This is a genomic window from Staphylococcus pseudoxylosus (assembly GCF_003697915.1).
Classification (GTDB): Bacteria; Bacillota; Bacilli; order Staphylococcales; family Staphylococcaceae; genus Staphylococcus; species Staphylococcus pseudoxylosus.
Map to the genome: position 1 here is coordinate 230,687 of NZ_RCVN01000001.1, position 115,343 is coordinate 346,029.

General features: G+C 32.2%; 139 protein-coding genes, 3 pseudogenes and 2 riboswitches (2 of these 144 running past the window's edge). Of the genes and pseudogenes, 27 read left to right on the top strand and 115 right to left on the bottom strand.

Going from position 1 to position 115,343, the window contains the following annotated elements:
* On the bottom strand, nt 1-89 hold the 5' end (the start) of the coding sequence (locus tag D9V42_RS01095) for a formate--tetrahydrofolate ligase (protein WP_122062810.1). The gene continues 1,579 nt to the left of window position 1, outside the view; the window shows 89 of its 1,668 coding nt (coding positions 1-89); the start codon lies at nt 87-89; its stop codon lies off the left edge, out of view.
* 315 nt (nt 90-404) lie between these two features.
* The gene (acsA, locus tag D9V42_RS01100) at nt 405-2,114 is read right to left on the bottom strand and encodes an acetate--CoA ligase (protein WP_107555151.1); all 1,710 of its coding nucleotides are present in this window, start codon (nt 2,112-2,114) and stop codon (nt 405-407) included.
* 180 nt (nt 2,115-2,294) lie between these two features.
* Between acsA and D9V42_RS01105 the strand changes: the two genes are divergently transcribed.
* Nucleotides 2,295-2,927 carry a GNAT family N-acetyltransferase gene (locus tag D9V42_RS01105; protein ID WP_107555152.1) on the top strand — a complete coding sequence of 211 codons (633 nt, stop codon included), beginning with the start codon at nt 2,295-2,297 and terminating at the stop codon, nt 2,925-2,927.
* Nucleotides 2,928-2,940: 13 nt separating this feature from the next.
* The gene (locus D9V42_RS01110; RefSeq protein WP_122062542.1) at nt 2,941-4,098 is read left to right on the top strand and encodes an acetoin utilization protein AcuC; all 1,158 of its coding nucleotides are present in this window, start codon (nt 2,941-2,943) and stop codon (nt 4,096-4,098) included.
* A gap of 259 nt (nt 4,099-4,357) precedes the next feature.
* On the opposite strand, the gene ccpA is transcribed toward D9V42_RS01110, so the two are convergent.
* The 10 genes from ccpA to D9V42_RS01160 form a co-directional block, all read right to left on the bottom strand.
* Nucleotides 4,358-5,347: a catabolite control protein A gene (ccpA, locus tag D9V42_RS01115; RefSeq protein WP_122062544.1), complete on the bottom strand. Its 990-nt coding sequence runs from the start codon at nt 5,345-5,347 to the stop codon at nt 4,358-4,360.
* 487 nt (nt 5,348-5,834) lie between these two features.
* Complete coding sequence (locus tag D9V42_RS01120; protein WP_029377026.1) at nt 5,835-6,926, bottom strand: bifunctional 3-deoxy-7-phosphoheptulonate synthase/chorismate mutase; 1,092 nt, start codon at nt 6,924-6,926, stop codon at nt 5,835-5,837.
* A 422-nt stretch (nt 6,927-7,348) separates the two neighbouring features.
* Complete coding sequence (locus D9V42_RS01125; RefSeq protein WP_122062545.1) at nt 7,349-8,746, bottom strand: hypothetical protein; 1,398 nt, start codon at nt 8,744-8,746, stop codon at nt 7,349-7,351.
* An 80-nt stretch (nt 8,747-8,826) separates the two neighbouring features.
* The gene (locus D9V42_RS01130; RefSeq protein ID WP_107555157.1) at nt 8,827-9,321 is read right to left on the bottom strand and encodes a DUF948 domain-containing protein; all 495 of its coding nucleotides are present in this window, start codon (nt 9,319-9,321) and stop codon (nt 8,827-8,829) included.
* Between the two features lie 70 nt (nt 9,322-9,391).
* A complete protein-coding gene (gene murC / locus D9V42_RS01135; RefSeq protein WP_122062547.1) occupies nt 9,392-10,705 on the bottom strand; it encodes a UDP-N-acetylmuramate--L-alanine ligase in 1,314 nt (437 codons plus the stop codon).
* Nucleotides 10,706-10,728: 23 nt separating this feature from the next.
* Nucleotides 10,729-14,583, bottom strand: coding sequence for a DNA translocase FtsK (locus D9V42_RS01140; RefSeq protein WP_122062549.1), 3,855 nt, complete (start codon nt 14,581-14,583; stop codon nt 10,729-10,731).
* Between the two features lie 17 nt (nt 14,584-14,600).
* A complete protein-coding gene (gene ytpR, locus D9V42_RS01145) occupies nt 14,601-15,200 on the bottom strand; it encodes a YtpR family tRNA-binding protein (RefSeq protein WP_122062551.1) in 600 nt (199 codons plus the stop codon).
* Nucleotides 15,201-15,213: 13 nt separating this feature from the next.
* Nucleotides 15,214-16,077, bottom strand: coding sequence for a DUF1444 domain-containing protein (locus D9V42_RS01150; RefSeq protein ID WP_107555161.1), 864 nt, complete (start codon nt 16,075-16,077; stop codon nt 15,214-15,216).
* Nucleotides 16,078-16,207: 130 nt separating this feature from the next.
* Nucleotides 16,208-16,516, bottom strand: coding sequence for a thioredoxin family protein (locus D9V42_RS01155; RefSeq protein ID WP_107531160.1), 309 nt, complete (start codon nt 16,514-16,516; stop codon nt 16,208-16,210).
* 15 nt (nt 16,517-16,531) lie between these two features.
* Entirely contained in the window at nt 16,532-17,608 is a 1,077-nt protein-coding gene (locus tag D9V42_RS01160) for a M42 family metallopeptidase (protein ID WP_122062553.1), read from the bottom strand.
* Nucleotides 17,609-17,690: 82 nt separating this feature from the next.
* Between D9V42_RS01160 and D9V42_RS01165 the strand changes: the two genes are divergently transcribed.
* Complete coding sequence (locus tag D9V42_RS01165) at nt 17,691-18,008, top strand: PepSY domain-containing protein (protein WP_122062555.1); 318 nt, start codon at nt 17,691-17,693, stop codon at nt 18,006-18,008.
* A 208-nt stretch (nt 18,009-18,216) separates the two neighbouring features.
* Here D9V42_RS01165 and D9V42_RS01170 read toward each other — a convergent pair whose 3' ends face one another.
* The 8 genes from D9V42_RS01170 to D9V42_RS01205 all read right to left on the bottom strand — a co-directional run bounded on the left by D9V42_RS01170 (nt 18,217) and on the right by D9V42_RS01205 (nt 26,513).
* Nucleotides 18,217-19,044: a YtnP family quorum-quenching lactonase gene (locus D9V42_RS01170; protein ID WP_122062557.1), complete on the bottom strand. Its 828-nt coding sequence runs from the start codon at nt 19,042-19,044 to the stop codon at nt 18,217-18,219.
* Between the two features lie 198 nt (nt 19,045-19,242).
* Nucleotides 19,243-19,878 carry a tRNA (guanosine(46)-N7)-methyltransferase TrmB gene (gene trmB, locus D9V42_RS01175; RefSeq protein WP_107555166.1) on the bottom strand — a complete coding sequence of 212 codons (636 nt, stop codon included), beginning with the start codon at nt 19,876-19,878 and terminating at the stop codon, nt 19,243-19,245.
* 12 nt (nt 19,879-19,890) lie between these two features.
* Nucleotides 19,891-20,682, bottom strand: coding sequence for a phosphotransferase family protein (locus tag D9V42_RS01180; protein ID WP_107555167.1), 792 nt, complete (start codon nt 20,680-20,682; stop codon nt 19,891-19,893).
* Between the two features lie 458 nt (nt 20,683-21,140).
* Nucleotides 21,141-21,986, bottom strand: coding sequence for a D-amino-acid transaminase (gene dat / locus D9V42_RS01185; protein WP_017722174.1), 846 nt, complete (start codon nt 21,984-21,986; stop codon nt 21,141-21,143).
* A 2-nt stretch (nt 21,987-21,988) separates the two neighbouring features.
* A complete protein-coding gene (gene pepV, locus D9V42_RS01190) occupies nt 21,989-23,398 on the bottom strand; it encodes a dipeptidase PepV (RefSeq protein WP_122062559.1) in 1,410 nt (469 codons plus the stop codon).
* Nucleotides 23,399-23,748: 350 nt separating this feature from the next.
* Complete coding sequence (locus D9V42_RS01195; RefSeq protein WP_122062561.1) at nt 23,749-24,162, bottom strand: YtxH domain-containing protein; 414 nt, start codon at nt 24,160-24,162, stop codon at nt 23,749-23,751.
* An 18-nt stretch (nt 24,163-24,180) separates the two neighbouring features.
* Entirely contained in the window at nt 24,181-24,879 is a 699-nt protein-coding gene (locus D9V42_RS01200; protein WP_107555734.1) for a pseudouridine synthase, read from the bottom strand.
* Nucleotides 24,876-26,513, bottom strand: a complete 1,638-nt coding sequence (locus tag D9V42_RS01205; RefSeq protein ID WP_122062564.1) for a putative polysaccharide biosynthesis protein — start codon at nt 26,511-26,513, stop codon at nt 24,876-24,878. Before D9V42_RS01205 ends, D9V42_RS01200 begins: the two co-directional genes overlap by 4 nt.
* A 129-nt stretch (nt 26,514-26,642) precedes the next feature.
* On the opposite strand from D9V42_RS01205, the gene D9V42_RS01210 reads away from it, so the two are divergent.
* Nucleotides 26,643-27,917, top strand: a complete 1,275-nt coding sequence (locus tag D9V42_RS01210) for a BaiN/RdsA family NAD(P)/FAD-dependent oxidoreductase (RefSeq protein WP_122062566.1) — start codon at nt 26,643-26,645, stop codon at nt 27,915-27,917.
* Between the two features lie 354 nt (nt 27,918-28,271).
* Here the strand turns inward: D9V42_RS01210 and D9V42_RS01215 are convergent, their stop codons facing one another.
* The 3 genes from D9V42_RS01215 to D9V42_RS01225 form a co-directional block, all read right to left on the bottom strand.
* Entirely contained in the window at nt 28,272-28,583 is a 312-nt protein-coding gene (locus D9V42_RS01215; RefSeq protein ID WP_107531149.1) for a rhodanese-like domain-containing protein, read from the bottom strand.
* A 19-nt stretch (nt 28,584-28,602) separates the two neighbouring features.
* On the bottom strand, nt 28,603-31,017 hold the full coding sequence (gene leuS / locus D9V42_RS01220; protein ID WP_122062568.1) for a leucine--tRNA ligase: 2,415 nt from the start codon (nt 31,015-31,017) through the stop codon (nt 28,603-28,605).
* 500 nt (nt 31,018-31,517) lie between these two features.
* Nucleotides 31,518-32,687, bottom strand: coding sequence for an MDR family MFS transporter (locus D9V42_RS01225; protein WP_122062570.1), 1,170 nt, complete (start codon nt 32,685-32,687; stop codon nt 31,518-31,520).
* 109 nt (nt 32,688-32,796) lie between these two features.
* Between D9V42_RS01225 and mnmL the strand changes: the two genes are divergently transcribed.
* Together mnmL and mnmM are read left to right on the top strand one after the other, a co-directional pair.
* Complete coding sequence (mnmL, locus tag D9V42_RS01230) at nt 32,797-33,750, top strand: tRNA modification radical SAM protein MnmL/YtqA (RefSeq protein ID WP_017722183.1); 954 nt, start codon at nt 32,797-32,799, stop codon at nt 33,748-33,750.
* The gene (mnmM, locus tag D9V42_RS01235) at nt 33,747-34,307 is read left to right on the top strand and encodes a tRNA 5-(aminomethyl)-2-thiouridylate-methyltransferase MnmM (protein ID WP_122062572.1); all 561 of its coding nucleotides are present in this window, start codon (nt 33,747-33,749) and stop codon (nt 34,305-34,307) included. Before mnmL ends, mnmM begins: the two co-directional genes overlap by 4 nt.
* 99 nt (nt 34,308-34,406) lie before the next feature.
* On the opposite strand, the gene D9V42_RS01240 is transcribed toward mnmM, so the two are convergent.
* The 3 genes from D9V42_RS01240 to D9V42_RS01250 form a co-directional block, all read right to left on the bottom strand.
* The gene (locus D9V42_RS01240; protein ID WP_029377004.1) at nt 34,407-34,808 is read right to left on the bottom strand and encodes a transcriptional regulator, SarA/Rot family; all 402 of its coding nucleotides are present in this window, start codon (nt 34,806-34,808) and stop codon (nt 34,407-34,409) included.
* A gap of 150 nt (nt 34,809-34,958) precedes the next feature.
* A complete protein-coding gene (locus D9V42_RS01245) occupies nt 34,959-35,915 on the bottom strand; it encodes an L-lactate dehydrogenase (protein ID WP_122062574.1) in 957 nt (318 codons plus the stop codon).
* A 219-nt stretch (nt 35,916-36,134) separates the two neighbouring features.
* Entirely contained in the window at nt 36,135-36,959 is an 825-nt protein-coding gene (locus tag D9V42_RS01250) for an alpha/beta fold hydrolase (protein ID WP_107555727.1), read from the bottom strand.
* Nucleotides 36,960-37,225: 266 nt separating this feature from the next.
* Between D9V42_RS01250 and D9V42_RS01255 the strand changes: the two genes are divergently transcribed.
* Nucleotides 37,226-38,227 carry a proline dehydrogenase family protein gene (locus D9V42_RS01255; RefSeq protein WP_122062576.1) on the top strand — a complete coding sequence of 334 codons (1,002 nt, stop codon included), beginning with the start codon at nt 37,226-37,228 and terminating at the stop codon, nt 38,225-38,227.
* A gap of 197 nt (nt 38,228-38,424) precedes the next feature.
* Here D9V42_RS01255 and ribH read toward each other — a convergent pair whose 3' ends face one another.
* The 5 genes from ribH to D9V42_RS01280 form a co-directional block, all read right to left on the bottom strand.
* Nucleotides 38,425-38,883, bottom strand: coding sequence for a 6,7-dimethyl-8-ribityllumazine synthase (gene ribH / locus D9V42_RS01260; RefSeq protein ID WP_101104158.1), 459 nt, complete (start codon nt 38,881-38,883; stop codon nt 38,425-38,427).
* A 13-nt stretch (nt 38,884-38,896) separates the two neighbouring features.
* Entirely contained in the window at nt 38,897-40,078 is a 1,182-nt protein-coding gene (ribA, locus tag D9V42_RS01265; RefSeq protein WP_122062578.1) for a GTP cyclohydrolase II, read from the bottom strand.
* Nucleotides 40,079-40,088: 10 nt separating this feature from the next.
* On the bottom strand, nt 40,089-40,721 hold the full coding sequence (ribE, locus tag D9V42_RS01270; RefSeq protein ID WP_107555724.1) for a riboflavin synthase: 633 nt from the start codon (nt 40,719-40,721) through the stop codon (nt 40,089-40,091).
* Between the two features lie 6 nt (nt 40,722-40,727).
* The gene (gene ribD, locus D9V42_RS01275; RefSeq protein ID WP_122062580.1) at nt 40,728-41,771 is read right to left on the bottom strand and encodes a bifunctional diaminohydroxyphosphoribosylaminopyrimidine deaminase/5-amino-6-(5-phosphoribosylamino)uracil reductase RibD; all 1,044 of its coding nucleotides are present in this window, start codon (nt 41,769-41,771) and stop codon (nt 40,728-40,730) included.
* Between the two features lie 164 nt (nt 41,772-41,935).
* Nucleotides 41,936-42,069: riboswitch (FMN riboswitch) on the bottom strand.
* Nucleotides 42,070-42,350: 281 nt separating this feature from the next.
* Nucleotides 42,351-43,814, bottom strand: coding sequence for an FAD/NAD(P)-binding protein (locus D9V42_RS01280; protein ID WP_122062582.1), 1,464 nt, complete (start codon nt 43,812-43,814; stop codon nt 42,351-42,353).
* Nucleotides 43,815-43,986: 172 nt separating this feature from the next.
* On the opposite strand from D9V42_RS01280, the gene D9V42_RS01285 reads away from it, so the two are divergent.
* A complete protein-coding gene (locus D9V42_RS01285; protein WP_122062584.1) occupies nt 43,987-44,913 on the top strand; it encodes an osmoprotectant ABC transporter substrate-binding protein in 927 nt (308 codons plus the stop codon).
* A gap of 422 nt (nt 44,914-45,335) precedes the next feature.
* On the opposite strand, the gene sagB is transcribed toward D9V42_RS01285, so the two are convergent.
* Together sagB and D9V42_RS01295 are read right to left on the bottom strand one after the other, a co-directional pair.
* On the bottom strand, nt 45,336-46,190 hold the full coding sequence (gene sagB / locus D9V42_RS01290; RefSeq protein ID WP_122062586.1) for a peptidoglycan release complex glucosaminidase SagB: 855 nt from the start codon (nt 46,188-46,190) through the stop codon (nt 45,336-45,338).
* Between the two features lie 165 nt (nt 46,191-46,355).
* Nucleotides 46,356-46,580: a hypothetical protein gene (locus tag D9V42_RS01295; protein WP_017722196.1), complete on the bottom strand. Its 225-nt coding sequence runs from the start codon at nt 46,578-46,580 to the stop codon at nt 46,356-46,358.
* 217 nt (nt 46,581-46,797) lie between these two features.
* Here D9V42_RS01295 and D9V42_RS01300 point away from each other — a divergent pair, with 217 nt between their 5' ends.
* Complete coding sequence (locus D9V42_RS01300) at nt 46,798-47,265, top strand: sigma-70 family RNA polymerase sigma factor (protein ID WP_122062587.1); 468 nt, start codon at nt 46,798-46,800, stop codon at nt 47,263-47,265.
* 12 nt (nt 47,266-47,277) lie between these two features.
* Nucleotides 47,278-47,700, top strand: coding sequence for a competence protein ComK (locus D9V42_RS01305; RefSeq protein ID WP_107556372.1), 423 nt, complete (start codon nt 47,278-47,280; stop codon nt 47,698-47,700).
* An 8-nt stretch (nt 47,701-47,708) separates the two neighbouring features.
* On the opposite strand, the gene D9V42_RS01310 is transcribed toward D9V42_RS01305, so the two are convergent.
* Nucleotides 47,709-48,158 carry a hypothetical protein gene (locus D9V42_RS01310; RefSeq protein WP_107556371.1) on the bottom strand — a complete coding sequence of 150 codons (450 nt, stop codon included), beginning with the start codon at nt 48,156-48,158 and terminating at the stop codon, nt 47,709-47,711.
* Between the two features lie 136 nt (nt 48,159-48,294).
* Nucleotides 48,295-48,930: a pentapeptide repeat-containing protein gene (locus D9V42_RS01315; protein WP_122062589.1), complete on the bottom strand. Its 636-nt coding sequence runs from the start codon at nt 48,928-48,930 to the stop codon at nt 48,295-48,297.
* 472 nt (nt 48,931-49,402) lie between these two features.
* On the opposite strand from D9V42_RS01315, the gene D9V42_RS01320 reads away from it, so the two are divergent.
* Entirely contained in the window at nt 49,403-50,305 is a 903-nt protein-coding gene (locus D9V42_RS01320) for an ABC transporter substrate-binding protein (RefSeq protein ID WP_122062591.1), read from the top strand.
* On the opposite strand, the gene D9V42_RS01325 is transcribed toward D9V42_RS01320, so the two are convergent.
* The 35 genes and pseudogenes from D9V42_RS01325 to D9V42_RS15525 form a co-directional block, all read right to left on the bottom strand.
* Entirely contained in the window at nt 50,302-50,481 is a 180-nt protein-coding gene (locus D9V42_RS01325; RefSeq protein ID WP_122062593.1) for a hypothetical protein, read from the bottom strand. The two genes, D9V42_RS01320 and D9V42_RS01325, sit on opposite strands and share 4 nt — an antisense overlap.
* 340 nt (nt 50,482-50,821) lie before the next feature.
* Nucleotides 50,822-51,232, bottom strand: a complete 411-nt coding sequence (locus D9V42_RS01330) for a YolD-like family protein (RefSeq protein WP_122062595.1) — start codon at nt 51,230-51,232, stop codon at nt 50,822-50,824.
* Between the two features lie 9 nt (nt 51,233-51,241).
* Complete coding sequence (locus tag D9V42_RS01335; RefSeq protein ID WP_039068234.1) at nt 51,242-51,433, bottom strand: hypothetical protein; 192 nt, start codon at nt 51,431-51,433, stop codon at nt 51,242-51,244.
* 804 nt (nt 51,434-52,237) lie between these two features.
* Nucleotides 52,238-52,975, bottom strand: a complete 738-nt coding sequence (locus D9V42_RS01340; protein ID WP_122062597.1) for a class I SAM-dependent methyltransferase — start codon at nt 52,973-52,975, stop codon at nt 52,238-52,240.
* A gap of 182 nt (nt 52,976-53,157) precedes the next feature.
* Nucleotides 53,158-54,525, bottom strand: a complete 1,368-nt coding sequence (locus D9V42_RS01345) for an SH3 domain-containing protein (protein WP_122062599.1) — start codon at nt 54,523-54,525, stop codon at nt 53,158-53,160.
* Nucleotides 54,526-54,577: 52 nt separating this feature from the next.
* The gene (locus D9V42_RS01350) at nt 54,578-54,889 is read right to left on the bottom strand and encodes a holin (RefSeq protein WP_122062601.1); all 312 of its coding nucleotides are present in this window, start codon (nt 54,887-54,889) and stop codon (nt 54,578-54,580) included.
* Nucleotides 54,890-54,941: 52 nt separating this feature from the next.
* Nucleotides 54,942-55,250, bottom strand: a complete 309-nt coding sequence (locus D9V42_RS01355; protein ID WP_142401615.1) for a DUF7365 family protein — start codon at nt 55,248-55,250, stop codon at nt 54,942-54,944.
* 37 nt (nt 55,251-55,287) lie between these two features.
* A complete protein-coding gene (locus D9V42_RS01360) occupies nt 55,288-55,440 on the bottom strand; it encodes an XkdX family protein (RefSeq protein WP_122062603.1) in 153 nt (50 codons plus the stop codon).
* Between the two features lies 1 nt (nt 55,441).
* Nucleotides 55,442-55,840: a hypothetical protein gene (locus tag D9V42_RS01365; RefSeq protein ID WP_122062605.1), complete on the bottom strand. Its 399-nt coding sequence runs from the start codon at nt 55,838-55,840 to the stop codon at nt 55,442-55,444.
* A gap of 10 nt (nt 55,841-55,850) precedes the next feature.
* Complete coding sequence (locus D9V42_RS01370) at nt 55,851-57,002, bottom strand: BppU family phage baseplate upper protein (RefSeq protein ID WP_122062607.1); 1,152 nt, start codon at nt 57,000-57,002, stop codon at nt 55,851-55,853.
* A 15-nt stretch (nt 57,003-57,017) separates the two neighbouring features.
* A complete protein-coding gene (locus D9V42_RS01375; RefSeq protein WP_122062609.1) occupies nt 57,018-59,036 on the bottom strand; it encodes a hypothetical protein in 2,019 nt (672 codons plus the stop codon).
* Complete coding sequence (locus D9V42_RS01380; RefSeq protein ID WP_122062611.1) at nt 59,037-59,519, bottom strand: hypothetical protein; 483 nt, start codon at nt 59,517-59,519, stop codon at nt 59,037-59,039.
* The gene (locus D9V42_RS01385; RefSeq protein ID WP_122062613.1) at nt 59,512-61,101 is read right to left on the bottom strand and encodes a prophage endopeptidase tail family protein; all 1,590 of its coding nucleotides are present in this window, start codon (nt 61,099-61,101) and stop codon (nt 59,512-59,514) included. The genes D9V42_RS01380 and D9V42_RS01385 overlap by 8 nt, the downstream gene beginning before the upstream one ends.
* Nucleotides 61,102-61,110: 9 nt before the next feature.
* A complete protein-coding gene (locus D9V42_RS01390) occupies nt 61,111-61,938 on the bottom strand; it encodes a phage tail family protein (RefSeq protein WP_233665204.1) in 828 nt (275 codons plus the stop codon).
* Between the two features lie 4 nt (nt 61,939-61,942).
* A complete protein-coding gene (locus D9V42_RS01395) occupies nt 61,943-68,059 on the bottom strand; it encodes a phage tail tape measure protein (RefSeq protein ID WP_122062617.1) in 6,117 nt (2,038 codons plus the stop codon).
* A 60-nt stretch (nt 68,060-68,119) separates the two neighbouring features.
* Entirely contained in the window at nt 68,120-68,287 is a 168-nt protein-coding gene (gpGT, locus tag D9V42_RS15085) for a phage tail assembly chaperone GT (RefSeq protein ID WP_158593168.1), read from the bottom strand.
* 35 nt (nt 68,288-68,322) lie between these two features.
* The gene (gene gpG / locus D9V42_RS01400) at nt 68,323-68,685 is read right to left on the bottom strand and encodes a phage tail assembly chaperone G (protein WP_058625948.1); all 363 of its coding nucleotides are present in this window, start codon (nt 68,683-68,685) and stop codon (nt 68,323-68,325) included.
* A 57-nt stretch (nt 68,686-68,742) separates the two neighbouring features.
* A complete protein-coding gene (locus D9V42_RS15225) occupies nt 68,743-68,919 on the bottom strand; it encodes a hypothetical protein (protein WP_167456074.1) in 177 nt (58 codons plus the stop codon).
* 13 nt (nt 68,920-68,932) lie between these two features.
* Complete coding sequence (locus tag D9V42_RS01405; RefSeq protein ID WP_122062619.1) at nt 68,933-69,583, bottom strand: major tail protein; 651 nt, start codon at nt 69,581-69,583, stop codon at nt 68,933-68,935.
* Between the two features lie 2 nt (nt 69,584-69,585).
* Nucleotides 69,586-69,993: a hypothetical protein gene (locus tag D9V42_RS01410; RefSeq protein WP_122062621.1), complete on the bottom strand. Its 408-nt coding sequence runs from the start codon at nt 69,991-69,993 to the stop codon at nt 69,586-69,588.
* The gene (locus D9V42_RS01415) at nt 69,990-70,415 is read right to left on the bottom strand and encodes a hypothetical protein (RefSeq protein ID WP_122062623.1); all 426 of its coding nucleotides are present in this window, start codon (nt 70,413-70,415) and stop codon (nt 69,990-69,992) included. The genes D9V42_RS01410 and D9V42_RS01415 overlap by 4 nt, the downstream gene beginning before the upstream one ends.
* Nucleotides 70,402-70,776, bottom strand: a complete 375-nt coding sequence (locus D9V42_RS01420; RefSeq protein WP_122062625.1) for a head-tail adaptor protein — start codon at nt 70,774-70,776, stop codon at nt 70,402-70,404. Before D9V42_RS01420 ends, D9V42_RS01415 begins: the two co-directional genes overlap by 14 nt.
* Entirely contained in the window at nt 70,766-71,065 is a 300-nt protein-coding gene (locus D9V42_RS01425; RefSeq protein ID WP_122062627.1) for a phage head-tail adapter protein, read from the bottom strand. The genes D9V42_RS01420 and D9V42_RS01425 overlap by 11 nt, the downstream gene beginning before the upstream one ends.
* Before the next feature lie 17 nt (nt 71,066-71,082).
* Nucleotides 71,083-72,264 carry a phage major capsid protein gene (locus tag D9V42_RS01430; protein WP_122062629.1) on the bottom strand — a complete coding sequence of 394 codons (1,182 nt, stop codon included), beginning with the start codon at nt 72,262-72,264 and terminating at the stop codon, nt 71,083-71,085.
* Between the two features lie 65 nt (nt 72,265-72,329).
* Nucleotides 72,330-73,178: a head maturation protease, ClpP-related gene (locus tag D9V42_RS01435; RefSeq protein ID WP_122062631.1), complete on the bottom strand. Its 849-nt coding sequence runs from the start codon at nt 73,176-73,178 to the stop codon at nt 72,330-72,332.
* Nucleotides 73,175-74,335 carry a phage portal protein gene (locus D9V42_RS01440; RefSeq protein WP_122062633.1) on the bottom strand — a complete coding sequence of 387 codons (1,161 nt, stop codon included), beginning with the start codon at nt 74,333-74,335 and terminating at the stop codon, nt 73,175-73,177. Before D9V42_RS01440 ends, D9V42_RS01435 begins: the two co-directional genes overlap by 4 nt.
* Nucleotides 74,336-74,352: 17 nt before the next feature.
* The gene (locus D9V42_RS01445) at nt 74,353-76,017 is read right to left on the bottom strand and encodes a terminase TerL endonuclease subunit (protein ID WP_122062635.1); all 1,665 of its coding nucleotides are present in this window, start codon (nt 76,015-76,017) and stop codon (nt 74,353-74,355) included.
* Complete coding sequence (locus tag D9V42_RS01450) at nt 76,014-76,361, bottom strand: P27 family phage terminase small subunit (RefSeq protein ID WP_122062637.1); 348 nt, start codon at nt 76,359-76,361, stop codon at nt 76,014-76,016. The genes D9V42_RS01445 and D9V42_RS01450 overlap by 4 nt, the downstream gene beginning before the upstream one ends.
* Nucleotides 76,362-76,520: 159 nt before the next feature.
* Nucleotides 76,521-76,844: an HNH endonuclease gene (locus D9V42_RS01455; RefSeq protein ID WP_122062639.1), complete on the bottom strand. Its 324-nt coding sequence runs from the start codon at nt 76,842-76,844 to the stop codon at nt 76,521-76,523.
* Nucleotides 76,845-76,996: 152 nt separating this feature from the next.
* The gene (locus D9V42_RS01460; protein WP_158593169.1) at nt 76,997-77,410 is read right to left on the bottom strand and encodes a transcriptional regulator; all 414 of its coding nucleotides are present in this window, start codon (nt 77,408-77,410) and stop codon (nt 76,997-76,999) included.
* 14 nt (nt 77,411-77,424) lie between these two features.
* Nucleotides 77,425-77,574, bottom strand: coding sequence for a hypothetical protein (locus D9V42_RS15090; RefSeq protein WP_158593170.1), 150 nt, complete (start codon nt 77,572-77,574; stop codon nt 77,425-77,427).
* Between the two features lie 2 nt (nt 77,575-77,576).
* Nucleotides 77,577-77,837 carry a hypothetical protein gene (locus D9V42_RS01465; RefSeq protein WP_122062643.1) on the bottom strand — a complete coding sequence of 87 codons (261 nt, stop codon included), beginning with the start codon at nt 77,835-77,837 and terminating at the stop codon, nt 77,577-77,579.
* 12 nt (nt 77,838-77,849) lie between these two features.
* Complete coding sequence (gene rinB / locus D9V42_RS01470) at nt 77,850-77,999, bottom strand: transcriptional activator RinB (RefSeq protein ID WP_122062645.1); 150 nt, start codon at nt 77,997-77,999, stop codon at nt 77,850-77,852.
* Nucleotides 78,000-78,176, bottom strand: a complete 177-nt coding sequence (locus D9V42_RS15385) for a hypothetical protein (RefSeq protein WP_244204765.1) — start codon at nt 78,174-78,176, stop codon at nt 78,000-78,002.
* 9 nt (nt 78,177-78,185) lie between these two features.
* A pseudogene (locus D9V42_RS15525) lies at nt 78,186-78,314 on the bottom strand (DUF1381 domain-containing protein); the annotation flags it as partial.
* Between the two features lie 103 nt (nt 78,315-78,417).
* Between D9V42_RS15525 and D9V42_RS01480 the strand changes: the two are divergent.
* A complete protein-coding gene (locus D9V42_RS01480) occupies nt 78,418-78,753 on the top strand; it encodes a magnetosome magnetite crystal formation protein family (protein ID WP_122062649.1) in 336 nt (111 codons plus the stop codon).
* A gap of 66 nt (nt 78,754-78,819) precedes the next feature.
* On the opposite strand, the gene D9V42_RS01485 is transcribed toward D9V42_RS01480, so the two are convergent.
* The 21 genes from D9V42_RS01485 to D9V42_RS01580 all read right to left on the bottom strand — a co-directional run bounded on the left by D9V42_RS01485 (nt 78,820) and on the right by D9V42_RS01580 (nt 87,698).
* The gene (locus tag D9V42_RS01485) at nt 78,820-79,131 is read right to left on the bottom strand and encodes a MazG-like family protein (protein WP_122062651.1); all 312 of its coding nucleotides are present in this window, start codon (nt 79,129-79,131) and stop codon (nt 78,820-78,822) included.
* Nucleotides 79,124-79,480, bottom strand: a complete 357-nt coding sequence (locus D9V42_RS01490; RefSeq protein WP_122062653.1) for a thermonuclease family protein — start codon at nt 79,478-79,480, stop codon at nt 79,124-79,126. Before D9V42_RS01490 ends, D9V42_RS01485 begins: the two co-directional genes overlap by 8 nt.
* 73 nt (nt 79,481-79,553) lie before the next feature.
* The gene (locus D9V42_RS15530; protein ID WP_267921018.1) at nt 79,554-79,688 is read right to left on the bottom strand and encodes a hypothetical protein; all 135 of its coding nucleotides are present in this window, start codon (nt 79,686-79,688) and stop codon (nt 79,554-79,556) included.
* Between the two features lie 501 nt (nt 79,689-80,189).
* Nucleotides 80,190-80,612 (bottom strand): hypothetical protein, encoded by a 423-nt coding sequence (locus tag D9V42_RS01500; RefSeq protein ID WP_122062657.1) that lies wholly within the window; start codon nt 80,610-80,612, stop codon nt 80,190-80,192.
* 69 nt (nt 80,613-80,681) lie between these two features.
* Nucleotides 80,682-81,257, bottom strand: coding sequence for a hypothetical protein (locus D9V42_RS01505; RefSeq protein ID WP_122062659.1), 576 nt, complete (start codon nt 81,255-81,257; stop codon nt 80,682-80,684).
* A complete protein-coding gene (locus tag D9V42_RS01510) occupies nt 81,258-81,608 on the bottom strand; it encodes an SA1788 family PVL leukocidin-associated protein (RefSeq protein ID WP_122062661.1) in 351 nt (116 codons plus the stop codon).
* Nucleotides 81,608-81,796, bottom strand: a complete 189-nt coding sequence (locus D9V42_RS01515) for a hypothetical protein (protein WP_122062664.1) — start codon at nt 81,794-81,796, stop codon at nt 81,608-81,610. The genes D9V42_RS01510 and D9V42_RS01515 overlap by 1 nt, the downstream gene beginning before the upstream one ends.
* Before the next feature lie 5 nt (nt 81,797-81,801).
* Nucleotides 81,802-82,200, bottom strand: coding sequence for a RusA family crossover junction endodeoxyribonuclease (locus D9V42_RS01520; protein WP_122062666.1), 399 nt, complete (start codon nt 82,198-82,200; stop codon nt 81,802-81,804).
* Between the two features lie 10 nt (nt 82,201-82,210).
* Entirely contained in the window at nt 82,211-82,429 is a 219-nt protein-coding gene (locus D9V42_RS01525; protein ID WP_122062668.1) for a hypothetical protein, read from the bottom strand.
* The gene (locus D9V42_RS15230) at nt 82,430-82,603 is read right to left on the bottom strand and encodes a hypothetical protein (protein WP_167456075.1); all 174 of its coding nucleotides are present in this window, start codon (nt 82,601-82,603) and stop codon (nt 82,430-82,432) included.
* Nucleotides 82,597-83,370, bottom strand: coding sequence for an ATP-binding protein (locus D9V42_RS01530; RefSeq protein ID WP_122062670.1), 774 nt, complete (start codon nt 83,368-83,370; stop codon nt 82,597-82,599). Before D9V42_RS01530 ends, D9V42_RS15230 begins: the two co-directional genes overlap by 7 nt.
* Nucleotides 83,371-83,380: 10 nt before the next feature.
* Nucleotides 83,381-84,100 carry a helix-turn-helix domain-containing protein gene (locus D9V42_RS01535; protein ID WP_122062672.1) on the bottom strand — a complete coding sequence of 240 codons (720 nt, stop codon included), beginning with the start codon at nt 84,098-84,100 and terminating at the stop codon, nt 83,381-83,383.
* Complete coding sequence (locus D9V42_RS01540) at nt 84,101-84,766, bottom strand: putative HNHc nuclease (RefSeq protein ID WP_122062674.1); 666 nt, start codon at nt 84,764-84,766, stop codon at nt 84,101-84,103. It abuts the gene before it with no gap.
* Entirely contained in the window at nt 84,767-85,318 is a 552-nt protein-coding gene (locus D9V42_RS01545) for an NUMOD4 domain-containing protein (protein ID WP_122062676.1), read from the bottom strand. It lies immediately after the preceding gene.
* 12 nt (nt 85,319-85,330) lie between these two features.
* Complete coding sequence (gene ssb, locus D9V42_RS01550; RefSeq protein WP_122062679.1) at nt 85,331-85,780, bottom strand: single-stranded DNA-binding protein; 450 nt, start codon at nt 85,778-85,780, stop codon at nt 85,331-85,333.
* Complete coding sequence (locus D9V42_RS01555; protein WP_122062681.1) at nt 85,780-86,439, bottom strand: ERF family protein; 660 nt, start codon at nt 86,437-86,439, stop codon at nt 85,780-85,782. Before D9V42_RS01555 ends, ssb begins: the two co-directional genes overlap by 1 nt.
* The gene (locus D9V42_RS01560) at nt 86,432-86,686 is read right to left on the bottom strand and encodes a DUF2483 family protein (protein WP_158593171.1); all 255 of its coding nucleotides are present in this window, start codon (nt 86,684-86,686) and stop codon (nt 86,432-86,434) included. The genes D9V42_RS01555 and D9V42_RS01560 overlap by 8 nt, the downstream gene beginning before the upstream one ends.
* A complete protein-coding gene (locus D9V42_RS01565) occupies nt 86,679-86,918 on the bottom strand; it encodes a hypothetical protein (RefSeq protein WP_122062685.1) in 240 nt (79 codons plus the stop codon). Before D9V42_RS01565 ends, D9V42_RS01560 begins: the two co-directional genes overlap by 8 nt.
* Nucleotides 86,915-87,178, bottom strand: coding sequence for a DUF1108 family protein (locus D9V42_RS01570; protein ID WP_122062687.1), 264 nt, complete (start codon nt 87,176-87,178; stop codon nt 86,915-86,917). The genes D9V42_RS01565 and D9V42_RS01570 overlap by 4 nt, the downstream gene beginning before the upstream one ends.
* 65 nt (nt 87,179-87,243) lie before the next feature.
* Entirely contained in the window at nt 87,244-87,423 is a 180-nt protein-coding gene (locus tag D9V42_RS01575) for a hypothetical protein (protein ID WP_122062689.1), read from the bottom strand.
* A gap of 11 nt (nt 87,424-87,434) precedes the next feature.
* Nucleotides 87,435-87,698: a helix-turn-helix domain-containing protein gene (locus D9V42_RS01580; protein WP_122062691.1), complete on the bottom strand. Its 264-nt coding sequence runs from the start codon at nt 87,696-87,698 to the stop codon at nt 87,435-87,437.
* A 91-nt stretch (nt 87,699-87,789) separates the two neighbouring features.
* Between D9V42_RS01580 and D9V42_RS01585 the strand changes: the two genes are divergently transcribed.
* Nucleotides 87,790-88,125 (top strand): hypothetical protein, encoded by a 336-nt coding sequence (locus D9V42_RS01585; RefSeq protein ID WP_122062693.1) that lies wholly within the window; start codon nt 87,790-87,792, stop codon nt 88,123-88,125.
* On the opposite strand, the gene D9V42_RS01590 is transcribed toward D9V42_RS01585, so the two are convergent.
* The 4 genes from D9V42_RS01590 to D9V42_RS01605 are packed head-to-tail and all read right to left on the bottom strand — an operon-like array spanning nt 88,126 to nt 89,579.
* Complete coding sequence (locus D9V42_RS01590; RefSeq protein ID WP_122062695.1) at nt 88,126-88,344, bottom strand: Thoeris anti-defense Tad2 family protein; 219 nt, start codon at nt 88,342-88,344, stop codon at nt 88,126-88,128.
* Nucleotides 88,345-88,358: 14 nt separating this feature from the next.
* The gene (gene tscA, locus D9V42_RS01595; protein ID WP_122062697.1) at nt 88,359-88,565 is read right to left on the bottom strand and encodes a type II toxin-antitoxin system antitoxin TscA; all 207 of its coding nucleotides are present in this window, start codon (nt 88,563-88,565) and stop codon (nt 88,359-88,361) included.
* A gap of 13 nt (nt 88,566-88,578) precedes the next feature.
* Entirely contained in the window at nt 88,579-89,355 is a 777-nt protein-coding gene (locus D9V42_RS01600; RefSeq protein WP_122062699.1) for a Rha family transcriptional regulator, read from the bottom strand.
* Between the two features lie 14 nt (nt 89,356-89,369).
* Entirely contained in the window at nt 89,370-89,579 is a 210-nt protein-coding gene (locus D9V42_RS01605) for an XRE family transcriptional regulator (RefSeq protein ID WP_122062701.1), read from the bottom strand.
* A 197-nt stretch (nt 89,580-89,776) separates the two neighbouring features.
* Here D9V42_RS01605 and D9V42_RS01610 point away from each other — a divergent pair, with 197 nt between their 5' ends.
* From D9V42_RS01610 to D9V42_RS01625, 5 genes are all read left to right on the top strand, one after another.
* Complete coding sequence (locus D9V42_RS01610; protein WP_122062703.1) at nt 89,777-90,400, top strand: helix-turn-helix domain-containing protein; 624 nt, start codon at nt 89,777-89,779, stop codon at nt 90,398-90,400.
* An 8-nt stretch (nt 90,401-90,408) separates the two neighbouring features.
* Nucleotides 90,409-90,681: a hypothetical protein gene (locus D9V42_RS01615; protein ID WP_158593172.1), complete on the top strand. Its 273-nt coding sequence runs from the start codon at nt 90,409-90,411 to the stop codon at nt 90,679-90,681.
* 34 nt (nt 90,682-90,715) lie between these two features.
* Complete coding sequence (locus tag D9V42_RS15680) at nt 90,716-90,880, top strand: hypothetical protein (protein ID WP_411847818.1); 165 nt, start codon at nt 90,716-90,718, stop codon at nt 90,878-90,880.
* Between the two features lie 244 nt (nt 90,881-91,124).
* On the top strand, nt 91,125-91,253 hold the full coding sequence (locus tag D9V42_RS15535; protein ID WP_267921016.1) for a hypothetical protein: 129 nt from the start codon (nt 91,125-91,127) through the stop codon (nt 91,251-91,253).
* Nucleotides 91,254-91,525: 272 nt separating this feature from the next.
* The gene (locus tag D9V42_RS01625) at nt 91,526-92,743 is read left to right on the top strand and encodes a tyrosine-type recombinase/integrase (protein ID WP_122062709.1); all 1,218 of its coding nucleotides are present in this window, start codon (nt 91,526-91,528) and stop codon (nt 92,741-92,743) included.
* 89 nt (nt 92,744-92,832) lie between these two features.
* Here D9V42_RS01625 and D9V42_RS01630 read toward each other — a convergent pair whose 3' ends face one another.
* Complete coding sequence (locus D9V42_RS01630) at nt 92,833-93,546, bottom strand: transaldolase (protein ID WP_017722201.1); 714 nt, start codon at nt 93,544-93,546, stop codon at nt 92,833-92,835.
* Between the two features lie 279 nt (nt 93,547-93,825).
* On the opposite strand from D9V42_RS01630, the gene D9V42_RS01635 reads away from it, so the two are divergent.
* The 3 genes from D9V42_RS01635 to D9V42_RS01645 all read left to right on the top strand — a co-directional run bounded on the left by D9V42_RS01635 (nt 93,826) and on the right by D9V42_RS01645 (nt 95,070).
* A complete protein-coding gene (locus D9V42_RS01635; protein WP_107558874.1) occupies nt 93,826-94,131 on the top strand; it encodes a hypothetical protein in 306 nt (101 codons plus the stop codon).
* Nucleotides 94,132-94,354: 223 nt separating this feature from the next.
* Entirely contained in the window at nt 94,355-94,720 is a 366-nt protein-coding gene (gene crcB / locus D9V42_RS01640) for a fluoride efflux transporter CrcB (protein ID WP_122062711.1), read from the top strand.
* Complete coding sequence (locus tag D9V42_RS01645) at nt 94,717-95,070, top strand: fluoride efflux transporter FluC (RefSeq protein WP_122062713.1); 354 nt, start codon at nt 94,717-94,719, stop codon at nt 95,068-95,070. Before crcB ends, D9V42_RS01645 begins: the two co-directional genes overlap by 4 nt.
* Before the next feature lie 223 nt (nt 95,071-95,293).
* Here D9V42_RS01645 and D9V42_RS01650 read toward each other — a convergent pair whose 3' ends face one another.
* The 3 genes from D9V42_RS01650 to metK form a co-directional block, all read right to left on the bottom strand.
* Nucleotides 95,294-96,130 (bottom strand): aldo/keto reductase, encoded by an 837-nt coding sequence (locus D9V42_RS01650; RefSeq protein WP_122062715.1) that lies wholly within the window; start codon nt 96,128-96,130, stop codon nt 95,294-95,296.
* Between the two features lie 287 nt (nt 96,131-96,417).
* Nucleotides 96,418-97,326: a nuclease-related domain-containing protein gene (locus D9V42_RS01655; RefSeq protein WP_029376984.1), complete on the bottom strand. Its 909-nt coding sequence runs from the start codon at nt 97,324-97,326 to the stop codon at nt 96,418-96,420.
* Nucleotides 97,327-97,419: 93 nt separating this feature from the next.
* Nucleotides 97,420-98,616: a methionine adenosyltransferase gene (gene metK / locus D9V42_RS01660; protein ID WP_122062717.1), complete on the bottom strand. Its 1,197-nt coding sequence runs from the start codon at nt 98,614-98,616 to the stop codon at nt 97,420-97,422.
* Nucleotides 98,617-98,725: 109 nt separating this feature from the next.
* A riboswitch (SAM riboswitch) is annotated at nt 98,726-98,838 on the bottom strand.
* Nucleotides 98,839-99,004: 166 nt separating this feature from the next.
* Here metK and pckA point away from each other — a divergent pair.
* Nucleotides 99,005-100,594 (top strand): phosphoenolpyruvate carboxykinase (ATP), encoded by a 1,590-nt coding sequence (gene pckA, locus D9V42_RS01665; protein WP_122062719.1) that lies wholly within the window; start codon nt 99,005-99,007, stop codon nt 100,592-100,594.
* Nucleotides 100,595-100,667: 73 nt separating this feature from the next.
* Here the strand turns inward: pckA and D9V42_RS01670 are convergent, their stop codons facing one another.
* Together D9V42_RS01670 and ytkD are read right to left on the bottom strand one after the other, a co-directional pair.
* Nucleotides 100,668-101,441: an alpha/beta hydrolase family protein gene (locus D9V42_RS01670; RefSeq protein WP_172592850.1), complete on the bottom strand. Its 774-nt coding sequence runs from the start codon at nt 101,439-101,441 to the stop codon at nt 100,668-100,670.
* Entirely contained in the window at nt 101,425-101,901 is a 477-nt protein-coding gene (gene ytkD / locus D9V42_RS01675) for an RNA deprotection pyrophosphohydrolase (protein WP_107556102.1), read from the bottom strand. Before ytkD ends, D9V42_RS01670 begins: the two co-directional genes overlap by 17 nt.
* Before the next feature lie 66 nt (nt 101,902-101,967).
* Between ytkD and yidD the strand changes: the two genes are divergently transcribed.
* Nucleotides 101,968-102,204 carry a membrane protein insertion efficiency factor YidD gene (gene yidD, locus D9V42_RS01680; protein WP_107556103.1) on the top strand — a complete coding sequence of 79 codons (237 nt, stop codon included), beginning with the start codon at nt 101,968-101,970 and terminating at the stop codon, nt 102,202-102,204.
* Here the strand turns inward: yidD and menC are convergent.
* Together menC and menE are read right to left on the bottom strand one after the other, a co-directional pair.
* Complete coding sequence (gene menC, locus D9V42_RS01685; RefSeq protein WP_122062720.1) at nt 102,201-103,205, bottom strand: o-succinylbenzoate synthase; 1,005 nt, start codon at nt 103,203-103,205, stop codon at nt 102,201-102,203. The two genes, yidD and menC, sit on opposite strands and share 4 nt — an antisense overlap.
* Nucleotides 103,206-103,223: 18 nt before the next feature.
* Nucleotides 103,224-104,603, bottom strand: a complete 1,380-nt coding sequence (menE, locus tag D9V42_RS01690) for an o-succinylbenzoate--CoA ligase (protein WP_122062722.1) — start codon at nt 104,601-104,603, stop codon at nt 103,224-103,226.
* Nucleotides 104,604-104,868: 265 nt separating this feature from the next.
* Between menE and D9V42_RS01695 the strand changes: the two genes are divergently transcribed.
* Complete coding sequence (locus D9V42_RS01695; protein WP_122062724.1) at nt 104,869-105,432, top strand: PepSY domain-containing protein; 564 nt, start codon at nt 104,869-104,871, stop codon at nt 105,430-105,432.
* Nucleotides 105,433-105,877: 445 nt separating this feature from the next.
* Here D9V42_RS01695 and D9V42_RS01700 read toward each other — a convergent pair whose 3' ends face one another.
* The 6 genes and pseudogenes from D9V42_RS01700 to D9V42_RS01725 all read right to left on the bottom strand — a co-directional run bounded on the left by D9V42_RS01700 (nt 105,878) and on the right by D9V42_RS01725 (nt 110,111).
* The gene (locus tag D9V42_RS01700) at nt 105,878-106,384 is read right to left on the bottom strand and encodes a staphylokinase domain-containing protein (RefSeq protein ID WP_122062726.1); all 507 of its coding nucleotides are present in this window, start codon (nt 106,382-106,384) and stop codon (nt 105,878-105,880) included.
* Nucleotides 106,385-106,851: 467 nt separating this feature from the next.
* Nucleotides 106,852-107,349 carry a YagU family protein gene (locus tag D9V42_RS01705; protein WP_122062728.1) on the bottom strand — a complete coding sequence of 166 codons (498 nt, stop codon included), beginning with the start codon at nt 107,347-107,349 and terminating at the stop codon, nt 106,852-106,854.
* A 236-nt stretch (nt 107,350-107,585) separates the two neighbouring features.
* A complete protein-coding gene (locus tag D9V42_RS01710) occupies nt 107,586-108,017 on the bottom strand; it encodes a GNAT family N-acetyltransferase (protein WP_122062730.1) in 432 nt (143 codons plus the stop codon).
* Between the two features lie 125 nt (nt 108,018-108,142).
* Complete coding sequence (locus tag D9V42_RS01715) at nt 108,143-108,565, bottom strand: hypothetical protein (RefSeq protein WP_122062732.1); 423 nt, start codon at nt 108,563-108,565, stop codon at nt 108,143-108,145.
* 303 nt (nt 108,566-108,868) lie between these two features.
* Nucleotides 108,869-109,011 (bottom strand): annotated as a pseudogene (locus D9V42_RS15685) (hypothetical protein).
* A 359-nt stretch (nt 109,012-109,370) separates the two neighbouring features.
* Nucleotides 109,371-110,111: an SDR family NAD(P)-dependent oxidoreductase gene (locus tag D9V42_RS01725; protein ID WP_122062734.1), complete on the bottom strand. Its 741-nt coding sequence runs from the start codon at nt 110,109-110,111 to the stop codon at nt 109,371-109,373.
* 512 nt (nt 110,112-110,623) lie between these two features.
* On the opposite strand from D9V42_RS01725, the gene D9V42_RS01730 reads away from it, so the two are divergent.
* Nucleotides 110,624-111,832: an MFS transporter gene (locus D9V42_RS01730; protein ID WP_122062736.1), complete on the top strand. Its 1,209-nt coding sequence runs from the start codon at nt 110,624-110,626 to the stop codon at nt 111,830-111,832.
* A 472-nt stretch (nt 111,833-112,304) separates the two neighbouring features.
* Here the strand turns inward: D9V42_RS01730 and D9V42_RS15540 are convergent, their stop codons facing one another.
* Together D9V42_RS15540 and D9V42_RS01735 are read right to left on the bottom strand one after the other, a co-directional pair.
* Nucleotides 112,305-112,427, bottom strand: a complete 123-nt coding sequence (locus tag D9V42_RS15540) for a hypothetical protein (RefSeq protein ID WP_275128842.1) — start codon at nt 112,425-112,427, stop codon at nt 112,305-112,307.
* On the bottom strand, nt 112,405-112,599 hold the full coding sequence (locus tag D9V42_RS01735) for a hypothetical protein (RefSeq protein WP_107543253.1): 195 nt from the start codon (nt 112,597-112,599) through the stop codon (nt 112,405-112,407). Before D9V42_RS01735 ends, D9V42_RS15540 begins: the two co-directional genes overlap by 23 nt.
* A gap of 202 nt (nt 112,600-112,801) precedes the next feature.
* On the opposite strand from D9V42_RS01735, the pseudogene D9V42_RS01740 reads away from it, so the two are divergent.
* Nucleotides 112,802-113,176 (top strand): annotated as a pseudogene (locus D9V42_RS01740) (tyrosine-type recombinase/integrase); the annotation flags it as partial.
* Nucleotides 113,177-113,706: 530 nt separating this feature from the next.
* Nucleotides 113,707-114,135, top strand: a complete 429-nt coding sequence (locus D9V42_RS01745) for a hypothetical protein (RefSeq protein WP_122062739.1) — start codon at nt 113,707-113,709, stop codon at nt 114,133-114,135.
* A gap of 17 nt (nt 114,136-114,152) precedes the next feature.
* Here the strand turns inward: D9V42_RS01745 and D9V42_RS01750 are convergent, their stop codons facing one another.
* From D9V42_RS01750 to D9V42_RS01760, 4 genes are all read right to left on the bottom strand, one after another.
* Nucleotides 114,153-114,359: a hypothetical protein gene (locus D9V42_RS01750; protein ID WP_101094540.1), complete on the bottom strand. Its 207-nt coding sequence runs from the start codon at nt 114,357-114,359 to the stop codon at nt 114,153-114,155.
* 82 nt (nt 114,360-114,441) lie between these two features.
* On the bottom strand, nt 114,442-114,633 hold the full coding sequence (locus D9V42_RS15390; protein WP_122062741.1) for a hypothetical protein: 192 nt from the start codon (nt 114,631-114,633) through the stop codon (nt 114,442-114,444).
* Nucleotides 114,626-114,745, bottom strand: coding sequence for a hypothetical protein (locus D9V42_RS15625; RefSeq protein ID WP_318756250.1), 120 nt, complete (start codon nt 114,743-114,745; stop codon nt 114,626-114,628). Before D9V42_RS15625 ends, D9V42_RS15390 begins: the two co-directional genes overlap by 8 nt.
* Before the next feature lie 311 nt (nt 114,746-115,056).
* Nucleotides 115,057-115,343: the 3' portion of a YolD-like family protein gene (locus D9V42_RS01760; RefSeq protein ID WP_122062743.1), read on the bottom strand. The gene runs 124 nt beyond the window's last position; only the last 287 of its 411 coding nucleotides appear in the window; the start codon falls outside the window, past its right edge; its stop codon occupies nt 115,057-115,059.

The window sequence follows — 115,343 nt, forward strand, 5'->3', positions numbered from 1 at the left end:
TCCGCTGGAATACCAGCTTTCTTTGCAATTTCCCCAATTGGTTTTAATGTAGATTGATTTGCAATATCTAAATCAGATAAATGTGTCAAATTCATTCGTCCCTTCTAAAATTAATTTTTAAATCAATAATCACTATATATTTATCATATATACTACTGACAAAAATAAATCCTTACATACTTTATATTAACCAACTTAAGTTGCGTTGTCGACTTTTATAGATAGCGCTTCCACTATCGCAAGTGTAATATTAAAAGTTTAGGTTATATAAACACTATTTTCTTTCTAATTGAAAAAACCTTTATATCTCTTATATGTTAAAGAGATATAAAGGTCGTTTAGGTTAAGTGCTATATAACTTACTATTCAAGAATAACAAGTTCTATTTTTGAATTAGTTTTTATTTAATCTTCCATGGTACTTAAATCACCTTCGGGTAAGTCAAGCTCCCATGCTTTAAGTACACGACGCATAATTTTACCTGAACGTGTTTTTGGTAACTTATCTTTAAACTCAATTTCTCTTGGTGCAGCGTGTGCAGCTAAGCCTTCTTTAACAAATTTACGAATTTCTTCTTTTAATTCATCTGATTCATCATATTCAGGACGTAATGCGACGAACGCTTTAATAATTTCTCCTCTGACAGGATCAGGTTTACCAATGACGCCCGCTTCAGCTACTGCTTCATGTTCTACTAATTTGGACTCTACTTCAAATGGACCTACGCGTTCTCCAGCTGTCATAATTACATCATCTACACGTCCTTGGAACCAAAAATATCCATCTTCGTCTTTATAAGCTGAATCACCAGATACATACCAATCACCAATGAAATAAGAATCGTATTTTTCTGGGTTCTTCCAAATGGAAACCATCATAGATGGCCATCCTTTTTTAATTGCAAGATTTCCCATTCTATTTGGTGGTAATTCATTTCCTTGGTCATCAATAATTGTTGCTTCTACACCAGGTAGTGGTTTACCCATAGATCCTAACTTAACGTCCATAGAAGGATAATTCACTATCATATGGCCACCAGTTTCAGTCATCCACCATGTATCTAGTACACGTTTACCAAAGACATCTTTAGCCCATTTGATGACTTCAGGATTTAATGGTTCACCAACAGATAAGATGCTTTTAACTGATGATAAATCAAATTTTTCAATTATATCATCACCCGCACTCATCAACATTCTTAATGCTGTAGGTGCTGTATACCATATAGTAACTTTAAATTCTTCAATCATTCCATACCAAGCTTCTGGTGAAAATCTACCACCAGCAATACAGTTTGTAACACCATTTAACCAAGGACTAAATATCCCATACGATGTACCAGTTACCCAACCTGGATCGGCAGTACACCAATATACATCATCTTCTTTAAAATCTAATACGTATTTTCCAGAGATATAATGTAATAACATAGCTCTTTGTGCATGTAATACACCTTTTGGTTGTCCTGTAGAACCTGAAGTGTAATGTAAGATTAAACCATCATCTAAAGATAACCATTCAGTCTCAAATTGATCACTTGCTTGCTCAAATTCAGTATTAAAATCAACGTAAGCGTCATCTACTTCATCATCTACCACTACAATAGTTTCTAAATGTGGTAATTTATCTTTTGGTATTCTCGGTAGTAACGCATTCGTAGTAATTATAACTTTAGCTTCACTATTCTCTAATCTATCGCCAACTGCTTTTTCCATAAACGCTTCAAATAATGGACCGACAATAGCACCAATTTTTAACGTTCCAAAAAGAGCAAAATAGAGTTCCGGTGTTCTCGGCATAAATACAAAAACTCGATCCCCTTTTTCAACATTAGCTTTATTTTTAAGCACATTTGCAGCTTTATTAGCATTTGCTTTCATTTCGTTAAAAGTATAACTTTCTTTACGTTGATCATCTTTATAATGTAAGGCAATTTTTTCCCCTTTACCTTCATCAACATGACGATCAATACATTCATGTGCCATATTCACATTTCCTGTGTCATACCATGAAAATGACTTTTCTACCTCTTTCCAATCAAATTGATTATATTCTGTTTCATAGTTTTGAAGGTTAAAATCTCCACTTTCCCCTTTATATACTTCTACTTTCATTTTAAATCCCCCTCTGAATGAAATCGTCTCTTCAAAAATTATTATAACTAACATTTTCAAAATTTTCAAAATAATAAGTGTAAGCGAATTCATTTACATGTTATTTTATTCAATTATCACTTATAATATAAATAATAAGATTGATTACAGAATACCCATGTGGTAGTTTGGAGTGAAAAAATGAAACATATTAAAACGTATCAATCCCAAACATATCAGTTAGACGAAGGACAGTTTGTCATTGAAGGCCCTATTCCATGTAGTAAACTTGAAACAATGACATTTGATGAAGGTTTATCTGCCTTTCGCCCACCGAAAGATCAATTTGAAGCAGTTAAAGAAATCAGTGAATTAGAAGAAGGTAGAATATTTATATTACGTAAAGAACAACACATTGTTGGGTATGTGACTTTTCATTATCCTGATCCTTTAGAAAGATGGTCGAGCGGTGATTTAGAATACTTAATAGAATTAGGCGCAATTGAAATCAGTTTACCTTATAGGCATTTACATTTAGGAAGTGAATTGATTAAAGTTAGTCTCGCTGCAGATGAATATGAAGACTACATTGTATTAACGACAGAATATTATTGGCACTGGGATTTAAAAAATTCTGGCCTCGATGTATATGAATATAAAAAATTAATGCAAAAACTTATGGGATATGGGGGCCTTGAGATTTTTGCAACAGACGATCCAGAAATTACGAGTCATCCAGCAAATTGTTTGATGGCTAGAATCGGTTCAAGAATTTCTATTGACCAATTACAAGCATTTGATGATATTAGATTCATGAATCGATTTTTCTTTTAAAGGGGAGAAAAATATGAGTAATATGCAACAAGCAACAGGTTATGTTTACGCTAATGAACTTTTACAATATCGTTTTAGTAATAAACATCCATTTAACCAAATGAGATTAAAATTAACGACAGAACTACTTATGGAACTAGGACAATTAAAGCAACATCACATTATATCACCCAGAATTGCAACAGATGATGAATTATCGCTAATACACGCCTATGATTATATACAAGCAATAAGGCATGCTTCTCATGGTATTTTAAATGAAAATGAAGCTAAAAAGTATGGCTTAGATGGAGAGGATACACTTCAATTTAAAATGATGCATAAACATAGTGCGCGCATCGTTGGTGGTGCGTTAAACTTAGCAGATCAAATTATGAGTGGTACCTTAACAAACGGTTGTCATTTAGGTGGTGGTTTACATCATAGTCTTCCTGGCCGCGCAAATGGCTTTTGTATTTATAACGATGTTGCCATTACAATTGCATATTTAATGAAAAAATATAATCAACGGGTTCTTTGTATCGATACGGATGCTCATCATGGGGATGGTACTCAATGGAGTTTCTACACTAATGACCAATCATTAATCTATTCCATACATGAAACAGGAAAGTTTTTATTTCCAGGTTCAGGTCATTATACAGAGCGTGGCGCCGAAAAAGGATTTGGCTATACGGTGAATATACCGTTAGAGCCTTATACTGAAGATCAGTCCTTTTTAGATGTTTTTAAACAAACCATTGAACCCGTCGTAGCATCATTCAAACCAGATATTATTGTAAGTGTACATGGTGTGGATGTACATTACCTTGACCCACTCACACATATGAGTTGCACATTAAATACACTTTATGAAATACCATACATTATCAAATCACTAGCTGATACATATACACAAGGTAAGGTTATTATGTTTGGTGGCGGTGGCTATAATATATGGAAAGTTGTGCCACGTGCATGGTCTCATGTATTTTTAGCATTGATAGGAGAACAACCTCCAACAGGTAGCCTTCCAGAACGATGGCTTAGCAAATGGCAACCTTATGCTACTTGTGCGCTACCTACCAATTGGAATGATGATAAAGAAAATTATATAGAAATACCTCGAAGAAAAGAAATAAGTGAGATTAATATGAAACAGGCTCAAAAAATATTGAGTTGGTTCGAATAAGGTTACAATAACCAAATTGAAACGTAAAGATTTCAGGGCATAAAATATTGTTGCCGTTTTATAGCACACCTATTGCTCGGATTAATTGTATGTGTAAAGCTATAGAAGCTCGAAACATGCTATATCCTAGCAAGTAAGTACAACCGAATCACAAGATTTCAAATAAAAAAAGAGCTAACCAATTATGGCTTAGCTCTCTTATTTTGAAGAGGGAAATGAATGTCCTCACTTCTATTTTGATTTAAAATAAACATATAAGTTATTTTGTAGTGCCTCTATATTCAATTCTGTGAGGTAAAATGACATTAGGCTCATCAATATCTTCTTCATTCATATATTTAGTAAGTAATCTCATGCCAACTGCACCTATGTCATACAACGGCTGAATAACACTAGAAAGCTGTGGTCTAACCATTTCAACAAGTCTTGTATTATTAAAGCTAACAATTTGTAAATCAGCCGGAACATTTACGCCAGCGTCTTGAGCAGCATGCACCAATCCGATAGCTTGTTCATCACTGATTGATAAGATTGCATCCGGCTTTGCAGTCGCTAATGATTCAAACGCACGTAACCCATCTTTATAGGTTTCATTTCCATTAAAGATTAATTGCTCGTCTAATTCTAATTTATGTTGAACTAATACATCTTTTAAGCCTACTAAAACATCTTCTTGTGCTTTCTTAGAATAATCTCCACTTACAAAGGCAAATGATTTAGCGCCTTTTTCGATTAAGTGCTCTGTTATTTCTTTAGCAGCAGCTTCAAAATCGATATTAACTGATGAGATGCCTTCGTCTTTACCATTCGTACCAGAAACAACTACTGGTACTGAGGATTTATTAATTAAATCTTTTATTTCTTCAGAGATTGTACCTCCTAAGAAAATAATACCATCCACCTGTTTACTTAACAGATTATTAAAAATTTCTTTTTCCTTACTTGGGTCATTATCAGAATTTGAAATAATAGAATGATATTTATACATTGTTGCGATATCTTCTAAACCACGTGCTAATTGTGAATAATACACATTTGAGATATCTGGAATAATAACGCCAACTGTTGTTGTACGTTTACTTGCTAATCCTCTTGCTACTGCATTTGGACGATAGTTTAACTTCTTAATAACTTCGTTTACTTTGTCACGTGTTTCAGGCTTAACATTTTGGTTGCCATTAACTACACGAGAAACGGTTGCCATAGAAACTCTAGCTTCTCTAGCTACATCATATATTGTAACAGTCATATTTTCCTCCTTGAAAGCGATTTCTTTATTATTATAATCTGTTTTCATAACATTTTCAAAGTTTACCACATTTTTAGAAAATGTAAAATCATTTTGTTTTGATTGTTATAATGTTTTTCATTCCATAGTATTAAAAATCCTGCTTATATTATATCTTTTTAATTCCTACTATAATCTAACTTGATAGAATTAAAGATGTAAAAATGCTACACAAATTTATATATAAAATAATATTGAATGTAATACTTGAAAATAAATGATGTAATGTACACAGATAATCTCATATTATTGCTAAAATGCAAAAAGAGCGAGACAGACATCTAGTTCATTTAAAAAGAATACGTCGTCTCACCTTCGGAAGAAATACAAAAGGTTGATCAGAGCTGAAAATTGAATAAACGCCTCACTATCTCAATATCATGATTAAGGCTGAGACAATTAAATTTGTCCCAGCCTTATAGCAATGTTGCCTCAAACTTTGCAACTATTATTTAAGTTTTTTACTGTTATACATATCTGCAAGTGGTTTAATTTCATTGTAGAATTTATCAAATTCATTGAAGTCCATTTGTTGTCCGCTATCACTTAATGCAACAGATGGATCAGGATGTACTTCAGCCATAATGCCGTCAGCACCAACTGCTAAACCAGCTTTTGCCGTTGGAATCATGATATCTTTGCGTCCAGTACTGTGCGTAACATCAACCATTACCGGTAAGTGCGTACCTTGTTTTAAGATTGGTACAGCAGAAATATCTAAAGTATTTCTTGTTGCTTTTTCATATGTGCGGATACCACGTTCACATAAGATAATATTTTCATTACCTTGTGAAGCAATGTATTCAGCTGCATATATAAATTCTTCAATTGTTGCTGATAAGCCACGTTTTAATAATACAGGTTTATTTGAACGTCCTGCTTCTTTAAGTAATTCAAAGTTTTGCATGTTACGTGCACCAATTTGGAATACATCTAAGTATTCATCAGCTACTTCAAAGTCTGCTGGGTTAACTATTTCACTTACGACGTTTAAGCCGTATTTATCTTTAGTATTTTTAAGTATTTTTAGACCTTCAACACCTAATCCTTGGAAGTCGTATGGAGAAGTACGTGGTTTAAATGCCCCACCTCTAATGAATTTTTCTCCTCGAGCTTGTAAATTAGCTGCAACGGCATCAACTTGCTCTTGGGATTCTACTGAACATGGTCCAAATACAAATGATTTGTTGCCATCTCCAATAATACCTCCATTATCAAATTGAACAATAGTATCTTCTGGTTTTAATTTTCTAGATACATATAAGTGTTTTTCATTTTCAGATTTTTGTAAATCAGTAGAGGCTTTAAAAATTTCTTTAAATAATTGTTTGATTACATTGTCATTGAATGGTCCTTCGTTCTTATCTAATAATTGATTAATCATTTCTTTTTCACGTTGAGGATCATATACAAGCGTGCCCTGTTTACGTTTTTCCTCGCCTATTTTTTGTGCTATTTTACCTCTTTTAGATAATAGCCCTAAAATCTCTTCATTAATCTCAACTATCTCGTCTCTGTATTCTTTTAATTTGTCTGTCATTTTTATTCACCTCTACGAAAAATTTAAAAAGCGATATTTTATTCTGCTTTAAAGCGATAAAATATATGTTAAACGTTATTCTAACAATAACTACCTAGAAGTTCAAGTAGCGATTGAAAAAAATCACTTTAAAAGTGAATAACATTAATGATAACTGAGTTTTCAGTCAATATCTAGGCCATTTTTACACTATTATATGTTTTTCAATATTTCTTCATAATAGCAATTTAAATCATCTATGTATAAAATTTAACATTCAACAAGAAAGTAAAAAGCGAAATGCAAGTATGTATAGCATTTAATTAATAGACATATCAATTACAAAGAATTGTTCGATAAATAATCTAATCATTGCTTCAAATAACATCAACAAAAAGGATCCAAAACAATTATTATGTCTTGGACCCTTTTTATTGATTAAATTAATCATTGAATGTTCTTTTATCAATTTTACTTTCAGCTTTTTCTGCCTTATTCATTTGTGGTCTATTTTTTGTATACGTTTTTTTTGTTGATTTACTTTTAGTTGGTTTTGTCTTTTTGTCAGTAGTCTGGGCATCATCATGGTTAATAATTCCATCATTTGATTTAGTGGATGAATTATTAGCAGCTTGCTGTGTACTACTTTGTCCAACTGATTGTTCACTTAAATTTCTACTAGCATTTTCATGAACAATAATACCATCTTTAAATGTTACCGTCTTATGTGTTTGTTTAACACGTTGTTCAGCTGCTGTTGGCTTTGGAATTTCTGTTGTTGTTGCTTTTTTATTACTTTTGTCTGCACTATTATCCACTTTATCAGTAGATTCTACTGCATTTCCAACATTAGGAGTAATTAAAGTTGGCACAGAGTGATGTTTAGCTTGCTTTGGCGATTCTGGTACTAATAAATTAGCAGTATTCTCCGCTATATTTTGATTATTATTAATTGCTTTATGTTTGTTATTAGCTGCTAATGCTAAGCCTGATGCCGTAACTGTACCAGTAATCGCTGCTGTAGACTTATCTTTATCATGAGAAGAAGATTCATTAGTTGCTTCTTGCGTTACTAAATTTGGTGCGGCTTTATCTGATTGCTTTGGTTTATTATCTTCATTAGTCAGTTTTGAAGTGTTTTCTGAAACCTCTGCATCATTATTCAATGCTTCTTTTTTATTTTGTGCCGCGCTTGCTAAGCCACCTGCAGCAATGGCACCTCCTGCAGTTGCTGCAGCTGTTTTGCCATTGATGCCATCATCTTGAGGTGAGTCATCTGCAGTGTTTGTGTTAACCTCTGAATCATCCGATGTTTCTTCTTTTATAGCTTCTTGTTGAGCATTGATTTCATCTTCAGTTGGTTTAGCATCTGGGTCAATATGTTCAGTAGATAAATGATTGGATGCTATATCATCATGATTTTTTTCACTTTTTGCTTCTTGTTGTTCTTGTGCTTCAGGTGACATATTAGCTAAATCATTATCAGATGCTTCTTTTTGGATGGCAACTTTTTGGGCTGCTAATGCTTCATCTGTCACTTCAGTGTTATTATTTTGAGATTCTGCAATCGTTGATTTCAAACCCGCTAATTTATTTTCAGCATCTTGTTGTTCTTGTTCACTTTGTGCAACAATATTCGATTTAAATTGTTCTTTATTATCTGGAACATTTTTATTAGAAGATCTAGATTTACTAATGGAAACTAAACCTAAAGCTGAACCAATGACAGCACCTACGATAAATCCATACACAAATTCATTTCTGGCACCTTTAGTAAAATATTCTGGTACTTGATAACTTTCTAAGTTTCTTTCATAATTATCTCGATTATAGTATTTCATAATTGAATGCCCCCTATAACAAATGCACTTAAATAAGTTTCAAACCTCATTTAAGTGCATTTGTTTTTTAAATATATGAATTATTTGTTATCTACACGTGTAGTATAGCTATGATTTGCATCGTTTGCTACACTGCTCGCTTTATAATTTGCACTATCTCTACGATTTCTTCTGTTTTGCCATTTATCAGCAACTTCCATTGCTACATTTGACCATTGTACAACTTGAGAAATTTTATCTTCATTTTGAGAAATATTGTGCGTAATTGAGTTTGTAACTCGATCAACTGAACCATTTAAAGTTTGTACAGAATCACCGATACCTTTAACAGCATCAACTACTGAATTTAAACGATCTGATTTATCTTGAATATCTTCAGTTAAGCGATTCGCTTTGTGAAGTAAATCTGTAGATTCACGTGTAATACCTTGAATTTGCCCTTCAACTCCATCAAGTGTTTTAGCAACGTGATCTAAATTCTTCTTAACTGAAAGTAATACTACAACGATACCAATTACTAATACTAGAAATGCAATCGCCGCAATAATTCCAGCTATAGGTAAAATCCATTCCATTAAAAACGCCTCCTATTAATCATATGTTGTTATTTAATATAAATACCCCCATCATTTTAACATAAACATACTAAAATGACGAAGTGACACCAACTTTTTCCATATAAGCACGTTGAATTTTTTGTATATCGCCAGCACCCATAAATAGAATCACTGAATTACTATATTGTTCTAATATGCTTACACTTTCCTCATCGATTAGTTTTGCGCCATCGATTCTTTGAATCAAGTCTTGAATTGTTAAATTTCCAGTATTTTCTCTTATAGAACCAAAAATTTCACATAAGAACGTTGTATCAGCTAAACTTAAGCAATCTGCAAATTCATCTAAAAATGCTTGAGTTCTACTAAACGTATGAGGTTGAAAAACTGCAATAACTTCTTTATTAGGGTATTTCTTTCTCGCTGTTTCAATTGTAGCACTAATTTCTCTAGGGTGGTGCGCATAATCATCAACTAACACTTGATTTCCAATTTTTGTCTCGTTGAACCTTCTTTTCACGCCACCAAACGTCTCTAACGCAGCTTTGATATTATCTACGTTTAGGCTCTCTAAATAGCTAATTGTAATTACAGCAAGACCATTTAGAATGTTATGGTCGCCAAATTGTGGTGAAAGGAATGTGTCATAGTATTCGTTTTTAATGTAAACATCAAATTGAGTACCTTTTTCACTAATTTTTAAGTTATCTGCATAAACATCGTCATCTTTAGAAAAACCATAATAGTAAACTGGCACGTCAGCTTCAATTTTTCGTAAATGCTCGTCATCACCCCATGCAATGATGGCTTTTTTCACGTTCTGTGCCATTTCTTGGAACGCATTAAATACATCATCAACATCTTTAAAATAGTCCGGATGATCAAAATCTATATTTGTCATAATCGCGTAATCTGGATGATAACTTAAGAAATGTCTACGGTATTCACAAGCTTCGAATGCGAAATAATCACTTGCTGGTATACCTAAGCCAGTGCCATCACCGATTAGGAATGACGTCTTTTTATCACCATTCATAACGTGTGATAATAGACCTGTAGTAGATGTCTTACCATGTGCACCTGTAACTGCTACAGACGTATATTGATTGATAATATGACCTAAGAAGTCATGGTAGCGAATAACTTCAACTTTTAATTCATGTGCGCGTACAATTTCTTCATGTGTGTCTGGAAAGGCATTACCTTGCACGATGACCATATCTTCTTTTATATTATCTGCATTGAAGGGTAAAATTTTGATACCATTATTTTTTAAAGCTACTTCTGTAAAAACATAATTTTGAATATCTGAACCTTGAACTTCATTTCCAAGATCACGCATGATTTGTGCTAATGAACTCATACCGGCACCTTTTATGCCAACAAAATGATAATGTGTCATAACAACACTCCTTTATCTCTATATTAATTCTCATTTAAATCTGATTCTGTAATGTATACATCTCTTGGTTTTGAACCATTAGCTCCCGAAACATAACCTAGTTGTTCTAATTGATCAACTATTCTGGCTGCACGATTGTAACCAATCTGGAAATGTCGTTGTATTAATGAAGTTGAAATATGTCCCTCATTCAACATAAATTGACACACATCATCGAATAAATCGTCTTGCGGTTGACTTTCAGTTTTCTTTAATAATTCTTTTTCTTCAAACAAATATTCTGGTTCTCTTTGTTCTTTAATAAAATCAACTACATCATCAATTTCTTCATCAGATACAAAGGTTCCCTGAACACGTATTGGTTTATTCATTCCACTTCCAAGATAGAGCATATCACCGTATCCAAGTAAGCGTTCTGCACCACCACTATCTAAAATGGTACGGGAATCAACGCTTGACGATACCATAAATGCAACTCTGGTTGGAATATTTGCTTTGATTAAACCTGTTATTACATTGACAGATGGTCTTTGTGTTGCAACTAACATATGGATGCCACATGCACGTGCTTTTTGTGCTATACGAGCAATCGATTGCTCGACTTCTTGTGGTGCCATCATCATTAAATCTGCTAACTCATCTATAACTATAACAATTTTCGGCATTCTATCTTCATATGTTGCTTTCTTATTAAAGGCAGTTATATTTCTTACATGATATTTAGCAAAGACTTTGTAACGTCTTTCCATCTCTTCAACAGCCCATTTCAAACTTTGTGTAGCTGCTTTTACATCTGTGATAACTGGTGAAACTAGATGTGGTAAATCATTATATGGCGCCAATTCTACCATTTTTGGATCGATTAAAAGTAATTTTAATTCTTCTGGATGATTTTTATATAATAAAGACATTAAGATACTATTGATGCATACTGATTTACCAGAACCTGTAGCACCAGCTATTAAAGCGTGTGGTGTTTTGGATATATCCATCAGTAACGGTTCATTGTTAATTCTGAGACCCATGGCTACAGTTAACTTAGATTCTGAATTTTTAAATGCGGGCTCTTCAATTATTGAACGTAAATTTACGGTTGTTGAATTTTGGTTCGGTACTTCTATACCAACTAAACTCGTACCTGCTATTGGTGCTTCAATACGAATATCCTTAGCAGCTAACGCCATCTTAATATCATCTTGTAAAGCAGTGATTCTTGAAACTTTCACGCCTTTTTCAACAGATAATTCAAAACGTGTTACACTTGGCCCTTCTGTTACATTCTGTACCTCTGCTGGTACATTGAAATAATAGAAAGCTTCATTTAACTCTTGTTTTTTATCCTCTATCCAAGACTCATCTACTTCATGTTGTTTAGGTGCTTCTAATAATTCTACACTCGGTAATTTAATGTTTGGCCCTCGACGTATAGTTGGTTTACTTTCATTCTCGTTTGCTGTTTTTGTACCACCTAGCTGTGAAGTAGGTTCTGGTTTTAGTAATGGTTCTTGAACAGATTGTCCAGTGTGCTCATTTGGATTAACTGACTGATGATTGTTAACAACATTGCTATCTATAGACGCATCTGATTTATCAGATTGTTGTGTGTTACTATTTGATGTTTTAGCTTCAACATAATGATGTTCTGTTTCATTTATTGACGTTTCATCAGATAATGTTTCCGCTTCAATATCTGACGAATGATTTAGATCACTTTTTGCAGAACTGTATTGAACATTAGCTGATTCATTTGTCACACCTTCGTTTTGATGTTCTGAAGAATTCGTATGAGCTGCCTGTGTCTGTTGCTCTGTCGACTTAAGTTCAGTAGTATTATCGTTTGTTGCATGTTCAGTTGTATGTTCTGTCGCATACTGTATATTTGAACTAGCTCGATTTTGGTTCTGTGCTTTTCTTGCATCTAGCATACGTTTTTTATCCGAAGGAGTCATGACAACATTGAAAGGTTTACTCCCTTTCTTAATAGCTGATTTAGCTTGAGTTGGCTGATCGCGATGTGTTGCTTTACCTGTATCAACTTTTGAATCTACTGTATTATTTGTTTCCTGTTCATCTGAATCTATATCTTGTGAAACATCTTTATTATCATGAGCTACTTTTGAAAGACTAACATCTATATCATCTATTGTACTTTCTTCAGAATGAGATAGATTTGAGTCTTCGCTACTACCTTCAGCTGCTAACGATGGACTAGCAGATTCAAGAGATTCATTTACCATTGCTTCGGATTCAGATACTTGTGATGTTTCTACATTTTCGTTTGTATCGTCATCATTTGAATGTAAAGGCTCATTATTGGATGACATTAATTCACTCGTGTCATGATCTGCTAACTCTCTGTAATTGGCATCAGCTATGTCAGTTTCTGCGTTCTGACTTTCTTCTGTTGCTGATTGTATTTCGGTTGTATCTTTATTAAGGTCTCCGTTAGATTGTGAGTTAATCACCTCATCTGTGGGTGTGTCGCCAAGCGTATTGGCTCCGTCGTAAGATACGTTTTCATCTTTACCTTCTGACATATCGCCATCGATTGCTTGAGATTCTGAAACAGTATTTTCTGTTTGTGTTTCCGTATCAACATTTACATATTCGTCATTGATTGTATGTATATCACGAATATTATCTAAATTAATTTCTTCGTAATTATACGTTGAGTCAATCTCCTCTTCTTGCTGATTGTCAGATGTATTTTGCGTAACGTTAGGATTTGGAGCGTCTTGAACTGATGCTTCCGAATCAACTTCAGTAGCATTTGTCGTTTGATCTTCAGCATCTAACGAGCTTTCACCTATGTAGTTTTGAGCTTGTTTTGCATACATTTCATCGATTGCTTTTTGTATACTATCTTCTTGATTCTCTTGATGTTCATGACGTTTTTGTTGTAACGCTTTTTTAAATTGGCGCTTTTGAAGCACTTTTCTTTCACGTTCACGACGTATTTCTTCAACAATTTGTGAAGCATAGATATTTTCAATATTAATTGTATTATCAATTTTTGCACGCTTAGCAAGTGGTTCTTGTTTGGCGATATCTGTTGCATCAAACGAGTTATTTTGTGTCTTTTCCTCTTCACCTTCACTATCTTCTGTTTGTTCAATAGTTGATGAAGATACCACAGCATTACTATCTTTAGTAAGATCATCGACATATTGATCGTTATAATATGTCGTATCATCTGAACTCGCATTTTGAGAATCGTGCTGATCCGTATTATCAAAATCCAAACTAACTTTATCGTCATTTGAATCAGCTTCAGAGTGCTGATCCTGTTTAATAACGCCATTAACTAACGGACTAGGTTTTTTTGTACCAAAAATCGCAGAAGGAACTTCACTCGCTTTAAAATCACTTTGATGGTAACTAGGTGTATTAGATTTATGTTTTGAAGTCGCATTTGCACGTAAAACATCCGTCTGAATTCTCATCCTTTTACCTTTGTGACTTCTCTGTTCACTTTTTGGTTCAGAAGCTACTTCGTCACGTGTGTTATTTTGTTCTGTACGTTGCGAATCAGCATTATTAGAAACTTCATTTTCATACATATGTCTACGTCTTCTTTGTTTGTGGTTAACACTTATATTGTCGTCATGCTTGCGATAAGTATGATTATCAGTAACTTCAGTATTCGAGTTATCTACATTTGCATCGCTATTTACGTTATTTGTTTCATTTGCTTCTTCCAAAATACGCATTGGAAATCTAAACTTTCCTTTAGGTCTTTCATAAACATCATTGTTCTGAGGAAGTAATGAATCTTGGTCATCTTGTTGTGTAGCTTTTTGACGTCGTTGGCTTCTTTTATTAAGATAATCTTCACTAGAGTCATTATCTTCTCCAAATAACTTGTCGAACCAGCTCATACGCACATTACCTCCTTTTATTCTTCAAAAAATGCTTGCCCTACTGTGTAATCATCAGATAAGACCATAATACCTTTTTCTTGTGGTGCGTTTGGTAAGTCTAACTCTTTCATTGAACATATCATGCCGCTTGATGCAACGCCTCTTAATTCAGCATCTTTAATGACCATACCGCTAGGCATAACAGCTCCAACTTTCGCTACAACAACCTTTTGTCCTGCTTCAATATTAGCTGCACCGCAAACAATTTGTAATTTTTCAGTAGCAACATCAACGCTCAATACACTTAATTTATCAGCATCTGGATGTTTTTCTTTTGTCTCAACATAACCTACTACAAATTTAGGTGAAAAATCTGAATCTAACTTATAAGTGAATCCAGCTTCTTCAATAGCAGTTTGTAATTCATTGACTAAAGTTTCATTTAATTTAACGTGACCGTTGCCATCTATAGATGATTTTTGTGAAGCATTAAATATATTGAATCCTACAACTTTATTTTCATGTTGTATTTCGACGACATCGCCTTTATATTCATAGTTAAATTCACCGTTAGCAGGTTCTATTTGTAAAAATGCTACATCCCCTACTGCTTGTTTATTATAAAAAAGATTCATTAAAATTTACTCCTTACTTCTTATCTTTATTTTCGTATTGTTTTCTTGTCGCTTCTAATCTTTGGATTACATTTGGATCTCTTTTTTGTTTATTATTTTTACCTAAAATGAAAATAGGTTCAAAATGGCCTTTATCATATCCTAAAGATAGTGAAGTAATTGGCACTAAACCATTTGTGAAAAATTCCATAGTTAAATGTGCCATCACATCATAACCTGTTTTATTTCTTATATCAGCTATGATTAATACATCCTGATGTGGCACGGCTACTAACATTTCACCTTCGCATTGTTCTTGTATGTTATTTAAAAATGAAGTATTTAATACTCTACTAGCATCATAACCATCATTGGTATTAACAAAATAGAATATATTACCTTTTACTTCATCAGTCGTATATTTATTTTCTAATTTTCTTACGTTAAATAACGCCATCTCTTTTAATTGTTGTTTAGTGAGATTCATTTGATCTAGTGTTGTTTCATCAATTAGACGATAAGACTTACCTAAATCCATCGCATAATATATATTAGTTTCTGCAGTATGTTCATCTATAACAAATGCATTACCGCTTTTGTCCTTCTTATCAAAGCTTGGCGATCTTAATACTGGCATTACTTTAATGTCATCAGTATTAGATAATGTAGCGTCATTCATTTGTGCCACAGCTTCCTCAACGTAATAGACAATTTCATCAACTATTTTTTCTTTTTGAGATTTATATTTAGCTACAATCGGAGAGAGTTTAACAGTAACACCTTTATCATTATCTAATCTAGATATACGTAATGTTTCATCGTCACGATTAAAACTAAATTTAACGTCTAGATGGTTCAATCGATCTTTTAATTTATCTCTCATTTGAAAGACATTCATGTTTAACACTCCTATTAACGTGCCTTGTTCTAGTTTACAATAAAAGTACCCTTAGGAACAGAAAAAATGTAAGTTCTAAGGGTATATATTTTTATAAATTGACCTTGCTTTCTCTACGAAATGACTCGACTCATAGCGAAGATAAAAATGCATCAATTTGTTCAATTGATTTGCGCTCTTTACCAATATAGCTACCAATTTGTTGACCAGCACTAAATACAAGAAAACTTGGTATTCCCATGATGCCATGCTCAACGCATAAATCAATAAATTTGTCTCTATCTACTGATACAAATTTATATTCAGTGAATTTTTCTTCGATTTGAGGGAGTTCTGGTTCAATAATTTTACAGTCTGGGCACCAGTCTGCAGTAAATAAAAATACAGTTTTTTCATTTTTTAACTGTTCAAATTGTTGTTCACTTTCTAAATGCTTCATCATACCACTCCTATATTATTTATATTGTAATATTTTAATCTCTTCTTGGTTTAAGTGCGTTATACTCTCCAATAATAATTTTCTTGCAGCTTCATAATCTCTAATATCAAACACAGCATTTGTACTATGGATGTATCTTGCACAAACACCAATGACTGCTGTAGGAATACCGATTTTAGCTTTGTGAATTTCTCCACCGTCTGTTCCGCCTGGCGAAACATAATATTGGTGAGCTATATCAAATTCTTTAGCAAGCGAAAGTAAATAATCTCTAAATGTTGGTTTTAGTAACATTGTGCCATCTTTAATTCTAATTAAAGTGCCTTCCCCTAATTCACCTGACAAGTTTTGCTTGCCTTTCATATCGTTTGCTGGAGAACAATCGACAACAAAGGCTACATCAGGATCAATGAGTTCGGCAGAAGCGCTTGCGCCTCGTAGTCCTACTTCCTCTTGTACGTTAGCACCTACATACAAATCAAAATCCAATTCTACATCTTTTAGTAATTCTAATAATTCGATACCAATTAAACAACCATAACGATTATCCCAAGCTTTACTAGCATATCGGAATTCAGATAATTGCGTGAAAGTAGTATCAGGTACAATACTATCACCAATCTCAATACCTCGTTGCGCTACTTCCTCCCTATTTTGTGATCCAATATCTAACAACAAATCTTCAATTTTAGGAGCACCTTCATTACCTGATCTAAAGTGCTTAGGTATATTTGCAACAACGCCACTGATTTCTTCACCTTGGCGTGACTTTACTTTAAGCCTTTGGCCTTGCCATATATCATTGGCGACGCCACCTAAGTTGGTAAACTGTAGCATACCGTTGCTTGTTACATTCGTCACCATAAATCCAATTTCGTCCATATGAGCAGCGACCATAATACGTTTAGCATCAGGTTTTTTCGAGCGTTTCACACCGTAAAAGCCACCCATTCGGTTATAAATAAATTCATCTACGAAAGGCGCCATTTCAGATTCCATATATGATTTTACATCACTTTCAAAACCAGGTGCACCATGTAATTCTGTTAATATTTTCATTCTTGTTAATGTTTTATTATTGTTTATATCCAACGTGTCTCACTCCTTAAGATTTATTATATCATCTTCATTATGGTAAACTAGAAATATGACTTTATTGGGGGTAGATTGTGTTATGTTGAATAAAAAAAATAGATTCATCATCTTATTTATCATGCTGACAACTATTGTCGGATCTATTTATTTTTATACTCGCCGCAAGCATCAACAATATCAAGATCCAGAAAAAATCATTTCTGAAGTTAGAACCTATTTTATGAATGTGATAGGTTCATACATATTGCATGAACCAATTACTTATAAAGACACGAGTGATACTACGCTTGTTTACCAAGGTGGTATTACTACCCAAAACAATGGGTCACTTACTTCATATGATTTTTTTGTCGATGCAAATAGTGGAGAAATCATTAATATTATTGAATGTGAATGATAGAAGGTTAAAGTTATGAACGTAAAATGTATATAGTATGAGCATAAGCTTCATCTATGAGATGTGAGCTGAGACTGCTTCATATCGCAAAAACTATATACATAATTGAAGTCGAAGAATTAAAACGGATTATGCTCAAGATATATACACGTATATATCTTAATTCATGTTTTAACTCCGAAGCTTAAATTCATAACTTTAACCTTTTTTAATTTCTAGAAATAAATGTTTCAATTTCTGTCATACTCTGTTTGTCAAATTTCACTGCAAAACAATTCACATCATGATAATACAAGAACCAGTAATCATTTAAAATATAATTGGGAATTAAGCGTTCTTTCTCTCTTATTGACTGCATAGGATAGTCATCATAAGCAGTTACCCACAACGGGTTTCTATGAGCAATTGTCGGGAATATATCTCCCATGTGAATAGCTTTTTCGCCTTTACTCTCTATCGTAATAATAGAATGACCAAAGCTATGTCCCCCAGTATGCATGATGTGAATACCTGGTAAAACTTCCATTGCTTCATCAAATAGTAATAATTTTTGTTGGAAATCACCGTTATTCTTCGCCCAATAAGTTGATTTACTTCTCAAGTTGGGACTTTGGAATTCATGCCACTCGTCTTGCTGAATGATATGGATAGCATTTTCAAAAACCGCATGCCCTTTATTATCAGTTAAACCTGCAGCATGGTCAAAATGCATATGTGTCATCAACACATAATCAATATCTTTTATTGTCATATCCAATGCTTCTAAATCATCATTAATATGACTTTCGTATTCTGCCCCAAAATTTCTACGTTCTTTATCGGTTAATTTACCAAAACCAATACCAGTATCTATTATGACATTTTTATCACCAGTTTGTATTAATATTGGATGTGTAGGCAAAGGAATTTGATTCTTATCATTCACTTCGTATTTTCTTGTCCATAAAGCTCGAGGTACAACACCAAACATTGCCCCTCCATCAATATTTGTTATACCCCCGTTTAAATAATGTACGCTAAAATCTCCTAATTTCATAAATTAATTCCTCCTCAGTATCCTATAAACCTTTGTTACTCATTATCTTTTATATTAATACAAACAAACTATTACGTAAAATAATGCACTGTCGAGCACGATAAGCACTTTACTCTCATTATTTAATACAAAAATACATTACAATGGCAAAAAAAATTGATAAGGCTTTGCCCTATCAATTGGAATAATTTTATTAAATTAATGGAATTTTGCTTCCATCCGATAAATTCTAGAACCCTTATCAGAAAACTTTCTTTCATATTCTGTCTCTATGTTAGTTTCAACATCTTCTTGATGCAAGTTCAAATTAATTTTGGTGAAATACATACCAAATTGCGACATACTTTCTAAACTATATGCAAATAGTCCTCGATTATCAGTTTTAAAATGAAGCTCTCCATCTTTTTTTAATACTTGTTTATACAAAGCTAAATAAGTATGATATGTCAATCGACGTTTAGTATGTCTTTTCTTTGGCCATGGATCTGAAAAATTTAAATAGATGCGTGAAATTTCCTCATCTTTAAAATATTCATTAAGTTCTATCGCATCGTTACATATGAGTTTAATATTAGTTAAACCTTGGTCTAATACTTTATCTAGAACTTTAACCATTACACTTTTTTCCCGTTCCATCGAAATAAAATTGATTTCAGGATGTTGTGCAGCAAGCGTAGTTATAAACTGTCCCATTCCTGAGCCTATTTCAATGTAAATCGGTTGATCATTATCAAACCAATCACTGATTTGCCCTGCATGACTACCGTCGAGATCCACTATATTTGGTTCTTTTTTTAAGTAGTCTTCAGCCCACGGCTTGTAGCGCATTCTCATTTTGATAACTCCTTATATAAATGCATTGTTATTCATAACTTCATTTAAAAATTTAAGCCACATATTCATGTCTTTATAACGTTTCTGTTCCTCATACCACTGTACCATACCAATAGATTGTACGACGGTGTACCATTTCATACGTTTTTGTAAATCTATTGAATCTTTCGTACCATAAACATTTAACCACTGAGGCCATTTCTTTTCTGGAACGTAATTGTATAGCAGCATACCTAAATCAATCGCTGGATCAGCAATCATCGCGCCTTCCCAATCAACTAGATATAATTCATCATGATCAGACAATAGCCAGTTGTTGTGATTAACATCACCATGGACTACTGTAAAGAAACGAGGATCCAAGTTAGGCATATGGTCTTCAAGATAAGTTAAAGCTTTTCTAACAACATGATGCGTTAAAACTTCTCGTGATAAAGAAGCATTAATCTTGTTTAGTAGAATATCAGGAGTGATTGGCTCCATTTCCATACGTTTTAACATATTAAGTAATGTTTTAGAACTATGAATCTTTTTCAATAAATTGGCTACCCGTTGTTCATGCATTTCGTTGAAAGTAAGTTCTCTACCATTTTTCCAATGTTGCGCCGTTACCACTTCACCAGTTTCTATGCGTTTTGTCCACACTAATTTTGGTACAATACCTTCGGCTGATAATGCCGCAATAAATGGGTTTGAATTTCTTTTTAGGAATAACTTTTGCCCATCTTGTTCAGCCATATATGCCTCACCAGATGCACCGCCTGCTGAATCAAGCGTCCATCCCAATTGATAAAACTGCTCCAACACGTTCACCTCACTTTCAATTAGAAAATGGCTCAAGAAAACAGATTTCGAGAGCCATATATAATCATTTTCTATTACAATATTTTAAACTTCAACCCAAATTTATGTCGCCTCAAGTTTTATGACTGACACAATGTCCCATGTGGTTCAAGTTAAGTTATTTAATAACAGTACTGAGTTTCAAATTATAGCAACTTTTACATCATACCATAAATCAATCTCAAACAGAGTACTATTTTAATATTTCTATATCTTTTTTTCATGAATTTATTACGGTCAATTTCAAGACTCATAAAAGATTTTATAATGTTTGAGGTTGAATTTCAACCAAAAATGAGAAACAAAAAGATACATTTTACTTTCAATTTTATATTGAAATCTCTTAAACGGCTCAGTTAGCATTATAACATAATTTCAACGTAATTTATGTGACATTTTATATCCATTTATGGAAAATATTAACTATGTGTGTCAATGTATCTATTAAATCCTTCTTGCAATGATTTCGTAATACTACCTACTTCACCATCGCCTACATTTTCTCCATCCAATTTAACGACAGGCATGACTTCTATTGATGTACTAGACACAATGATTTCGTCTGCATTTTTTAAGAAATCCAATGTAAATACTTCTTCATTAAAAGGTATACCTTTATCTTCAGCAACTGATTTGATAACCATACGTGTTATACCATTTAATATATAATTATTTACTGGATGTGTGTATATCTCACCATTTTTAATCGCATACACGTTACTAGAAGACCCTTCTGTGACGATATCACCACGGTGTTGAATTGCTTCTTGAGCGTTATATTTAGTTGCGTATTCTTTAGCTAATACATTTCCTAATAAATTCAAACTTTTAATATCACATCTTAACCAACGAATATCTTCAGTTGTAATAGCATTAATGCCTTCTTCAAGCAATTTGTATGGGCGATCATATGACTTTGTAAATGCCATGATGTTTGCCTCTACTGATGGTGTAGGGAATGCATGATCACGTGGGGCAGCGCCACGAGTTACCTGGATATAGACACCACCATTAACGATGTTGTTTGTAGATAACAATTCCTGAATCAATTCCGTCAATTCGTCTACATTATATTTTAGTTCCAGACCGATTTCTTTAGCACTACGTAGTAATCTTTCAAAATGTTCTTTAGCTGTAAAAACGTTATTATCATAAACTCTTATATATTCATAAATGCCATCGCCAAAGACATAACCTCTATCGTTATAAGGTACATTTGCATCTTGCTCGTCCACAAGTTTTTCATTTATTAGTACTTTTGTCATATTTATTCCTCCACACACAATTTATATAATGACTCCAAGTAAATGCTTGTCGCATTAAATAATTGTTTTTTAGTAATATACTCATTTTTTTGATGCATTAAGTCTTCAGAATCGCTGAACATAGCACCAAATGCAACACCTTTATCTAAATTACGCGCATAAGTACCGCCACCAATAGTATATGGTTCAGTTTGATCCCCAGTTTGGTTTCTATACGCTTCTACTAAACTTTGTACAAAAGGATCATCTTTTTCCACATAATGTGGTGTTTGGTTCTTACCTAATTCAATTGAAAAACCTAATGGATTTATTTCACTCTTAAATCTAGTCAATGCTTCTTCAAATTCAAAGCCTTCTGGATATCTTAAATTAATACCAAATGACCCACCTTTTTGATTATCGTACGTTATTACACCTATATTAGTAGTAACGTCTCCCATTACGTCTGTATGGAATTTCATCCCCATTTTTTCTCCAAAATGAGACTCAAATAAATATTTATTACTGAATTCAACAAAATTAGCTGCTGTCTTATCTAAATCTAAACTTGATAAGAAATTCAGTAAATATAAACCTGCATTTACGCCAATAGACGGATCCATACCATGGACTGCTTTACCATACACTTTAAGAACTAATACACCACTATCAACAACACTTTCACCATCAATTTGATTGTCATTTAAGTATTGTTCAAAATTTTGAATAACGTCCGTCATATTTTCTTTAACTGCAACATGTGCGACTGCTTCGTCTGGCACCATATTATATCTTTCACCAGATTTAAATGAACGTAATTCGTATTCAGGTTCATCTTGATCTTCAGCTTTGTCGTTTTGAATTACATCAAACGTGCTGATGCCTTTTTCTCCATGAATAGCTGGGAATTCCGCATCCGGAGCGAAACCTAACACTGGCATTTCTTCTGTTTCGAAATAACGATCTGTACATTTCCAATCTGACTCTTCATCCGTACCAATGATGATATGTATACGTTTCTTCCAATTTACATTCATTTCATTTAAAATTTTGACTGCATAATAAGCCGCAATTGTTGGGCCTTTGTCATCCAAAGTACCGCGAGCTACAATTTTATCATCAGTAACTAATGGATTGAATGGATCCGAGTCCCATCCATCGCCAGCAGGAACAACATCTACGTGGCATAAGATACCAAAAAGATCTTCACCTTCACCCGCTTCAATTCGTCCGGCAATATGATCAACATCATGTATTCCAAATCCATCACGTTCTGCAAGTTGGTACATGTAATCTAGGGCTTTACGTGGTCCTGGTCCAACAGGGTTCTCTGAAGATGCCTTACCATCTTCTCTTACACTTTCGATAGATAAAAGTCCTTTCAAGTCCTCAATAATTTGACCTTCATACGCTTTTACTTTATCTCTCCACATTTGCAATCAACTTCCTTCTTATAACTAATATATTTAATATTTTACATGAACTAGAGAAGAAACTACAGTGAGATGTGTCTAATAATTCAAAAAATTAACTGTTATGATTTATATTAAAACAGTTTAATCGCTATACATTACTATATAAAATACCTGTATTAATATAGAAAAAGAGCGAGATAGAAATCAAAATTTGATTTCTTATTCTCGCCCTTATGACTTACTAAACATTTAATTAACATGTAATCAATGCATTAAGTTAAACAATAGCTAATGTGAATCATTCACTTTAATTACACACATAGATAACACTGTTCATAACTTAACCATACATATATACATTTTAAATTTTAATTTTCATCATGTTTGTTACTGTTATTTTTTAATTCTTCTTCTGTTACAACGCGTAGGTTGTTTGACGGATCAGCAGCACCTTCATCAGTAAATCGTGCTTCTTCAATATGCTCTTCTTCATTTTCGCTAACATTTTTAAAGCGATCTTTTTGTTCGTTGATAAATCCTTTAGGATCTTGCTTAACTTTTGAAGCATAACCCTTTGGATCTTGTTTTACTTCATTATATGTTTCCCCAGCCTTAGAACTTATTTGACTTGCGATGTCTTTAGCATTTTGTTTATAAGATTCTGGGTTGGATTTATATTTACTGTACTCATCTTTCAATCTATCTCTATTTTCTTTTTTAGAGAGAACAACGGCTGCGGCTGCACCACCGATGCCTACAATTGCTTTAAATAATTTTGACATAATAACTACACCTCTTCTTTATTTTAATCCTAAACTTTTAAAATCTTGCTGATTTAATTGACGATATTCTCCTGGTGCCAATGTTAAATCAAGATGAAGGTCGCCAATGCTAATACGTTTCAATTCTAAAACTTCATTATTTATCGCATGAAACATACGCTTAACTTGATGATAACGTCCTTCATGAATCGTAACAAATGATTTATACATTTCATCACTTTTCACTAATTCCGCTGGTTTTGCCAATCCCTCATTTAACTCAATACCCACTTTAAATGCATTTATATCATTTTTTGTAATATTTTTTTCAGAAACCACTTCATATGTTTTAGGAACATGCTTTGCTGGACTCATTAAATCGTGGTTGAATTGACCATCGTTAGTAATTAGTAATAAACCTTCTGTATCTTTATCTAAACGTCCCACCGGAAAAACATTTAAATATTTATATTCATCGACCAAATCTATAACAGTTTGTTGTTTATCATCTTCAGTTGCTGAAATATAACCCTTAGGTTTGTTTAGCATTAGATATACTTTATCGATATATTGAATACGCGTATCGTCCACTTTTACAATATCAACATCTGGATTTAATTGTCTTTTTGGTGATGTTTCTATATTATCATTCACAGTTACTTGTTTCTTCTTTAATAATTGCTTAACTTCAGTACGTGTACCTATACCCATATTTGCTAAAAACTTATCTAATCTCATTTAATAATCCCTAATTTACGTCTAAGTTTATTTGGTATTTCACCTAAAAATTGATCGGCTAATTTTGTCTTCATCGTGATACCTCCGTAAACAATCATACCAATAACTACACTTATAATTAAAATAGTTAATGAACCTATTTTAGATTCTGGTGAAATCAGCATTTGTAATATAAATGAAGATAATTCAACGATAATCATCATGATTAAACCATAGAGGAATATTTTACCAAAATGTAACCATGTCTCTGAAAAATCAAATTTCGCATATTTTTTAAGTATATAAAAATTACATAAAACAGCAAACAGTAGCGCAATCGCTGTACTTAAAATGGCTCCAGCTGTATGGAAAGCCATTATGAGAGGTGTGTTGAGTATAACTTTTAAAACAACTGCTGATAAAATTACAAATACAGTCAGTTTTTGTTTGTCAATACCTTGTAGCATGGATGCTGTCACACTTAACAATCCAATTAAAATAGCAACTGGTGCATAATAGAATAGTAGCTGACTTCCATCAACATTATAACTATAAAACACAGTATATAACGGTAATGCTAAAGCCATAATTCCTAAACTTGCTGGTACTGTGATATACATCAATACACCTAAAGAAGTTCTAATTTGTCTATGCATTTCACTTAACTCACCAGATTCGTATGTTTTTGTAATAAATGGAATTAAACTTACTGCAAAACCTGCTGATAGTGACGTTGGAATCATCACTATTTTATTAGTTGTCATATTTAAAATAGTAAAGAAATAGTCATGTAATCTACTCGGTACACCTGCTAAATCCAAAGCACCATTATGTGTAAATTGGTCAACTAAATTAAATAATGGGAAATTCAAGCTAACAATAACAAATGGAATACTGTACGAAATAATTTCTTTATACATTTTTCCATATGAAACGCTTATGCCTGAAACATCTGTTGCAACCATTTTTTCAATATTAGGTTTCCTTTTTCTCCAGTAATACCACAATGTAAAGATACCCGCTACGGCACCTATTGCTGCAGCAAACGTTGCAACACCATTAGCCTGTAATACACTACCATTAAAGACATTAAGCACTAAATAACTTCCAATTAGAATAAATAAGATACGTGCAATTTGTTCTATAACTTCTGATACTGCTGTTGGGCCCATTGATTTATAACCTTGGAACACACCACGCCATGTAGCGAGTAAGGGAATAAATATGACGACCATACTGATAATTCTAATAATCCATGTAATGTCATCGACTGACCATCCACCTTTAGCTCCTGATTCGTGAGCTAATGTGATGCTTGCTATACTTGGTGCTAATAAATATAAAATGAAAAATCCTATAAATCCTGTAATGGTCATAACAATAAAACTAGATTTATATAATTTCTCACTTACTTTATATGCACCTAAAGCATTATACTTAGACACATATTTAGACGCCGCTAACGGTACACCCGCAGTTGCAATAGCAATTGCTATATTATAAGGCGTATATGCATAGTTAAAAGGTGCCAATTTTTCTTCTCCACCAATAATGGCGTAGAATGGAATTATATATATTACACCCAGAACTTTAGTAATCAATATACTAAGGGTGATTAAAAAGGTACCCCTAACTAATTCTTTACTTTCACTCATTCAGATCTTCCTATCTCAAATTAAATTTTTACACTCGTAACTTCAATAATAACGTTATAACCACTTTTTTTCAAAACTATATTACTATAAACTATAAAATAACACTATTTAGTAAAGGGAGGCAATGAAATGTATCAAACAATTATCATCGGCGGTGGTCCAAGTGGGCTTATGGCAGCTGCTGCAGCAAGCAAATTAAGCAATAGTGTTTTATTAATTGAAAAGAAAAAAGGACTAGGCCGTAAATTAAAAATTTCTGGTGGTGGTCGTTGCAACGTAACCAATCGTCTTCCTTATGATGAAATTATAAAAAACATTCCTGGTAATGGAAAGTTTTTATATAGCCCATTCTCGGTTTTTGACAATGAATCAATCATTCATTTCTTTGAATCTAGAGGCGTATCTTTAAAAGAAGAAGACCATGGACGTATGTTCCCAGTTTCTAATAAAGCTCAAGATGTTGTGGATGCACTTATTCACACTTTGCAACAAAATAAAGTAGCGATTAAAGAAGAAGCCACTGTTGCTTCAATTTCATACACCGACAATCAAACTTTCCAAGTGTTGCTTAACGATCAACAATCTTTTGAAAGCCAAAGTTTAGTCATTGCAACTGGTGGTACAAGTGTGCCTCAAACCGGTTCTACTGGAGATGGTTATAGATTTGCTGAACAATTAGGACATTCCATTACTGAATTATTTCCTACTGAAGTGCCAATTACTTCTGCTGAGTCTTTCATTAAGAACAAACGACTAAAAGGATTAAGTTTAAAAGATGTAGCACTTTCAGTATTAAAAAAGAATGGAAAAACAAGAATCACACATCAAATGGATATGTTATTCACACACTTTGGTATTAGCGGCCCTGCGGCATTAAGGTGCAGCCAATTCGTTTATAAAGAACAAAAAAATCAAAAACAACAAGAGATACAAATGCAAATTGATGCTTTTCCAGAATTAACAAAAAATGAATTAGAACTAAAAATACGTGATTTGCTTGAAAACACACCAGACAAGTACATCAAGAACAGCTTGCACGGTTTAATTGAAGAGCGTTATTTATTATTTATTATCGAACAAGCGAACATCCCCGATGATTTAACTGCACATCACATTTCCAATACACAAATCAATAATATTGTAGCATTATTAAAAGGGTTTACTTTTTACGTCAATGGCACTTTATCCATCGAAAAAGCTTTCGTAACCGGTGGAGGTGTTTCACTAAAAGAAATACAGCCTAAAACAATGATGTCCAAAATTGTCCCCGGCTTATTTTTATGTGGCGAAGTGTTAGACATCCATGGTTATACTGGTGGATATAACATTACTAGTGCATTGGTTACTGGACATGTTGCTGGTACTAATGCAGGTGAGTTCATTTCTACCCCTCAAACACAGTAACTTTAAATATTGAAGGAAAGATTAAGTTCGCGATAATACAACGAATGTATTAAGCGCCATCACATTATAGGATCTACAACCTTTTTATAAACACTTAAACAGTCCATTTTACATACATTTATGTTTGGGCTGTTTTTTTATAAGCAATTCGTTCTACCTAAAAAATCTAAGCTATTATATCTCACTCGTTCAAGGTTAAAATATCTTCCAAAAGTTCTCATAAAAAAAGTGCTTCAAAGTAGACACATTTTTTATGCGACCGCTTTGAAACACTTATAAATTAAATTCAGTACATGTATATCATAATTCTACAATGACAAACATGCGATTATTCATTTTATTTTCTTGTAAACATTAAACACTTTTCAATTCTAAACCTTCGTCTCCCCAAGCATCCATACCACCTTCAACATTCACTGCATTAATGCCGTTTTGTTCAAGATATTGTACAACTTGTGCACTTCTGCCACCAACTTTACAGATGATATAATAAGTATCATTTTCATTAAATTGGTTGAGGTTCTCTGGTATTTCATTCATTGGAATTGTTTTTGCACCAGGAATAATCCCCATCGCTGTTTCTTCATTAGTTCTAACATCAACGATATTAACAGGATTAGCATCTAAAATTTCACTTTTTAATTCATCAATTGTAATAGATTCCATTATTAATTCCTCCGGTTTATTATTTAGCTACGATATTAACAAGTTTTTTAGGAACTGCGATAACCTTCTTAATGTCCTTACCAACAATTTCAGATTTAACATTTTCATTGCCTAGGGCAGCTTCTTCCATTGCTTCTTTGGAGATGTCTTTAGGCATATTAACCTTAGCACGCACTTTTCCATTCACCTGAATTACAATCTCGATTTCATCATCAACTAATAATGATTCATCATAAGACGGCCATGGTTGATAAGTGATTGTTTCTTCATGTCCTAAACGAGCCCACAATTCTTCTGAAATATGTGGCGCAATAGGTGCCAACATTTTAATAAAGCCTTCAATATATGGTTTATAAATCTCATCGGCTTTATAACAATCGTTGATAAACACCATCAATTGACTAATCGCAGTGTTAAAGTTTAATGAATTATAATCTTCTGTAACTTTTTTCACAGTTTGATGATAACTCTTATCTAATGCTTTGCTATTAGTATTTACCACTTTATTAGAAATTAAATCATCTTCTGTAACTAGTAAACGCCAAATTCTATCTAAGAAACGTCTTGAACCATCTAAGCCGTTTTCACTCCATGCAATCGCCGCATCAAGTGGACCCATGAACATCTCGTATAAACGTAATGTATCTGCCCCATGTGATTGAACAATATCATCTGGGTTAATTACGTTACCTTTAGATTTGCTCATTTTTTCATTTCCTTCACCTAAAATCATACCTTGGTTATATAATTTTTGGAATGGCTCTTTTGTAGGTACAACACCTAAATCAAATAATACTTTATGCCAAAATCTAGCATATAATAAATGGAGAACTGCGTGCTCTACTCCACCAATATATAAATCTACTGGCAACCAATGTTTCAATTTTTCTGGATCAGCAAGCATTTTATCATTATTTGGATCTATATATCTTAGATAATACCAACAACTACCAGCCCATTGTGGCATCGTATTTGTTTCACGACGACCTTTCATGCCTGTAGCTTCATCGACAACATTTACAAATTCATCAATGTTAGCAAGAGGTGATTCTCCAGTTCCTGAAGGTTTAATTTCATCTGTTTCAGGTAGTAACAATGGTAGTTCATCTTCTGGTACAGTTGTCATTGAACCATCTTCCCAATGTATAACTGGTATTGGTTCACCCCAGTATCTTTGACGACTAAACAACCAGTCTCTAAGTTTGTAATTTACCTTTCTACTACCAGCATTTTTATTTTCTAATAATTCAACTGCTTTTTCGATTGCAGCTTCATTATATAAGCCATTTAACTCTCCAGAGTTAATATGGGGACCGTCACCTGTAAATGCTTCTTGAGTCATGTCCCCACCTTCGATGACTTCAATTATAGGTAGATCAAAGGCTTTCGCAAACTCATAGTCTCGTTGATCACCACTTGGAACTGCCATTACTGCACCTGTTCCATAAGTAGATAACACATAGTCAGCTATCCAAATAGGAACTTCTTCTCTAGACAATGGGTTGATTGCATAACCACCTGTAAATACACCTGATTTTTCTTTGGCCAAACCAGTACGCTCTAAGTCAGATTTTTTAGCCGCTTCTTTTTGATAAGCTTCTATAGCTTCACGTTTATCTTCAGTAGTAATTTTATTTACAAGCTCATGTTCAGGGCTTAAAACTAAGAAGGAAGCACCATAAATTGTGTCTGCACGTGTTGTAAAAACTTCTATTTCTTCATTCAGGTTAGCAACTTCAAAAGTAACCGAGGCACCTTCAGAACGACCAATCCAATTACGTTGCATATCTTTTAATGATTCTGGCCAGTCTAAGTCATCTAAATCTTCTAATAATCTATCTGCATATTCAGTGATTTTTAATACCCATTGCTTCATAGGTCTTCTATAAACAGGATGGCCACCTCGTTCAGACACACCATCAACCACTTCTTCATTTGAAAGAACTGTGCCTAAAGCCGGACACCAATTTACTGCCACTTCATCTACATATGCTAATCCTTTATTATAAAGTTGAATAAAAATCCATTGTGTCCATTTGTAATATTCAGGATCTGTTGTATTTACTTCTCTATCCCAATCATAACTAAAACCTAGTTCTTTGATTTGACGCTTGAACGTTTGAATATTTTCTTTAGTAAATTCGCGAGGATCATTACCAGTATCTAGCGCATATTGTTCTGCAGGTAAACCAAATGCATCCCAACCCATTGGGTGTAAGACATTATAACCTTGCATACGTTTATAACGAGAGATAATATCTGTTGCTGTATAACCTTCAGGGTGTCCTACATGTAGGCCTGCACCAGAAGGATAAGGGAACATATCTAAAGCGTAGAATTTCTTTTGTCCTAAATTATCGCTTGTTTTAAATGTTTTATATTCTTCCCAGTAATCCTGCCATTTTTTCTCGATTTCCTTATGATTGTAATTCACTACTTCTCCTCCTATTTAATAAAAAGACACCTCAAACTATTATTGAATTACATAGGGACGATTTTCACCGCGGTACCACCCAACTTCACATAATCTGTGCACTCATTTTAATAAAATAGTAAGAGATGTCATCATTTATCTATAAGTCCTGGTAAGTTCGCTTGTAGTTTAACGCTAGGTTCCACCAACCCTAGCTCTCTGTAGATAAATCTTAAAGCTACTACTCCATATACATTACTTATCATATTTGAAAAAGACTTTTATTTCAAGAGTAAAACTAAAGAACCATTTCTTTAAAGAATCACTTCTCTAAAGAATCACTTCTTAATTTATTGAGTTAGTGATTCTTACACATGAGCCTTAGCTCAGGTGTTCCTTATTTTAATATTAATTACACGAACTAAGTCCGAGACATTTATTTATGCCTCGGACGTTGATTACACTTAATTTTTATTTACAATATTACAAAACTATAGCGTTTATTTCGTTATAGTTAGAAATTACGTTTCCTTTGATAATCCTTTATCATAGATCATTAAAAATATTAAAGCTATAACAAGTAAGAAAATCATACTTAAAAACATAGCCTGCATATTAAACGTATCCACCACTACACCGCCAATTAATGGTCCAAAAGCTTTACCTACCGTAGCAGCAGAATTAACATAACCTTGAAATGAACCCTCTTTACCACTAGGTGCAAGTTGATTAGCAATAGTTGGCACCGCTGGCCATACAAACATTTCACCCAATGTAAGTATAATCATACCTATCATGAATACTGAAAATTGTTCAGCAAAGCTTGTAACAAAGAACGACAATATAAATATAATTATACCTACAAGCATTTGATATTTCAGATTACCTTTTAACAACCTAATAACAGGTGAAATCAACGGTTGAGCTACCAAAATCATGATACCATTCACTGTCCACAATAGACTGTATTGACTCATAGAAACATTTATTTCTTGGGTGAATGAAGCAATAGTACTTTCCCACTGAATATATGCTATCCAACAAATACTAAACATAACACACAGCAACGATAACGCTAGAAATTGTGGTCGATATGCTTTCGATAACAAGCTCATCGCGTCATTCGATTTTACTTTCACGTCTAACTTAATATTAAATTGGGTAACTGCAACAATTGCAAAAGCCACATACATTAATAAATTAGCAATAAATATATAATTAAAACTTAATTCTGCGACAAACCCACCTGAAGCTGCACCAATGGCAACACCAAGGTTTTGCGCTAAATAAATCGCATTAAACGTTTGTCGACCACCGTTAGGCCACACCGCACCTGCCAATGCATAAATGGCTGGTATGATCATGCCGCCACCAAATCCCAACGCCACTAACCACACTGCATACCATGGCCAACCGTGATAAAAATTTAGTAGCGTTGTACTCATCAGACAGATGACAGTACCGATCATAATTGTCCGATAACCACCTAGTTTATCAAATAAATAACCACCTAATAAATTACCAATGACCATACCAAAAGAGTTGATCATTAACACTAAGCCAGCCATAGTCAAACTTTTATCTAATTGTTCATTCATATAAATTGTATTTAACGGCCATAAAAAACTTGAGCCTGTGATATTTAATGCCATACCAATAACTAACCACCATACTGATTTAGGCATATTCATAACATTAAGCTCCCTTCTAAAATTAAATTTCTCATTTTACTCTAAACACTATATCACTAAAATATGTTAAAATCTTTAACTAGAATGAATTTAGAAAGGAAAATGTTATATGGGACAATTTTTCCCTTACGCATTCGAGAATAAGAGATATCACACATGGAATTATCACTTGAAGAATAAATTTGGACAAAAGATATTTAAAGTTGCTATTGATGGCGGCTTCGATTGTCCAAATAGAGATGGCACTGTTGCACATGGCGGTTGCACGTTCTGTTCAGCAGCAGGCAGTGGTGATTTTGCAGGAAATCGTGTGGATCCTATCGAAGTACAATTTAGACAAATCAAAGATAGAATGCACGAAAAGTGGCATGACGGACAATATATCGCATATTTCCAAGCATTTACTAATACACACGCACCTGTTGAAGTATTACGCGAAAAATATGAAACTGCACTAAAAGAGCCAGGCGTTGTCGGCCTATCTATAGGTACACGTCCTGATTGCTTACCAGATGACGTAGTTGAATATTTAGCAGAACTTAATGAACGTACATATTTATGGGTGGAATTAGGCTTACAAACAATACATCAAGAAACTTCAGACCTAATTAATCGCGCACATGATATGGAAACTTATTATGAAGGTATAGCCAAATTACGTAAGCATAACATTAATATTTGTACACACATTATTAATGGTTTACCTGGCGAAGATTATAATATGATGATGGAAACAGCTAAGGAAGTAGCACAAATGGACGTTCAAGGTATTAAGATCCACTTACTACATTTACTTAAAGGCACACCAATGGTCAAACAATACGACAAAGGTATGCTTGAATTTATGTCGCAAGAAGAATATACAAACTTAGTTTGTGATCAATTAGAAATAATTCCAAAAGAAATGATTGTTCATCGTATTACTGGTGATGGTCCGATTGACTTAATGGTTGGCCCAATGTGGAGTGTCAATAAATGGGAAGTATTAAATGAAATTGATAACGAACTAGCTCGTAGAGCATCTTATCAAGGTAAATTTTTCGAAAGCACTGTAAAATCATGAAATTAGAACGTATTCTCCCTTTTGCCAAGACACTTATCAAACAACACACACATGATGAGAGCATCGTAATCGATGCTACGTGCGGTAATGGAAATGATACATTATTTCTAGCACAACATGTTACAAGCGGTCGTGTACACGCTTTTGATATACAGGAAACTGCAATTCTAAATACACAGCAAAAAACAAAAGATTTTGATAATGTAACACTTCATCATGCAAGTCATTCCGAGGTAAAGCAATATATACCTGCTGAATCACATGGAGCAGTAGATGCTGCAATATTTAATTTAGGTTATCTTCCTAAAGGAGATAAATCAGTTGTTACACTACCGAAAAGTACTATTGCAGCTATCGAAGCTATCTTTGATATTTTATCATCAGAAGGTATCATTATCTTGGTAATATATCCAGGGCATGAAGAAGGAAAAATCGAACGCGATGCTATAATAAATTATTTAAAAAACTTTGATCAAAACAAAGCTCATATTTTACAATATCAATTTATAAATCAGCAAAACGATCCACCATTTATTTGTGCAATCGAAAAAAGATAATAACAAGACACATGCAAATACAAAATAATTTATGTATCACAGTACTTATTTTATAAAAAATAAAGCCACAGTGCATAGGCACTGTGGCTTTACTATTCCCTATAGATTAATGATAGATTTAAGACTGTTTTGAATACTTGTTGATTTGCCATCAATTTCTTCTTTAAAGAAGTTTAAAAGACTTTCCCGTTGATCTTTTAAATCTTCATTGAAATGTATGATAACTGTACGTTCATCATTCTGTGGTCTTTCTTTAATAATCCAAGTTTTTTCAACTAAATCATTATACGTTCTTGTACGTTTATAAGACTTAATATGAACAAAATCATCCATTTCCTTTAAAGTCATTGAACCTTCTTTCCAAAGTGTAAGAAGAATCAATATTTCTTCTTTTGACATTTTGTATTGCTTTTGTACTTTGGCAAAAATATCGTCAATTTCTTTTAATACCGATTCCAATTGCAATACGCCATCAACTTTATCAGCAAATGTCTTCCCCATATAATAATCCCCCAATCATAGAATAAAGTTTAAACATGTAAAATTAATTCATAAAAACCATCATTCATTGTGATATAAATTCTTCACTGAATAAATATTAGAATTTTTAATAAAATTAATCTTATATACAGTTTAAATTCAAACTATGAATTATGCAATTAAATGAGATATTTTATTTTGCATTTCTTTCAAAATATTGACAGAATTGTTGAATAATCTTTCTTCTTCTTCGCTTAATGGTATTTCAAATACTTTCACTGCGCCTTGTCGGTTAATTTTTGTAGGCACACCTACATAGACATCTTTTTGGTCATATTCTCCTTCTAAATAACTAGAAACTGTTAAGATGAGATTTTGATTATTTAATATAGCTTTCGTAATATGAACCAAGCCCATAGCGATACCATAGTATGTTGCTCCTTTAGCTTGAATAATATCATACGCCGCATCACGGGTGTTCACAAAAATTTCTTCAATTCTGTGTTGTCTTTCGGGATCATCTTTAAGTAATTGATATAGCGGTTGACCTGCAATATTTGCTTGTGACCAAACTGCTAATTCTGAATCTCCGTGCTCACCTATAATTTGTCCGTGGACACTTCTATCTGATACACCAAATTCTTCTGCCAATTCGTATTTAAATCTTGCAGTATCCAGTATTGTTCCAGAACCAATGACTTTTTCCTTTGGTAAACCTGAAACCTCTCTTGTTACATAAGTCAGAACATCCACAGGATTTGTAGCTACAAGGAAAATACCATCAAACCCTGATTCCATAACTTCAGACACTATATTTTTAAATATTTTTGTATTTTTTTCAATTAAATCTAATCTTGTTTCTCCTGGTTTTTGAGCAGCACCAGCAGTAATTACAACGATGTCTGCATTATCACAATCTTTATAGCTACCCGCTTTAACCTTTAAAGGTGACCCACCATAAGGTGCAGCGTGGTTCAAGTCCATCACATCACCTTTAACTTTCTCTTCTGCTAAATCAATAATCACTAATTCATCCGCTACACCCTGTGCAACTAATGCAAATGCATAGCTAGAGCCTACAGCGCCATCTCCAATTAAAACTACTTTATTACTTTTAATATATTCCATAATAAGACTCTCCTTACGTATATGAACTTTAATTTGTGATTTATTTCACAAATTAAATATAACAGGACGCAGAAGAAATTGCAATGTTTTTGTGAATTATTTCACAAATTAAATATTTCTTTTCCTCGTTATTTAAAATAACAAAGAAACCGCACACTATGGTACGATTTCTTATTAATTGAGCATTTGCTACAGACCTCTATTTAGACTTCTTGATTATTATGAGACTTCATTTTCATCATGAACTATGAAACCATTGTTACTTGAACTATTATTCAAGAAAGCTAAAATATATCTCATTACTTCATCTCTTTCAGGTTCATTATGTATTTCATGATATAACCCATCCCAAGCTTTGAAATATAATTCTTCAGTAGTTATTTTTTCTTTTATTAAATCCATTGCCGTGACATCAGCTACTTTATCTTCTGTACCATACATTAAAAGCAATGGTAAAGATTTCACATCTTTTAAGTGGTTTACTGTTTCCTTCATTATCTCAATAATTTGTTTATACCAATGATATGTTACTTTTTGTAGCATAAGTTGATCATTATTTGTTTCATCGATTACTTCCGAGTTTCTAGTTAAATCTTCAACTGTAATACCAACTTTAAATCTAGTGTCTTTGGCAAGTTTACCTATGTTCGAAATAATCTTATCTTTTCTAGTTTTATTGCTTTTTTTAAACTCAAGTAAAGGGGAAAGTAACATCAAACCTTCGATTGGTACCTCCACTTTTTCAAGTAAGTTTAAAACAATTAAGCCACCCAATCCTACGCCTAAGACATAAGTTGGCAATTTATATTCATTAGCAATTCGAATCCATTCAAGTATATGCTCATGATAAACATCAAAATTATCAATTTGCCCTTTGTTTGAGCGTGAAGTTTGCCCTTGTCCTGGCAAATCTCCCATAATCACATGATATCCATTACGGCGAAGCATTGTAATTACATATGCGTATCTACCTGTATGTTCAAGCATGTTGTGTGCAATCACCACAACACCTTTGGCTTCATTTTCGGTTTCCCATTTCCACATTATCCATACTTCCCCTTCTACTTTAAATTCATTAAGTATATTGTATCAAAATATCATGTAGTTTTTCCATTTTAAACATAACAATACAACTCTAAAAATGAGTTTATTTCCTACAACTCAATTTATAATGCTCTTGAATATGGAACTCATGAGTGCATTTAATAATTTAAAGTGTAATATATTTTATTGTAAACGATTTCATTACTATTTGATTCATGCTACACTATTAATGAAACATAGCTATAAGCGGAATAGGAGGAATTAATATGCCAATTGTGAAGAATTTTTTTATCGGATTATCAAATAATCCGCTTTTGAATAAGACCGCCAAGGAAATCGGGCCAATGCTCGGGGCAAATAAAGTAGTTGCGGGTAATACTATTACTGCCTTGGTGGACACAATTGAACGTTTAAATAACAAGGGAATTACTGTTACAGTGGATTGCCTTGGAGAGTTTGTTCTAACTGAAGGTGAAGCAATCCAAGCAAAAGACCAAATCATAGAAGTGATGTATGCAATTTACAATCATAACTTAGATGGTCACATGTCTATTAAACTGAGTCAACTAGGTTCAGAATTTGATATAGATCTTGCTTATCGTAATTTACGTGAAATATTATTGAAGGCAAATCAATTTGATAATATGCATATTAATATAGATACTGAAAAGTATGATAGTCTATTCGATATCACCCAAGTTTTAGATCGCTTAAAAGGTGAATTTAAAAATGTGGGCACTGTAATTCAGGCATATTTATATAAAGCTGATGCACTTATTGATAAATATCCAGAATTAAGACTTCGTATGGTAAAAGGTGCTTATAAAGAAAGCGATACGATTGCCTATCAAACAAAAGAAGAGATAGATAAAAACTATATTCGTTTGATGGAGAAAAGGCTTTTAAATTCAAAAAATGTAACTTCAATTGCTACACATGATGATGAAATCATCAGACATATGAAACAATTTATCAAAGATAATAATATTGAAAGAAGCCAATACGAATTTCAAATGTTGTATGGGTTCCGTACAGATTTAGCAGAAAAAATTGCTGGTGAAGGTAATAATTTCTGTATCTACGTACCTTATGGCGATGATTGGTTTAGTTACTTTATGCGTAGGCTAGCAGAGAGACCCCAAAATTTAAACTTAATGTTTAAAGAAGTAATGAAACCAGAGATCCTTAAAAAAGTCGGTATAGTTAGTGGTGCTGTAACATCATTTGGACTGGCAACAACATGTATATATCGTATTTTTAAGAAATAAAATAAATAACGGGTATACAACACCAAATTTAATAAATTGATATTACATACCCGTTTGCCACTGTTGGCTAGATTTCTAAATAACTTAATACAAGTCATTTAGTTTTCTAGTCATCATGTACTGTTCATATTTTGTACTTTTTAAGCGTATCATTTTATAACTTTTAACCACAATCCTCGTTTAAATGCTTGAGGATTTTATATTTCTCGTAATAAATTCGCCATTTCAATGGCACTAACAGCCGCTTCTGATCCTTTATTACCCGCTTTAGTACCAGCTCTTTCAACAGCTTGTTCGATATTTTCAGTTGTTAAAATCCCAAAAATTACTGGTGTATTAGTTACATCATTTGCTTTAGAAATACCTTTCGCTACTTCATTACATACATAGTCGTAATGTGAAGTCGAACCTCTAATCACACAACCTAAAGTGATAACAGCATCATAATCACTTTTTTCTGCTAATTTTTTAGCTACTAAAGGAATTTCAAATGCACCAGGTACATAAGCAACATCGATGTTTTCTTCTGGTACTTCATGTCTAATTAAAGTGTCTTTCGCTCCATCTAATAAACGATTTGTTATAAAATCATTAAACCTACTTACTACTATCGCAACTTTTAAATCAGAACCTATTAATTTACCTTCAAAATTCATTATATTTTCCTCCTTATATTAAGTGACCCATTTTTTCTTTTTTTGTATCCATATAATCTTGATTATATTTATTAGTTGGTACGACAAGTTCAACACGTTTAGTAATATTAATACCGTAGTTCTCTAAACTTTCAAATTTCTTAGGGTTATTACTTAATAAATTAACACTTTCAACGCCAAAATATTTCAATATTTGGGCGGCATGTTGATAATTTCTTAAGTCTTCTTCAAAGCCCAAAGCAATATTTGCTGTTACAGTATCATAACCTTGTTCAATCAGTTCATATGCTTTTAATTTATTGATTAAGCCAATACCTCTACCTTCTTGAGGTAAATATAAAATAATTCCACCGTGTTCATTTATATATTTCATAGACGCTTCTAATTGTTCACCACAATCACATCTTTGGCTATGGAATATATCTCCTGTTAAACATGCTGAGTGTATGCGTACATTTTCAGTTTGTTTAATATCACCATTTACAATAGCCACTATTTCTTCGTCGCTATCAGAAGTTGTAAACCCGTACATATCGAACACACCATAATCCGTTGGCAATTTCACTTTTGCTTTTGCTTCTAATTTTGAAATAACAGACTTACGGTATTTTTCTAAATCTTCTATAGAAATCATTACTAAATTATGTGTTGCTTTAAATGTTTCTAATGACTCACCTTTTGCCATACTGCCATCATCATTCATAATTTCACAAATTAATGCGGCAGGTTTAGCGCCTGTTAATTTAGCTAAATCAACTGATGCTTCGGTATGTCCACGTCTTGACAACACACCATTATCTTGTGCTATTAATGGAAATAAATGACCTGGTTTATTAAAATCATTTGCACTTACACTATCATCTATTAAAGCTCTTGCTGTCAACATTCTTTCGTCAGCGCTTATGCCTGTAGTTGTATCGACGTGGTCAATGCTAACTGTGAATTGTGTTCCATAAATATCAGAATTATTACTAACCATTGGGTTTAAATCTAATTTTTTAGCTATATCGCTACTGATAGGTGCACAAATTAATCCTCTACCATGCGTAGCCATGAAGTTAACTGTGTCATTATGCATCCATTCAGTTACAGCTACTAAGTCGCCTTCATTTTCTCTATTTTCATCATCTACAACGATAATGCTGTCACCGTTTTTCAATGCTTTTAAAGCTTTGTCTATACTATCTAATTGCATATTACCCCTCCTAAAATCCAAATGCTCTAAGTTTTTCTGGGCTTAATTCCGATTCGTTGCTATTGATAATTCGTTCAACATATTTGAATAACATATCAGTTTCTATATGCACTGGATCGCCAACACGTTTCTGATTTAAAATTGTTGATTTTCTTGTTTCTGGTATAAGATGAATATCAAACTCAGCTTCTTTTAGTTGGAAAATAGTTAAACTCACACCATCTACAGTAATTGAACCTTGACTAACCATTTGTTTAATCAGTGATGTTGATGGTTTAATAGTAACGATTTTAGAGTTGTCTGATGCTTGTATACGTGTGATTTTAGCAACTTCATCTACATGTCCTAAAACAAAGTGACCACCAAAACGACCTCGTCCACTCATAGCTCTTTCTAAATTCACTTCAGCAGATTGAGTCAATTGGTTTAAATATGTTTTATTCTCGGTACCTTTAATAACTTGAACTGAAAAGCTTTGATGATCAAATTCCACCACCGTTAAACATGCTCCGTTAACACTGATTGAATCTCCGATATGCATATCTGATAAAATTGTTTGGCACTCAATCTTTAAGTTAACTACAGACTGTTGCGTTGATACTTTTTTTATGGTTCCAATTTCTTCAACAATTCCTGTGAACACCGACAATCACTTCTTTCGTAACTCTAATTTGATATTTTGCTCAAGCATTTGTGAATTTACAATTTCAAACTGTGATGTTTCTGATAGATTAAAAATACTTTCACTTTGGAAAAATTGATAACTACCAGAACCACCTATCATTTTCGGGGCGTAATATAATATTAGTTCGTTCGTAAATTTAGATTGAAGAAATTCAGAAGTCACTGCGGGCCCTGCCTCTACTAGCACACTTCCAATCCCTCTTTGATACAAATCTTTTAATATATTTTCAATTGAACAATTAGTTAATTCTATGATTTCTACATGTTCAATATTTGTTTTTAAATTTTTGTTTTGAGTATAAATCCATATTGGTTCATTTCTTAACTGAAAAATATCTAAATTAAAATCAATTTCACCAGTTTTAGATAAGATGACTTTTATAGGATGCTTACCTTCTTCAATACGTGTAGTGTATTGTGGATTATCTGCATGTATCGTGCCTTTACCTGTCAAGACTGCATCGTGTTTATGACGAAGCTGAAATACATCATTTTTTACTGCTTTATTAGTAATCCATTTACTTTCGCCTTTATCAGTGGCTTGTTTACCATCAAGACTACAAGAGACTTTAACTGTAACTTCAGGTATGGATTCATTCTTAGCTATAAAGAAATCTCTATATAGTGATTCTGCCTCTGATTGAGGACGGAATATCACTTCGACACCAGCCTGTTCTAATATGTCATCACCTTCAGAGGGCAATGTTGTGTCTTTAACTGCATAGACAACCTTTTTAATACCCGCTTCAATGATTTTATTTACACATGGTGGCGTCGAACCATAATGCGTACATGGCTCTAGCGAAATATATATAGTTCCTCCTCGTGCATTGTCTTGGGCCATATCTAAAGCTTGTACTTCAGCATGTTTGCCACCTTTTTGCAAATGGGCTCCCATGCCAACAATACGACCATCATTTACTACTACAGATCCAACTGGTGGGTTTAAACCCGTCTGACCTTCTACCATTTTTGCTAATTGAATAGCGTAATTCAAATAATGACTCATTTTATCACCTCTAAAAAATAAAAAAACACCTGAACTTAACATTTCAGGTGCGGGATATATATTGATATAACATTTTTAGCAATAGTAAAATACACACTTATACATATTCAAATAAAAGTGTATGCTAAATAAACACTTAAAAAGTGCTATTTTCAAGTTATACTTCATTCTTTCTCCCATCCAGACTTTACTGTCGGCTCTAGAGTTTCACTAGATCAGCCACATTTGCTTCAACAAATGCAGGTCGCAGGCTTAATTTACTGCCGGTTGGGAATTTCACCCTGCCCCGAAAGAATATTTATGAAATTGTATTCGATGATTGAGTCAGGTAACTTTGAATAAGTTACAAAATAATGGTACTACACTTTTGAGAAAATGACAATTCTTATTACCTAAGTCGGCTTTATTTTTTTTGCTATGCTTTACATTATTATAATTTTAAACATAAACAAATTAATTATAACCAAGAGATTAAAGCGTGAATGCCAGAAAAAATAATAAAAAACTATAAATCGGTTAACTCACAACTTAGTTAGATCATCTATCATTGTGTCATTTATCCCAAAATAGTAAACACCTTTATTTTGTACTTAACAAATGGTCAACCACATTAACAGCTTGTTTTACAATCATCATAACGCCATTACGTGATTGGTTAATTCCATTTGTTAATTGGCCGAGCGCATACATGTGTTTTAGTGTGCCATAGCGAGGGCTTATAATTTGATTGGTTTCGGCAACAATTTGAATCCCACCAAGTGGATGCGCTTGTACAACCTGTCTGTTCTCGAGATTTAAGACGAGTTGGTCATCACCATCTAAATCTGCAAGTTGTGTCTTTGATCCTGTAGCATTAATTACAATATCAAACCGTTCTACTGACGCATCTTTATATTTAAAGTTGAACTTATTATCATCATATTGAACATCCTCTAAATCACGCTTAATTTTAATCGTGCCATGGTTAATGTGATCAATTAATAATCGTGCTGTTTGAGGCGGCATCGGGTTTGAATTCTCTTTTAATATAGGCTGATAATTAGTTAAAAATCTTTTTTGGTCCTCTCTACTTAAACTATTCCAAATCCAATTTAAATTTTCTTTCGCTAATTCAAGTATACTTTGTAACTTCCCTAATTCATCAGCATGTTCTAAATCATAAGTTAAATCTTTAATTGGATCATCTTGGCTACGATGGACTAACGTTTCGACATCAATATGATGCAATGCACAATCTTTCAAAAATAACTTTATCGCCTCATCTAAAGGTACATTGCCAAAATGCTTGCGCTTTATCTCATTAAAATTTTCTGGTGTTACATATTCAAAGTCGATATCAGGCATCTCACCTCTCACACTTGGCAATCGCCCTTTTCGACTAGCAACAGTAATGGGTAGTTTAGGATGATGTGCCGTTACATAACGAATGACATCTAAGCTTGCTAATCCTGTACCTATAATAGCGATGTCATCGAAATCTTGTACATCGTCTAATGTATTATAGGTCGGATATGGTGTTTTAATATAACCGCGTATCCCCTTTAAGCCATATGGATCATGGTATGACAGAGTACCAATAGTCAAAAAGACAATATCATACTGTTTACAATTTTCTATTTCATTAGAAGTACAAACACAATATGTCACATCTGTTTGCCCTATTTCTGACTCAATAAATACTTCATTAACTTCTTCTTTGATTGTATGTATATTGTCGTAATCATGGTTAAACTTCTGTAAATAATCTTTCATATAATGACCAAATATAAATCTTGGCAAGTATTCTGGATTTGAAAATTTAAATGTAGATTGCATTTCATACCATTCATAAAACTCTCTATGGTTATCTAAATTCAAAGACATTTGTGCTGCCGGTAGGTTGATCAATAATTCTGCACTGTCATTTTGAAAGGGAACACCCTGACCCATATTTATAGGATTGTCATATACATCAATATTCATTTTAGAAAAAGACTCACTTTTCACTAATTCTTTTAAAAGCGTGACACCTGCAGTGCCCATTCCAATGATGGCAATTCTCATAGTACACTTCCTTACTAAGATTATTTGTCCTCATTATACCAGTCCTTTAGTGTATATTACACATTAATGGTCTACTACTATTTTATCAAGCAGTGTTATAATGTTTTGCTAAGTGTGTTAATCTTAATATATTGCAATAATAGTTTTTTTAATATATATAAGGAGTTCAATAATGAAACATTTAAAAAGATTTTTATTTTTCATTTTAGCAAGTACCTTTTTACTAGCTAGTTGCGATTTGCCAGGTTTAGGTGGTGGCCAAGCAAAAAACACTGTTAAAATATCAGCTTTAGCTACTAGTGAATCTCAAATTATGGCTTATATGTTAAAAGAACTTATTGAACATGATACAAAGGGTGAAACATCTGGCACTATCATCAACAATTTAGGATCAGCCACAATACAACACAATGCGTTAATGAATGGCGATGCTGATATATCAAGCACTCGTTACACCGGCACAGATTTAGTTGGTGTACTTGAACAAGAACCTATTACAGATACAAGTAAAGCTATGACGATTACTAAAAAATTATTTAACCAAAAGTTTAATCAAACATTTTTTAATTCTTATGGTTTCGAAAACACATTTGCATTTATGGTCACAAAAGAAACCGCAGAAAAATATAATCTACAAACTGTTTCAGATTTGAAAAAAATTAAAGATAAAGTCAATGTTGGAACAGATACTACTTGGATTAAGCGTGGCGGGGATGGATACGCGCCTTTCCAAAAGCACTATGGCTTCGGTTTTAATTCACTTAAACCTATGCAAATCGGTCTTGTGTATGATGCGTTAAAAAATAATAAATTAGATGTGGCATTAGGCTATACAACAGATGGAAGAATAGCTGCATATGATTTAGTTGTATTAAAAGATGACAAAAATTTCTTTCCACCATATGATGCCAGTGCAGTTGCTCCAAATAAGTTACTCAAAGAACACCCACAAATTAAAAAAGCAATCTCGAAACTTGATGATAAAATTAGTACAGAACAAATGCAAAAATTAAATTATGAAGCTGATGGTAAAGGAAAAGAACCAGCAGTTGTAGCCGAAACATTCTTAAAAAAACATCATTATTTTGACGAAAAGTAGATAAATATTAAAATATTTATCAGTCTCAATTAATTTAAACAATCTTAAGTAGGAAGTGACACTATGAAATTTATTTTTAAAGTATTTATCTCAACGCTTATGTTATTTATTCTTATTAGTCAAAAAAATAAAGCTAAATAAATTAGGACATCTCTTATTAATAGCGATTATAAAATGTTAAAAAGCCAAGCGTCAGTTGACGCTTGGCTTTTTCTTATAGACATTGAAACTGAAATTGAAAACCAGCCTTTCTAAATGACCAACCAACACCTATCCCCACACAATTCTTAACAGTGTTATGTCCAAAACTACATGGTTATACATTTACAAATCAATAAATTATGATAACAACAATTAAAAAAACTGCCAACAAAGTTAACACTTCATTGACAGGATAAACCATATGCTTGGTACATGGTTATTTATTGCGCTTTATGCTTTTCATCATCTTTATAAACAAAGTATTTATAATACTTACCTTCTGTTTTCATATCATTATAGAAATTGGCCATTAAGCTTGCATTACTTTCAGCCCATTTAATGTCAGTAGCGTATTGATGTTCACCAGGATTTTTAGGATTCCATCTCATGCTATAAAGTGTGTTCTGGTCTTTATTTGATAAAAAGTGATCATGAATAAAGTTTGCACCACCACTTATGGCTTTTTCGGGTGTGTCCCAACCATGTTTCTTGGCATATTCTGATCCTGTTTTAATTGGATCTTCATCTAGTGCACCGACCCCAAAAAAGTTATAATATTTCTTTCCATCAATTTCTACACCACTTGCAAGTTCACTCTTAGCTGATCCTGTTTCTAGTAACGCATGAGAAATCAAATAAACTTCATTTACATGTTTATTTTTTGCTGCTTGTATAAAGTCATCTGAATGTTTTAATAATATTGGATTATCAATTAACATACGTTTAATTCTGTTTTCATCAATGCCTTGGTATTTATCCAACTCTAAAAATTGGTATTTTTGAGTGTCACTCTCTATAAACTCACTACTATTCATTGCGGCTTTTATCTCAGTAGATGATGCATCTCTCCAACTTTTATTATCTTTACTTGAAACTTGTTGGCTTGTGTAGTTATCAATTTGCTTTTTAGATGCTTTATCTAAAGTAACTTTTAAATTTTCAACTTTTTCTTGTTCGTTTACATCTTTAAAAAAGATTTGATCTGATATCATTGAAAAGACAACAACAACAGCTACACCTAAGATTATCAATAAACCAATAATTGATAATATAGAGCCCTTTTTATGCTTCGTCATGTTCACACCTCTTAGGTAATAATTAGGAATGGAGCCTCTTTAATCTTATGTAATACTACTATTGAGACTATCTGATAATAAAGTTTAACACTAAATACTTAATCGTACAATTTAATCTGATTGTTGTCACATATTCATAAAAAAAGTAATGAAATCTTAATTTCATTACTCTTGACTTTTACGATATTCCATTATGATAAAACTTGCTGCTTGAGATCTATTTTTATAATAATAACGGTTCAAATCTATTGCACCTTCTATTTCACCATCTCGATACATCATTTCGTTTGTCATATTATTAATCATAACAAAGTCTGATTTATCTTTAATTATATCTAAATCATTATGTTTCGCAAAAAAATGTTCTAAATTTAAATGTGCGTAATCCATACAAACCTCCTGATAATTGTCCGAAGATAATATTTATCTCTAAATGTTATATCTTTAAGTTGAATACGCCTTAATGTTATAAAACTTAAATTTATCTACCTTATGACTTCTATTTAACACCTTATGTTACTATTTAGCAAATGAAATTTATTATTTTTCACAATAAAATAAATCTATCCGGAAATTTATGTTGTATATACAACGATGGAGTTTAACAATGAACTTTGATGAATTATATAAAAATTCCAAGCACATTATCTATTTTCTTCTAAAAAAATATAATATTAAGTACAATAATGATGAATATGTACAATTACTTACGATAAAAATGTGGGAATTATCAAAAGTTTACACCCCTCAAAAATCTTCTTTAAATTCTTTTTTATATCATCGTCTCAATTTCTTTATTATCGATCTTTTTCGTTCACAACATATTATTGAGACATATAACATATTTGAATTAGATAACCTTCCTAACAATAATGCCCCTTTTGATGATGCTCGACTCTTGTATGATAATTTTCTTTCCCATTTATCAGAAAAAGAACAACTTTGGCTACAATTAAAATTAGCTGGCTATAAGCAAAAAGAGTTAGCTAAAGCATTACATTGTTCAATTTCCACATTAAAAAATTATCAAAAAAGAGTCAAAATCAAGTATAAAAATTATTATCTTAATAAATGAGGTGAAATATTCATGTCTAATTTAACTAAAATATTGTATTTCAAAACGGCAATAGGGCCTGAAATACTTACAATATGCCAATTCACTACGCATCAATTTATATACCCATCTCCAATTAATCAAACTATTAACTACATTTTAGAAAAATATCAACGTTCACATAAAGTACAGCTTGAACAGTCTAAACGAATATTAAAGATTAAGAAGTTAGTACCTATTTATATTGATTATCAAACTACAATATTCCCTGTAAAACCTCAACGTTCCCCGATACAATATTATATCAATGCTTGTACTATTAACGGATTAAAATCCAAAGGTTCATCCACAATCATTTATTTTGATAATGGTACATTTATCACTGTAGATGCCCCTTATATTTTTATATATAAAAAATGGCAAGAAAGTTTAACACTTTCTCACCTTTTAAGCTAGTTTCATCGTTATAAAGTTTTATTGTGCTTATATTCCAATAATTTTTTAGTAAAATATCCTGTTACTACTTTTATCATGTATAGACTGACTATAACTAATAGCAAGGCTCCCACCAAAGTTAATACAACAGTAACTGTTGATAGCTCGACTTCTGGCTTTATGAAATATTGTACTGAAGTCAAACTTGTTAAAAAACCGAACAAGAACAAACCAATAAGTACGATATACGTACCTAAAATGCCTAATAATAATGCGAATAATTGCGTACTTGAAACGACTTTTTCTTTAAAAATATATTCCTTCAAAAATTGATTTGAGAATGCAACTGGACGATTTAATTGATCGCTTTCATTTAAATCAACTGTTTTAGATAACACTTCATCTAATTTATTTTTCTCTTTTTTGTTTAAAAACCATAATTGCTTTTTCACTTTTTGCTCAAAGATATTTGCTTTCATTTGAAATGTTCTCCTTTATCACGTTCACATCATTTCAGTTACTTTCTTAAATGATAAATCAATTATCACAGTGATTCAATTAAATTTGACGGTTTTTAAAATAAATATGTATTATCACTATTTTATTTCTTTATATTTAGTCAACGACAACGATGCCATTTAACTTAGCAATTTGAATAGCTTGTTCACTCGATACTTTACACCCTATTAAATCATCTTTTCCAACAGTGATATGTCCAAAAAACGATTTACTTATATCACAACTTTTTAATGACGTTTGATAGATTGACATATGATTTAGATTAGCGTTTAAAAATTCCACGTTTTTAAGCAATGTATTATGAAATTCAGCATTTTCTAAATCACTTGTATTGATTCTAAATGCGTCAATTTTCGATTCTACTAAATTTATAAAATTTGCTTTTACTTCTTCAAATGTAATATGACTTAATCTCATGTTTTTGAATAAGGTTCCTGTCATTCTACAATTTTTAAAAGTAACCCTATGAATCGTCCCATAATCCATCTGAGAATTAGAAAAATCGCAGTTTTCAAATACAACATCTGTAAAATCTGTACGCCCTAAATCTGAATTAGCAAAACTACAATCTTTGATTGTTGATCCGTATATTAACAACCTATCTAATATGTTTGCTTCCAGTGATGAATTTGAGATTTCTGCTAATTCTATTAAATCATCAACTTCATCAAATACATCTGTTAAATCTTTCTTTTCTAAATAACCATTAATATTAGGTGGCTGTATCTTCATTACTTCACTCCTCCCTAGCTAATCATTGCATGCATCATTACATTGTACAAGGTGTGTATTAGCCAGAAAATTTATAATATACAGTATATCAGATATATTTAAAAACTTTATATTTTTAATGTATAAAAAGACCTGGACATTAGATTAATAAATGTCCAGGTCTTTTTTAGTTATATTTAAATTACAAATAAAACTCAATTTACTTTTACAATTAAAGAATTGATAGGCCTGAGCTTTGAATCAATTGATTTTACATGTTTTTATAAGTTTATAAAAAGACTGATATAACAGCGTTCATTGGGTAACATGTGTTATTTTAATTCCATGAGTTTTTAATAGTTTTCAATTAATCTGCCCTTTTTTTGCCCTTAAAAATACCCGCCTATTCATTTAGGTGAGCTTTTCACTTTCGCTATTGATAATAAATGTCAATTAGTTCATAATTAATTAAAATACTAAAAGGAATGATTTTATGAAGAGAACTATCGTCTTATTTATAGCTTTATTACTTGTACTCACTGGATGTGGACAAAACAAGTCATCATATTCAAAGGAAACAAAAACCTTTGAAACAAAATCAGGAGATAAAATTAAGATACCAAAAAATCCAAAACGTATCGTCGTATTAACCTCAAATGGAGGGAACTTTAAAGACCTTGGGGTAACACCTGTTGGTATCGACGCCGACTTTCCAAAATCAAAATATGTAAATGAAAAAGGCTCTAAACGTATTAGTTCAGAAGATGTAGAAAGCGTTGCAAAATTAAAACCCGATTTAATTTTAACTTACGATGTTAACACTAAAATCAAAAAGTATAAAAAGATAGCCCCGACTATTCCTATCAAATACACAGATTACTCATATAAAGAAATGCATTTAGCTATTGGTAAAATTTTAGGCAAAGAACAAAAAGCCAAAGATCAAATTAAAGATTTAGAAAATCAATTGCGCCAAGATGGACAAGCTATCGAACAAAAAATTGGTAAAAATAAAACATTTACGGTTATGGAAATTCAACCAAAGCAACTGTCAATTTTCGGAGAAAACTTCGGTAGAGGAACACCAATAATTTACCAAGAATATAAGTTTCCTTTCCCGAAAGGAGCAAAGGAAGGCTTAGCTAAAAATGGCTTTAAAAAGGTTCCGTATGAAAAATACAATAAATACGCCGCGGATTATGTCTTAATTCCAACTGATTCTGGTAAAGTCGAAACCAATGATTTTACAAAATCTGAATTATGGAAGAATCAAAAAGCTTATAAAAACAGACACGTTTATTACTATTCTAAAGATAATGCAACATATTCAAATCCATCTTCACTAGAAAAGTTATCAAATCATTTCAAAAATATTTTAACAAAAAAGTCCACTTAATACAGGTGGGCTTTTGCGTATTCGTATAGTTTTTCTGCAGTATCTAATGTTAGATTTCCAATTGTTCTTTCACCGTTTCTTAATCTTTGGATTATAGAATTACTTACACCAGTTTCCTTACCAATTTTGTAAGAAGAAATATCAGAATCTAATAGTTTTTGTATTACGTCTTTCATTTAAAACACCCACTTAATTAGTGCAATAATTGTGATTAAGAATAACAACCAAGCTATTATACCTTCAATTTTTTCTTTCTTTGTTGTTTTTCTAATATCAATAGTTAGTTTCATTTATTTAGAATGAGGATTATGTTATATTTATATTGAAGAGGGGCGAACCCCTCATCTGTTTAGTACTCAAAAGCTATCTCGAATTGTACAACGACCAAATTGACTTTTATCGAGAATTTAAAGCTTTTGGGTGCTTTTATTTTTATCCTCACTCCCTCACCTCCTTATAATACTATTATACCATGCCAATTGGCATATAACAACCCTTTTCTTATCCTTTTTCAATTTATTTTATCTCCACAATATCTTTCAAATTAACTTTGCTTAAACCAGTTTCTTCATATAAATGTAGTGTTTGTGTGTGAACATCCACTTTGTGTATATAACCTTCTTTAGTTTTAATATATCCATCGACAAAATAACGTAGTTCAATTATAGGCTCATGATACATTTTGAATATTAATTTATCGTTTAAATCATTTAATTGGTGGTCGCTTAATGATGGCTTATCAATCTTATTTTGGTCTTGTATGTATTGTTCTAGTTGCTCGTATTGTTCGGGCAGTGTCTTAAATGCTTTCCACTTAACCATGCCGCGCCCTTGTGGTATACGTGGATTAAGGTACTCTCTAGGTATTTTACGATAATCAGTTTCATATTTATATTCATCTGGTGCGTTAGGGTTTATTACTTTCATAGTATCACCTCAAAAAAATGGAATTGTTTTACTAGCTTCTATAATATCTTTTGTGAAGAAAAATTGTTTGCCTTCTCCAGTATAAGCAGGATTTAAAAGCATGTTTGCTTTAGCACTATATAGCCATTCAGGGTTTATTCCAGAATTTAATACATCTTGAAATTCTTGAAAATTTTTACTCCAATCTAAATTTGGTTCCATATTATCACCTCATGAATATAATAGAACGTTTGTTCGTATAAATCAACAAAAAAATAACCACCCAGTGACATGCTTGGATGGTTTGATTATAGGTAATGTAAATAAGAAAAGTGCATGTAAACATATTCTACCTCGTTCAAATTATAATTAAACATAAAAAAGACAGCCGAATTAACGACTGCCTACTAACCATGTTTAGAGCTTAAGAGTTTGTGCATGGTATGTATGCACAATTAATAGTGTAACATAAAAAATAAAAAAGATGCCACCAAAGTGACACCTGAAAATATTCATTTGAAATTCATTAGAAAGGAAAAGGAATATACGTATATATTATCAGAACATTCTATGTATTTCAAAGATTAAACAAAAAGACAGACACATAAGTGCCTGCCCGAGATATAATATAGAGACCTTTTTGAAAGGAAAGAACTTCACAATATTTATATTATCAGAATATTCTATAATTTACAAGTGCTAAATAAAAAGAAGCAGAGCCTGCTTCTTTTAGTAAGGTATACATGCGTTTGTTAGCAATAGTATTGCTAAAATTACTTATATCATAAAAAAGACACCCCTGTAAAGAGGTGCCCGTCACAAATAAAAGGTTAAGTTAAAACGAATGTTCCAACCATAATCTTATTTTATCACTATAAATTTAACTTTCAAATCGTTTGATTGTCGACTTTATTTTCATTGTTGATTCAACACCTCATAATAAATAGATAGATAAGGAACTGTCCTGGGCTAAAGTAATCAATTTTATAATCATCTAAAGTCACACTGGACTGGAACCGATTATTTTTATTTATTTAGTATCGATTTAATTATCAACATCATTGGGCGTCTCATTTCTCCAACCATTTCTGGTAAATCTCTCATTTCCTCTGGCGGCATAGGCTCAATTAAACTGTCGATAATGAAATGACTTTCTTTTAATGCTTGAAAGTATGAAGTCAGCGTATGATGAAATTTTTGAATATTTTCATTTAAAAATGTACTTTCTCTTAATCCTTCATTAAAGTAATTATCAATTGGAAAATGACTAATATTTCCTTTTTTGTCATAAACCCAATCTTGTGAACCTTCAGCTGTAAAAACAGGATGCTCTACAGTAAATAAGAAATAGCCATTATCTTTCATTGAGTTCGCTAGATTTTTAAATAATGAATTTAAATCTTCTATATAATGCAAGACTAAAGAGCTCAATACTATATCAAAATAATCACTTTTTAGATTTAAAGACCCTATATCATCCACTTCATAAGTTATTTTATCATCAAAATTTGTTTTTTTAGCAACTTCTATCATTTTTTCAGATGAATCTATTGCTATTACCTCTTTAGCACCATGATCAGCTGCATATTTTGCATGCCAACCATAACCGCAACCTAAATCTAAAACAACTTTCCCCTCAAAATCTGGCAACAATTTTTTAAATTCATGCCATTCTCCTGCTCCTGTTAATCCTTTGTTACTTCTGGGCATCTGAGAATATTTTTCAAAAAAGTTTTTATTATCGTATTGTTTTTTAATTTCCATAAAGAAAACTCCTTTAGCAACTTAACTTTCACAATATTATAACACAAAAAAAAGACACCTCGTAAAGAGGTGTCTAGTAAGTTAATCGTTAGAACAGATTTTAATTTGTTCCATAAGTTATGTTACTAAAGTTATTTAACGCTTTCAAATTATATAACTTATCTATTTCTATCATACAATTTTTAACTAAAGGTTCCCCACGCATCTCCTATTCTACTACCATTTCCATTTGAATCTCCAATCGGCATATAAACACGTGCACCACTGTCTATAGTCCATGCAATCCAAATATAACCGTCAAAGTCGTATACTTCGTCATAGTTTACAGATTGACCAGTATATAACATGCCTGCAATTCCCCAACCAGTCCACGGACCATTATATCTTGTATAGATATTAGTTGTTGCTGTAAATGTTCCTTTCTCAGTTTTCCACAAAATATTATGTTGATTTCTACGCCATTTATTACCGACTTTTTTACCTTTATCTTTGACTGGATTTTTCTTTTGCTTATCAGTAGGTATTGTTACACCATCTGTAACATTATCTGGCACACCAACATCTAAAGTTGGATTTTTATAATATTTAGTAATTTCTTTAATGAAGTAATCTTGCATCTCATGTTGTTTGGCTGTCGAAGGTGCGCCATTAATAATAGGGTCAAAATCAACATGTAATGCCATACTTCTATGTGGACAGGCAGTCGCTACAAATTGATTGTGCAGCTTCACAGTTTTTCTATTAGGTTTTAAACCATAATACAACATATCAATGGCTGCTTGTTTAAATATAGCTTGTTCGTTTTTCACAAAGTCTTTATTGCTAGCACGCATTGAATCACAAACTTCATAACCTAAATAATGACCGTTACCATAACTATCCGCTACATGCCATGCGATACGGAATGTATCTATAGCTCGCCACATCGTCTTTCTATCTCCATAATAATGAGCAACGCCCCCCTCATAACGAGCCACAGATGCATTACTCAAACGATTATATTGCTCTTTAGCAGAAATACTATCAGCTGTATTGTGAATAACCACACCATCAATAGAACCTACACGCTCATTCATTGTATAATTAATAGAATGATTGATTGTTTCTATTTTTGTTGATTCTGTAGTAACACCCTTTTCTGCGTCTTTATATGGTGGACGAATGACACCTACAAAATCATCATACACATGATCTTGAATAAATGCTGCAGGACTTCCATTATTTGAAGCGTTATACCAATTTTGGTCAATACTATCAAATAAGTATTGATTCGCATTAGTAATCATACCTGTATGTCCATAGCTTCCATCATCTAATACAAAAATATCTCCTTTTTGTGGGATAAATTTTTTCGTATTTTTAATGACTTGGAATCCTTTCGGATATTTATAATCAATAAAATCAACTGCATTACCCGTTGGGTGTACATCAAAATGTTCTTTTAAGAATTCTATGATAAACGTTGCACATTGAGCCCCATTTGATTGTCCAGCTGTTAAACTTTTACCGATGTTTTTTACTGCCCAGTTAACGGCTTCTTGTTTTTTCATTTAAAAATACCTCCATAATAAAAAGCCGACCGTTAAGTCGACTTAATTAGTTTTATTTTTTAGGTTGTTTTGCTTCGGCTCCTCCACCGAGTTTATTTGGATTTTTACCATTCTTATTCTTGAATGTTTCCCAAATACCTGTGGCCATAAGTCCACTTATTAATCCTGCTAGTAATCGACCCGCTACCGATAACTCACTTACAATTTCTGGAATGAATATCGTAACGCCTCCAATAACTAAACCAATGACCATTGATACTAATGGTATAAAGTTCTTAGGCACTTTTTTTGTACGTTTGATAACTTCTGTTAGTGCTCCTGTAATAACTGCAATGACTGCAGCAAATGCGATAATTTGTTCCATTTATAATTCCTCCTAATTAATATAAAAAGGCCGTCACTGTACTGTGATGACCTTACTTTTTAGATAATTGATTATTTTGATGGGTATAAAATCGGTCTTCGAATTTATCAAAACGAGTATTTAAACTATCAATCTTTGAACTAACTTCTAAGATAACCTTTGTATCTTCACGTTGTTGTTTTTGTTCTTCTTTGATATCTCTTAATGAAGTGTTATGATCTTCTACCTCTGATTCTATACGTGTAATTCTATTTTCATTATCTTTCTTGTCTTTACTTACTTTAAGAAATAACCCAACAACTGTTACTATCATGGGTATAACTGTAAAGACAATCCAATAAGTTAGTTCGCTTTCATTCAACATTGAACCTCCCACTTTCTATAATAAAAGTCACAAGCTATTCAGCCTGCGACTCTGGATATTCCTCACCAGTAATTTCTTCATACTGTTCTTTATCTATGGCATCTAATGTTACATATGTTTGAATATCCTCATTTGTGTAACAATTGATGTCATAAAAATATTTGATAGAATCGAATCCTGGATACATATTAATTACTCCCTTTCAATTTTGTAATTTCAAGCATTGCGTCAGCTTGTTCTAACTCTGCTTCTTGTAATCGTTGCTCTTTTTTAGTTAATTCTTGTGTTGCGCCTGCTTGCTCTTTTTGAGATTTAATAAGCTGTGAGGCTATCTTAGTTACTTGCATTTGGGTATTAGCAATTTGTAACTCATTATTTGTTGGCTCATAACCATTATTTGGATTATTTGCTTCCCATTCTTCTTTTGTAGCACCAATCCATTCGTTCCCATCAAATTCAAAAGGACTATAAATACCCTCAGGTGGTGCTGTTTCTGTGAAATCTTCGTTAGGGTATTGATATTCACCGTTCTCGTTTTCATAAGCTAAATAAGGTGTACCATCATATAAAAATACTTGTTTAAACATTGTTTCACTCCTAGTCTATCCAACTAATTTCGCCATATATATATTTACTATCACTATTTTCCCACTCGTCTTCATTAGCCACATATAATTTTACTTCGCCATTAGTTTCGATAATAATACTCGTACCATTGTGTTTTAATGGCGCTCTTATATATCCGACTTCAACGTATTTAGCGAAACCTTCAGGGAGTTGCGCTATAATTTGACTGTGAGATACACTATCCGCATTCACTCTTAAATACTTAGTTGTAACATTGCCTTGAGTAACAACTCTATAAGAACACCCAAAGCCGTTACGCTCTCCATCATATCCGTATGCCGGATTTGTTCTCCCACCATTAATAATGTTAAACGGTACCCAACCTGTATCATGGTGAGTTTCTTTATAAGTTTTGATTTGGTTTCTTAAATCATTTACTTCTTTTTCATAATCTTCTTTAGTGACTTTAGCTTCGATTTTTTCTTCTAAATTATATTTAAAATCTTTCATTTGATTATCAATATTGGTTTTGTACTGGTCGAAATCTTCGACTTTTAAAAAAGTATCGTTAGTTAATAAGCCTTCAATTTCACTTTTACCATTTTCAATAATCAGTTCCACTTCATCTTTAGATAGACCAATAGCTTGTAACGCGTCTTCTTTAGCGTTATTAACTTTTGTAACATAATCATCAAGATTTTTTATTGACTCTTGAATCTCTGAAACACGCTCTTTAATCAAAACTTCTAAATCATCAAATTTTCTAATGTAACTTAATTTTGTATCAGCTGATATGGTATTAACTAAGGCATCTTTAATAGAAAATTTAAAGGTCCTAACAACAATGGTGTCATCAGAACCTTTTCTATTAATAAATATCTCCCCTGTCACATCTCCCACATGTGCTAAAACATCGTTAGGTAATGTATAAGATAAAACGCCGTTTATTTCATCTTCAAATGTCAGATTATCCACTTTCTTACTACCATCAGATGTAACTAGAATGATTTGAGAATTAACGTTAATATCACTTAACAACATTGGTTGCTTATTTCTTGTTATTTGAAACTTCAATTTAGATGTATTTATATCTTGGTTGTAGAATTCAACATTTAGCTTTTTCAAGTCGCGATAATAAGCTGTGACATCTAAATTTGTTTTTGCTACTTTATCCATCGTCATATTGTTTGATTCCTCCTATATATCGTACGAAATACCACTTAAGCTGATATAGCTTACGGATTGTGTTGTATATGTCACTTCTATATGACCCGTTGAAGCATTTATTTTTATGATGCCGTATCCACCATAACTTGATGAAGATAATGCACAAATAAATTGTTTATTAACTCTCGGTCTGTATTCTGGTGGTAATGTTGCAATACGAGCTGGTAAAGATTTACTCACACCGTCAACTTGACCATCTATGATTTTTGTACCATCTGGTAGAATTTTCATATATGGCGCCATTGTATAGAATGATTCAACCCCACTTGCAAGTGGTAAATCTTCTCTAGGATAACCATATTTCATATCATAGTTTTTCCAAACTTTATCTGTTGAGTGCCAATAATAGAATTTTTGATGTGTATAAGCTGTTGTATTGCCCTGTAGAGTCATAACAAATGTTTTGTTATTCGCATTTTCAATAACAATCTTTCTTGTAGGTTCAAATGATTTACCGTCTAGATCTTTAACTTCAACAGCTGATGTATAAAATTCAAATCTAGGAAAGTCCGTATTACTCATGAAATCAAGTATTTTTTGCATTGTGTCTAATTTTGTACCACTTAATGGGTCAAACATGTCTCCATCTGTAGAGCGAGGGAAACTTCTATTTGCATAATTTGCTGTGTTCATAGATGGTGTTGTAGCTGAAGCACGGCTAAAATCTATTGCATCCGGACTTGTTGATTCATCTTTAAAAATAATAATCCCTTCCTTATCTGATGAAGCCATATGTCTACTTTGATGTACTGTTAGTGTATAAACAGAACCGTCTTCACCTATTTGAATACCTTCAGATTCGATAATATCGCAACCAATACCATTATCTTCTAACACGTCAATAAAACCTTGACCAGATATTAATGATTCATCAAGTAGTGTCCCGTTGTTACTGAATTTTTTATTACCTTGATAACCTAAATAATTTGGGTCTCCTTTTTTAACATTACCACCCATATTGAAATAAACTTTTCCGTTGCCAACTGCAAAACCTTGACGTTTCGGTAATTTTTTTGCATAGTCTGTGTTAAAGAAACCACCATCAGTAATATCAAAAGCCACCGTTCCTACACGTTCAAAATCATCATTATACATTTCGAATACAGTTTTAGTAACTTTAGCACCAGTAGATGCTGTAGGTGTCGTTACATACCAAATACCACTGTTATAGTTAAACTGCCATTCCACGTTCACATCATGTTCAGTTAGAGGTTTTAATTGCGCCATTCTTTCAGGTATTTTATCTATATTAAATCGTCCTAGTACATGATTGCGTGTTTTAACATACATATAGCGAATTCCATTTTCGTACTTAATAACTGTACCTTCACCTCCGGCATTGCCTGCCGCAAAGACACTTTTATATTCCAATGTGTCCATATCCCATACAACAATCCAACGTCTATTGTCTACAATAACTGGACCTCCAGAATAGTTCACAAATATCTCTCTACGCTGTTCATCTAACGCAAAAGATTGTGGGAAAATATACGTATTACCAGTGAGTACAACGATATCTTCATAGTCTGGAAATTTAAGAGGTAATTGTTTCCAAATCTCTTTCTTATATGTTGCATTGTTTGGTGCTTTATCTGTTTGAAGTGTTGTTACTTTATTTTGTGTTTCTTTTACAATATTATTCATAGACAATAAATCATTTTTTAGCCTTTCAGATAGTGTTGGAAAAGCTTTTTTGTCCCCAATAACTGAAATTCTACTGTCTCTTAATTCTTGTGTTTCATCACCAATAGCACCCAATACTAAATTAGATGTTTGTGCACCTCTATATGTTACTTCATCATCTAAATTCCACTTGCCAAAGCTGATTTGATTTGCTTTATGTGCATTTTTTTGTGTTGTTTGGTGTTGTTTAAACTCATCTTGATAATGATTATAATATTTTTGAATCGCATAAAAATTACTAATTAATTGGCCTCTTAAATCTTGTCCTATTGCAATGTTTAAATCTTTTATTAAATTAATATTCATTTATTCGTTCTCCTTCTCTATCCATGTGTATGAACCATAGATATAATCAGTATCTTTCCAATCGTTACGATCATCAGCCTGTATAACTACCGTTAACCTACCGTTTGGTCTTAAAGATACTGTTGCTGGGTTCCTAGTTCCTGCGGTTCTAATTAGCCACGATTGAGATTCTTTAGCAAACCCTTCTGGCAAATTATGAATAAGCATATTATTCGTAATTTTTGATAGATTAAGTTGTACAGTTTTAATCTTAATATCAAAAATTTCAATTACTCTATATGAACAATTAAAACCATTTTCCCCAGACGCTTTAAATTCTGTATTTGCTTTGCCGTTGATAGGTGTAAATTTAATCCATCCACCATAATCAATTAAACTATTAAATAATTTTTCGGGTTTGCTTATAGCTTCTGCATGCGTAGCTGCAAAATAAGGGTCTCCATTTTCATCTAATGGATATTTAATTTCTGTTGGTTCATTCATCTACTAATACACTCCCTATTGAATCTGATGCTAATCTGGGCATAGAAATAGACGAACCACCAAGTGACCCGCCTTTAACTAAATTATTCATTCTTTTAATATCCCTACTAACACCTTGTTGTATTTTTATTATATCTGTTGGTGAATTACTGAAATCTACTTCTACTGGTTCATTTATTAGTGGATGCGAATATGTTAATTTCACTACTTTTAAATCTAAATTATAACCAAGTGGTTGGTGAATAAAACGTATCTCACTATTTTCGTGGATATCATCATTCTTCAAATAATGTTTTTCTTCAACAGAGCCTAAATAATTTGTAGATACTTCTACAGTAGGTTCATCGTTCAATTCATTTTTTAGTTTTTCCAACAATTCAGCTTTATCTAAAACATTATCATCAAAAACTGTTGGTGCTTCTGACCATCCAAATTCTTCAGCATTAGGTGATTTATATTCAGCATAGGTATGATATAAATCACTACCTTTTAATACTGCAGTTAAATTTAAAGTTGTTGATTTTTCAGTTCCTACATACATCACTGGTGCTGTTTTATATTCTTTTACATTAGGGTCTGGACCAATAAACACTGCTTTAAATGTATGCTTGCCTTTACTTAAATTACGCGCAATAATAATTGATTCTGTACGTGCAGTATGGCTGTAACAACTATATCTATCAATTTTCACATTATCGATATAAACATCTAATAAACCACCGCGTGATAGTTTCTTTAATGACCAAGTTAATGTTTCATTTCCCCACTTACAATCAAATTCTTTCGAGTAACTTGCGCCTACTTCTTGTGTACGCCAAGTACCTTCTTTGAAAAATTTACCACTGTAATTCAAATTAGGTGGTTTTACTGGGTTATAATTTTTTGTTTCAGTTTTTGTTTTCTTTTTACCATAACCTTGAATATAAGTTTTAATATCAGTTGTAGTAACTGTAGCTTGTACTTCACTTGAATTGTATTTATAAATTAATGGTATATCTGACATTTGATAAAATGTTTTTTCGTCGTAAATATAAATTTTCTTATTATCAGCGAAATAAATATAGTTGAATAGTTCTGCACCTTCAGTGAGAAATTCCATACCATTTTTATTACCTAATTCATCAATAGCAACACGATTATTGAAATTCCCTTTAATTTCATAAGTAAATCCTAACTTATTTCCTTTGAATCCAAATTCAAGGTATTGTTCAAGTGTCATTGTTGGTTTGTTATCATCATCTGTAGTTTCTTCATTATTCATTTCTTCATTTTCTAAATCTTTTTGAATATAATGATTTTGAAATTCCATAAAAATATGTTTAGCAGTTACATCATTAGATACGATTACTCCATCATATTTAATAGATGTAGATTTAATAACATATTCTTGGCCTTTCCAAACTATTAACATCTCATTTAATAAAGCATCGAATAAATCTGAATTCATATAGGTTTTATAAATAGTGAAATCAATTGATCGCTCATTATTTTTTTCATAATTAAGCTTCCAAGAACCAAAATCATAATCTACAAGGATTTCTCCGAATGTACCTTTTTTATTTTTTAAAACCATGTCTCTCAATTCATTCACCTACCTATATATAAATGGGAATATCCATTGAGTTTTAACTGCACCTATGTTCATTCCTGTAATTTCTATATCATTAAAACCCTTAGCTAATGTAATCCATTGCCAATTAGTATCAATACCGACACGTTTATCATTAACAAAAGGATGTAAGCCGTTAATAATGAGTTTTTGATTACTTTTAATTGCTTTCTTATACTCAAATACATCACCTGTAGTTTTGTTTGATATTTTAAAACCTTTAGGAGCATCTATATTAATCAACAATTTAAACTTATGTCTTAACAACGGATTGATTATATCAGAAGAACCATTGTAGATTTTGAAGCTTGTCGTATCGTGTTTGTATTTAATTTCATTATCAGTTAACAAGCCACCTTCAAACTGCCAATCTCCACTAGATAAGCTAAACTCATCTGTTTCTTTTAACGATTCTGAATAGCCCTTAAAAACAACAAACGTCACTTGAAATGTTGCGAAATAATTGGTCAAATCTTCATTGCCGTTTTCTTCACAATAAACAGCATATTTTTTGCCTGGCATATCTGAATGCCACACATAATATGGCTCTCTTCTAAATAGCAATTCTCTCAACCTTTGTTTCATCAACCTTAAATCTTCTTTATCTACACCTTTAAAATGAAAATTTAAAATCAAATTAAAAGGACCGAACGTAGTCGGTCCCATTAATACACCATCTGTACCATTGATTTCAGTTGTATTAGCTTTGACTTCAACACCTTCTTCTTCAAAGTCAGCAAATCTTAATTTAGGTATATCAGTTAAAACTGCCTCAAAATCATCGTTGAAAATTTTCACTTCTTTTTTCAATTTTTTAAACATCTCCCATGTTATATGACATCATTTGTTGACGTTTACCTTGCTTTTTACTGAATCCTTCTTCCGTAGGAACTGGCTTATCAGCAATAATTTGATTACTTGTTACTAGTTTAGCGAGTTGCTTAATCGCTTGTTGCATTTGTTCAATTTGCGTATTTTGATTCTCTATAACTTGATACAATGGATCATCATTGTAACTAGCACCAGTTGACGCTGTTTTCATTTGATTAGGGCGTTTGTTACGTTTGTTTTTAGAATCAATATCTTGTGCAGCTAAAGCTAGTAATTTCATTGAATCGTCAGCTTTACTTGGGTCTGTAGAAATTACGTATTCTGGATAGCCACCTTCGGCTAAATTGTACCAACCCTCGGAACCAATAAAACCACCACTTGAATAACCATGACCTTTACCAATAACAGATAACATACCAGATTTACCATATTTTGACTTAGCATAGTTCATACCTGCCATTAAATTATCAAGGCCGTTCATGATATTGCCATGTCCTTTTTTCTTGTATGCGTTAAATGTTGGTGGTATTACTTGAACTAAACCACGTGCTTCATTACCACCGCTGTTTACATCAGTATAACCATGTTGTACAGCGCCAGCATTACCGCCCGATTCAGAGTCTATTTGTTTTATCCAAGCATTTACATAATTACTACTAGTTGGTAGACCATTCGCTTTTAATGCTTTTATAACTTCTGGTTTCCATTTAGAGGCTTTTTTACTTCCACCACTACTTGATAAACCTTTTAACCATTTCTCTGGATTAATAGCAGTGTCATTTCCGGAGTGGTCACCTTTATTAAGTTGGAAATGTAAATGAGCTCCTCTTACAAAGTTACCCGTGTCACCCGATTTACCGATAACATCGCCCGCACTTACTTTTTGACCTTTCTTAGCCATTTGCTTAGATAAATGCATATACCAGTTCCACAAGTTTTTACCAACTTGAACTTCTACGGATTTACCGCCACCGTAGTCATTCCAAACTTTAGAAACTTTACCATCAGCCACAGCTTTGACTGACGTTCCAATTGGCATACCAAAGTCCATACCATAGTGTTTACCACCATTAAAGTTTAGCCCTCCAGTATAGTTACCAAACTTTTGCCATACGGGATGTTTAAATAACCAACTTGCATCGCCCGAGCCATCGCCAGTTTCTTCCATCCATTGTTTAAATAGATTTTTTGCAGCATCTTTAAGTTTATTAAACATGCCACCCATCATATCGGCTGGTATCGTATTTTTACCTAAACCGTCAAAATTAACACCGAAAGCTTTTATTACATGATCTAAAAGTTTTCCAGGTTTTTTCACGAAGTCCATAACATCTTTAACTTTACCACTGAGCCATTTAGCACCTTTACCAGTAGCTTCTTTAACACTGTTTACTAATGAACCAGCTTTTTCTTTACCTTCATCATATTTCTTGGCAGCATTTTTCTTAACGCCATGAAATTTATCGCCCAATCCTTTCCCAAACTCTTCAAGCTTACCTTTAGTTGAGTTGAGTATATCTCCTGGCGAAGTACCTTTTGAGAATTTAGGCATTGAATTACTTAGCAGACTATGTGTTTGAGCACCGTTCAGTATTTTAGTACCTTTACTTAATGGCATTGTCGTATCTTTACTTGGTGTGATAAATGGTTTTCCTTTAGGTGGTACAATTGTTTCATTTCTAAATCCACCAGGTCCATTCCCTTTACCTTTATCTCCTACAGTTGCTAATGTATCACGGTTTAATTTACCTTTAGTTACAATGTTTTGTGTATGTGTGGATTCTGTACCAGTATGGAATTTAACATCAGGTATTTTATCCATACCTAATTTAGAACCGACCCAGTTTACACCTTTAATAAGTTTATTTAAACCTTTTTTAACTGTATCAACCATTCCAGTGATATGACCTTTAATTTTATCAATAATACCTTTAAGACCATTTTTCATATTATTAAAAGTCTTTTTAACAGAGCCCCATAAAGTGGACGCAATACCAGTTATCTTACTTTTAATTGAATTCCAAGTTTTAATTGCATTACTCTTCACGCCATTGAAGATGTTACTTACACCTTTTCTAAGCGAATTAAAAGTATTTCTTACTCCATTCCATAACGATTTAACCAATCCAGTTACTTTTGATTTGATCGTAGACCAAGTTTTTATCAAAAAGTTTTTAACTGCATTAAAAATATTTGAAATACCTTTTCTTAAACTATTAAAAGTATTACGAATGGAATTCCATAAACTTTTAGCAATTGAAGATATTTTGTTCTTTATTGTCGTCCAAACTTTTATAGCAAAATTCTTAACTGAATTAAATATTGAAGTAACGCCTTTTTTCAATGCATTAAATGTATTACGCACTGCATTCCACAATGCTCTGGCTAAAGCAATGACTTTATTTTTAATGGTTGTCCAAACCTTTATCGATATGTTTTTCACTGCAGTAAAAATTGTTGTAATAACTTTTTTCATTGTATTGAAAATTGCTTTTACGCCAGCCCATAGTAACTTAGCATTTGCAACTACTCTATTTTTGATAGTAGTCCAAACTTTAATCATAAAGTTCTTAACTATATTAAAAATAGCAATAACACTATTTTTTAAATTATTAAAATGACCTTTGACTCCCGACCATATAAGCTTAGCAAAATTAACAATAGTATTTTTAATTGTAGACCATATAACTTTTACAATTCCTAAAACACCAGAAAAAGTTAATTGAAATAGGTTTTTAATTATACTTAATGCGCTGGATATAATTTGTTTTAACCCTTCACCAAATTTCTTCCAATCACCAGTAAAAACACCAATAAACATTTTTGCGAAACCTAATACTATATTAAGAACGCCCATGATAATGCCCTTAACTGCGTTAAATGCAATCGTGACACTTTCTTTAACCATATTAAACGCATGCATTAAGCTTCCTAGTATAATATCAGTGAAAAATTTAAATACTGGTGTAGCATCTGTGAAAGTGCTCTTAAGAATACCACCAATAGAACTAAATATTGGTTTAATCATTCCCCAGAAATTCATAGCTCCAGTTTTTATATTATTCAAAGCTTGTATAAATTGAGAACCATTTTCTTCCCAAAACTTACCTAGAGTATTTGAAATTGTTTTCCCCAATTCCTTAAAACCATTAATTATTGGGGACAGTAATGTTTTGATTCCTGACCATAATAATTTAGCGCCTTCTACTACTCCATTAAAAGCGCCGTTAACTATATTTCTAAAAGTTTCTGATTTCTTATAAGCAACAACTAGAGCTGTTCCTATACCTACAATTGCTAATGTTATCCAACCTATTGGACCACTCAATGCACCTAAAGCAGTACCTATCAAAGGTATCTTTGTAACTACTTGAGTTATTGGTGATAAAATAGAAGAAAATGCAACTTTTAATCCTGCTAATATTCCGCCTCCACTAGTTAAGCCATTTAAAAACATCATTGATTTAGCCATATTAGTTAATAGCGTTAAGAGTAATCCGCCTGATATTAAAATAGGCGGTATAGCTGCAGCTAATAACGTAAATGCAGTAATAGCTATCTTAGTAATATTACTTGTATTTTGAAGCCTTTTAAATAGTGCTGTTAATGTATCAGCTAACTTAATAACAATTGGAGCAACTGCATCGCCTATAGTTCTTAAAAAGTTAACAAATGTATTTTTTAACACTGTTAACTTAGAGCCCATCGTTTCATAACGAATTGCCGCTTCATCAGTAAGTGCAGTATTTTCTTTCCAACCTTCTGCGCCCGTTTTCAGAGCATCGTCTAACACTTTATGATTGTTAGACATACGACGAATAGTATCAGCTTCACGGATACCTTTAATACCTACATCATCTAAAGCGCTTAATACACCTTTAGCGCCACCTTTAGTATCTCCTAATCCTTTAACAAACGCGGATAATGCTTTTGTTGGATTATTCTCCCATGTGGAAGAAAATTCTTTTGCAGACATACCAGATGTTTTTGCAAAGTTATCAAGCGTTTCTCCACCTTCAGCTGTTGCTTTCGTCATTTTATTAAAGATTTGAGTCATAGCTGTACCACCAGCTTCTGCTTCAATACCTACCGAAGACATTGCAGCAGAAACACTCATAATCTCATCGCCACTGAAACCAGCCTGTGAACCTGCACCAGCTAAACGTTGTCCCATTTCGACAATTTCTTTTTCTGTTGTCGCTGTTGTGTTACCTAGGTTAACGACTGCAGCACCTAAACGATCTACATCTTCAATAGGCATACCGGCAGCATTAGAAAATCTAGCGAATTCTGTTGCCGCTTCATCTGCCGATAAGTTAGTAGCGACTGACATATTCATCATTGTTTCAGTGAAATCTGTAATCTCTGATTTCTTAACTCCTAATTGTCCAGCTGCTTCCGCAACTCCAGCAATTTCAGTTGCAGCAAATGGCATTTTATTACTCATCGCAGTAATTTCATTGCCCATGCCTTCTAATTCTTTACCGGTCATATCAGTTGTTTTAGCTACACCAGCTAAAGCTTGTTCCCAATCGACAGATGTTTTTATAGCTCCACCCATTGCAGCAACTGCTGGCATGGTCATATAGATTAACGACCCAGTACCAACTGACCGCATTGACATGCCTACATTTTTTATAGAATCGTTATATTTATTAACGCTCTGAACACCTCTACCAAAACCAGTTGCACTTAATGCTTGTGCTTGCTTTTGTTGAGTGGCTAATTTTTTATAACTTTGAGCTGTTTGGTCAATTTCTGACTCAAGTTCATTCATTCTAATCTTTTGTTGAGTAATTGCACCTGATAGTTCGCGCGCTTCTGCACTATTTTTACCTTGTGTCTGAGCTACAATTTTATATTGATTATTTAATTCGCGCAATACAGTACGTTGCTGTGACAAATTAGTATTTAACGTATCTAAATGTCCTTTATAGGCTCTTACGCTCTCACCAGCACGCGATAAATTACTACGAGATAGTGATAAAGTATCATTAAAACCAGACATTTTCTGTCTAATTTCTGTCATTGATGCAATACCTTGTTGTTGTTCCATCTCTAAACGATTATGTGCTTGTGTTGTTTGTTTTAATTGACCGTTTAAATCTTTTAACTTAACACGCTCTTCAACTAATTCTGCATTTAGTTTTTGTGCTTCTGCACTTGTCTCACCATACTGTTTCTTAGCGTAATCATACTGTCTAGATAGGTTTTGAACAATGAGTTTTTGCTGTTTCATGCCATTGTTTAAATCTGATATACGCGCTTTATAAGCTTGTGCAGTTTGACCAGTCATTTTAAATTTTGATGCGCTAATTTGTAGAGATTGCGCTACTTGTGAAATCCTTTGTCTTATTTCAGACATAGATTGTGTAGCTGACTTTTGTTCAAAAGAAAAACGTTTAGCTTCTGCAGATGTTTGTTTATATTGACTATTAAGTTGTTGTAATGCTTGTTTCTCTTGTTGAATCTTTTGCTTAAGGTCAATCGCTTCATGACTCATTTCGCCTTGCTCTTTAACGACTTTTTTATAACGTCCTTCTAAAACTTTAATAGTATTTTGATGTTTACTAATCACTGTATTCAATTGTTTTAAATAGTTTTCATAACTCTTAACCGACTTACCACTATTCTTAAATGAAGTATCAGCTATATTTAATTGCTTGCGCATTGTACCCAATGTTTGATTGATTTTTTCCATTGAAAATACAGCACGTTTATTAGTACTGTTAAAAGTCTTCATTTCATTTTGTGTAGACGTTAGTTGTCTTTGGTACATACTTAAATTCTTATGCTGTTTACTGTACTCTTGTCTCAATTTCTCAGCTTCAGCACTTGTACGTTGTTCTTCAAGAGTCATTTTCTTCAATTGATTCGAAATATCTTTCACAGAATTCTCAGTAACATCAATCGCTTTATTCAATTCTTTTGTACGTTGATTGAAATTCTGTAAAGATTTCTCACTATTTTTAAAATCAGCATTAGATCTTTTCATTTCTGAATTTAAAGTTTTGAATTGTCCCTTAATTTGTTTCATAGTTCGGTCAATACCTACATCACGCATATTCATTAGTATTGACATACCTTTAAAATCTGCCACTCATTGTCACCCCTTTCATAATTTGATATAAAAAAATAACCCTAGCTTAATAAACTAAGGTTATAACGCTGAAAGTATTGCATCAGCTTTAGAATCTGAATCTACTTTATTGGTATGGCGTTCATTCAACGTTTGTAAGATATAATGAAACGGCATTTTCAGAACTTGGTCTGGAGGTGTGCCGTTTTTAACCATATCTCTTACAACTTTATCGAGGTTTCTCAACATACCGTTATAAGATAAATCTTCTTTCTTTATTTTGTTTAACTCATGCTCTGAATAAACTTTTTTGTTTCGTCATCTTGTTGTCCATTAACAACAAATTCAACTTGTTTTTGTAATGAAGTAAGTGCATCTGGCGCGTGTAGACGAGTACGGATATCTTTTTTAGTGAATTGACCACCATAAATTTTAATAACTGCGTCAACAAGTTTTTCCATTTGTTCTTTTAATGACATTTCTTTTTCTCCACGCTCTACTTCTTCTAATTCTGCCATGATATCAATAGCTTCATATAATACATCTAAAGGAATGAAGTGAGGTGTTAAATATGTTTCCATTTTAATTTCCTCTGCCTTTGGATTCTCTACAAGTTGAATATAATTTCTTTTTAATTTGCTAGCCATGTTTAATTACTCCTTTTTATTACGTAATAAAAGGACGGTTTTTACACCGTCCGTGGTTTATTTCTTTTTAGGTTTGTGCACACGTTCAAAGAAAGGTAATTCGTACCCTTTATCTTTCAAACGTTTTTCAAAATCTGTAATTACACTAACGGGTTCATCTATAATGTCACCTGTCGCATAATCTTTGTCTGTCTTCTTATCGATTGCATCTTTCAATACTTTGTATTTAACCATGCAATATCACTCCTTATGCTTCTGCTGGTTCGTCTGAATTATCTGAGCCTTCATTTCCATTAGAAGGTACTTCTTCTGCTTCGTTATAAGCACCTTTTAATAAATCATCGAAGAATTTATCTTCTGATGCACCTTTAATATCAGATTGGAACATGATTTTGCGTACTTCATCGTTAAGACGGTGCATTGCTGTCCCTTCAACTTCTTCTTGAGAGAACTCCCATTCATCTTCAGCTGTAGAACCTTCAATCGCTGGATCACTAAACATAACTTTAGTTAAACCAACTAATGTATAATGGCCATCACGACGTTCACGTTTGAACCATACAGCCACACTGTTGTTTTGTTTACCTTTAACTTCTTTAAACACACCATTTTTGTCATATACTTCATTAAATAGTAATTCACGAATTTCTTTAGGGAAAGCATGCATTGTTAATGAAATTGAACCTTCACCATCAGTGTTACCTGATTCAATAATTGTTCCATCTGCGTATGCATTTTGTAATTCTCCGCCTGTTTCAACTGAAATTTCTTGTAAACCACGTGTTTGAATTACATTTGTATATTTTGTTTCACCGTTTTCTTCTGTCTCTAACAAAGCGAAACCTAAGTCTTTAATATTAATATACGATTTTGGTAAAGATGCTTTTTTAATTGCCATAATTATTTTTCCTCCTCATAAAAAATCGCCTCATATCGTCTCGTTGAACGATACAAAGCGAATTGCTTATCATATTCATTGCCTAAATTACTAACTTGCCCCATTTTCAAGTGGTTCCAGAGCAAGTCACTAATTCTTTGTGATATTTCGTTTCTTCTTAATCGAGCGTTATAATCATCACTCTGTTTTACAAACACATCTATTTGAACAATATAACTTTGTGCCACTCTATCGCCGTCATAATATACTTCTGGTTTAGGGTCGTCGAAATCATCTATGACTACATACGGTTGACTTATATCTTTTACATCCGGATAATCATTGAATTTTATATTTTTGATGTTTAAAACTTCAGTCAGCACTTCATCTTTAATTAATACGTTATATACTGTATTTAAGATATCTATCATAATAATTTCTCCACTTCTTCTTCATAAACTTTATAAAATGTTTTTTTAGAAGCTCTGATTGCTTTATCTATAGCTCCTAAACCTTTCGGGCGAATAAATTTTCCATTTCTTGCGTGGAATCCTTTTTCATTTAAATGAACAATACTGTAACGTTGGCTAGGTCCTTCCCAATATATTCGTATAGACCGATAAGTTCCTTCCCAATATGGTTCTGATAATTTAGCTTCACCGTATTCATCACCTGTATCTCTAAAGTAGCGAATGTTAGCTTTAACAGCTTTCAATAATTCTTCACCCGCTGCAACTAGAGCGATATCAAATATTTTTCTACGTTGTCTTTTACCAAACTTTTTATCCAACTCTTTGAAAAGTTCTTTTTGGCCTTCCATCTTAATTCCATTAAAGGTTTTACGTTTTGCCATTGGTCACGACTCCTGCTGTTAACATTAAAAATTGTTCATTTTCAACATCGGGCTGAACCAACTTTATATTTAAATCTTGATTAATATACGGTGATTCAACTTCCACATAATGAGTTTCTTTAGGTATATATTGTCCATGTGTTTCTCTAATAAATATTTTCACATCATGCTCTGTTCCGTTTGCTATTGCTTCTTGTAACTCAGTCATTTTCCAACGAGGAACATAAGCCCAGCAACTGTATAAAAGTTTTTTACGCTTTTCTCCAGCTTCTGGACCCTCGTTTTCTTGATATTCATAAAAATGAACTTTTGTATTAAGTTTTTTTGTTGTAATAAACGGCTTTTTAAATTTAGTCTTCATTATTAACACGCCCAAACACATTGTTATTTAGACCGAAATTTAATAAATCATCTTGATAATTATCATTAAAGTATTCAAGTAAATCCTCATATGCATATCGCGTACGAGCAAACACTAAATCTTGACCGATTAAATCTTTATAAATATCAAACTCACCAAATCTTGATACTAAATTACTATATGATTTTAGTAATAAGTTCTTTAAATAGTTATCTTCTGTATCATGCGAGATTTTAGCGTACTCTTTAAATTCAATAAGCATTGTTTCATCAATAGTGATGTTATTCATTTACATCACCCGCTTTCTTACGCTTCTGCTGCACCGTCTGTTGTTCCACCTGATGGTGTATCTGGACGTTTAGCAGTAGAAATATCTAAATCATAAACAGCAGATGCTTTATTATCTACTGGTTTACCGTAAGCAAATGTTTTTGCAGTGAATAACACACAGTCCTCTAAAGCAAGCGTTTGGTCAAATTTCTTAATTGTAATACCGCCACCACGTACAGCGTCATAACGATCATTTACAAATACTACTGTTGTACCTTCTTTGACCCATTCGTTACTTACAATATCAACGTTATAAGGTAGTACTGTTACAAATCCACCATTAGCAGTTAAGTATGTGTAACGAGATTGAATGTCCCAAGCATCACGTGGGTTAACCACAAATGTTACTTTTCCATCAATTTTCAATTCTTTGCCTTTTTCACTTATAGATAAATCCTTTAATACATCTTTCAGTTCTAAAATTGTAGTATCTGCATCTGCAAACGTTAAAGTACCTTTTGATTCTTTATCAGTAACTGCACCAGTATCTGCGTTAACATCTTTCGTTAAACCTACTGGTTGTTGTTTAGATGCTCCACCACCATTAATAATTGCAGATTCTAAAGCAACTGTAATAGCTTCTTGAATTTGAGTACGTACAAAACGTTCAATCCAGTTTGGACCAAAGATTTTTAAGTCATCTGGAATAACTACGAAACAAGTAAGTTTGAATTGTGAAAATTCTTCTTCACTGAATGCAGCATCTAATTGACCTTTGATTTCACCAAAGATATTACCCCACACAGCTTGACCACTTGGTTCAGATTTAATAACACGAGTTTTAATTCCTGCATTTTGGAAATTAATTTTTGATAATAATGGATGTTCAGTCGTTAAATCTTCAAATACACGTTCAATTACAGTCTCTGGTAAGATTTTTTCGTCTGTATATCCCACATCATAATTAATTTCGTTAAAGAATTTACGTTCTTCTGAAGTTAATGGGTCTTGTGAACGTTTTGCTAAGATACCATTGTCTACCACACGGTCATTCACTTTCGCTTCAATTTCTTCTTGTAAATCATTAGATAAAGCATCAAACATATTGCTGAACGCTTTTGACTGTTCTTCATCACTAGCACCGTCTTGCACTAATTTCGCAAATTTTGCTTTGTGATCTTGATAATTTTTTAGTTTTTCTCCTGGTTTTACTGCCATATTTATATTTCCTCCTTAAATTTGGGTATAAAAATAGCTATCAACTTTAATTTGTTAATAGCTACCTAGAATAAAAATTTATTGAATTTTTTATTTTGTGATTGTGTAGGTGGTTCATTACCTGAATCATCTTCATCACCTTTTTTATCATCGTCTTTAACTACTTCATCAGCAACATCTTTTAACAATTTGAAGATGTCATCGAGTTTGTCGTTAATCACATCATTATCTGTATTTTCTTTCGGTTCTGGTTCTTTTGGCTCAGGTTCTTCAACGTTGTAATACTTAAATTGATTTGGCATATTTTTAAATTTCGCCTCCATTTCTGGGGATATTTTAGCAGCAACCTTACTTGAACTGCCTATTTCATCAATAATTCCTAAGTTTTTACATTCATCAGCTGTTAACCATGTTTCTTCGTCCATCATTTTTTGAAGAAGCGCATGATCTATGTCTGGGTTTTTATCAACATAACTTTGAAAAACAGTTTGATTAATTTTATCTAAGTCATCAGCTTGTTTTCGCAAATCATTTGAATTCCCCATAGCTAATGTCCAAGCATTATGAATCATCATCATTGCATTTGCGGGCATAACAACTTTATCTGCACCCATTGCAATACATGTAGCTATGCTTGCTGCTAGACCTTGAATATGTGCTGTGATTTTGGCAGGATGATTCTTGATCATGTTATAAATCGTTATTCCGCTAAATACAGACCCACCAGGACTATTGATGTTTAAATCGATTTCTTCAACATCACCTAAGTCTTTTAAAGCTTGTTTGAATGATACAGCACTTGTTTCAACATCATCAAACTGTTCATCCACAATTTCACCGTACATATCAATACTCGCTTTCTTTTCGGATGTTTTCATGACATTAAAGAAACCTTTATTTCTATCTACCTTCATTCATTGTCACCCCCTTCTGTTGGTTCATCGTTAACTGATTCGTAATTTTTAGTTAACACATATTCTTCAAGGTGAGGGTCATCGCCTGGTTCATCACCTAGCATGACTCTAATCTCATTACCGGTATAATTGCCGGAAGATTTAAGTTTATCTATTGCTTCAGCAAGTTCTAATGGGTCACGTTTATCAATACCTACAATCTTGATTCTCATTTCTTTTTCTAAGTATTCATCTTTATATAACATTTTGCCATTTAACTCAGCTTGTATTTTACGAACAAGTGGGTTTATACAAAATTTATAATAAGACTGTATAGCTTTTTCTAAATCAGCCATTTCACCTAAAATAAGAGAAGGTGGAACACCAATAATTCTAGAAATATCAATCAAAATAGACTTTCTGAGTTCTTCCATTTCTTTGAAGGCACTTTCCCCAGACTTACTAGAACCTTTGCTTGAATGTTCTTGATATTCTAAACCTTTAGGTAACGGGACAACTGCTGTCGAACTATTGTTAAACACATCAAAAATCATATCCATATATTCTTGTAGTTCTTTATTCAGCTCTTTATCTTTCATAAAAGAAGATTCTACATTTACTATGCCTCTAATTTGGTTATTTTTTAATTGCAAATTAATCATGCGCCCAAATATTTCGCCATAATCTTCAAACAATTCATGAGTAAATCGTTCTAATTTCTGATTTGCATATTCAATATAGATAACGTCTTCCATTTTAAAGAAACGATTATATTTAAAATCATTAATCATTACGTCTTTAAATCTTTGAGGTAGTAACCCCAATTCATCTTCATGTTCATAATCATCAGCTACATATAAATAATCATCATCTGATTGTATAATCAAAACTTCATTATCAATTAAAGCTTTATAAATAAATTTTTGCCAAAATTGAACAGCATTTTGATTAGGATTAGGCTTCACATTAAGTAAGTAATATAAGTCATCCTTTACTATCTTGTTACCTTCCATAACTCTAAATTCAGATTGAGCAATTGTTCTAGCCACAAATTCAATCACTGTATTCAAAGCCATTTGTTTTATATATGATTTCTTACTTGTATCTTTTAAATACTCAAGATCATACATCCAAGATATAGCACTATTCTTTCGAAATACTTTATCGAATAACCCCATTTATCAAGACCTCCTTTCTATCTTAATCTCAATCCTTTTAATAATTTCAATTCGTCTTGAAGGCTACTTTCATTAAGTTCATCTGCACGATATAAAGCATGTATTAAAGCTTGGAAACCATCCGTTTTACGACGTATAGCTTCTTTCTTTTCATACTCTTTGTTACCATCTTTACGAATTTTCACTGAAACGTTATTTGTATACCAACGCATTAAAGGATTGTCACCAAATACAATATGATGTTGCGCAAACATATCTTCGACACGTGGAGCTAATAATGATTGTATTGCTCGTGTATTCTTAATAACTTCATATTCAATACCAGCATCTTCAAATAAAGGTCTCAATAAATCCATTCGGAAATTATCTGCAATAACTTTTTTCAAGCCGTATGTTTTCTGTGCTTCTGTAAACCAATCAATAATATGTTGGGGGTTGATTGTCGGTTCATCTACTATAGTTAAAAGACCTTTTTGTTCCCATTCTCTAATTGGTGGTTTTAAATTATATTTATCTAAGAATTCTTTTCTAGCAAATGAATGTGTCTTCCACACATAATCATCGCCATCTTTGAACAACAAACCAACTGCTGCGAAATCTTTTAAACTAGCATAGTCAAGTTCACCTATACATTCATTATTTTCTAATGGAGGTATTGGTCTGTTTGTGGCCATAACATCATCCCATGGAGCTACAACTTGTTGTAAGTCTTCTTCAGGCATGTTCATACGTTTTGTCATAAACTCTGGTCTATTAGATGGATTATACTGTAATGATAAATATTGTTGGTTTACTTCTCTGTATAATTGTCTACCATAATCACTTAATGGTTTTTCAAACATTGGATTTGCTTTTTCCCATAATTCTGGTTGGTCTACTTCCTTTTCTTCGTCAATTTTACAAATGAAAGGAAATAATCTATCTTCTGGATTAACACCATCAAGCACATTATCAGCTCTATCTTTCAAACGATCCAAAAAGCCTTCTCTAACATAACCATCTGTACCAATATAAAAAGTACGAGGATGCGGGACTTTACCTAAACCGCTTCGTTTCACGTTAACTACTGTGTCTTTTTCATATCCGTGTATTTCATCAAAGAATATGCAACCTTCACGAGCACTATCTTTAGTTTTTTCATTAGATGTATCGAATAAAAATTGCGAACGTGTAGTAAGACCTTGAACCATAACCTTACTTAAATAGAAAGGATTATTAGGATGGTCGCCATCCATATATAACTCATTCATTTCTATCATGTCATAAATTTCTTCGAATGATATTTTGGCTTGCTTTTCACTATTCGCTACTACAGACATGTTATATTTCGGAATACCATGTAAAGGAGTCATAAAGAAAGCACCTAGTGTACTTATATAACCATTTTTACCAGCACCACGTGCCATAGTAATAAAAAATTCAGAGAAATAAGGGTCTCCCGTTTCTTTTTCATACAAGAATACAAAGCAAGATATGAATTTCTGAAAATCTTGCAGTGGGAAAAACCATTTTTCACTGAATTTGATATAATCTTCAATTTTTTGTTCATCAAAATACAAATCATCACGTTGTAAGATATCATTTTCTAAGAAGCTCACTAACTTTTTTCTTTGCTTGTTGAAAGTAATCTTACCACTCTTATATTTTTCAATATATGTTGTCACGTATTGAGGGGTCTTCATGTTAATTCAACCCCTTTAGAAGCTTCCGCTTTGCGCTTTTCTTCTGCACGTTTCTCTAAATTAAATGATTTTTCAATCGCTAATAGTGAACCGTTAATTTTATTTTTTTCTGCTAGACATGGATTAGGTTTAACAAATGTCTGATTACCATTTCCAACTTCGATAACTGGACCCCTTACATATATTTCATTATCTAAATAGTAGAATATGTTAAGTAAGTTGCAATATCTATCTACTTTCTCTATTTCCAAATCATTTGTTTGGTCAATTTGTTGCATTAACCAGTTTCTAGTATTGGTTATCGCCTGCTCTTGTTCATTCGATAATTTTATATCATCTTCCATTCTAACCCTCCTATCGTATGTTATATAAATGCAAGTTTGCACAGTTGCCCCAAGCGCCGGTTTCCACAAATCCTTTTACAAAGGGATTTATTTTAGGCGGGGGTACTAATCAAAAATTAGCAAAGAATATCCATGCATAATAATTGTATAAAAATGTATTTACCATTTCTCATCTTTGAATTTCTTTTCTGATTTTTGAAATCGATTATGTTTTTTGTTGTGACAATTAACGCATAATGTTTGTAAATTATTCATGTCATAAGCTAAGTCTGGTCGTTTCTCCAGCTCTATAATATGGTCAACTTCTAATCCTCTACGATTATTATGTAGTTTCAAATCAGTTGTTAACCTTCCGTACTTATTACAATCAACACATTCGTAATGGTCACGCCTTAATACTTCATGCCTAAATCGTCTCCATCGTCTTGATAGATAAAACCTTTTTCTATCTCTATAGTATTCAAAGTTATTGTACTCTTGCATCACTATGTCTCCTTGTGCATAAAGAAAGACACACCCGCGTAATGGATGTGTCTCGATATAATATAGTATTGTTTGAAGTACAAGGCTTAGATATTAATTCCTTATACTATCATAATAACACCTTGACACCCTCAAAAAGTCTCACAAAAGTATCAATATATAATGCCTAATTCATCTGCAAGGTTGTGTAGTATTCGCTTCTTAAGTCTAAAGAATGTAGCTCTACTAATTGGTAGCTTACATATGATGCCATCTACTGTGTATCGTCTAGGCTTATCAAAGTATAGTAAGTCCATAATGTCTCGCTCTATTGGTTGTGCATGCTCATACACTGTTGTGATAGCCTCAGATACTCTACGCATATGTGCTAATCGCTTATCTGTCATTAGTCTTGTAGCCTGTCTCTCTGTTGTGCTAGTGATTGTATTACTCTGTCCACCACCAATATTGTTATCCGTTTCTTTCCATGGATATTGTATCTCTTCTCTTAAACCTTCCATTTGTTTCTGAGTACTATTATATTGTTTAAGTTCTTCTTCTAAGTAATTGATAGTTGACTTGCGCAATTGAATACCTCCAGTTACTTCTTATTAATGTATGCTTGTATATAATTCTTCAAGTGTGCATTCTCATATCTTAATTTAGATATAATATCTCCTTTGACACTACTTGTTATAATGAATGCTAATGATACAAAAGCTAGTACTATTGCAATTATTATCCAGAACATTATCATAGACCTCCCACTCTATCTTTATGATCTACTATCTTAATATCGTAATCAGATGAATATTTATCAACTATCTCTTTCACACGTTCATCACTTGTTTTCTTACTTGGTACAACGAACATAATCCCTTTAGTTGTGTCGATTGCCATTCCAATACTATCTCTTTTCTTGATTCCGGATAATACATCTTTAAGAAAGATAAATAGTAATAAAACGCTAGTAGCTATTATTAATGTAGTTGAAAGTACTTGTGCTGCTTCCATTATTTATACCTCCTATAATCTTTTCGATAAGTCTATTTCATAATCCATTGGTGTTTTGTCTACCATATCGTTAGCCTGTTTCTTCACAATAACTTCATATGTGATTGCTTTACTTAATTCATATAGTGCTATGATTAATAATGTTTTAAATATACGTTTCATTCACTCACTGTCCTTTTCTTTTAATTTAATAGAATATCCTTTTTCATCTCCGACTAAATCTTTTCCATATCTTGTGTTGCAGTTATTACAATTAAAAGCAAAATGAATAGGTTCGTTACTCAAATAGATATACTCATAATCTGTGTCCCAGCTACCACAGTTAGAACATTGCATCATGTTTTTAGCTTTCTCCAACGCCTCTTCCTTATTCTCTGCCTCAACCACAGTAAATGTTTCATTCTCTCGTGCTTTAGTTATGTGAACGAAAGGATGACCTGTTGAATCTGTTAGTGTACGTATTAGGTATTGAATGATATCACCGTCCTTATAACAAATTTGTTATATTATTTAATTAATATTTACGAAAATACATTTATTTGATATTGTTCTTATTAATAACTAACAAGGAGACATTTATATGAGCAATCAATCAACACAATCAGAAAAAATACTAGCAGCATTATCATATTTTAGTGTGTTTTTTGCGCCAATCCTATTCCCTATTATTGTATGGATATTAGCCAACAAACCTGTTTCTACTCACGCTAAAAAGTCTTTAGCTTATCACATCTTGCCTTATATCCTAATTTTTGTAGGTGCAGGTTTAATTGGTCTAAGCGAATCTAATTCTAACAACGCATTAGGAATTACTTTAATTGTTATTGCTGTAATTGCCTTTATAGGCGCAATTTATTACGTAATATATAATTTATACTGTGGTATCAAAGTTTTATTGAAAGATAATTTATATTAAACAGTCCCTTTTCAGGGGCTTTTTTATTTCCTCAACACTTCCTTAACACTCTGTACTATGTCTTTCTTACAAGTCTGATTCTTTGATGAACGTTCCATTGATTGTCTTTCCTTTTCTTCCTTTGATTTCGTCATACGCGTACTGTAAACACTCCTCTAATGTCATCCCATGTTGTTGTGCCAATATAATTAATGTAACGACTGTATCGCCTATACCATCTTTTAAGTCGTCTAGTTTGTTACGTGATAAAGCTGCACCAACTTCGCCAGCTTCTTCATAGAATTTCAATGCTTGTCTATCTGGATTAGCTTTATCTAGGTTTTTATCTATACTCCATTGTTCTACTTGATTTACTAATTGATCTAATGTGTTAGTCATTTTGTTTGTCCTCATTCCATTTAGAGTTAGGTTTAATTAATCCACTTTCTTTTATCGCATCACTTAGTGAAACTTCATCTTCGCCGAAATAAACATTCGCTAAGTATCTTCCAAAATTATCATCTTTATATGTTTGTACTAGCACTTCATTGTTGTATACTTTATCTTTCACAAACTCAGTAGCTTCTTTGTAATTCTCTTGTCCTCGTTCTGGTGTATCGACATCTAATAAACGTAATCGTCTATCCGCAGAAATATCGAAACCGAAATCTAATATCACATCTATAGTGTCTCCATCTACAACGTTGTAGCAGTTTGCTTTGAATGTATATAATTGTTCTTTAATCATTGTTGTTGTCCTCCAATTGTTCAAATTCATATATAAATATATACTGATATATACTCTTATATATTTATCGAGATCAATTACTAATCTCTACACTTGTAACTCTTTCGAATTCTTCATTACTAAGTGGTATTGATTGTATGCTGCTATCTTTTGTTAACTGTAATTCAGTCAGTAGTTTGGTTACTGTTAGTTCAATCTCATCGGACATCATTTCTGCTCCAATCTATCAATGTAGTTAACCAAATCTATATAGCGACTTACACCAGGATTGTTTTCTGCTTTCAAACGTATGTGCATGGTTAGGGTTGTGTATAGGTTTTTCCAATACCTCACTTCTCCATCACAACTCATTAACTCGGCGTGTTGTATTTGGCCGTTTAAATTGAGGTTTGTCACTCTATTATTTAGATTTTCATTAGTAGCTTTTAGCTTCTCATTCTCCCGTTCCAACCTCTCATTCTATTGCTCTAACCTACGTATAACTTTTACTGCTTCTTCATAACTCAATCGCCATCACTCCTTTATTTCTAATTTGACACCTTACTGCTGTTTTACTACACTGTAAAAATCGATATTTTTAGAGAAAGGTGTGTTAACCATTGGATAAGGAACCCAGTAATTTTGTTCTAGTTATTATCACTTTAATTATGTTTTTACTATATCTATCCCCATTTTTATCAATGGCTTTCGATAAATAAAAATTATTCATCTACTCCACCAGCTTTCCGTCGCGCCAGATTAATACTAGCTCTCGGTCGTCATTTTCAATATAGAAATGAGTTGTATTAATATAATCAGGTGCCATTCTCAAACACTTGTTAATAGACATTGTATGACTTGTATAACAAACACTACCCATGCCACCTATAAAACGTTCTATCAAATCTAACTCTGTATCTTCCGTAATTTCTTCCTCGACTTCGACTGTCGTTTTCCCATTTCTAAAACTCCCGTTAAGCAAATCACTTTTTGAAACCGGATTAAGTTCAAACTCTTGTTTGAATTTCATTGGTGCATCAATGATATTGTCATCAATCAATTTATTTTCGAAACAACGAATACCATACTTATCAATCATGTGTTTCGCATATTCCTCTATTGTCATTTCTACTTTACGTTTAATCTTTACCATTTATTCGTCCTCCTATAATAGATATTACTAATCTTTAAACTCTATAATATATTTATATCTATAACTGAATTAATCCCAATTCTCATATGCACGTTCCAATGATTTTTTGGCTTGCTCACTATCATGTTCAAATATGTGTTCTATCGCTTTACCTATATTGTATGCTGGTACTGCGTCAAATCCTTCAACTACTTGTTCTATAAATTGAGTCCTATCATTAGTATTTAGAGATATTATAGGTTCTCCAGGTCGTATCATGTCTGGTCTTTTATTTCCGTTTACTCCACAACTTCTCTTACGTTGTTGTACGTCGTTGGATTGAAGCATATTTCTTCTAAGCTCATCAATTCCTTTTTCCTTTGCTTCCTCTAAAAGTTTTTCATCAACAGTAAATCCATTTAACTCTCGAGAATCACTCAAACTCTCCATCTTACTCTCTATATAGTTACTCCACAAATAAAAGTGGTTGTCGTCTGTGATTTCGTATAAGTTACCAAGTGAATCAATGCCTGCTTCATTCTTATCATCTTCGTTAAATATAATTTCATCTACACGACCTACAACCGTCATACCATCGCTATACTCACTTTTGCCAATATCGTACACGATTACATAATCATCTAAATTTAAATCCCTAATCTTCATCTACTTAACCACCTTTGGAAATATATCGTTTTTCATTAAATCAGCTACATACTTCTTGCGTTGATGTACTTGTGGTGTCCCATCATACAACCAAGGGTGCTCGTCTCTGTGCTTCTCCTCTTTAACTTTGGCTCTTATACGTCTTACTTGTGATTCCATTTGTTTAATTTTCTGCTCTTCTCTATAGTCTTCTAAGCGTGTCCCTTTAGGTGCTTTACATGCTTCATGTAATGTCCAACCACTTCTTAACCTTGTAGCTAAATAGTCCCTATAAAAACCGTTTGCTTCCATATTTTTTAAATTCTTACCTAGAATTGTGTACTCTTTGCCGTTTACACATAGCCTTTCCATTAATCTTTCACCTCTGGTTCGCTAAATTCTATGAATGTACCATCTAAGTAATCGTTAATGTGCTTATCCATGTCTTGACCAATCCAATCTAAAGCTTCTTGTTCTTCTTCATTTGGTCGTTGGATATATGGCACTACCTTTTCGAATTTAGCGTAGTATTTAATTTTCATTGTTCCTGGTTCACTCATTTAAATCACTCCAATACTTCAATATCCATAACCACTTTCGGATTCTCTGCGTATTTCTTAAAGCTTGCTATCTCTACAATTTGGTTATCGTCTTGCCATACGTGTTTATTAGCTGCGTCTAATACTGTTTTTATTAGATTATCGATATCAGGTTTAGTTACCTTATATTGCCCTATCATCGCTACATGCTTCTTCTTGCTCCATGATTTAAGTAATGGAAAATGAAACTCAATTGTTAATTTGATAGGTGCATCAATCATCAGATTAGGCATTTGCGCCTGTATGTCCTTCTTGTGATTGGTGTATTTGGCTGGCATATATGTTTGAACATATTTTCCAGTGTTTCTAAATCTAGGTCTAGGTGATGCCATAGGTGCATCTACCGTTAGCTCTATACGTTTCATTTAGTCACTCCTACAGATAATCAAAAATATTATTTTGATGCGCTCGTTCTACTTTATAGTTTTTAATAAACGTTTCTAGTTCTTCATCATCCAAGAACCAACGTTGACCTTCATAAAATGTTTTAACAATTCCAGATACTCTATGACGCCCGTCTTTACAATTAGGTATTACTGAAAATTGCTTATTACCTTTTGAATCGAACAACCCATAACGCTCTCTAATTCCCATTTAGCACACCTCACGAATAGCGTCTGTTGTAGCGCGTTTTGCTTTCTCTGTGAATAAAAGTTCATCTAATATTGTTTCGTCTCCATGTGCCCCATCTATGAACTTCTGTGCATACATATCACTTAAGTTTGGAGCGTCTAAAAAGTCTTTTACATATTGAATTGTTTTTACCATGCGTCTCTCTCCCTGTAATCATCACCAAGCACTCTCACTTGGCGTGAATTATGTTTCATACGTGAATTGATTCGTTGCCAATTCATATTTTGATTTAGTTCTTTATCACTAAAATTAGTAGTAAAAATATTGTTCTTACCTACTCTGTTATCAACTATGCTAAATAGTTTGTTTAATGTATGTTCTGTGTTTTCTACACCTACATCATCTAGTACAAGTAAGTCTACGTTGCTAAGTAATTTAACTAACTCGTCTGTAGTTTCAACTGCATTTTTATTGTAAGTAGCTTTGATACGATCCATTAACATCGGTATATGCATAAACGCTACGGAGTAACCTTGTGTTTTAATTGCTTTAGCAATTGCATATGCTAAGTGTGATTTACCTGTGCCATATGAGCCTTGCATGATTAACGACTTAGGCTTATCTATAGAAAATGTTTTAACGTACTCTATAGCTGTTTGTTTAGCTTCTGTTTGTGATTTGTTTTGTGGTTGATAATTATTCACTGTGACTTCTTGTAATGAGTAGTTAACATTAGATTGGTTGAATATATTATTGATTGCTTTCTGCTTACGTTTATTCTCTGCTTCTTTACCTGCTGCAATCATGCTACACTCACAACCATCACGATATTCGTAACCACTATCAAACTTGTGTAAATCGTACTTATTACCGCATTTCTCACAATACAGTGATCTTTCTATTTCAGCAGCTTCATACTGCTTAAGTGTTTCTGTTATTCTAGGGCTTAACATGCGTTTCATTTAATCACTCCTAATCCCAATAACTAGGGTCGTGTTTCATACGTTCTAGTTGGTCTTGTCCTGTAGGTTGTGTTTCTTCTGTAAAGTCATTCAAATAACTTTCTTGACTTAAAAATGTTTTAGGATACTTTTGATACTGTTTATTCGTAATCGTTTTAAGATATTCTCTAGTACCATTCATGATAGTTTCATAACTATGTTCTTTAAGTGCTGATTTAAATAAGCTAAATGCTTTTTTCTTATCTAGCTTTTTATCATACAGTTTCCACCATTCCTCAAAACGTTCACGCGTAACGTCAGTTGCGCTAGTATTAATTGTCTGACTCTTATTTGTAATACTGTTAATTGTAGAACTGTTAATTGTAGTGGGCTGGTTGTCGACCGATTGAAATTCAACCGGTTGAGTGTCGACCGGTCGGGAATCAACCCGTCGAGGTTCGTGCATAACCGTATATAAATTACTTCCATAAATATTTCCATTTTGTTTTCTAGTTACTTTTAAATAGCCTATTTGCTCTAACTCTTTTCTAGCTCTTTGGTATCTTTGCTTTCCTATATTTAATTCATGTTTAATTAAAGAAACACTAGGAAACGAACTTTCATCAGCGCCTGCATAAGCAGATAAGTAGCTGTATAACGCTTTTGCTTCAATACTTACGTTGGTGTCTTTCATCACTCGTTTAAATACTAATCCGTAGCCACTGACAGAACTTTTTATGCTATCGCTCATTTACTTCTCACCTCTCAACATCTTATTCAGTTTTTCGTCTACATCCACCCAACTATCTTGTAAGTGATATTTACGATTAAATGTGTCCATGCCTATGTTGTGCTGTTCGTTGTGGTGGTTTCTGCATAAGGCTAATACTTTATTATCTGTATGATTTATTTTGTTTCTATTTCGTCCACTACCTACGGTTTGATAATGTGCTAAATCAGCATTTACAGCGCCACATATAACACAAGTTCGGTTAATGGTAGATTTGTATAGAAAGTATTTATCATTGCTCATGAGGTCGCTCGTTTGCTTCCTCATCGGTATGTCATATTGGAATATAAAATCTAATATGAGTTCGATTAATTCACTTGCTTGTCTTCGACTACAATTACTTAATGACATCGGTTCATAGCCATGTAAGAACTCTAATTGTTTTTGGAACATATACCTTAAGTAGTCCATCGGTTGCCCGTAATGGTCGAATATATCTCTTATCATTGCAAATACTTTACGACGTTGTTTACCTGTTATCTTGTATGGATCAATTACATCTACATCACATTCAACTTCTAATCCGTTATCAAGTAGTAGAAAGTCTTTATTAGTTAGTTCTACACCCTCGATGACAGCAGTTATTGTGCCGTCATCTTGTTGGATGTAACTTTTAATTATTGCCATTTAAATCAACTTCTCTACCTTGTATTTAGAATTATCTTTTGCGTTCAAAGTATTATGTCCTGTTTGTATACGACCACTTGTATAACCTGTAGACCTTTCTAACCATTTATCAGCTTTAGCCATACTTATAAACTCTAGTTGTATACCTGTGTTCATTTGAATTAACTTTACAGCTTTTTCAGTGTCGATTAAGTTGTTTTCAAATGCGTGTCTGTTATTTTCTAAGTGATTACACCATTCGAGATTATCTACATGATTATTTTTAGGATTACCGTCGATATGATTGATGCATTCTTTTCCTTCAACTGATGACATAAACGCAAAACCGACTAATCTGTGCACTAAAAAATCTTTAGATTTTCCATTTTTCCACAAATTAACTCTTACATCTCTAACGTTAGGAGTTTTATCTTTCAAATATCGCTGTTTCCAATGTCTTATTCCGTGTTTTTCAGTGAATGTCGTCTTGTTTTTATGTGTTCTTACTCGACCGAAATTACTAACCTCATAAATATTTTCGTAACCTACAACATCTTTCCAAATTTCTTTCATACAATCACCTCATCAAAACGGGAGTGTCGAGTCATCTATATCAATAGGTCCATTGTTATTAGCGAATGGGTTATCATTGCTTGAACGTTGGTTATTCATGCCTGCCTGTTGTCCTTTAGAAACGTTGTTTGCCTGTCCGTTGTTTTTTGGTTCCAAGAATTGAACACTGTCTGCGATAACTTCAGTAACAAATACACGTTGTCCTTCTTTATTTTCATAGCTACGTGATTGCATACGACCATCAACACCAGCTAAATGACCTTTAAATAAATAATTGTTTACATTTTCTGCTTGTTTACGGAAAACAACTACATTGATAAAGTCTGCTTCACGTTCACCTTGTGCATTCGTGAATGTTCTATTAACAGCTAGGGTGAAGTTTGCAATATTTACACCAGATGGTGTTGTTCTAAATTCTGGGTCTTTCGTTAAACGTCCTACTAATACAACTCTATTTATCATTAGTCATTCTCCTTTGTTTTAGTATTCTTGCTCCATTCATTTAATGTAAAAATGTGCTCAGAAATTTGTTTATTAGTTAAATTATTAATATTTGTTATACCTAATTCTTCTTTAACTTGATTAGCACTGACATTTGCACCTACAGATTTCATTAATTCTCTAAAATTTTCTATTTCTTTCTCAAGTTCCTCTACATTTTCAGGGTCTACTTTTGCATACTTATCTTGCTTTTCTTTAGCGTCTGCATCATCTTCATCAGTTGGTAATCCGAAGAACTTCATTAAAAAATATCTTTCTGAATAAGTTAAAGCAGTACCTAAAGCTTTACTTGGGTCATCTTGTTGACCAATAGCAAATATCGCTGATTCTATTTTTTCTTCTGAATTATCTGTATTGGTAATTGTGTAATGTACATTAAGTGATACGACATATTCTGTTTTTTCTTTTCCTTTTACGACCACATTTACAGTTTCATATTTCGCATCTGATGTTTTAAAGGTAATGTTAATACCATGCTTATATAATTCTGGATTTAATTTGTGTAGTACTTGGGAGCCTGAAACATAGCTATATTGATAACCTGTTTTATCTTTAATAAAGCCCTCCATTGAATGTTTAGCTTCATTAATACGTTGATGTATATTTTTCGTTTCACTCATTTACTTCAACCCTCTCACTTCTGTGTATTCTTATATGAGTTGATTCGCATATAATTTTGTCGTGTTTAGACCAGTCAATTTGTAATATTTCAAAGTCTTCTTCAAAGAATCTCCTTGCTGTTTCCATATCATCGGTGTATTCAACTTTAGGTGCACGGTCAGTTGGTCTATTGTCTACGTAATGGTTAACGTCTTTGTGGACTATATAGCAATATTCTTTTGTATATTTAGTCTTACTTTTATTCATCGCAAACCAACCTTTCGCCTGCAATAACTTTCTTTGCTTGTTCATAGCGTGCTAGTATTTCAGTATCTTTATGTGTGTTATTAAACATATAGATACTTGACATTCCTTCTTTATAGTTGTCATGTGAATGATGAAACCAAATCGTGTTATCTATATATTCGATAATCATGCCTTCACCTTCTATTTGTTGTATTAAATCAATGGCTAATCGTTTAAATTTTTGTTTCTTCACCACTGCATCACTCGATTCATTATTCTATCTGATTCGTCTGTGTTTTCTTCAATCCATGTGAAAGCAGATTGTTCTAGAATTTCTTGTGCTGTAACTATTCCAGCATATTCATCGTAAATTGGGACGCTATCTATATATTCGTTGTCCTCACTTACTAATGTGACCTCTATATTGTCTTCGTCTTTGTACAAAGTAATTCTGAAATCAAACCCTAATAATTGGATTTTCTTACTTTTAGTTGTACCTATTTCGTAATACATCTTGTCTACCTCCTATTTTTGGTGGTATACTTGTGTTGTCTGGATTCACAAGTATATTTTGACTGTTAGCAATTGCCGTTGCTTTCAGTCTTTTTTATTGCCTTGAAAAATTCTGGCCAAAACCAACAGTACGCTATGAAGAATGTTGCAAAGTAGATAACTATTAAATGAATGAAGTCACTCGTTAATCCCATTGAAAGCAACATTATGAATACTGATTTTAAAACTGATAAAGTTCCGTTCATGTTACCCCTCCTTATAAGTGTTTTTTGTGTCTAGTTTTTAAATATGTTATGAACTTTTCAATATCAATCAAGCACATTGTTCCAGAGTAACTAATGTATAAACCTTCAATCCCTTGATTGTCTTCGTCATAATCTCTCAAAATGTTATAAGTTGTTGATTGACTAAAATCAAAAAGTTTATGAATGTTAGTAGCTCTTGCGTATAACGGTTTAACGAATACCTCGTTACCTGTTAAAGTATTTTCTGGTGTCGGTGGTGTTATTACTTTTGGCATTGTCTATCTCTCCTTTTAAAATTTACTATTCGGTCTTGCAATAATGTTTGGTACAATTGAGATATCCGTGTACAAAGGTGGTGAAAATAATATGCTTACTAACGAAGCAAATTTTGTTTTACATCATTTTTACGAAATATATAAAGATCGTTTAGATGATGGATATTCTGAAAAAATGGCTCGTTATTTTTATGATGATGAGGAAATTCATTTCAATTACTTTCTAGGGTTTAGTTTTGATAATTTTGTGACTTACACTAAAGAACTTTCTTCTAATGAATATGTTTCACTAGGTCTTGGTGATGGAGGATTTGCTGAATTAATCCTCAAACCCAAAGCGATAACAGAAATGGAAAATTTATATAAAAATAACACCAAGAAATTCGTTAATACTTTATTTGATTTAAAAAAGCTGGTAGGTATTTAACTACTCTCCAAGTACAAACCATTCATTAGATATTAAGTCCTCTGCCATTGGTTGCCACCTTTGTTTGTAGGACTTTTTATCTGCTATTGAGTAAAGCATTCCATGATACGGGTCGTTAGTTGGAAGTATTTCTCCCCTAAACCCTTCGTTTTTTAAGTCTCTTCTATAAATAGCTTTGCCTTTTTCCATAGCTAAATTAGTTGCTTCTTGAATATTCATTCCGTTTCCTCCTATTATTTGATTGTTATATCAAAATGTTTTTCAATTTCTTGTGCTGCCCAATACATTATTTCTTCTAAGTGTCTTTCTCTGTTAACTCCGAATGTTTTAACCACTCCACCTTCTTCAATAGAATGTTCAAACGTTTCAGATTTATCGTTGATATTCATTTCTAAGATGTAATGTATATACGTAAGCAATTCTTTTTGTTCTTTTGTCATTATTTAATCCCCCCTATATTTCGAATTGGCTAATATCTACGCCATACTTGATTGCCATGCTTTTAATAACTGAAATGTAAATCTCAATTAGTCTTGGTTCATCGTTAATTACATCTAATTTAGAAACTTTATTTATCTGAGACTTAGTTGCACCTTTTGCTAACATTTTTGCTCTACGGTTATTTAATCTCTGATCTAACTTACAGCGCCCCTTTTCTTCTAATAACTTGTACGCTTCAGTACGAACTGTTTTATGTTTATCTCCTCCACCTAAGTGTTGAGCAATTGCACCTAAAATTTTGTTTGTGTCGTTTCTCCAATTCTTTGTTTCAATACCAACAATATTGCGAATACCTGTAACTTCTGTTTCAATACGTTTGTTAAACTCTTGTTGTTCTTCTTGTATTTGCACGAACATCTTAATAGCTTCTAATTGGCTGGTAGGTGCATTGAGTTGTGATTGTTCTTTAATGTGATTTTGCATTTCATGAAACGCATTAACATATGTTGCAGTGAACAATATCCCTTTTTCTCCAGTCATTTTGTTAGCTACCATGTCACAATCTTTTTTAGTTAATAGGTAGTGTTTGTAATTTTGATTGTTTCCGCCTAAATAAGTTGATTGGATAAAATAATCATCAAGGCTCAATTTTGAGCTTTGTAAAATTACATTTTCGTAATTCTCTATATCTCTAATTAAATTTTTATGTTGCTTCCCTACCATTTTTGCTACTTCTCTACTGTCTACATATAATTCGTTGTTTTGTTTTACAATTTGTAATTCTTGCATTTGTTTTTCTCCTTTTAAGTTGATTGTTTTTCTCTTGAAAACAGATATTCTATTTCGTACTCTGGAAAAAACTCGTTCTTAATAAGTAACGCCTCTCCAAACTTAAAATCTGAAATTCCGTTAATCTTATCTGAAACCGTTTGATATCTTACTTCTAATAAATCAGCGATATCTACCAGAGATACATTTTTTTGTTTTCTGACGTCTTCTAAGTTCGACAAAATAGTACCTCCTACTTAATACGAATTTTCGTATTATAGTTTAAAATTTTTAGCAACCTTGTCGATTGCTTAATTACAATATATACGAATTTTCGTACTAGGTCAATACTAATTTTCATATTTTTTGTTTAATTTCAACTTGATATACGATTTTTCGCATGGTATTATATAGGTACAAATTAGAAATGAGGTAAACGAATATGACTAAAGAAAAAGATTTAAAACGTCTAATGGAAATAAAATCAGGTAGTGTGAAGGCTTTTTCAGAAGAAGTCGGTTTAGCTTATACAACAGTTAGATCTATTTTAGAAAGAGGAGTATTTAACGCTAAAGTAGAAAACGTCATCAAAATTTGTAAGGGGTTAGATATTAAACCAGAAGATTTAATGGGAATTGAAAAACCTAAAGTAGAGTCTCCAATAGATACTTTACCAGTTAAAAAGATACCAGTTGTTTCTAAAATTTCTGCTGGACTTCCAATATATAGCGAAGAAAATTTAATAGACTACATATATTTCGCTACTGATAAAATTGATTCTGACAAAGAAGAATTTGCATTGAGAGTATCTGGCGATAGTATGGATAAAATTTTTCAAGAAGGCGATGTTGTAGTGATTGAAAAAGATTCTACTGTAGAGAATGGTCAATTAGGGGTTGTTATGATTAATGGGTATAATGCAACAGTTAAAAGAATAAGATATAATAACGACCAAATAATACTTATACCTGAATCTAACAACCCTAATCACTATCCACAGGTATATGGAATAAATGACGAAGTGAAAATAGTCGGTAGAGTTGTAGCAAGTCAAAAATTATTCTAATATTAGCTTTGACATCGTATCAGTTATTAAAAATAAAAGCAGGTTACTCAAAACCTAGAAAAAGGAAAAACATGAAAAAGAAAATAACAAATGATTACAGAACATCAGAATTATTAGAAGATAAGCTTCAAGATCACACAGATATAGCATACAAAAACAGTAAAATATTTCCAAGAACTCAGCATGTCAATATAGTTTATGAGGAAAATGACAAGATAGTGGCTGGTTTAGTAGGCTATAATTATCTTGATTACTTTCATGTAGGTATTATGGGTCGATAAAGATCAGCGTGGTAAAAATCTAGGTTTTAAACTAATCAAAGATTTAGAAAAATTAAAAAGCCAATATTATATTAAGTATATTCATTTAGAGACTATGTCATTTCAAGCATTAGAATTTTATTTGAAGTTAGATTTTGTAGTTTTTGGTGAAATCAAAGATAGTGATAAAACTATGTTCTTTTTAAAAAAAGAAATATAAATAAGAGCCATAATCATGTTAAATAAGTATTTTGTATTAATATCTTTATTTTTAACTGCTTATAGTAATAATGAAAAAATCAAAAAACTAAAAACACATAAAAAATGTTATTAAAGTTTTAATCATAAGAGACCCCTGCTGCACCCTATATATATTTTTAATATACACTGTTAATATAGTTATTTTACAAAATTAATATTAAACTTTAAAATTAAAATATACTAATATATTATGGAGGACTTATATGAAAAAAATTGTCTTAATGTTTATTTTGGTTAGTGTTTTAGGTATCAAGATAATTGATATTCTAAGTACTGATGCGGATTACACTGATGTTGAGGAAGACGAAATTCCAAATATTGGTAATTTTTAATTCTAAGATTTAAGAGATACTATAGGAATAGTATCTCTTGTTTTTTATCTTTTTAAAGGATGTGAAAATATTGGAAGAAAATAATAAAGAGTTGCTAATTGTTATGCCAATACTTTTAGTGAGTTTTACCGTAGCTTTATTTTTAGCAAAATAAAAAAGCACCCTTTGGGTGCTTGGAAAAATTTTTCGAATGAAAAAAACTATTAACGTGTTTTTTATACCACAGTATTTTTATATTAAACATATTTTTATCTTTTTAGGGGGAATAACTTATGTGGACAGAACAATTTAAAAATAAAGAAGGCAAAACTAAATACCGCTTCTATGAAAAATACAAAGACCCATATACGGATAAATGGCGCAGAGTTAGTGTTGTAATGAACAAAGATACTAAAGCTTCTCAGAAAGAAGCTATGTTCCAATTAGATGATAAGATACAAAGTAAGCTAAAAACAGTTGGTTTAAAAAGTTCAAACAACATAACTGTTGAACAAGCAATAGACGAATGGTTTGAACACTATAAGATACATTCAGGAGTTAAGAAAAGTTCAATAAAAACAAAAATTTCTTCAATCAATCTACTTAAAAAAGTCATGCCTGAAAACACTTTGCTCAAAAACCTTTCGTTACCTACTGTTAATAAAATTTTTAATGATTTCTTTAAAGAAGGTTTTTCAAGAAATGTAAATAAAGAAGTGCTAGGTATTTTTAAACACTCATTGAAACATGCCCACAAAAGCTATAGCGATATTAATATAGAATATTTAAACGAATTGAAAGCGCCAAAAGAAACTAAGGATTATGAACAACTAATGAATGAGAAAAACAATTATTTAGAAAAAGCACAGTTAAAACAATTAATTAATTATTTTTCTGAGAAAGCTCACCAATCAAAAAAAGCACATCATAAAAGATTAAATTTATTTCTATCTTTTATAATTGAAATCCAAGCAATGAATGGAATGAGAATTGGAGAGTTACTTGCTATAAAAGAAGATGATATTGATCTAGTCGAAAAAACATTAAGTATTAATGGAACAATGTTGTGGGAAATTAGTGAAGATGGTTTCGGAGTTAAAGAAAGTACTAAAACAGATACTAGCTTTAGAACAATCGGACTTACTGATAGAAGTTGTGAAATATTCAAAAAGGCTATATTAGAAAATAAAGTTGCAGCAAGGTGGAACAACTCATATACAAATCGGAATTTTGTATTTTCAAATTACAAAGGTAATCCGTTTCACCCTAATATTATAAATAAAAAACTAAAAGAAGCTACTAAAGAATTAGAATTTAATAAAAACGTTACAACACACACTTTAAGACATACGCACATTTCTTTCTTAGCTGAATTGGGATTAGAACTTAAATCTATTATGAATCGTGTTGGTCATAATAACCCTGACACAACTATAAAAATCTATACTCATGTTACTAAAAAGATGGAAAAAGATGTGATTGATAAATTAGAGTCTTTTAAAATTATGTAACTTGCCCTTTTTCTGCCCTTTTTCTGCCCTTTTTATTTTTTAAGACAAAGAAAAACCCCTACAAACACTATGTTCATAGGGGATTGGTATTAAAGAATTGATAAGCCTGAGCTTTGGATATCTTTTGCAAACCCTTTAACTGTATCAACTGAGAGTTCATTAATGTCACGGCCAAGATTGTTGTTTACTTTTTTAACAACATCTGCTGGACATGTGATAATATCAGCGCCAACTTCATCAGCTTGTATAACATTAATTACTTCACGACAACTAGCCCATAATAATTTCACGCCGTCTTTACTATGTGTAATTTCAGCAGCTTCTTTCATCATAGGAATTGGGTCTACTCCTGTATCTGCAATACGGCCAGCAAATACTGATACATAAGTTGGAACACCTTCAGTTACAGCATCTGTAATTTCTTTAACTTGATCTAAAGTATAAACAGCAGTTACGTTTAAACGAACATTTTCTGCTGATAATTTTTTAATTAGAGAAATAGTTGATTCACCTTTTGTGTTTACAACTGGAATTTTAACAAATACGTTACTACCATATTGTTTTAAAATTTCAGCTTCTTTTGCCATAGTTTCTAAATCATCTGCAAATACTTCAAATGAGATAGAAGCATCAGGAATCTCGCGAACAGCTTCTTCAGCGAAAGCTTTATAGTCAGTTACACCTGCTTTTGCCATTAAACTTGGGTTAGTAGTAAAACCATCAACCTGTTTATTTTTATAAGCTGCTTTCATTTCTTCAATATCTGCACCATCTGCAAATACTTCAACATTTAATTTTGCCATTACTTATTCCTCCTGACTTAATTAAATAATTCAACAAAGAATTATTTGATAACGGTTATTAACCATACAACTTAGTTATACCACCTATAAAGAATTAATTCTAATTTTTTGCTTAAAATCAGAATATTTTTACAGTGATATTAAACTTTTTTTATATAAGAGAACTAATCCTACATAAGCATATATTCAATATGTTAATATACTATATAAATATAAATTGCATTAGTTTTTTGTAAATTTATGGTATTATTGTTAAATGAATTGCATTAGGAGGTACAAATGGCACGTTCAAAACTTTACTTTTATTTATCTACTTTATTGGTTATTATTAGTTTTTATTTTAATACAAGAAACCCTCTATTAAATATGCATTTTAATTCGATGATAAAATTAATATTTGTTTGTAGTATTATAAATGCTATCATTTTAATAATTTCCATTATCTTTGCTGATAAATCAATCAAACATCTACATGAAGAGTCAGATTGGATACGAAAAGCAAGTAAGATATTACCATACGTTATTTTAATCGTAATTGTTATTCATATTCTTGCTTCTCTATCAACATTTGGCATCATATTCTAATTAAGGGGCTAGGACAACAATTGATGTCTTGGCCTCTGTTATTGTGGTTAAAGTAAATCTTTGATTTAATAAAGTTATGCATATGTCCATACAATCCGGACAATTATAAATACATTCTAAATTTCTAGTTATATTTGAAATTATAAAAACAAGAATTAAGCTTTAATAGCAATACCATGTTGCTAAAACTTGCACTGTTTTTAAGAAAGGAAGCATGCCAACAATGCAATATTTATATATTTTTGTAGGAGGCGCTGTCGGTGCACTACTCAGATATTTGTTTTCATTTATGAGTGTTAATTCTACAATTCCTACTGGTACATTTATCACTAATGTTTTAGGCGCTTTTTTAATGGGGTTTCTAGGGACGCTAACTTTACAATATTACAAGCATAATCCACATTTAAAAAAAGGCATTACTACAGGTTTATTGGGTGCAATGACTACCTTTTCTACATTTCAATTTGAACTTATACATTTATTCATGCAGCAAGCTTATTTAGCTGTTACTATTTACGCAATCAGTAGTTATGTTTTAGGAATTTGCTTATGCTATATTGGCGTTAGATTGGGGGCACGTATCTCATGATTAACTGTTTATTAATCATGTTAGGTGGTGGCATAGGTGCAGTCATCCGTGGTTTTATTACTAATTTTTGTAATCGTAAATTCAGTAGTATATTACCAGTTGCAACACCTTTCGTTAACATAGTTGGTAGCTTAATCATTGGTTTTTTATTAGGCTCGTCACTTAAGTTAGATTGGATTGAACCCTTTGTAATCATTGGTATTTTAGGCGGTCTTACTACCTTTTCTACTTTATCCTCTGAACTCGTCGAACTATTAATGACTAAAAAGAAAATCATTTATTTCATTATTTATTCTGTACTCCAATACGGCGTTTCCTTTTTAGCTTGTTTGTTAGGTTACATACTTTAACGAAAAACCTAAAAAAGTTCATTATAAAAAGCCACAAAAACATTAAATTGTTTTTGTGGCTTTTTTTATGTCATATACATTGTCCATACTTAGTAATGACAATTTCATTAGTCTTGTCATACTATATCGTAAATTCAACTAAATCACAGTTAACGAGTATATAGCATTAACTCATTAATTTAATTATTAATACTTAAGTAGTCATACTAGTTTATATAATTATTTAATGACCACTGTATTTCGCAGGATCTGGTCCAATTCTACGATCTTCATTAAGGTTATCTAATTTTTCTATTTGTTCAGCTGTTAATGCGAAATCAAATACATTAATATTCTCTTCTATTCTAGATGGGGTAACCGATTTTGGGATTACTACAACACCATGTTCAATATTCCATCTTATGATTACTTGAGCAGGTGATTTCTCCACTTCATTTGCTACTGCGTTTACTGTTTCATCTTCCAAAATTTGTGCATTCATTAATGGTGACCATGACTCCATATGAATATTTTGAACTTCCAGATATCTATTTAAAGAAGATTGTAATAGATATGGATGGAATTCTACTTGATTTATTACTGGTTTAATTGAAACTTGTGCTAATAATGCTTCTAAATGTTCAATATTAAAGTTACTTACACCAATATTTTTCACTTTATCATTTTTATAAAGGTCTTCCATACCCTGCCAAGTATCAATCATCAGTGCTTCATCAGTTCCAGGCCAGTGTATTAGATATAAATCTAAATAGTCTAAACCTAATTTGTTTAAACTTGTTTCATATGCATCAGCGACATTTTGTCGACCGTAGTCATCAAGCCATAATTTAGAAGTAATGAATAGGTCACTTCTTTTTAATCCTGTTGAAGCTAATCCTTCAGCAATACCTTGACCTACTTTATCTTCATTTTCATAAATCATTGCTGTGTCAATATGTGTATAGCCGTTTTCAATTGCATGTTTTACTGATGCTGCACATTCATCATTATTCTCCACGCGAAATGTGCCCAATCCAACAATCGGCATTTCATTCCCATTGTAAAATGTAATATTTTCCAAGTTAAAATCCCCTTTTTATTTTGTTATTTATTATACTAATCAATATTCCCAAATATATAAATAAAAATGCCTATATGTTTACAATTCATTCTTATTTTTGAAATTCTTTATAGCATATGTCATCAATCACCTATTTAATTTATAGTATAAGTAAATAGGTAGGCTTTATCAGATTATATTTTTAAAGTTTTATAGTCCAAAAAAACTGTCAACAAAAGTCTAAATACTTTTGTTGACAGTTTATACTACATAGCATGATTTATTCTCAAAATATGAAATTTATGTCTTTAGTTAAATGATTCAATTTCATCCATAACACGTTGTAAATCTTCAACGTTATATTGAATGCGACCATGGAAGACGAATTTATTGAAGAATTCATCCAATTGTTCTGGACCAACTAATACTTTGGTATTTGAACTTTGCGCATAGTTTGAAATTGTTACATCGCCCTCATTTTTTGGATTAAAATATAAGATGGTAGTTGGTGTGAATTTTAAATTCAATTCTGTTTGGATATCACCCGCTAGTTTCTCAATATCATTCAAATGAGTCGTATAATTAACAAAAGATAATGAGTTTTCATCTTCGTTTTGATCTAATACAAGCGTTTGTGGTTCTTGTCTATCAAGGTCCAACGTGTTAAACACTTGTTCCATTGTTGGTTGTTCTTTAAATTGAGCAGCACTCACACCATTGTATACGTGACCTTTTAATAATTGCGAGTCAATGATATATAAACCAGTACGCGTAAGTACTAAATGACTAATACGCTGTACATCATTAAATTCATTCTTAGGTAAAAATATATTAGCCATAATGTGCATATCTTCTGGGCGAATTCTTTTCTCATTTACTAATCTTTCTCGAATACCAATAAGTCTCATATCAGTTACATATTCACTTTGATTTTTAGAGAATAATTTTAATGCATCAATTTCTCTATTTTTCGAACTAACTGTAGCATTATATTCTTCTTTTTGCTTTGTTACTGTTTTTTTATTTTCTATTCTTTCTTTTTCTAATTCTTCTTCATGCTCATCGCTTAGTTTTTGTTCTCTGGTTTTGTATTGTTCTTCTACCTTTTGTTGTGCTTTCTTCTTACTTTTCAAAGCAATGATAAATAAAATGAAACAAATTACTGCTACAACAATTGCCACAATTAAACCAATCTCTAATGGTCCAAATGAATTCATAACAAAAAACGCTCCTTTATGTGTTCAGTAACTTAATTATAATAGATAAACGTATAGCATTCGAGAGTAAAGTTAAAAAATTTTTTGTTCTAGTTAAGCTTTAACTGTATCTTTTAATAAATTAATTTTATCTAACTTTTCCCATGGTAATAATACGTCTGTACGACCAAAATGACCATATGCAGCAGTTTGTTTATAAATAGGGTGTTTCAAGTCTAACATTTTAATAATTCCAGCTGGTCTTAAATCAAAATGTTGTCTAACTGCCTCAACCAATTCATTTTCTTTAACTTTTCCTGTACCAAATGTATCTATAGAAATAGAAACTGGCTCAGCTACACCAATAGCATATGCAAGTTGCACTTCACATTTGTCTGCTAATTCAGCAGCAACGATATTTTTTGCTACATAGCGTGCAGCATAAGCAGCAGAACGGTCAACTTTAGTTGGGTCTTTACCACTAAAGCATCCCCCACCATGACGTGCATAACCACCATACGTATCAACAATTATTTTACGTCCAGTAAGTCCTGCATCACCTTGTGGTCCACCTATAACGAAACGACCAGTAGGATTGATATAAAATTTAGTGTTCTCATCTAAAAGTGCTTCTGGCACTGTTGGATAAATAACATGTTGTTTAATATCATCTTGAATTTGTGGTAATTCGATATCTTCAGCATGTTGTGTTGACACGACAATCGTATCAATGCGATGTGGTTGATCTTGCTCATCATATTCCACAGTGACTTGTACTTTACCATCAGGACGTAAGTAATTTAATATTTCATCTTTACGTACATCTGATAAGCGTTTCGCAAGTTGATGTGATAAGAAGATTGGTAAAGGCATGTATGTATCCGTTTCATTCGTAGCATAACCGAACATCAAACCTTGATCTCCCGCTCCTGTAGCTTCGATTTCTTCTTCTGATGCGTCTTCACGATACTCTAAAGCTGTATCGACACCTTGAGCGATATCTGGTGACTGTTCATCAATTGCCGTTAATACTGCCATTGTCTGGCTATCATAACCGTATTTAGCACGTGTGTAGCCTATCTCTTTAATTGTTTCTCTAACCACTTTTGGAATATCAACATATGTTGTTGTTGATATTTCTCCTGAAATTAACGCCATACCAGTAGTCACTGTCGTTTCACAAGCAACACGTGCGTTTGGGTCATCTTTCAATATTTCATCCAATATAGCATCAGATACTTGATCCGCTATTTTATCTGGATGCCCTTCTGTTACTGATTCTGAAGTGAATAATCTTCTATTGTAAGTCATAATTTGCTCCTTTAGTTTTAAATTACGAAAATTCTCTCTCTGTTGAGCTCATTAAAAAAGCCTTCTACACTATCAATAAATAGAGAGAAGGCCCTTATACGTCCATTCGCTCTTATCGTTCAGACGATATTTGTCTGCAAACGGTTTGGCACCTTTCTTCGTATTAAGAAGAGGTTGCTGGGCTTCATTGGGTCCATGTCCCTCCGCCACTCAGGATAAGAGAATCCGTTAAGTCCTATAGTACAGAATCAACGATATAATGTCAATTTTACATTTATTAATATTTATTTAAAATTCCTTTTAAATTGGTATGGACTATTGATATATATGTGTTATACTCTGTAATTGTAAAGGCTTACAATAACTAAATAGCGTTGGAGGGATTAGTATGGCTGTAGATACATACACTTATACAAACAAAATTGAAAGTATTTTAGACAAAAAATCTTCATTATTTCAATTATCTACAACACAGTTGTATAACAAGATTTTAGATAATGATGAAGGCGAACTTACCGAATTAGGTGCAATTAACGCTAGAACAGGTAAATATACAGGTCGTTCACCAAAAGATAAGTTTATTGTAAATGAGCCATCTTATAGAGATGATATTGACTGGGGTAATGTTAACCAACCGATTGAGGAAGAAACATTTTTAAATTTATATGATAAGGTTCTAAACTATTTAGACAAAAAAGATGAACTATATGTATTCAATGGTTATGCTGGTAGTGATCACGACTCACAATTGAAATTAACTGTTGTCAATGAATTAGCGTGGCATAATCTATTTGCTCAAAATATGTTTATACGCCCTAATTCAAAAGAAGAAGCACAAGAAATCAAACCAAACTTCACAATTATTTCAGCACCGCACTTTAAAGCCGACCCAGAAATAGACGGCACAAACTCAGAAACATTTATCATCACATCATTTAAACATAAAGTGATCCTCATTGGTGGGACTGAGTATGCTGGTGAAATGAAAAAAGGTATTTTCTCCGTAATGAACTATTTACTACCTAAAGATAACATTATGAGCATGCATTGTTCAGCTAACGTTGGAGACAAAGGTGACGTTGCTTTATTCTTCGGCCTTTCTGGTACTGGTAAAACGACACTATCCGCTGACCCAACACGTAAACTTATTGGCGATGATGAACATGGTTGGAATGAAAATGGTATTTTCAATATTGAAGGTGGTTGTTACGCTAAAGCAATTAACCTTTCTTATAAAAAAGAACCTCAAATTTATGACGCTATTAAATATGGTACTATTTTAGAAAATGTTGTCGTTGACGAAGATGGTGACGTTGACTTCGATGATAATCAATACACAGAAAATACTCGTGCAGCATACCCAATCAACCACATTGAAAATATTGTAACGCCATCTAAAGCAGCTCATCCTAATACAATTATTTTCTTAACTGCAGATGCTTTCGGTGTTCTACCACCTATTTCAAAACTATCCAAAGATCAAGCAATGTATCATTTCTTGAGTGGATTCACTGCTAAATTAGCTGGTACAGAACGTGGTGTAACTGAGCCAGAACCTTCATTCTCTACATGTTTCGGTTCACCTTTCTTACCTCTAAACGCTAAAGTTTATGCTGATTTATTAGGTAACTTAATCGATCAACACGATGTAGATGTTTATCTTGTAAACACTGGTTGGACTGGTGGTAAATATGGCATAGGACGTCGTATAAGTCTAAGTTACACAAGACAAATGGTAAATCAAGCAATTACAGGGCAATTAAGAGATGCTGAATATATTAAAGATGATATGTTCGGTTTAGATATTCCAGTTGAAGTTGAGGATGTCCCTCAAACATTATTGAATCCTATTAATGCTTGGAGTAAGCCAGAAGCGTATAGAGAGCAAGCTCAAGATTTAATTAACCGTTTCAATCACAACTTCGAAAAATTCGGTGTAGAAGTTGATGATTTAGCAACACGTGGCGGATTCAAATAATATCTGTTAATTAATATCATATAAAAGAGAGAATTGGGTATTAGAAACCAATTCTCTCTTTTAATTTACTCTATTATATTTTATTCTCTTCTACATCTATCATCCACTGTTTAATTTCAAACAGCGTTTGTTTGAGAGCAAATGGTCTTGGTACATGACCTTCTAACATTTGATAAAACGTACGATAAGTTGTTCCCTTTTCCTCTAATTGCTGTGCTAAATGATAGGCATGATGAATACCTACTTGTTTATCTTTTCCACCATGAACAATAAATATGGGCGGACTTGACTTAGTAATTTGAGCTAACGCATCTCGCTGCTGATAGGCAACAGCTTGCTTTTTAGGATGACCAATCATACGTTTCAACATACCTCTTAAGTCAACGCGTTCTTCATACATTAAGTATATATCAGATACTCCGCCCCAGATAATATAACTTGAGATCGGTAAATCTTGAAATGTGAGCAAACCCTGAAGTCCACCTCTGGAAAATCCAACCATATGAATGGCAGCATAAGGATATTTTTGATGCAGTATACGTATAGCAACCGTGACATCATTTAAATCCGCCCCATAAAATTCATCTTTCCCCTCACTACCATTATTCCCTCTATAATATGGACCAAAAACTAAAGTGTTTGTATTTGCAAATTGCATCATTCTAGCTGCTCGTACTTTACCTACTTGGCCTTTACCACCTCGTAGATAAATCACAATTCTTTTTACATCTTCTTTTGGTGTCATTAGTAAGCCTCGAACTTTTAAGTTATCAACACAATATGTGACTTCTTCAAATATATGATGTATGGCTTCAATGGGCATACGCTTTCTATTTATAAAATCCAAGTGATATCACTCTCTCTAAACAGTGTAAAATCGCATCGTCCTTCAACAAATAACTTTTTTTACTCTCTGGAATCTCAGCTATATTTTTATAAAATAAAGGGCCATTTGTTTCTAAATAATCATCTTGATCGCTTATCTCAGATACATTTACCATAAATACATCTTTTGTGAAACATAAACCATTCGTACGTTGTACTTCATATTGCGCAATATACTCACATTGCGCTATCATTGCTCCGGTTTCTTCAAATAATTCCCGCGCAACAGCTACTTCACTTGTTTCTCCGTCTTCTTTTTTACCGCCTGGGAATTCAACGCCACGTATTTTATGGTTTGTAAATAGCAACTGATTTTTATATTTCGGAATAATAAGTACATGATTTCCGTCAGCAATATCTTCTTTATCTTTATATGATAAATATACGTTGTCATTATCTTTATCTTTAAACTTCATATACATCACTCTTCCCCTTATTATGTTAAACTAACTATGCTAAAGCTAAGTTATTTGTTGGAGGCAAAATTTATGAAAACTATATTTCTTGGACTCATTCATATTTATCAACGATTTATATCACCATTGACGCCCGCAACTTGCCGGTTTTATCCTACATGTTCTGAATATACCAGAGAGGCAATTCAAGTATATGGTGCATTGAAAGGTACATGGTTAGGTATTAAAAGGATTTCAAAATGCCATCCGCTTCATAAAGGCGGCTTTGATCCAGTGCCGCTTAAGAAAAAAGATAACAAAAAAGATTAATAAATTCGTGTTAATTTTGTACTTTTAACCTTTGGAGGCTCAAAATAGATTGAGCCTCCTTTTAATATACCTGCACGATCAACCACATCTTTTTCAAAATAATAACCTTCTGGTGTGATATCACTGGGATAACTAGAAAATTGAGCTAACATCGCAGTAAAATATCTACTTAATCCGTACTCATACATACCACCTATAACTATTTTTACATTTTTGTCCTTAAGCATTTTAATGGCATTCATCACTTTATCGATGCCACCCAGTCTAAATGGTTTCAACACAACAACATCTATAGCGAAATCATCTATAACTTCTAAAATGTTATCTATCGTGTCTGCCTTTTCATCTATAGCAACTGGTGGTAATTCATATGCATCGAACTGATTTAGCATATTTAAAGATTTAAATGGTTCTTCTATATACAATAATTGATCATGCCCAATTGTTGTTAGCTTAACTATCTCCGACTCGGTTATAGATTCATTTGCATCTACAACAATATTTGGTTTAAATGGTAATTGTTTAATTGATTTAATATCATTTAAAATTGAATCAGACCATTTTACTTTAACACGTTCAGGTTGTGTTTGGGATAATTGCAAAATATTTTCTTCTGCTAAACCGCTAATTGTTGCACCATAGGCTACGCTAAAATCTGTTAATTTGAAAAACATTTGATAACAAGCCATTACAATCATACTTCTAGTTGCTGGATATTTAGATAGATGATTTAAACTACGTAATATTTCATCGAATGTATAAAACTCTATATCTTTAATACTATCGAACCATTCTTCCACTTGGATTTGAGCATCATCAATCGTTTCATTTGTATACCAATCGGTTTCAAACGCATTACACTCTCCATAGTAATATGAATCATTTTCCGTAACTAAAGCTACAAACAATGCTTTACGTGTTTCTAGTTTTATTTTTGGTGTAATAATTGGTGTATTAAAACGTTCGTCATAGAGGTATAGATGCATATCAACTATTTTCATAAAGACTCCTTATTACTTTTATAAATGATTTCTCTGCAATTTACCTGTTGATGTATAAGGTAATGAAGTAACGCGCTTAAATTGTTTTGGTACTTTATACTTTGCTAGATGATTTTGGAAGAACGCTACTAAATGTTTATTTGTTATAGTTTCTGAAGCAACATAATATAAATAAGGTACTTCTCCCCATGTAGCATCTTCAACACCAACACACATCGCATCTTCAATAGATTCGTGCTTTTTAGCGACTGTTTCTATTTGGTAAGGGTATATATTTTCGCCACCACTTATAATTAAATCTTTTCTACGGTCATACACCATGACATAACCTTCTTCATCTATTTCTGCTATATCACCAGTCTTAAAATAACCATCAACAAAGGTATCTTTTTTATTCATAGGGAAAAGATAACCATTCATAACATTGTCACCTTTAATCAATAATTCTCCATGACCATTAACATTCGGCTGCGAGATTTTCACTTCAACATTATCGCTAGGTTTCCCAACCGTATCTGGTCTTAGTTTCAACATTTCTGGTGTTGCTGTTAAGAATTGCGAACACGTTTCAGTCATACCAAAAGAATTATAAATTGGTAAACCATAGTCTAATGCTCTATTTATTAACGATGTGGTTAATTTAGCTCCACCGAGTAATATTTTTTCAATCGAGAACGGTTGATGCCACCCTTTGTCCATTAACCATTTTAAAGTTTGTGGTACTAATGATATATGTGTAGGTGTTTCTTCTTTAATTATCTTCATCATTTTATCAGCGTCAAATTTCGCTTCAAGTTGTAATGTAAAACCTTCAATTAACGCTCGTAACACTACACTCAAACCAGAAATATGATAAATCGGCAATACCGATAACCATTTCGTAGATTGATTAAATCCAAGACTCTCTTTACAACCTAATGCACTTGCATAATGGTTGTAAAAAGTTTGTGGCACTGCCTTCTGAGGACCTGTAGTACCAGAAGTAAACATAATTGATGCGATACGATCAATTGAGAACGGCGCTTCGAATTCGTGCCCTTCCTGAGTCTGCAATGTTTGGAAATCTATCACTTTAATATCTCTTAAACGAAGTTGCTCCATCGCTATGATTGTACTTACATCTATAGATTTCATTTGAGCAATCATTTCTTTTTTAGTTAATCTCGTATTGACCATAGCTACTTCTATGCCTGCTACCCATGCAGCATTAATTAATACTATGGATTCAATTGTATTGTTAATATATAAACCTATTCTATTTAATTCTAATTGCTTTAGACTATATGCCAGTCTTTTAGCGCTATCATACATCTTCCCAAAAGTAATTTGGTTCACGCCATCATCGATAAATATCCCTTTACTATTTTGTTCAGCTTGTGCTTTTAACCAAAAATCCAATCTGTCATTCCTCCATCTCAGTTATACTTATTATAACGTGTTTATGTTTATTTAACAGGGTTCTTGCACAACACATGTTATTTTTAATATTTTTCCTATTTCTTAACTATTTTTATCACCTCATAGCGGAAAGGTTTCTTTTATTTTAAAATTTAGCTAAATCAACTCATTTAACTGGTTAACATTAAATTTTCACATTTAATGTTTTGTCTACATCAAAGATTGGGTAAGTATTTATTGTAAAAATGATAAAGGAGTGAAGCAGATGAAGTTAAAAAGTTTATCAGCAATAGTATTTTCTACTCTATTATTAGCTAGTTGCGGAAATGGTTCAGCTGACAATGATTCAAAATCTGAAAATAAAAAAGATACAAAATCCGATAACCAAGTTATCGCTATCAACAAAATCAAAACAAGTCCTGATGACGCCATTAAAAAAGCCCAAGAAACATACGCTAACCAAAATTTAAAAGGCATCTCATATGAAAAAAGCAACGGCGAATGGGCATATAAAATTGAACAACAAGGTGATAATAAAGAGTCAGAAGTTATTATCTCTGATAAAAATAAAAAAATCTTGAACAAAGAACAAGAAAACGAAGATTCACTTGATAATAACGAAACATTTAATTATAATGACGCCATCGATTATAAAGAAGCCATTAAAAAAGGTCAAAAAGAATTTGACGGAGACATCAAAGAGTGGTCACTATCAAAAGACGATGGGAAACTTGTTTACGATTTAGACCTTAAAAAAGATAAAGAAAAACACGAAGTAACTATTGATGCTAAGAATGGCAAAGTACTAAATAACGAGCAAGATAATTAACTATATATCTAAGTTAAAGATTTAATTATAGTCAGTGATGCAAAAATCCATTTCTCTTAATTCACACTTTTTATCATAATTAAGAATAATTTTAAATAATATTAAATTCTATTCAACTCACATATTTAACTTGTGATTCTAAAGTATCAATCGATAGATATTTTTTCTATTCTAAATAATATAAACATAAATATAATTGATTTTTACGCATAAAAGCCACTAACTCATTAAATTGAATAGTGGCTTTTTTATATAAAATTTTTGAAATATTTATTGTTATCGAACCTATACACTCATAGATTGTTACGATGTTGAATCACATTTTTTATTACTGATACCTATGTATGTATGGGTTATTAAGATAATAACGTAAAACATAAATTAAACTATAGGTCTTAATGCTTCATGTATAACTATTATAAAATAAAGCATAGACTAATTAATTTTACTTAGAGTTTCTTTCTTCAACAACTACGTTTGTTACTATACTAAATCCTGGATTGTGCACATGTTCAGACAAATCAGGAATGATAAACCCTTTTTCTGTTACGGGGAAATATTCTGTTACTCTTTGTTTTTCTGTTTTACTAAAATATGAAACTCGGACTTTAGACTCTGGATCTATTTCTACAACACGATATTTTTTATAATCGTGTGCATCTAGCGTCCACTCAATATAATTTATAACATCTTTCTTTGTGAGTACATTTCCGAATTTTAATGGAAACTCTAGATAACGCGGTTCAAAAGTATGTTTCTTTTGTTTATCATATGCAGATATTCTCACGATTAAATGTGGTCCCGCAATCTCTTGATAATCTCCTCTGTCTGCCCCTACTTTAAATAAATCATGATCCATAGCTGATGCATTTACTTGAGAATTAAATACTGGCGTAAAAGCAACACTGCTAGCTATCAAAGAAACTACTATAACTTTTTTATAATTTTTCATTTGAAATCACCTCTTTATTTTTTTATATAATAACACAAAATTTGAATAAATTTATTATTTATTTGTTACAATTTTTTGACAAACAAAATAACGGTTGAATTATGTACCAAAGAGAACAATGTCTGACTACAAAAATTAAAATAACTCACCTCTTTAATTAAGCGAATTGTTTTCTTCATGATTTTTTAATTTAAATTTATTTAATTTAGCACATACAAAACTAACACTTGTTTATGTAAGGAATAGTTTATGTTCATAAATATTATCTTTGTACATTCAAACAACCAATCAATCATCCCTATTATATGTACATAATAAGGATGATTCACTTCGAGTTAAGCATTATACTTTTGCCCAATAAATGTATACACTAACTAGTAATTCATATATCGGAACCTAAAAAAGGGATGCACTTATATAACAGTACATCCCTTTCATTTGAATAAATGTTTTAATTAATACTTGTTTCACTTCAACTCATTTTTATATACAAAATATCTTCGAACAAATTCTATAACCATCAACCACGCAACATGACCTAACAATTCAGATAAATGTTCGTGAAACGGTTGCTCTAAAGCATTTGGAACGACACCCATTATTGGCATGAGAATTAAATGAAAGACTATCCAAACAGCGAGACCAAAAATAGAACCATAACCAATTGCTACTTTTGAAAAATATTTGACTAGTATAATATAAATGAACGCAAATACTATTGAAAAACTAAAATGAACAATAAAACTTACCCAAGGCATTGATTGTTCTGAAAATTGATAACTCATATGTGTAAAATCCGAACTAAAACCAAACTTTTGTAGTAATTCTTGTGGCGGATTAGTGGCATTACGCTCTGGTGTTCTAGGTGGCAGCATAACTTCCCACCCTAATTTCACAATTCCCGATAATAACCCACCAATGATAGTAGCATAAATAATTTGAGCAAATGATAATTTTTCTTTCATTTTAAATTCTCCTCTATACGTCAAAATGGCAATAATTTTTAAAATTTTATCAAATTTAAATAGAGGAAACAATATAATTATTATTTATAATTTGTCTATTTTTCGACATTAGTATTATTAAAAAATGTTTTTCAAATCAATTAGATTTAAAAACATCTTTCTGTAAGTTTCTTTCACAAAATAAACTCATCTCACTATATAAATGATTTGCTCAAAACTATATCATTAAGTAATCTTTACAGTTTGAGATGTAAAATGGGATAATGTCTTCCTTGTTGATCCTTTTGAGATTCTTTATACTTTTTAAATCCATTTTTGATATAAAAATTTACAGCATTATAATTATCTTTATTTACATCAACATATAGAACTTTGTTTTCTTGAATTAGATATTGTAGTATTTCAGTACCATATCCTTTCAGAAAATATTTTGGATCTATAAAAAGCATTTCTAAATTTTGTTCGTTTGTACCTGAGAAACCAATGGCTTCGTAGTCATTAAACCACAAATCAGCTTCGACAAATTTAAAATATGTAGGAATTTCAGCTTTTAATTCTAATCTATCCTTTTCTTTTAAAAAATCGTGAGTTGCAATTACAGATTTTTCCCATATTTCTAGTGCTTTTGGGTAATCTTTTTCTTGAAGCTCTATTTTTGTTAATTTCATATTTTATCTCCTTTCTCTTAATTTATAACCCCATAAATTAAGTTTATCACTGTTCTTTATCCCCATAATCTTACAAAGTGGATAGTTATTTCACTGATCCTCTTTTTTAATTATATTACTTCTTTCTAAAATATATTTGGATTAGAAAACTTTTCTTGAAAAGCAAGTAAACTCTCCTTAACAAAATTACAATCTTTATCTTTAAAATGGATTGCAGCTTCATGTTTGAAAGGCAATCTATCTTTCATAATTTTAACTCTATCGTTGAATAAATCTTCTATACTACCGTAATTCATTATATCTTCATTTAAACAATCGGGTATTGTTAGTAATTCACTGCCTATAGTGTATGCACTAAATAATTGATAAAACGACTCGTCATCAATTGAATCTAAATATAGTAATTCTCTTCTTTTATCTCTTGGATGCTTAAACAATTTGTAAAAAAACTTAGTTATATCATTTTTTTCTTGATAATATCTTTGTTCTGCAGAACTTTCATTTTCCAATAATTTTAAGTAACTATTTATATTTATATTTAAAGACAATAATAACACCTCATTGATATTCTTTATTATAAATACCCTATATAATAAATATTAAAATATTTTCGAACGAATAAAATAACCAAATAAATATAATGAATAACACATTGGTATTTTGAAATGTCGTACAGTACTAGAGCGATATTTACAACTACCACTTTAATCGTATTTATGCTAATGTTTGCCCATTAGCTATAAACCTTATGGTAAAAATTATATTAGTCTTTCTCCAGATACCTTATGGAATTCAATTTCTAATTTGTATTCATCTGGTGCGTCTGAGTTTGTTATCTTCATAGTATTAATTCAAAAGAATGGAATAGTGTTACTAGCTTTAACAATATCCTTTGTAAAGAAAAATTGTTTACCCTCTCCAGTATAGGCTGAGTTCAAAATCATGCTTGCTTCGTATCATATAGCTATTCAGGATTAATTCCTGAAATTAATATATCTTGAAACTCTTGAAAAGTTTTACGCCAATCTAAATTGGGTTACATGTAATCACCTCAAGAATATAAAAGAACACTTGCTCTCGTTAATCGATTCAACATTACTTTTCACAACATAAAACAGTTAATTTCATATTATTGCAAAAGGAAATAATAATCTCCAATTAAAAAGCCTATTTCAATTTTTACAAAATTATAATCAATATAAAATGTAGTTAACTAAATAATAGGAAAAGTTGGATAGATATTTAAATCTGTAAAATTATTAAAAAAACCCACCTAGCCATTTAGATGAGTTTTAAGTGATGGGTTTCTAGTGATAATAATCGGAAAAACACAAAATGCTTAATCATTTGAAATTACCAAGGTACAACGCCATCATTATTTGTAAAAGTGATGTTTTTATCTTTTCTATCTTGTTCTACTAACTCAATAACTCTTTTAATACCTTCATCAATTGAACGTGCTCCCATTTTTTTAGCTGTTTCTGGATCTAAACCTCCAAATTCAGTGGCTACCATTCCTGGATCAACTAGATCTACACTGATATCATAACCTTCTTTTTCTAATTCTTTTGATAATTGAATAGAATACATATTTAAAGCAGCTTTTGAAGATTGATAACCTGCGACACTCACATCATATACAATTGAATCTTTATCTAAAACTGAATTAAGAGATCCCATCATACTAGACATATTAATGATTTTTGCTTCTTTCTCTTTTTGAAGCAACGGTAATATTGCTGAAGTTACATTAATAACACCAAAAACATTAACATCAAATTCATTTTTCACTTTAGTGACATCAAGTTTAGATGGACTAGAAGCTTCTAAAGCTACACCTGCATTATTAATTAAAATATCTAAAGCGTTTATTTCTTGAGCTGCACTCTGCACAGAATTTATATCAGTAACATCTAGTTGAACTGTAGTCACAGACAAACCTTTTGATTCTAATTCCTTCACAATAGATTGACCATCTTGTAAACTTCTTGCACCTAAGATAACATGATAGCCTTTCTCCGCTAACACTTTTGAAATTTCTTTACCCATTCCTCTAGTAGCACCTGTTACTAGTACTTTCTTTTGGTTATCCATAATTTAAAACACCCTTTTCATGTTAAAGTTGCAAACATTTAATTACTTCCCTTTTGAATTAAGTATAAACCTTATCGATTTATTGAGTTTCAGATTAGAAATCTATTTATTTCGTAAAGTATTGTGTATTCATTAGTTCATAAAAACAAAAAACATCGAAACCTATCATATCAAGGTTCTCGATGTTTTCAGTAAGCATTTTTTATGTAATTAACGGAGAGTGAGTACTTTTCCAAACGCCTATTTTATAGTGTTTAAACGATTTTCTTGTCCGTTTATCGTCCGTTTATAAACAACCCACCTATTCATTTAGGTGGGCTTTTGCGTATTCGTATATTAATATTATATACCAAATTAAATAGCGAAATAACAAATATTTATATAAAATATTAATCATTTTTATAAACATTATTTAGTTTTATGTATATTCAATATATTTGATATAAAAAATGATTTTTAGTATCCTTTTTCTATGTTTAAATTTAGACTTTTCTGAAAAAAGGAGGATACTTTTGAATAATCTATATAATATTCACAGGATAAAAGGAAACTGGCTAATTCTCATAGCCATTATTATGGTTGCATCAACTTTACGCGCTCCTTTAACTTCTGTAGGACCTGTTATTAATGATATTATCCAACAATTTAATATTAATGACGGTATTGCAGGATCACTAATAACAATCCCACTATTTATTTTCGCTATTATTTCCCCTTTAGTATCGAAAGTTACATACTACTTGACTATGTCTCGTACTATTTTATTATCAACGTTATTGTTAGTTTTATCTTTAATTTTACGTGTAGCTGGGGATTTCACACTATTTATTTTAGGTACCATACTTTTAGGAGTAGCAATTGCATTTGGAAATGTACTTTTACCAAGCTATGTAAAATGGTACTTTCCAACTCAAGTTGGTATAGTAACAGGTATTTATAGTAGTATGATGCATTTCACTGCGGGACTTGGCGGAGGTTTAAGCATTCCAATATCTTCGGTATCTCAATTTGGTTTTAGATTATCTTTATCTTCTTGGGTTATATTTGCTATTGTCTCTATCTTTCTGTGGATTCCCATCGTAACAAAGAATAGCAAAATAGAGAGAAAAACTACCTCTGCTAATCAAAGAAACAAAGCAAATAAAACTAACATAGTTAAATCAAGAATTGCTTGGATAATTGCTGCTGCCATGGGTTTTCAGGCTATGATTATTTATACTATCGTTATGTGGATGCCATCTATATTAATAGATAAAGGAGTGGATTCTTCAACAGCAGGTTTTTTATTTATGCTTAATCAATTTTCACAAGTACCAATGACATTTATTGTACCTATCATAGCTTACAAACTAAGCAACCAGCGTATTTTAGCTATCATTATAACCACATTATTTTTACTAGGTTTTAGTTTTTTATTTTCTCATTCTTTAATTTTATTATTTATTGGGGTTATTATATTAGGTGCAGCTATGGGCGCATGTTTTAGCTTTTGTATGATATTATTTTCCATTAAGGCTCGTACAGATAATGGTAGCGTAATGTTATCCGGATTTGGTCAATCGATAGGCTATTTAATCGGCGCCATAGGTCCAGTACTTGTAGGATATCTATATGATATAACACACAGTTGGAATTCAGGGATTGTTGCATTATTTATTATGTCTCTATTATTCTTAATATTTTCTTATAGCGCTTCAAAAAATAGAGTAATAGAAGACTAAACAAAGTACTATATAATAAATTAATTCAAACTATTATATCAATATTTAAACTCCCATCCAGTAGTTAGCTTATTTTCACACTATATATAATTATACTTTAATACAAAAAAATTCCCCACCATAAAGGTGGGGAGTTTACAAATTTTATTTTCGCTCATTTCTTAGAATTACTTAATAACTTATCAAAAAAGAAGGCTATATTCAAGTTACCATTTTTTTAATTTAATTATTAGTTTATTTATGTGTTTAGAATAATCTTTACCCTTTTTCTCTTTTATTTTACTATTTATTTTATGAAGTATTTTTTCAAACTTTCCATTCTCCACATATTTCCTTATTCCACGTTTTATAATACTTACACCTACTAACATAATTTTACTTAATCATACAGCAAAATTGTAAATTCAATGTAGTCATTTTATTGAATTTATGTAAAAGCACCCAGTGACATGTGTGGGTGGTTGAAAGGATTTCAATCTTGCTCTATCGACATTTCTTGAACATACATAAATTCTTTATGGTCTAACATCTTACCAGTAACACTTTTTAGCGATACGCTTTCAATCGGTTCTTTAATAGTAACGTACGCCTTCATATTCTTCGATGTCAGTATCTAAATAAGAAGGAAACGCTTCTTCTAATGTGAAACTTTCACTTTTTATATAATTAATTGCAGAGTTTTTCTGAGTATAAATTTTTTCGCCTAAATCTATTTGGTGGTCTTCATATGCTTCCCCATTGTCATAAATAGGTAAATGCGCAAACATTTAATAACTCTGTTTTATTAATCATTTTTTATATTATACAACAAAAAAATAGGACAAGAACGTAAGTGCCTACCCTTAATAATATAGTAGTATAATCACATTGAGGCGAGAAATAGTAGCCTTCTATATTGCACCCCATTTATTTATATTTAATCATGCCAATTCCATTTTAATACGCCCCAATATTTCTCTGATTTAATGCGTTCCTTTACCTGGTACAAAAACTAAAAATTCAAAGAGAGATGTTGAAGTTAATCAAAAAGACATAATTTTAATTAATTCTAAGTTGTCTAACTTACCTCGCAGAATTGATGGAAAGTTATTTGCTTTAAGTCATACCGCAGTAAATAAATCTTTTAAGCACGCGAAAAAAGTTGTTGGTTTAGATGATGACAATGTAACCCCCTACTCACTTAGACACACTCACACATCTTATTTACTTTCTAAAGGCTTACCGATTGAATATATTAGTAAACGTTTAGGACATGCAAGCATATCAATAACTTTAGACACATACTCTCACTTGTTAGAAGAACATAAAAAAGAGCAAGGACGTGTCAGAGAATTATTCTCTTGACACATATTTGACCCTCACTCTCCGTACATAAAGCTTATCATATCAAGCTTTATGTACGGAGAGTGAGGGATTTTAAAAACTTCGCTAGACCAGTGTTCAAGCCATTTTATTGGCGTTCTGTTGGCGTAAAACTTATTTTACATGACTTAACTAATCTTATCTAAACATAATAAAAACCCGTCAAATCAACGTTTTACTTACGTCAACTTAACGGGAATTAACCAATTAGCGGAGAGTGAGTGCTTTTCCAAACGCTTATTTTATAGTGTTTACACGATTTTCTTGTCCGTTTATAAACAACCCACCTATTCATTTAGGTGGGCTTGTGTATTTATAATAGAATCAAGACAAAAAGAACTTCTTCCCCACTCCTAAAAATTACTTAAAAAGCTCAATTTATTATTTTAAATATTGAAAGTAATATGTTGTTTTGTTAAACTCACAAAAGATTATGTTAAATAAATCTAAATAACACAAGGAAGAATGGAGTTGGAATTATTAAAAAGAAATTTATAAGTACTATTAGTGGTGTGATTTTATTATCTTCAGTAGCAATTGCTATGCCAGAAACACCAGCAAACCCTATAACTTCATCTAATCATGAAGCTCAAGCTGCCAGTAAAGGGTTTAAATATTTCACTACAGTTAATGGATCTACTGCTGCAAGTGATTTTGCAACTAAGTCAGTTGGATATGCAGCTGCCGGAGGTTTAGGATACTTAGCAACCGGAGGAGCAGGTGCAATAGTTGCAGGAACTGTCGGTGGACACCTATCTGCAGGTCTAAGTGGCATAAAAACTGTATACATAACAGATAAACAATACATTAATAAAGCAGGTCAAATAGAACATCATGCAACATTATATAAAAACAAAAGTAAAACTAAAAAAGCAGGAACTGCAAAATGGATAACTTCTACAACTTATCCAAATGGAAATAAAGAAGCAGGTCATAAATAATGTAATAGTCCATGTATTTAATTAAATACATGGACTATTACTATTAATATACCTAGAAACAAATAAAAATAAAAGCCTACCCATAGGCTTTTATTATCAATTTTCACTTCTTTATCTGAAAAACTTCTCCTTTTTTGTTGAAACTTACCTACAGATACTTGAAATAACAAACATATAATAATGAATGCTACTATAAATAGTACGCTTAATACCACATTAAGCATTTAAACACCTCCTTTTTTTAGTCTATTAAAATTTTCAACTTTATTCAATTGCTTTATTGACTTTGAACTTCAGAAAATCTACCTATTCATTTAGATGGGTTTTTGCGTATTCGTATAGTTTTTCAGTTGTCTTTAAAGTCAAATTGTCTATATCACGATTTCCATTTCTCAATGTAGATATAACCGTCTGGCTAATACCTGTGCTCTTATATATCTGATAACCAGTTAAATCACTTTCTATTAGTTTTTTGATTGTCTGTTTGTATTCACTCATAATTATCACGCTCTATCTTTTTATTCAAAAAATACAAATGTGTTTTTCTTCCTACGAATAATAACAACGGTAGGCATAAAATAAATATTGATAGATACATTTGAAATGTCATATTTGAAAACCTCCGATAAATGTAATATACTTCAAGTGTAAGGAGGAGCCCGAAGGCTCCAGTTGATTACTTGTCTTGGTTATCTTTATTGGCGTTTAGATAACATAGATGCCATAGTCTTAGTTGTTTTAATAGCGCTGGGGAAATCAGTATCAAAAGTGATATTGGTTGCTCTAGCGCTATTTTTATCAAGTGGCTCAAGGCTTTACCCTCCTTTCACTTGAAGTCTGTAAGGTGTATCTCAACCTTACATATATAATTATACTACACATTCGTAAAGTAATCAAGCGTTTTATTCACATTTTTTTGATTTATTTTATCTCCACAATATCTTTCAAATTAACTTTACTTAATCCAGTTTCTTCATATAAATGTAATGTTTGTGTGTGAACATCTACTTTATGAATGTAACCCTCTTTAGTTTTAATATACCCATCCACAAAATAACGTAATTCAATTGTAGGGTCATGATACATTTTAAATATTAACTTATCATTTAAATCATTTAATTGGTGGTCGCTTAGTGACGGTCTATCAATCTTGTTTTGGTCTTGTATGTATTGCTCTAGTTGCTCATATTGTTCAGGCAGTGTGTTAA

Bases quoted from the DNA above. Each gene is read 5' to 3' on its own strand.
- D9V42_RS01165 (WP_122062555.1), top strand. From the start codon at position 17,691: ATGTTGAATAAAAAAAATAGATTCATCATCTTATTTATCATGCTGACA.
- D9V42_RS01330 (WP_122062595.1), bottom strand. From the start codon at position 51,232: ATGAAAGTAATAAACCCTAACGCACCAGATGAATATAAATATGAAACT.
- D9V42_RS01530 (WP_122062670.1), bottom strand. From the start codon at position 83,370: ATGAAACGCATGTTAAGCCCTAGAATAACAGAAACACTTAAGCAGTAT.
- D9V42_RS01520 (WP_122062666.1), bottom strand. From the start codon at position 82,200: ATGAAACGTATAGAGCTAACGGTAGATGCACCTATGGCATCACCTAGA.
- D9V42_RS01300 (WP_122062587.1), top strand. From the start codon at position 46,798: ATGAACTTTGATGAATTATATAAAAATTCCAAGCACATTATCTATTTT.
- D9V42_RS01405 (WP_122062619.1), bottom strand. From the start codon at position 69,583: ATGGCAATTAAAAAAGCATCTTTACCAAAATCGTATATTAATATTAAA.
- D9V42_RS01425 (WP_122062627.1), bottom strand. From the start codon at position 71,065: ATGAATAACATCACTATTGATGAAACAATGCTTATTGAATTTAAAGAG.
- D9V42_RS01645 (WP_122062713.1), top strand. From the start codon at position 94,717: ATGATTAACTGTTTATTAATCATGTTAGGTGGTGGCATAGGTGCAGTC.
- gpG (WP_058625948.1), bottom strand. From the start codon at position 68,685: ATGGCTAGCAAATTAAAAAGAAATTATATTCAACTTGTAGAGAATCCA.
- D9V42_RS01370 (WP_122062607.1), bottom strand. From the start codon at position 57,002: ATGACGATGGATAAAGTAGCAAAAACAAATTTAGATGTCACAGCTTAT.
- D9V42_RS01365 (WP_122062605.1), bottom strand. From the start codon at position 55,840: ATGTTTAAACAAGTATTTTTATATGATGGTACACCTTATTTAGCTTAT.
- tscA (WP_122062697.1), bottom strand. From the start codon at position 88,565: ATGACAAAAGAACAAAAAGAATTGCTTACGTATATACATTACATCTTA.
- D9V42_RS01350 (WP_122062601.1), bottom strand. From the start codon at position 54,889: ATGGAACAAATTATCGCATTTGCTGCAGTCATTGCAGTTATTACAGGA.
- D9V42_RS01325 (WP_122062593.1), bottom strand. From the start codon at position 50,481: ATGAAAGACGTAATACAAAAACTATTAGATTCTGATATTTCTTCTTAC.
- D9V42_RS01510 (WP_122062661.1), bottom strand. From the start codon at position 81,608: ATGGAAAGGCTATGTGTAAACGGCAAAGAGTACACAATTCTAGGTAAG.
- D9V42_RS01205 (WP_122062564.1), bottom strand. From the start codon at position 26,513: ATGAGTGAAAGTAAAGAATTAGTTAGGGGTACCTTTTTAATCACCCTT.
- D9V42_RS01735 (WP_107543253.1), bottom strand. From the start codon at position 112,599: ATGTTTGCGCATTTACCTATTTATGACAATGGGGAAGCATATGAAGAC.
- sagB (WP_122062586.1), bottom strand. From the start codon at position 46,190: ATGACGAAGCATAAAAAGGGCTCTATATTATCAATTATTGGTTTATTG.
- ccpA (WP_122062544.1), bottom strand. From the start codon at position 5,347: ATGACTGTTACAATATATGATGTAGCTAGAGAAGCTAGAGTTTCTATG.
- D9V42_RS01150 (WP_107555161.1), bottom strand. From the start codon at position 16,077: ATGAATGTCTTTCAAATGAGAGATAAATTAAAAGATCGATTGAACCAT.
- mnmL (WP_017722183.1), top strand. From the start codon at position 32,797: ATGGGACAATTTTTCCCTTACGCATTCGAGAATAAGAGATATCACACA.
- D9V42_RS01505 (WP_122062659.1), bottom strand. From the start codon at position 81,257: ATGAAGATTAGGGATTTAAATTTAGATGATTATGTAATCGTGTACGAT.
- D9V42_RS01540 (WP_122062674.1), bottom strand. From the start codon at position 84,766: ATGGCAATAATTAAAAGTTACATCCAACAAGATGACGGCACAATAACT.
- D9V42_RS15535 (WP_267921016.1), top strand. From the start codon at position 91,125: ATGAAAAAAATTGTCTTAATGTTTATTTTGGTTAGTGTTTTAGGTATC.
- D9V42_RS01490 (WP_122062653.1), bottom strand. From the start codon at position 79,480: ATGATTAAAGAACAATTATATACATTCAAAGCAAACTGCTACAACGTT.
- D9V42_RS01140 (WP_122062549.1), bottom strand. From the start codon at position 14,583: ATGAGCTGGTTCGACAAGTTATTTGGAGAAGATAATGACTCTAGTGAA.
- D9V42_RS15385 (WP_244204765.1), bottom strand. From the start codon at position 78,176: ATGATGCAATGTTCTAACTGTGGTAGCTGGGACACAGATTATGAGTAT.
- D9V42_RS01210 (WP_122062566.1), top strand. From the start codon at position 26,643: ATGTATCAAACAATTATCATCGGCGGTGGTCCAAGTGGGCTTATGGCA.
- D9V42_RS15540 (WP_275128842.1), bottom strand. From the start codon at position 112,427: ATGAAGGCGTACGTTACTATTAAAGAACCGATTGAAAGCGTATCGCTA.
- D9V42_RS01700 (WP_122062726.1), bottom strand. From the start codon at position 106,384: ATGAAAAATTATAAAAAAGTTATAGTAGTTTCTTTGATAGCTAGCAGT.
- D9V42_RS01120 (WP_029377026.1), bottom strand. From the start codon at position 6,926: ATGACAGACAAATTAAAAGAATACAGAGACGAGATAGTTGAGATTAAT.
- D9V42_RS01415 (WP_122062623.1), bottom strand. From the start codon at position 70,415: ATGGCAAAACGTAAAACCTTTAATGGAATTAAGATGGAAGGCCAAAAA.
- D9V42_RS01315 (WP_122062589.1), bottom strand. From the start codon at position 48,930: ATGAAGATACAGCCACCTAATATTAATGGTTATTTAGAAAAGAAAGAT.
- crcB (WP_122062711.1), top strand. From the start codon at position 94,355: ATGCAATATTTATATATTTTTGTAGGAGGCGCTGTCGGTGCACTACTC.
- gpGT (WP_158593168.1), bottom strand. From the start codon at position 68,287: ATGTTGAGAAACCTCGATAAAGTTGTAAGAGATATGGTTAAAAACGGC.
- D9V42_RS01630 (WP_017722201.1), bottom strand. From the start codon at position 93,546: ATGGCAAAATTAAATGTTGAAGTATTTGCAGATGGTGCAGATATTGAA.
- D9V42_RS01705 (WP_122062728.1), bottom strand. From the start codon at position 107,349: ATGAAAGAAAAATTATCATTTGCTCAAATTATTTATGCTACTATCATT.
- D9V42_RS01310 (WP_107556371.1), bottom strand. From the start codon at position 48,158: ATGAAAGCAAATATCTTTGAGCAAAAAGTGAAAAAGCAATTATGGTTT.
- D9V42_RS01610 (WP_122062703.1), top strand. From the start codon at position 89,777: ATGACTAAAGAAAAAGATTTAAAACGTCTAATGGAAATAAAATCAGGT.
- D9V42_RS01245 (WP_122062574.1), bottom strand. From the start codon at position 35,915: ATGGAATATATTAAAAGTAATAAAGTAGTTTTAATTGGAGATGGCGCT.
- D9V42_RS01225 (WP_122062570.1), bottom strand. From the start codon at position 32,687: ATGAATATGCCTAAATCAGTATGGTGGTTAGTTATTGGTATGGCATTA.
- D9V42_RS01450 (WP_122062637.1), bottom strand. From the start codon at position 76,361: ATGGAAGATGATATAAAATTATCGAATGAACAAGAGCAGGCGATAACC.
- D9V42_RS01580 (WP_122062691.1), bottom strand. From the start codon at position 87,698: ATGCCAAAAGTAATAACACCACCGACACCAGAAAATACTTTAACAGGT.
- D9V42_RS01555 (WP_122062681.1), bottom strand. From the start codon at position 86,439: ATGAGTGAAACGAAAAATATACATCAACGTATTAATGAAGCTAAACAT.
- yidD (WP_107556103.1), top strand. From the start codon at position 101,968: ATGAAAACTATATTTCTTGGACTCATTCATATTTATCAACGATTTATA.
- D9V42_RS15090 (WP_158593170.1), bottom strand. From the start codon at position 77,574: ATGTTCTGGATAATAATTGCAATAGTACTAGCTTTTGTATCATTAGCA.
- dat (WP_017722174.1), bottom strand. From the start codon at position 21,986: ATGACAAAAGTACTAATAAATGAAAAACTTGTGGACGAGCAAGATGCA.
- D9V42_RS01285 (WP_122062584.1), top strand. From the start codon at position 43,987: ATGAAACATTTAAAAAGATTTTTATTTTTCATTTTAGCAAGTACCTTT.
- D9V42_RS01455 (WP_122062639.1), bottom strand. From the start codon at position 76,844: ATGCAAGAGTACAATAACTTTGAATACTATAGAGATAGAAAAAGGTTT.
- ribA (WP_122062578.1), bottom strand. From the start codon at position 40,078: ATGCAATTAGATAGTATAGACAAAGCTTTAAAAGCATTGAAAAACGGT.
- D9V42_RS01590 (WP_122062695.1), bottom strand. From the start codon at position 88,344: ATGAATATTCAAGAAGCAACTAATTTAGCTATGGAAAAAGGCAAAGCT.
- D9V42_RS01600 (WP_122062699.1), bottom strand. From the start codon at position 89,355: ATGCAAGAATTACAAATTGTAAAACAAAACAACGAATTATATGTAGAC.
- D9V42_RS01280 (WP_122062582.1), bottom strand. From the start codon at position 43,814: ATGAGAATTGCCATCATTGGAATGGGCACTGCAGGTGTCACGCTTTTA.
- trmB (WP_107555166.1), bottom strand. From the start codon at position 19,878: ATGAGAATGCGCTACAAGCCGTGGGCTGAAGACTACTTAAAAAAAGAA.
- D9V42_RS01435 (WP_122062631.1), bottom strand. From the start codon at position 73,178: ATGAAGGTAGATAGAAATAAAGGTTTCTTTAATGTCATGAAAACATCC.
- D9V42_RS01110 (WP_122062542.1), top strand. From the start codon at position 2,941: ATGAGTAATATGCAACAAGCAACAGGTTATGTTTACGCTAATGAACTT.
- menC (WP_122062720.1), bottom strand. From the start codon at position 103,205: ATGAAAATAGTTGATATGCATCTATACCTCTATGACGAACGTTTTAAT.
- D9V42_RS01255 (WP_122062576.1), top strand. From the start codon at position 37,226: ATGCCAATTGTGAAGAATTTTTTTATCGGATTATCAAATAATCCGCTT.
- D9V42_RS01420 (WP_122062625.1), bottom strand. From the start codon at position 70,776: ATGAAGACTAAATTTAAAAAGCCGTTTATTACAACAAAAAAACTTAAT.
- D9V42_RS01335 (WP_039068234.1), bottom strand. From the start codon at position 51,433: ATGGAACCAAATTTAGATTGGAGTAAAAATTTTCAAGAATTTCAAGAT.
- metK (WP_122062717.1), bottom strand. From the start codon at position 98,616: ATGACTTACAATAGAAGATTATTCACTTCAGAATCAGTAACAGAAGGG.
- ytpR (WP_122062551.1), bottom strand. From the start codon at position 15,200: ATGAATCTTTTTTATAATAAACAAGCAGTAGGGGATGTAGCATTTTTA.
- D9V42_RS01535 (WP_122062672.1), bottom strand. From the start codon at position 84,100: ATGAGCGATAGCATAAAAAGTTCTGTCAGTGGCTACGGATTAGTATTT.
- D9V42_RS15530 (WP_267921018.1), bottom strand. From the start codon at position 79,688: ATGTCCGATGAGATTGAACTAACAGTAACCAAACTACTGACTGAATTA.
- D9V42_RS01305 (WP_107556372.1), top strand. From the start codon at position 47,278: ATGTCTAATTTAACTAAAATATTGTATTTCAAAACGGCAATAGGGCCT.
- D9V42_RS01345 (WP_122062599.1), bottom strand. From the start codon at position 54,525: ATGAAAAAACAAGAAGCCGTTAACTGGGCAGTAAAAAACATCGGTAAA.
- D9V42_RS01320 (WP_122062591.1), top strand. From the start codon at position 49,403: ATGAAGAGAACTATCGTCTTATTTATAGCTTTATTACTTGTACTCACT.
- D9V42_RS01130 (WP_107555157.1), bottom strand. From the start codon at position 9,321: ATGGAATGGATTTTACCTATAGCTGGAATTATTGCGGCGATTGCATTT.
- ytkD (WP_107556102.1), bottom strand. From the start codon at position 101,901: ATGTATATGAAGTTTAAAGATAAAGATAATGACAACGTATATTTATCA.
- D9V42_RS01710 (WP_122062730.1), bottom strand. From the start codon at position 108,017: ATGAAATTAACAAAAATAGAGCTTCAAGAAAAAGATTACCCAAAAGCA.
- mnmM (WP_122062572.1), top strand. From the start codon at position 33,747: ATGAAATTAGAACGTATTCTCCCTTTTGCCAAGACACTTATCAAACAA.
- D9V42_RS01500 (WP_122062657.1), bottom strand. From the start codon at position 80,612: ATGGTAAAGATTAAACGTAAAGTAGAAATGACAATAGAGGAATATGCG.
- D9V42_RS01250 (WP_107555727.1), bottom strand. From the start codon at position 36,959: ATGTGGAAATGGGAAACCGAAAATGAAGCCAAAGGTGTTGTGGTGATT.
- D9V42_RS01295 (WP_017722196.1), bottom strand. From the start codon at position 46,580: ATGGATTACGCACATTTAAATTTAGAACATTTTTTTGCGAAACATAAT.
- pckA (WP_122062719.1), top strand. From the start codon at position 99,005: ATGGCTGTAGATACATACACTTATACAAACAAAATTGAAAGTATTTTA.
- acsA (WP_107555151.1), bottom strand. From the start codon at position 2,114: ATGAAAGTAGAAGTATATAAAGGGGAAAGTGGAGATTTTAACCTTCAA.
- D9V42_RS01215 (WP_107531149.1), bottom strand. From the start codon at position 28,583: ATGGAATCTATTACAATTGATGAATTAAAAAGTGAAATTTTAGATGCT.
- D9V42_RS15625 (WP_318756250.1), bottom strand. From the start codon at position 114,745: ATGACATTTCAAATGTATCTATCAATATTTATTTTATGCCTACCGTTG.
- D9V42_RS01445 (WP_122062635.1), bottom strand. From the start codon at position 76,017: ATGAAGACCCCTCAATACGTGACAACATATATTGAAAAATATAAGAGT.
- D9V42_RS01440 (WP_122062633.1), bottom strand. From the start codon at position 74,335: ATGGGGTTATTCGATAAAGTATTTCGAAAGAATAGTGCTATATCTTGG.
- D9V42_RS15225 (WP_167456074.1), bottom strand. From the start codon at position 68,919: ATGGTTAAATACAAAGTATTGAAAGATGCAATCGATAAGAAGACAGAC.
- D9V42_RS01545 (WP_122062676.1), bottom strand. From the start codon at position 85,318: ATGAAAGAAATTTGGAAAGATGTTGTAGGTTACGAAAATATTTATGAG.
- D9V42_RS01655 (WP_029376984.1), bottom strand. From the start codon at position 97,326: ATGAATTCATTTGGACCATTAGAGATTGGTTTAATTGTGGCAATTGTT.
- D9V42_RS01560 (WP_158593171.1), bottom strand. From the start codon at position 86,686: ATGAATAAAAGTAAGACTAAATATACAAAAGAATATTGCTATATAGTC.
- rinB (WP_122062645.1), bottom strand. From the start codon at position 77,999: ATGAAACGTATATTTAAAACATTATTAATCATAGCACTATATGAATTA.
- D9V42_RS01465 (WP_122062643.1), bottom strand. From the start codon at position 77,837: ATGGAAGCAGCACAAGTACTTTCAACTACATTAATAATAGCTACTAGC.
- D9V42_RS01410 (WP_122062621.1), bottom strand. From the start codon at position 69,993: ATGATAGATATCTTAAATACAGTATATAACGTATTAATTAAAGATGAA.
- D9V42_RS01105 (WP_107555152.1), top strand. From the start codon at position 2,295: ATGAAACATATTAAAACGTATCAATCCCAAACATATCAGTTAGACGAA.
- D9V42_RS15230 (WP_167456075.1), bottom strand. From the start codon at position 82,603: ATGGTAAAAACAATTCAATATGTAAAAGACTTTTTAGACGCTCCAAAC.
- D9V42_RS01575 (WP_122062689.1), bottom strand. From the start codon at position 87,423: ATGAACGGAACTTTATCAGTTTTAAAATCAGTATTCATAATGTTGCTT.
- D9V42_RS01430 (WP_122062629.1), bottom strand. From the start codon at position 72,264: ATGGCAGTAAAACCAGGAGAAAAACTAAAAAATTATCAAGATCACAAA.
- D9V42_RS01155 (WP_107531160.1), bottom strand. From the start codon at position 16,516: ATGAAGCATTTAGAAAGTGAACAACAATTTGAACAGTTAAAAAATGAA.
- D9V42_RS01360 (WP_122062603.1), bottom strand. From the start codon at position 55,440: ATGTATCCAGGATTCGATTCTATCAAATATTTTTATGACATCAATTGT.
- D9V42_RS01380 (WP_122062611.1), bottom strand. From the start codon at position 59,519: ATGAATGAACCAACAGAAATTAAATATCCATTAGATGAAAATGGAGAC.
- D9V42_RS01125 (WP_122062545.1), bottom strand. From the start codon at position 8,746: ATGAAATACTATAATCGAGATAATTATGAAAGAAACTTAGAAAGTTAT.
- D9V42_RS01725 (WP_122062734.1), bottom strand. From the start codon at position 110,111: ATGGATAACCAAAAGAAAGTACTAGTAACAGGTGCTACTAGAGGAATG.
- D9V42_RS01625 (WP_122062709.1), top strand. From the start codon at position 91,526: ATGTGGACAGAACAATTTAAAAATAAAGAAGGCAAAACTAAATACCGC.
- D9V42_RS01170 (WP_122062557.1), bottom strand. From the start codon at position 19,044: ATGAAATTAGGAGATTTTAGCGTACATTATTTAAACGGGGGTATAACA.
- D9V42_RS01750 (WP_101094540.1), bottom strand. From the start codon at position 114,359: ATGCTTAATGTGGTATTAAGCGTACTATTTATAGTAGCATTCATTATT.
- D9V42_RS01240 (WP_029377004.1), bottom strand. From the start codon at position 34,808: ATGGGGAAGACATTTGCTGATAAAGTTGATGGCGTATTGCAATTGGAA.
- D9V42_RS01635 (WP_107558874.1), top strand. From the start codon at position 93,826: ATGGCACGTTCAAAACTTTACTTTTATTTATCTACTTTATTGGTTATT.
- D9V42_RS01485 (WP_122062651.1), bottom strand. From the start codon at position 79,131: ATGACTAACACATTAGATCAATTAGTAAATCAAGTAGAACAATGGAGT.
- D9V42_RS15390 (WP_122062741.1), bottom strand. From the start codon at position 114,633: ATGAGTGAATACAAACAGACAATCAAAAAACTAATAGAAAGTGATTTA.
- D9V42_RS01585 (WP_122062693.1), top strand. From the start codon at position 87,790: ATGCTTACTAACGAAGCAAATTTTGTTTTACATCATTTTTACGAAATA.
- D9V42_RS01195 (WP_122062561.1), bottom strand. From the start codon at position 24,162: ATGTCAAAATTATTTAAAGCAATTGTAGGCATCGGTGGTGCAGCCGCA.
- D9V42_RS01375 (WP_122062609.1), bottom strand. From the start codon at position 59,036: ATGAATATTAATTTAATAAAAGATTTAAACATTGCAATAGGACAAGAT.
- D9V42_RS01340 (WP_122062597.1), bottom strand. From the start codon at position 52,975: ATGGAAATTAAAAAACAATACGATAATAAAAACTTTTTTGAAAAATAT.
- D9V42_RS01480 (WP_122062649.1), top strand. From the start codon at position 78,418: ATGAGCAATCAATCAACACAATCAGAAAAAATACTAGCAGCATTATCA.
- D9V42_RS01200 (WP_107555734.1), bottom strand. From the start codon at position 24,879: ATGAGATTAGATAAGTTTTTAGCAAATATGGGTATAGGTACACGTACT.
- D9V42_RS01695 (WP_122062724.1), top strand. From the start codon at position 104,869: ATGAAGTTAAAAAGTTTATCAGCAATAGTATTTTCTACTCTATTATTA.
- D9V42_RS01525 (WP_122062668.1), bottom strand. From the start codon at position 82,429: ATGGGAATTAGAGAGCGTTATGGGTTGTTCGATTCAAAAGGTAATAAG.
- ribH (WP_101104158.1), bottom strand. From the start codon at position 38,883: ATGAATTTTGAAGGTAAATTAATAGGTTCTGATTTAAAAGTTGCGATA.
- pepV (WP_122062559.1), bottom strand. From the start codon at position 23,398: ATGTGGAGAGATAAAGTAAAAGCGTATGAAGGTCAAATTATTGAGGAC.
- ribD (WP_122062580.1), bottom strand. From the start codon at position 41,771: ATGAGTCATTATTTGAATTACGCTATTCAATTAGCAAAAATGGTAGAA.
- murC (WP_122062547.1), bottom strand. From the start codon at position 10,705: ATGACACATTATCATTTTGTTGGCATAAAAGGTGCCGGTATGAGTTCA.
- ssb (WP_122062679.1), bottom strand. From the start codon at position 85,780: ATGATAAATAGAGTTGTATTAGTAGGACGTTTAACGAAAGACCCAGAA.
- D9V42_RS01570 (WP_122062687.1), bottom strand. From the start codon at position 87,178: ATGTATTACGAAATAGGTACAACTAAAAGTAAGAAAATCCAATTATTA.
- D9V42_RS01515 (WP_122062664.1), bottom strand. From the start codon at position 81,796: ATGAGTGAACCAGGAACAATGAAAATTAAATACTACGCTAAATTCGAA.